The 115,343-nt window shown below is 44.6% G+C and carries 95 protein-coding genes, 1 pseudogene and 1 riboswitch (2 of these 97 only partly in view); of the genes and pseudogenes, 70 read left to right on the forward strand and 26 right to left on the reverse strand.

What is annotated here, in order from left to right; all coding sequences use genetic code 11:
* Positions 1–1,471, reverse strand: partial view of a cache domain-containing sensor histidine kinase gene (locus tag MKX35_RS26075; RefSeq protein ID WP_341044482.1) — the 5' portion only. 323 nt of this gene lie to the left of the window's left edge; 1,471 of the gene's 1,794 nt are visible here — the first part of the coding sequence; the start codon lies at positions 1,469–1,471; its stop codon lies off the left edge, out of view.
* 163 nt (positions 1,472–1,634) lie between these two features.
* Here MKX35_RS26075 and MKX35_RS26080 point away from each other — a divergent pair, with 163 nt between their 5' ends.
* From MKX35_RS26080 to MKX35_RS26095, 4 genes are all read left to right on the forward strand, one after another.
* Positions 1,635–2,516: a carbohydrate ABC transporter permease gene (locus MKX35_RS26080; RefSeq protein ID WP_076283845.1), complete on the forward strand. Its 882-nt coding sequence runs from the start codon at positions 1,635–1,637 to the stop codon at positions 2,514–2,516.
* Complete coding sequence (locus MKX35_RS26085; RefSeq protein WP_042185063.1) at positions 2,516–3,349, forward strand: carbohydrate ABC transporter permease; 834 nt, start codon at positions 2,516–2,518, stop codon at positions 3,347–3,349. Before MKX35_RS26080 ends, MKX35_RS26085 begins: the two co-directional genes overlap by 1 nt.
* Positions 3,350–3,410: 61 nt before the next feature.
* Positions 3,411–4,712: an ABC transporter substrate-binding protein gene (locus MKX35_RS26090; RefSeq protein WP_042185065.1), complete on the forward strand. Its 1,302-nt coding sequence runs from the start codon at positions 3,411–3,413 to the stop codon at positions 4,710–4,712.
* A gap of 130 nt (positions 4,713–4,842) precedes the next feature.
* Positions 4,843–6,834, forward strand: a complete 1,992-nt coding sequence (locus MKX35_RS26095; protein WP_256716270.1) for a beta-galactosidase — start codon at positions 4,843–4,845, stop codon at positions 6,832–6,834.
* Between the two features lie 502 nt (positions 6,835–7,336).
* Here MKX35_RS26095 and MKX35_RS26100 read toward each other — a convergent pair.
* The gene (locus tag MKX35_RS26100) at positions 7,337–8,170 is read right to left on the reverse strand and encodes an AraC family transcriptional regulator (protein ID WP_076283846.1); all 834 of its coding nucleotides are present in this window, start codon (positions 8,168–8,170) and stop codon (positions 7,337–7,339) included.
* Positions 8,171–8,289: 119 nt separating this feature from the next.
* Here MKX35_RS26100 and MKX35_RS26105 point away from each other — a divergent pair, with 119 nt between their 5' ends.
* A complete protein-coding gene (locus tag MKX35_RS26105) occupies positions 8,290–10,320 on the forward strand; it encodes a beta-galactosidase (protein ID WP_076299106.1) in 2,031 nt (676 codons plus the stop codon).
* Positions 10,321–10,395: 75 nt separating this feature from the next.
* Here MKX35_RS26105 and MKX35_RS26110 read toward each other — a convergent pair whose 3' ends face one another.
* Positions 10,396–11,064, reverse strand: coding sequence for a hypothetical protein (locus MKX35_RS26110; protein WP_076299107.1), 669 nt, complete (start codon positions 11,062–11,064; stop codon positions 10,396–10,398).
* Between the two features lie 176 nt (positions 11,065–11,240).
* Here MKX35_RS26110 and MKX35_RS26115 point away from each other — a divergent pair, with 176 nt between their 5' ends.
* Positions 11,241–11,798, forward strand: coding sequence for a DUF1273 domain-containing protein (locus MKX35_RS26115; RefSeq protein ID WP_042185074.1), 558 nt, complete (start codon positions 11,241–11,243; stop codon positions 11,796–11,798).
* 85 nt (positions 11,799–11,883) lie between these two features.
* Here MKX35_RS26115 and MKX35_RS26120 read toward each other — a convergent pair whose 3' ends face one another.
* The 4 genes from MKX35_RS26120 to MKX35_RS26135 all read right to left on the reverse strand — a co-directional run bounded on the left by MKX35_RS26120 (position 11,884) and on the right by MKX35_RS26135 (position 16,252).
* Positions 11,884–13,341, reverse strand: coding sequence for an amidase family protein (locus MKX35_RS26120; RefSeq protein ID WP_076299108.1), 1,458 nt, complete (start codon positions 13,339–13,341; stop codon positions 11,884–11,886).
* 266 nt (positions 13,342–13,607) lie between these two features.
* On the reverse strand, positions 13,608–14,099 hold the full coding sequence (locus MKX35_RS26125; protein WP_076299109.1) for a hypothetical protein: 492 nt from the start codon (positions 14,097–14,099) through the stop codon (positions 13,608–13,610).
* Positions 14,100–14,168: 69 nt separating this feature from the next.
* Positions 14,169–15,584: a HAMP domain-containing sensor histidine kinase gene (locus MKX35_RS26130; RefSeq protein ID WP_076283852.1), complete on the reverse strand. Its 1,416-nt coding sequence runs from the start codon at positions 15,582–15,584 to the stop codon at positions 14,169–14,171.
* Complete coding sequence (locus tag MKX35_RS26135; RefSeq protein WP_042193322.1) at positions 15,572–16,252, reverse strand: response regulator transcription factor; 681 nt, start codon at positions 16,250–16,252, stop codon at positions 15,572–15,574. Before MKX35_RS26135 ends, MKX35_RS26130 begins: the two co-directional genes overlap by 13 nt.
* A gap of 149 nt (positions 16,253–16,401) precedes the next feature.
* Here MKX35_RS26135 and MKX35_RS26140 point away from each other — a divergent pair, with 149 nt between their 5' ends.
* From MKX35_RS26140 to MKX35_RS26160, 5 genes are all read left to right on the forward strand, one after another.
* On the forward strand, positions 16,402–17,115 hold the full coding sequence (locus MKX35_RS26140) for a YceI family protein (RefSeq protein WP_076299110.1): 714 nt from the start codon (positions 16,402–16,404) through the stop codon (positions 17,113–17,115).
* A gap of 165 nt (positions 17,116–17,280) precedes the next feature.
* A complete protein-coding gene (mutT, locus tag MKX35_RS26145) occupies positions 17,281–17,676 on the forward strand; it encodes an 8-oxo-dGTP diphosphatase MutT (protein ID WP_076283854.1) in 396 nt (131 codons plus the stop codon).
* A gap of 37 nt (positions 17,677–17,713) precedes the next feature.
* Positions 17,714–18,040 (forward strand): nucleoside triphosphate pyrophosphohydrolase, encoded by a 327-nt coding sequence (locus tag MKX35_RS26150; protein ID WP_076299111.1) that lies wholly within the window; start codon positions 17,714–17,716, stop codon positions 18,038–18,040.
* A gap of 34 nt (positions 18,041–18,074) precedes the next feature.
* Entirely contained in the window at positions 18,075–18,428 is a 354-nt protein-coding gene (locus MKX35_RS26155; protein WP_076283856.1) for a DUF1648 domain-containing protein, read from the forward strand.
* A gap of 45 nt (positions 18,429–18,473) precedes the next feature.
* A complete protein-coding gene (locus MKX35_RS26160) occupies positions 18,474–19,472 on the forward strand; it encodes a Gfo/Idh/MocA family protein (RefSeq protein WP_371916545.1) in 999 nt (332 codons plus the stop codon).
* Positions 19,473–19,557: 85 nt separating this feature from the next.
* On the opposite strand, the gene wrbA is transcribed toward MKX35_RS26160, so the two are convergent.
* Complete coding sequence (gene wrbA / locus MKX35_RS26165) at positions 19,558–20,199, reverse strand: NAD(P)H:quinone oxidoreductase type IV (protein WP_076299112.1); 642 nt, start codon at positions 20,197–20,199, stop codon at positions 19,558–19,560.
* 153 nt (positions 20,200–20,352) lie between these two features.
* Here wrbA and MKX35_RS26170 point away from each other — a divergent pair, with 153 nt between their 5' ends.
* Positions 20,353–20,835, forward strand: a complete 483-nt coding sequence (locus tag MKX35_RS26170) for a GyrI-like domain-containing protein (protein ID WP_076299113.1) — start codon at positions 20,353–20,355, stop codon at positions 20,833–20,835.
* Positions 20,836–21,475: 640 nt separating this feature from the next.
* On the forward strand, positions 21,476–22,030 hold the full coding sequence (locus MKX35_RS26175; RefSeq protein WP_076283859.1) for a pyridoxamine 5'-phosphate oxidase family protein: 555 nt from the start codon (positions 21,476–21,478) through the stop codon (positions 22,028–22,030).
* Between the two features lie 96 nt (positions 22,031–22,126).
* On the opposite strand, the gene MKX35_RS26180 is transcribed toward MKX35_RS26175, so the two are convergent.
* From MKX35_RS26180 to MKX35_RS26190, 3 genes are all read right to left on the reverse strand, one after another.
* Positions 22,127–23,905: a hypothetical protein gene (locus tag MKX35_RS26180; RefSeq protein WP_076299114.1), complete on the reverse strand. Its 1,779-nt coding sequence runs from the start codon at positions 23,903–23,905 to the stop codon at positions 22,127–22,129.
* Positions 23,906–24,035: 130 nt separating this feature from the next.
* A complete protein-coding gene (locus tag MKX35_RS26185; RefSeq protein ID WP_076299115.1) occupies positions 24,036–24,962 on the reverse strand; it encodes a hypothetical protein in 927 nt (308 codons plus the stop codon).
* A complete protein-coding gene (locus tag MKX35_RS26190; protein WP_179086680.1) occupies positions 24,955–25,107 on the reverse strand; it encodes a hypothetical protein in 153 nt (50 codons plus the stop codon). The genes MKX35_RS26185 and MKX35_RS26190 overlap by 8 nt, the downstream gene beginning before the upstream one ends.
* 205 nt (positions 25,108–25,312) lie before the next feature.
* On the opposite strand from MKX35_RS26190, the gene MKX35_RS26195 reads away from it, so the two are divergent.
* The 9 genes from MKX35_RS26195 (at position 25,313) to MKX35_RS26235 (ending at position 44,281) form a co-directional block, all read left to right on the forward strand.
* Entirely contained in the window at positions 25,313–27,130 is a 1,818-nt protein-coding gene (locus MKX35_RS26195) for a vWA domain-containing protein (RefSeq protein ID WP_076283862.1), read from the forward strand.
* A 79-nt stretch (positions 27,131–27,209) separates the two neighbouring features.
* Entirely contained in the window at positions 27,210–30,599 is a 3,390-nt protein-coding gene (locus MKX35_RS26200; protein WP_076299116.1) for a tubulin-like doman-containing protein, read from the forward strand.
* 4 nt (positions 30,600–30,603) lie between these two features.
* Positions 30,604–33,006, forward strand: a complete 2,403-nt coding sequence (locus MKX35_RS26205; RefSeq protein ID WP_076283864.1) for a transcription initiation factor TFIID — start codon at positions 30,604–30,606, stop codon at positions 33,004–33,006.
* Positions 33,007–33,337: 331 nt separating this feature from the next.
* Positions 33,338–34,609, forward strand: coding sequence for a vWA domain-containing protein (locus MKX35_RS26210; RefSeq protein ID WP_076283865.1), 1,272 nt, complete (start codon positions 33,338–33,340; stop codon positions 34,607–34,609).
* Between the two features lie 22 nt (positions 34,610–34,631).
* Positions 34,632–35,273, forward strand: coding sequence for a hypothetical protein (locus MKX35_RS26215; RefSeq protein ID WP_042185104.1), 642 nt, complete (start codon positions 34,632–34,634; stop codon positions 35,271–35,273).
* An 84-nt stretch (positions 35,274–35,357) separates the two neighbouring features.
* Positions 35,358–36,620 (forward strand): TRAFAC clade GTPase domain-containing protein, encoded by a 1,263-nt coding sequence (locus tag MKX35_RS26220; RefSeq protein ID WP_042124368.1) that lies wholly within the window; start codon positions 35,358–35,360, stop codon positions 36,618–36,620.
* Positions 36,617–39,577, forward strand: coding sequence for a GAP1-N2 domain-containing protein (locus MKX35_RS26225; protein WP_076299117.1), 2,961 nt, complete (start codon positions 36,617–36,619; stop codon positions 39,575–39,577). The genes MKX35_RS26220 and MKX35_RS26225 overlap by 4 nt, the downstream gene beginning before the upstream one ends.
* Before the next feature lie 208 nt (positions 39,578–39,785).
* Positions 39,786–42,365, forward strand: coding sequence for a DUF4430 domain-containing protein (locus MKX35_RS26230; protein WP_076299118.1), 2,580 nt, complete (start codon positions 39,786–39,788; stop codon positions 42,363–42,365).
* Positions 42,366–42,574: 209 nt separating this feature from the next.
* A complete protein-coding gene (locus tag MKX35_RS26235) occupies positions 42,575–44,281 on the forward strand; it encodes a methyl-accepting chemotaxis protein (protein WP_076299119.1) in 1,707 nt (568 codons plus the stop codon).
* 74 nt (positions 44,282–44,355) lie between these two features.
* On the opposite strand, the gene qoxD is transcribed toward MKX35_RS26235, so the two are convergent.
* Genes qoxD through qoxA form a run of 4 tightly spaced genes read right to left on the reverse strand, consistent with a single transcriptional unit; the run spans position 44,356 to position 48,221 of the window.
* Positions 44,356–44,649 (reverse strand): cytochrome aa3 quinol oxidase subunit IV, encoded by a 294-nt coding sequence (gene qoxD / locus MKX35_RS26240; RefSeq protein WP_179085737.1) that lies wholly within the window; start codon positions 44,647–44,649, stop codon positions 44,356–44,358.
* A 1-nt stretch (position 44,650) separates the two neighbouring features.
* Complete coding sequence (qoxC, locus tag MKX35_RS26245; protein WP_076283869.1) at positions 44,651–45,247, reverse strand: cytochrome aa3 quinol oxidase subunit III; 597 nt, start codon at positions 45,245–45,247, stop codon at positions 44,651–44,653.
* The gene (gene qoxB, locus MKX35_RS26250) at positions 45,244–47,187 is read right to left on the reverse strand and encodes a cytochrome aa3 quinol oxidase subunit I (protein WP_042185110.1); all 1,944 of its coding nucleotides are present in this window, start codon (positions 47,185–47,187) and stop codon (positions 45,244–45,246) included. The genes qoxC and qoxB overlap by 4 nt, the downstream gene beginning before the upstream one ends.
* Positions 47,188–47,225: 38 nt before the next feature.
* Positions 47,226–48,221, reverse strand: a complete 996-nt coding sequence (qoxA, locus tag MKX35_RS26255) for a cytochrome aa3 quinol oxidase subunit II (RefSeq protein WP_076283870.1) — start codon at positions 48,219–48,221, stop codon at positions 47,226–47,228.
* 484 nt (positions 48,222–48,705) lie between these two features.
* Between qoxA and MKX35_RS26260 the strand changes: the two genes are divergently transcribed.
* The 12 genes and pseudogenes from MKX35_RS26260 to MKX35_RS26315 all read left to right on the forward strand — a co-directional run bounded on the left by MKX35_RS26260 (position 48,706) and on the right by MKX35_RS26315 (position 62,078).
* Positions 48,706–49,827 (forward strand): polysaccharide deacetylase, encoded by a 1,122-nt coding sequence (locus MKX35_RS26260; protein ID WP_076283871.1) that lies wholly within the window; start codon positions 48,706–48,708, stop codon positions 49,825–49,827.
* Positions 49,828–50,038: 211 nt separating this feature from the next.
* On the forward strand, positions 50,039–50,809 hold the full coding sequence (locus MKX35_RS26265; RefSeq protein WP_076283872.1) for an amino acid ABC transporter substrate-binding protein: 771 nt from the start codon (positions 50,039–50,041) through the stop codon (positions 50,807–50,809).
* A gap of 29 nt (positions 50,810–50,838) precedes the next feature.
* Positions 50,839–51,498, forward strand: coding sequence for an amino acid ABC transporter permease (locus MKX35_RS26270; protein WP_042185116.1), 660 nt, complete (start codon positions 50,839–50,841; stop codon positions 51,496–51,498).
* 15 nt (positions 51,499–51,513) lie between these two features.
* Positions 51,514–52,266: an amino acid ABC transporter ATP-binding protein gene (locus MKX35_RS26275; protein ID WP_371916547.1), complete on the forward strand. Its 753-nt coding sequence runs from the start codon at positions 51,514–51,516 to the stop codon at positions 52,264–52,266.
* Positions 52,267–52,434: 168 nt separating this feature from the next.
* A complete protein-coding gene (locus MKX35_RS26280; RefSeq protein ID WP_076299121.1) occupies positions 52,435–52,824 on the forward strand; it encodes a GntR family transcriptional regulator in 390 nt (129 codons plus the stop codon).
* A complete protein-coding gene (locus MKX35_RS26285) occupies positions 52,817–53,719 on the forward strand; it encodes an ABC transporter ATP-binding protein (protein ID WP_076299122.1) in 903 nt (300 codons plus the stop codon). The genes MKX35_RS26280 and MKX35_RS26285 overlap by 8 nt, the downstream gene beginning before the upstream one ends.
* Positions 53,694–55,718, forward strand: a complete 2,025-nt coding sequence (locus MKX35_RS26290; RefSeq protein ID WP_076299123.1) for a hypothetical protein — start codon at positions 53,694–53,696, stop codon at positions 55,716–55,718. Before MKX35_RS26285 ends, MKX35_RS26290 begins: the two co-directional genes overlap by 26 nt.
* A gap of 367 nt (positions 55,719–56,085) precedes the next feature.
* On the forward strand, positions 56,086–56,889 hold the full coding sequence (locus MKX35_RS26295; protein WP_076299124.1) for a nucleotidyltransferase domain-containing protein: 804 nt from the start codon (positions 56,086–56,088) through the stop codon (positions 56,887–56,889).
* 42 nt (positions 56,890–56,931) lie between these two features.
* A complete protein-coding gene (locus MKX35_RS26300) occupies positions 56,932–58,314 on the forward strand; it encodes a 3' terminal RNA ribose 2'-O-methyltransferase Hen1 (RefSeq protein WP_076299125.1) in 1,383 nt (460 codons plus the stop codon).
* Positions 58,314–60,921: pseudogene (locus tag MKX35_RS26305) on the forward strand (AAA family ATPase). Before MKX35_RS26300 ends, MKX35_RS26305 begins: the two are co-directional and overlap by 1 nt.
* A 42-nt stretch (positions 60,922–60,963) precedes the next feature.
* Positions 60,964–61,521 (forward strand): RNA 2'-phosphotransferase, encoded by a 558-nt coding sequence (locus MKX35_RS26310; RefSeq protein WP_076299126.1) that lies wholly within the window; start codon positions 60,964–60,966, stop codon positions 61,519–61,521.
* A gap of 35 nt (positions 61,522–61,556) precedes the next feature.
* On the forward strand, positions 61,557–62,078 hold the full coding sequence (locus MKX35_RS26315) for a mismatch-specific DNA-glycosylase (protein ID WP_076299127.1): 522 nt from the start codon (positions 61,557–61,559) through the stop codon (positions 62,076–62,078).
* A 164-nt stretch (positions 62,079–62,242) separates the two neighbouring features.
* Here the strand turns inward: MKX35_RS26315 and MKX35_RS26320 are convergent, their stop codons facing one another.
* The gene (locus MKX35_RS26320) at positions 62,243–63,178 is read right to left on the reverse strand and encodes an MraY family glycosyltransferase (RefSeq protein ID WP_042124401.1); all 936 of its coding nucleotides are present in this window, start codon (positions 63,176–63,178) and stop codon (positions 62,243–62,245) included.
* A gap of 168 nt (positions 63,179–63,346) precedes the next feature.
* Between MKX35_RS26320 and MKX35_RS26325 the strand changes: the two genes are divergently transcribed.
* The gene (locus MKX35_RS26325) at positions 63,347–64,048 is read left to right on the forward strand and encodes a YjjG family noncanonical pyrimidine nucleotidase (RefSeq protein ID WP_042185133.1); all 702 of its coding nucleotides are present in this window, start codon (positions 63,347–63,349) and stop codon (positions 64,046–64,048) included.
* Between the two features lie 58 nt (positions 64,049–64,106).
* Here the strand turns inward: MKX35_RS26325 and MKX35_RS26330 are convergent, their stop codons facing one another.
* Positions 64,107–65,084 (reverse strand): ring-cleaving dioxygenase, encoded by a 978-nt coding sequence (locus MKX35_RS26330; protein ID WP_076299128.1) that lies wholly within the window; start codon positions 65,082–65,084, stop codon positions 64,107–64,109.
* A gap of 167 nt (positions 65,085–65,251) precedes the next feature.
* Between MKX35_RS26330 and MKX35_RS26335 the strand changes: the two genes are divergently transcribed.
* The 3 genes from MKX35_RS26335 to MKX35_RS26345 all read left to right on the forward strand — a co-directional run bounded on the left by MKX35_RS26335 (position 65,252) and on the right by MKX35_RS26345 (position 68,390).
* Positions 65,252–66,049: an AAC(3) family N-acetyltransferase gene (locus MKX35_RS26335; protein ID WP_076299129.1), complete on the forward strand. Its 798-nt coding sequence runs from the start codon at positions 65,252–65,254 to the stop codon at positions 66,047–66,049.
* Positions 66,050–66,167: 118 nt separating this feature from the next.
* Entirely contained in the window at positions 66,168–67,100 is a 933-nt protein-coding gene (locus MKX35_RS26340; RefSeq protein ID WP_076299130.1) for a manganese-dependent inorganic pyrophosphatase, read from the forward strand.
* A 183-nt stretch (positions 67,101–67,283) separates the two neighbouring features.
* Positions 67,284–68,390: a Glu/Leu/Phe/Val family dehydrogenase gene (locus tag MKX35_RS26345; protein WP_076299131.1), complete on the forward strand. Its 1,107-nt coding sequence runs from the start codon at positions 67,284–67,286 to the stop codon at positions 68,388–68,390.
* An 82-nt stretch (positions 68,391–68,472) separates the two neighbouring features.
* Here the strand turns inward: MKX35_RS26345 and MKX35_RS26350 are convergent, their stop codons facing one another.
* Entirely contained in the window at positions 68,473–69,156 is a 684-nt protein-coding gene (locus tag MKX35_RS26350; protein WP_076299216.1) for a peptidylprolyl isomerase, read from the reverse strand.
* 204 nt (positions 69,157–69,360) lie between these two features.
* On the opposite strand from MKX35_RS26350, the gene MKX35_RS26355 reads away from it, so the two are divergent.
* Complete coding sequence (locus MKX35_RS26355; protein WP_076283887.1) at positions 69,361–70,566, forward strand: MFS transporter; 1,206 nt, start codon at positions 69,361–69,363, stop codon at positions 70,564–70,566.
* Between the two features lie 92 nt (positions 70,567–70,658).
* Here the strand turns inward: MKX35_RS26355 and MKX35_RS26360 are convergent, their stop codons facing one another.
* Positions 70,659–71,057 (reverse strand): hypothetical protein, encoded by a 399-nt coding sequence (locus MKX35_RS26360; RefSeq protein ID WP_076283888.1) that lies wholly within the window; start codon positions 71,055–71,057, stop codon positions 70,659–70,661.
* A 224-nt stretch (positions 71,058–71,281) separates the two neighbouring features.
* Here MKX35_RS26360 and MKX35_RS26365 point away from each other — a divergent pair, with 224 nt between their 5' ends.
* Together MKX35_RS26365 and MKX35_RS26370 are read left to right on the forward strand one after the other, a co-directional pair.
* Positions 71,282–73,180 carry a sensor histidine kinase gene (locus MKX35_RS26365; protein WP_076299132.1) on the forward strand — a complete coding sequence of 633 codons (1,899 nt, stop codon included), beginning with the start codon at positions 71,282–71,284 and terminating at the stop codon, positions 73,178–73,180.
* Between the two features lie 114 nt (positions 73,181–73,294).
* A complete protein-coding gene (locus tag MKX35_RS26370; RefSeq protein ID WP_256716275.1) occupies positions 73,295–75,205 on the forward strand; it encodes a sensor histidine kinase in 1,911 nt (636 codons plus the stop codon).
* Between the two features lie 16 nt (positions 75,206–75,221).
* Here the strand turns inward: MKX35_RS26370 and MKX35_RS26375 are convergent, their stop codons facing one another.
* The gene (locus MKX35_RS26375; protein WP_170880314.1) at positions 75,222–75,461 is read right to left on the reverse strand and encodes an NHLP leader peptide family RiPP precursor; all 240 of its coding nucleotides are present in this window, start codon (positions 75,459–75,461) and stop codon (positions 75,222–75,224) included.
* 94 nt (positions 75,462–75,555) lie between these two features.
* The gene (locus tag MKX35_RS26380) at positions 75,556–76,491 is read right to left on the reverse strand and encodes a hypothetical protein (RefSeq protein WP_076299134.1); all 936 of its coding nucleotides are present in this window, start codon (positions 76,489–76,491) and stop codon (positions 75,556–75,558) included.
* Positions 76,492–76,595: 104 nt separating this feature from the next.
* Between MKX35_RS26380 and MKX35_RS26385 the strand changes: the two genes are divergently transcribed.
* Positions 76,596–76,889 (forward strand): hypothetical protein, encoded by a 294-nt coding sequence (locus MKX35_RS26385; RefSeq protein WP_076299135.1) that lies wholly within the window; start codon positions 76,596–76,598, stop codon positions 76,887–76,889.
* Positions 76,890–76,930: 41 nt separating this feature from the next.
* On the opposite strand, the gene MKX35_RS26390 is transcribed toward MKX35_RS26385, so the two are convergent.
* The gene (locus MKX35_RS26390; RefSeq protein WP_076299136.1) at positions 76,931–78,841 is read right to left on the reverse strand and encodes a family 20 glycosylhydrolase; all 1,911 of its coding nucleotides are present in this window, start codon (positions 78,839–78,841) and stop codon (positions 76,931–76,933) included.
* A gap of 84 nt (positions 78,842–78,925) precedes the next feature.
* Between MKX35_RS26390 and MKX35_RS26395 the strand changes: the two genes are divergently transcribed.
* From MKX35_RS26395 to MKX35_RS26495, 21 genes are all read left to right on the forward strand, one after another.
* A complete protein-coding gene (locus MKX35_RS26395; protein ID WP_076283894.1) occupies positions 78,926–79,780 on the forward strand; it encodes an AraC family transcriptional regulator in 855 nt (284 codons plus the stop codon).
* 316 nt (positions 79,781–80,096) lie between these two features.
* On the forward strand, positions 80,097–81,743 hold the full coding sequence (locus MKX35_RS26400; protein ID WP_076299137.1) for a sensor histidine kinase: 1,647 nt from the start codon (positions 80,097–80,099) through the stop codon (positions 81,741–81,743).
* A 25-nt stretch (positions 81,744–81,768) separates the two neighbouring features.
* A complete protein-coding gene (locus MKX35_RS26405; RefSeq protein WP_042185164.1) occupies positions 81,769–82,404 on the forward strand; it encodes a response regulator in 636 nt (211 codons plus the stop codon).
* A 265-nt stretch (positions 82,405–82,669) separates the two neighbouring features.
* The gene (locus MKX35_RS26410) at positions 82,670–83,410 is read left to right on the forward strand and encodes a YveK family protein (protein ID WP_076283895.1); all 741 of its coding nucleotides are present in this window, start codon (positions 82,670–82,672) and stop codon (positions 83,408–83,410) included.
* On the forward strand, positions 83,394–84,035 hold the full coding sequence (locus MKX35_RS26415; RefSeq protein WP_042185169.1) for a CpsD/CapB family tyrosine-protein kinase: 642 nt from the start codon (positions 83,394–83,396) through the stop codon (positions 84,033–84,035). Before MKX35_RS26410 ends, MKX35_RS26415 begins: the two co-directional genes overlap by 17 nt.
* An 83-nt stretch (positions 84,036–84,118) precedes the next feature.
* Positions 84,119–85,009, forward strand: coding sequence for a UTP--glucose-1-phosphate uridylyltransferase GalU (gene galU / locus MKX35_RS26420; RefSeq protein ID WP_042185171.1), 891 nt, complete (start codon positions 84,119–84,121; stop codon positions 85,007–85,009).
* A gap of 30 nt (positions 85,010–85,039) precedes the next feature.
* Positions 85,040–85,732: a sugar transferase gene (locus MKX35_RS26425; protein ID WP_042124430.1), complete on the forward strand. Its 693-nt coding sequence runs from the start codon at positions 85,040–85,042 to the stop codon at positions 85,730–85,732.
* Between the two features lie 25 nt (positions 85,733–85,757).
* Complete coding sequence (locus MKX35_RS26430) at positions 85,758–86,693, forward strand: glycosyltransferase (RefSeq protein WP_076283896.1); 936 nt, start codon at positions 85,758–85,760, stop codon at positions 86,691–86,693.
* Positions 86,694–86,702: 9 nt separating this feature from the next.
* Positions 86,703–88,049, forward strand: coding sequence for an O-antigen ligase family protein (locus tag MKX35_RS26435; protein WP_076299138.1), 1,347 nt, complete (start codon positions 86,703–86,705; stop codon positions 88,047–88,049).
* Positions 88,046–88,819 (forward strand): WecB/TagA/CpsF family glycosyltransferase, encoded by a 774-nt coding sequence (locus MKX35_RS26440; protein ID WP_036676606.1) that lies wholly within the window; start codon positions 88,046–88,048, stop codon positions 88,817–88,819. Before MKX35_RS26435 ends, MKX35_RS26440 begins: the two co-directional genes overlap by 4 nt.
* Positions 88,816–90,294, forward strand: coding sequence for an O-antigen ligase family protein (locus MKX35_RS26445; protein ID WP_076299139.1), 1,479 nt, complete (start codon positions 88,816–88,818; stop codon positions 90,292–90,294). Before MKX35_RS26440 ends, MKX35_RS26445 begins: the two co-directional genes overlap by 4 nt.
* The gene (locus MKX35_RS26450; RefSeq protein ID WP_076299140.1) at positions 90,260–91,645 is read left to right on the forward strand and encodes an oligosaccharide flippase family protein; all 1,386 of its coding nucleotides are present in this window, start codon (positions 90,260–90,262) and stop codon (positions 91,643–91,645) included. The genes MKX35_RS26445 and MKX35_RS26450 overlap by 35 nt, the downstream gene beginning before the upstream one ends.
* Positions 91,646–91,671: 26 nt before the next feature.
* On the forward strand, positions 91,672–92,529 hold the full coding sequence (locus tag MKX35_RS26455) for a glycosyltransferase family 2 protein (protein WP_076299141.1): 858 nt from the start codon (positions 91,672–91,674) through the stop codon (positions 92,527–92,529).
* Positions 92,516–93,703, forward strand: a complete 1,188-nt coding sequence (locus MKX35_RS26460) for a glycosyltransferase family 4 protein (RefSeq protein ID WP_042185181.1) — start codon at positions 92,516–92,518, stop codon at positions 93,701–93,703. Before MKX35_RS26455 ends, MKX35_RS26460 begins: the two co-directional genes overlap by 14 nt.
* Positions 93,703–94,842 (forward strand): glycosyltransferase family 4 protein, encoded by a 1,140-nt coding sequence (locus MKX35_RS26465; RefSeq protein WP_036676593.1) that lies wholly within the window; start codon positions 93,703–93,705, stop codon positions 94,840–94,842. Before MKX35_RS26460 ends, MKX35_RS26465 begins: the two co-directional genes overlap by 1 nt.
* Before the next feature lie 61 nt (positions 94,843–94,903).
* Positions 94,904–96,004 (forward strand): glycosyltransferase, encoded by a 1,101-nt coding sequence (locus tag MKX35_RS26470; RefSeq protein ID WP_036676592.1) that lies wholly within the window; start codon positions 94,904–94,906, stop codon positions 96,002–96,004.
* 4 nt (positions 96,005–96,008) lie between these two features.
* Positions 96,009–97,349, forward strand: coding sequence for a UDP-glucose dehydrogenase family protein (locus MKX35_RS26475; RefSeq protein WP_076283902.1), 1,341 nt, complete (start codon positions 96,009–96,011; stop codon positions 97,347–97,349).
* Between the two features lie 677 nt (positions 97,350–98,026).
* Positions 98,027–99,400 (forward strand): sugar phosphate nucleotidyltransferase, encoded by a 1,374-nt coding sequence (locus tag MKX35_RS26480; protein ID WP_036676586.1) that lies wholly within the window; start codon positions 98,027–98,029, stop codon positions 99,398–99,400.
* A 136-nt stretch (positions 99,401–99,536) separates the two neighbouring features.
* Positions 99,537–99,616: riboswitch (cyclic di-GMP riboswitch) on the forward strand.
* Between the two features lie 12 nt (positions 99,617–99,628).
* Positions 99,629–101,179 (forward strand): glycosyl hydrolase, encoded by a 1,551-nt coding sequence (locus MKX35_RS26485; RefSeq protein WP_081382822.1) that lies wholly within the window; start codon positions 99,629–99,631, stop codon positions 101,177–101,179.
* A 153-nt stretch (positions 101,180–101,332) separates the two neighbouring features.
* A complete protein-coding gene (locus tag MKX35_RS26490) occupies positions 101,333–102,853 on the forward strand; it encodes a glycosyl hydrolase (protein WP_076299142.1) in 1,521 nt (506 codons plus the stop codon).
* A gap of 51 nt (positions 102,854–102,904) precedes the next feature.
* Positions 102,905–105,610, forward strand: a complete 2,706-nt coding sequence (locus MKX35_RS26495) for a discoidin domain-containing protein (protein WP_081382823.1) — start codon at positions 102,905–102,907, stop codon at positions 105,608–105,610.
* 164 nt (positions 105,611–105,774) lie between these two features.
* On the opposite strand, the gene MKX35_RS26500 is transcribed toward MKX35_RS26495, so the two are convergent.
* Positions 105,775–106,821: a GNAT family N-acetyltransferase gene (locus MKX35_RS26500; protein WP_076299143.1), complete on the reverse strand. Its 1,047-nt coding sequence runs from the start codon at positions 106,819–106,821 to the stop codon at positions 105,775–105,777.
* A 194-nt stretch (positions 106,822–107,015) separates the two neighbouring features.
* On the opposite strand from MKX35_RS26500, the gene MKX35_RS26505 reads away from it, so the two are divergent.
* On the forward strand, positions 107,016–108,494 hold the full coding sequence (locus tag MKX35_RS26505) for a potassium/proton antiporter (RefSeq protein WP_076299144.1): 1,479 nt from the start codon (positions 107,016–107,018) through the stop codon (positions 108,492–108,494).
* Positions 108,495–108,679: 185 nt separating this feature from the next.
* Complete coding sequence (locus MKX35_RS26510) at positions 108,680–109,135, forward strand: Dps family protein (RefSeq protein WP_042185198.1); 456 nt, start codon at positions 108,680–108,682, stop codon at positions 109,133–109,135.
* Between the two features lie 80 nt (positions 109,136–109,215).
* Here MKX35_RS26510 and MKX35_RS26515 read toward each other — a convergent pair whose 3' ends face one another.
* Complete coding sequence (locus MKX35_RS26515) at positions 109,216–109,920, reverse strand: AIM24 family protein (protein ID WP_042185200.1); 705 nt, start codon at positions 109,918–109,920, stop codon at positions 109,216–109,218.
* 49 nt (positions 109,921–109,969) lie between these two features.
* Complete coding sequence (locus MKX35_RS26520; RefSeq protein ID WP_042185202.1) at positions 109,970–110,437, reverse strand: hypothetical protein; 468 nt, start codon at positions 110,435–110,437, stop codon at positions 109,970–109,972.
* A 226-nt stretch (positions 110,438–110,663) separates the two neighbouring features.
* On the opposite strand from MKX35_RS26520, the gene MKX35_RS26525 reads away from it, so the two are divergent.
* The 5 genes from MKX35_RS26525 (at position 110,664) to modB (ending at position 115,117) form a co-directional block, all read left to right on the forward strand.
* Entirely contained in the window at positions 110,664–111,350 is a 687-nt protein-coding gene (locus tag MKX35_RS26525; protein ID WP_076283905.1) for a M50 family metallopeptidase, read from the forward strand.
* Between the two features lie 191 nt (positions 111,351–111,541).
* Complete coding sequence (locus tag MKX35_RS26530; protein WP_076299145.1) at positions 111,542–112,228, forward strand: hypothetical protein; 687 nt, start codon at positions 111,542–111,544, stop codon at positions 112,226–112,228.
* 199 nt (positions 112,229–112,427) lie between these two features.
* On the forward strand, positions 112,428–113,393 hold the full coding sequence (locus tag MKX35_RS26535; RefSeq protein ID WP_076283907.1) for a helix-turn-helix transcriptional regulator: 966 nt from the start codon (positions 112,428–112,430) through the stop codon (positions 113,391–113,393).
* Between the two features lie 237 nt (positions 113,394–113,630).
* Positions 113,631–114,419 carry a molybdate ABC transporter substrate-binding protein gene (gene modA / locus MKX35_RS26540; RefSeq protein WP_076299146.1) on the forward strand — a complete coding sequence of 263 codons (789 nt, stop codon included), beginning with the start codon at positions 113,631–113,633 and terminating at the stop codon, positions 114,417–114,419.
* Between the two features lie 35 nt (positions 114,420–114,454).
* Positions 114,455–115,117, forward strand: a complete 663-nt coding sequence (modB, locus tag MKX35_RS26545; RefSeq protein ID WP_076299147.1) for a molybdate ABC transporter permease subunit — start codon at positions 114,455–114,457, stop codon at positions 115,115–115,117.
* 172 nt (positions 115,118–115,289) lie between these two features.
* On the opposite strand, the gene MKX35_RS26550 is transcribed toward modB, so the two are convergent.
* A protein-coding gene (locus tag MKX35_RS26550; protein WP_076299148.1) for a substrate-binding domain-containing protein crosses the window boundary here: on the reverse strand, positions 115,290–115,343 show its 3' end. Its footprint extends 918 nt past the window's final position; only the last 54 of its 972 coding nucleotides appear in the window; the start codon falls outside the window, past its right edge; it ends in the stop codon at positions 115,290–115,292.

The raw sequence follows: 115,343 nt of genomic DNA on the forward strand, positions 1-115,343 counted from the left end.
CGTCTGAGCGGGAATGGTTAAAACCGTGTTTGAAATAGTTTTCTACAATAGGCTGCAGAATCATCTTAGGCATAAATGTCTCTAAAAGAGCTTCCTCCATATCGTAACGGAAACTGAATTTATTTTCAAAACGTTCCTTCTGTAGTTCGATGTAAGCTTTGACATGATCCAGTTCATCCTTAACCGTGACAATCTTCTCCTCATTGTACATGCTGTAGCGCATCATTTTCGCTAGTGCAGAAAGAAGAGAGTAGATTTGGGGTACTTTAAGCTCCAAGGCAAGCGTACCGATGATCTGCAAGGTGTTGTTAAGGAAATGCGGATTGATTTGCGCTTGCAAAGCCCGCAATTCATTCGTTTTATTAGTTAATTCCAGCTTGTATTCTCTCAGGATCAGATTGTTGATCGTATCCATCATACTGCGGAACCGTTCTGTAACGACACCGATCTCGTCTTTGCCCATGGGACGGATATCGATATCAAGCTTCCCGGTCTGGACCTGATTCATATAGCGGGTCAACTGCTTAATCGGGGCGGTGATTCGAAAAGAGATTAGGATCGTTAACGTTGTAATTGTAATCAGCAGCAGGACCATCAGTGCTATATTGATCGTTGCCGCCTCATTGGCTTCTCGGAAAAGATAAGATACGGGAATCTGCTTCACCAGCGTCCAATTTAACCCTGGACCTTCGATATTCTGGTAGATAAACATAGCTTTGTCCTCTTCAAAGTATCCTTGTGAGCTTTGCTTGTCCCTGATATTCGTATCGTACCAAGCTGCATTCAGTTTCTTGCCGAATTCTTCACTATTGTCCCCGTAGACAATGTTTCCGTTGCCATCCAGCAGCCAGATTTTCTCCTGCTTCTGATCATATAACTGACTGATGATGTCGGTTAGAGCCGTTAGCTTGACATCAATCGACAGGTAGCCAAGCGCTTTTGTGGTAGGGACTCTTTCGATTCTTCTGTGTAAGGTAAACACTGGCTCCGGTATAAATTGCGGGATCGGTGCCGTTAGGCCGTAGCTATGACTTAAATGCGTACTCTGTAAGGATACCGCAGAATCGGTAGTGATCTTGGAATCAGGATAAGGTGGAACACCCTGCCAACGTTTCGGTGTATTTTGGGTGAGCAGAGTGGCTTTGCTGTCCTTGACACCGTATAAATAGACCTGAGATATGTCAGGCATAGATGATGAAATGTAATTTAGAGAAGAATAAATTCGTGCATTTGCTAGCATATCCTCGTATCCAGCTTCGAGAGATCTGTAGAATTCTGAATCTGAATAGACGATAAGGGAGAGTCGATTGATTTCCTGAATCAGACTTTCAATGTTTCTAGTACCTTGAAAGAGAAGGTTCGTATTCTCATCTACTGCTCTTGTTCTTAAGGATTGAGTACTAAAGTGGTAGCTTATAAACATCGTGGCCATAATACAAATTAGTGTTGGAAGTAGGATGAAAACGATCATTTTTGTGCGAATCGTGTTCCATTTCATCGAAATTTGTCACATCCGATCAATATTTTACACCTGAAAGATCACTTCCGTAGGTGTGAGGTGCGCTCAAAAAAACAGATAATATGTGTATAAAGCATAAACAAGTAAGTGAGCAAAAGAAAGGGGGGGACAATAAATGCGCGGCACTAAGTTGTCCCAGTTAGGTCAACAGGTATTCTTCGTTGGTCCTGCAGTTTTGTTTTTTACCTTAATAACGATTATCCCATTTATCATGGGGATGTATTACTCCTTCACAGACTGGAACGGTGTATCCGGTAATGTAAGTTGGGTCGGATTTCAAAACTTCACCACTATATTTACGAATGACCCCGACTTCTGGTCTTCCTTTTGGTTTACCGTAAGATTTACTGTGTTAGGTGTAATTTTGACTAATGTGGTAGGGTTTTTCCTAGCTTATCTGTTAACGAAACCATTAAAGACACGTAACATGCTTCGGACGATCTTCTTTATGCCGAACGTTATTGGGGGATTGTTGCTCGGGTTCATCTGGCAATTTATCTTCATCAAAGGGTTCGCAACAATGGGAGAACTCACAGGCTGGTCGTTCTTTAATCTTCCTTGGCTGGGTGATGCAACAACCGGCTTCTGGGCGATTGTAATGGTTTTTGTTTGGCAGTCTTCCGGTTATCTGATGGTTATCTACATCGCTTCTCTCAGTAACGTATCGAAAGAAGTCCTGGAAGCGGCTGATATTGATGGTGCCTCTCGTTGGCAGGTACTACGCAACATTGTAGTTCCATTAATTATGCCTGCTGTAACTATTGGTTTGTTCTTAGCCATTTCTTGGTCCTTCAAAATGTTCGACCTTAACCTTTCCTTAACGAAAGGTGGACCATTCAAATCTACTGAATCGGTTGCTATGAATATTTACAATGAAGCCTTCCTGAACAATCGTTACGGTCTGGGTACTGCTAAAGCGCTGCTGTTCTTCGTTATCGTGGCGATTATCACCCTGATTCAAGTCCGTATTACGAAGAGCAAGGAGGTAGAAGCTTAATGAACGCCAAGACAAAAAGCAGATGGAATATCGGCGTGGAAGTGTTGATGATTCTTCTGGCCCTGCTCTTCCTGTCTCCATTTTATTTCTTGCTAGCAAACTCAGTGAAATCGTTCGGTGAAATTCTGAGTGATGCTGCAAGCTGGCCACAGACATTTATGTGGTCGAACTATACAAGTGCTTGGAAATTGGCACGTTTCGGTGAAGCTTTCCGAAATTCGGTTATCATAACTGTTATCAGTGTTATTCTAATCTCTCTGTTTAGTGCGATGGCTTCTTATCGTATGGTTCGGGCGAATACGAAATTTAATCAGTTTTTGTTACTGTTGTTCGTAGCCGCAATGGTTGTTCCGTTTCAAACGATCATGATTCCAATCTTGAAAGTTGTAAATGTAATGGGAGTAAACAACTCCTTCCTGGGTTTGATTATCACGAATCTAGGGATCAGTGTTCCAATGGCAATCTTTCTATTCCACGGCTTTATCAAGTCCGTTCCGCTTGAAATTGAAGAGGCGGCTACAGTTGATGGATGTAATCCAATTACCGTATTCTTCCGCATAGTACTTCCTTTGCTGAAGCCAATGGTAATGACAACGATCGTGCTTAATGCACTTGGGATATGGAATGACTATCTGCTGCCTTCCTTGATTCTTCAGGCACCAGAACTTCGGACCATTCCGCTGGCGACCTTCTCCTTCTTTGGTCAATACACCAAACAATGGGATATGGCGCTTCCGGCTCTCGTAATCGGGATTGCTCCAATTATCATTTTCTATCTGTTCATGCAGCGTTACATTGTTGAGGGAATAGCGGCTGGCTCGGTGAAAGGTTAACACCGAGCCCTCCGTTCCAAATATTTCATAAGTAGTCCACTATCTTAAGGGGGAAAATATAATGAATAAGAAACGCTCGGCAGTTGCACTTTCGGCAGTAATGGCTATGAGTTTAGCATTAACAGCATGCGGTGGAGGCAATAACGCTTCTAGTAACTCACAAAATGGAAGCGCTGGCACAGATAAAGGTGAAGTAAAGACGGTTAAGATCTTTCAATTCAAAACTGAAATCGTTGAAGGTCTTAATGAGCTTAAGGTTGAATTTGAAAAAGAACACCCTAACATCAAGCTGGATATTCAAACCGTTGGTGGTGGTGCCGATTACGCTGCAGCACTGAAGACTAAGTTTGCTTCCGGCGACGCGCCTGACATTTTCTCAAATGGTGGATATGCTGAAATGGAGCTTTGGGGAGATAAGATGGAAGATCTGTCCGATCAACCTTGGGTGAAAGATCTGATTCCTATGGCAGCAGAGCCAATGACTAAAGACGGTAAAGTGTACGGTATGCCAATGAACCTTGAAGGAATTGGTTTTGTATATAACAAAGACCTGTTCGAAAAAGCAGGCATCACTGAAACTCCTAAAACATTGTCACAACTAGAAGATGCAGCTAAGAAATTGCAAGCGATTGGCGTAACTCCTTTTGGTAATGCGTATCAAGAATGGTGGCTCCTTGGTAACCAAGGGATCAGCGTAGCATTCGCTCAACAAGATGATGTAAATGGCTTCATTAAGAGCTTGAATGATGGTACCGGTACAATCGTAGGTAACAAAGTGTTTGAAGATTGGAGCAACTTGCTCAACTTGACTTTGAAATACGGACAAAAAAATCCGTTGACTACAGATGCTAACACTCACTTGGCTATGTTTGCTAAAGGTGAAACTGCAATGATGCAAGAAGGTAACTGGGCACAAACCCTTGTTGATAACATTACACCTGACATGAACATCGGTATGTTCCCTATGCCAATCAATGAAGATGCTGCAAAGAATGACAAAATGACTGTAGGTATTCCTGCAAACCTTGTTATCAACAAAGATTCCGGATCTAAAGAAGAAGCTAAAACATTCTTGAACTGGTTGGTAACTTCAGATATGGGTAAAGAGTACATCGTTAAAAAATGGAAATTCATCCCTGCGTTGTCCACCATCGAAGCAACTCCTGAAGATATCGGTAAGCTTGGATCTGACGTATGGAACTATGTAAAAGAAGACAAAGTGTATGGTTTGCAATCCTCTAAATTCCCTGATGGTGTAACTCAAGAATTTGCTAGTGTGATTCAACAGATGATCGCTGGCAAGGTTGATGTGAATGGCTGGATGACAGGCATGCAAGCAGCTTGGGACAAGCTTAAGAAATAAGTGAAGCTCGTTCATAAAGAAGATTAAAATGGACTAGTGGTTAACAAAGGCGTTCTCCGTATACCTCATCATTATGAGACGGGGAGCGCCTTTTATTTTGATGATAACAAGATAGGGGGAGAGGACGCCGGTGAAACGATATGATCTTATTCAGATAGGTGTGGACTATTACCCGGAGCATTGGGAAGAATCCATGTGGGAACCGGATATCAGATTAATGAAGGAAACAGGTGTCAAGGTAGTTCGAGTCGCCGAGTTTGCATGGAGCCGGTTAGAGATAGCGGAGGGCAATTACCAGTTCGGGTGGCTGGACCGCGCGCTGGATCTTTTTCATAAGTATGGATTACAGGTTGTGATTGGTACGCCCACAGCTACACCTCCTAGATGGTTAACTACGAAATTTCCGGACGTGTTGCCGGTATTTGCGAAGGGAGAGACCTTTCACCCGGGAGTACGCGGACACCGCTGCTATAATAGTACATCTTTGCGCGAATACGGAAGTCGTATCACGCAGCGACTTGCGGAGCACTATAGTGAACACCCGGCCGTTATTGGTTGGCAGACTGATAATGAATTCGGAATGTTAGATTGTCATTGTGATGCTTGTAATATAGCGTTTCGCACTTGGGTGAAAGCCAAATATGGCAGCCTTGATCGGGTGAATGCAGAGTGGGGAACGGTTGTGTGGAGTGGAGAATATAGCGATTGGAATGAGCTTACTGTTCCACTGGGCGGATCACCACATCAGAATCCATCATTCCTGCTAGATTATCAGCGGTTTCAGTGGGATTCGGTGGTAGCATTCCAGAAGACGCAGATTGATATTTTGCGGTCTGTTTGTCCGCAGCATTTTATCACTCATAACTTTCATAGCTATCCGCAGCGTCTGGATATGTACGCAGTCGGTGCTGATCTGGATGTCGCTGCATTTGACTATTATCCGAATACTTCGCCAACCAAGCAAGCGACAACACCATATAGCGGAGCACTTTCACTAGATGTAACCCGTGGTATTAAACGTCAAAACTTCTGGATCATGGAGCAGCTAAGTGGTTCACCAGGTTGTTGGATGCCGATGTGGAAAACGCCGTATCCTGGGATGATTCGTGCTTATGCGTGGCAGACGATAGCCAGAGGTGCGGATACCGTCGTTCATTTCCGCTGGCGTAGTGCAGTCGCGGGAGCAGAGCAATTCTGGCACGGACTGATTGATCACAGCAATGTCCCAGGACGAAGGTTTGCGGAGTTCACTCAGTTATGCCATGAGGTTAATACACTCGGGGAGAAGCTAACTGGAACGACGCTAAAGAATGAAGTAGCTATACTCCATTCTCATGAAGAGAAAGCAGCGCTGGATATTCAGCCTCAGGCTGAAGGATTCGATTATTATGAGAATATTAAACAGATACACCGTGCGGTGACGAAGCTCGGTATGGGTTGCGATGTTATCGATCTTAGACAATCGCTGGATGGTTATAAAGTAGTGATTGCTCCGAATTTATATTTGCTGGATGAGGAGATCGTACGTAGTTTGGAGGATTTTGCACTAGCTGGCGGAACTTTGCTTATTACCAATCGAAGTGGCGTGAAAACTACAAATAACATCGCAGTCATGCAACCACTACCGGGGCTACTGAGCTATTGCACAGGGGTTGAAGTGCTGGAGTATGATCCAATAGGTGCTGAAACCCATAAGGTCGTTGATGCTGAGGGTAACCAATATGAATGCACGCAGTGGTGCGACATCCTGAGACCTGTTGTGGCATGGCCGATTGCGTGGTATGGCGATGATTTCTATAGTGGAACTCCGGCTGTAACCGTCAATGCTTTTGGAAAAGGTCAGGTTTATTACTTTGGGACTCATATGGAAGAGAGATTCTGGTCAGTTTTATTGGAGCGCCTTTCCAAACAGCAGGGGCTGTTTAGATTTGAGGGTTTGCCGGATGGAGTACAGGCCTCTGTACGTTCGGGAGATCAAGGAAGCTTCTTATTCTTGCTTAATTTGAGCCGGGAGTCTGTGACGATCCCGTTACCACAGGAGTATAACAGTCTGCTGAATCAATCGATTTGTTCAGGAGAACTGCAGCTTGAGCCGTATGGTGTGGATATTCTGGAGATGTAAAAGATTTTAAGTAATTGCTGATGGGGAGAGGGCTTTATCTCCTTGGGGGTTAACCCTTGTGATTGAGATTGAGATTTGTGATATGTGATTGCATGATGTGCAATTAAATGTACTCCTTGGGTCGGGAGAGCTGTCGAGACAAGCCAGTTAGTGCAGTGAAGAATGCTGCGTTTGGAGTGGAGGGTGAGTTTGTGTGGTGCGGAATAGCTGCACTTTCTACACTTATTTTATGCTCTCGGGCTATGAAATGGATTTAGTTGTATTTAATGCAGCTATAATGCGAAGTATCGCGGTTCACAGCCAAATGCTGAGAATATAACTGCACAGAATACACTTATATGGATATTTTGTGCTGAACAGGCTGATTTAAGTGTACAAAATGCAGTTACTCTTTCGTACATGCCCATACTAATGAGATCTACACAGCGATGAGCTCTATCATACGAAACCTTATGTAACATTTCACTATGCAGGAGGCGATTAAGCTGTACACCTTAGAGTATTAGTGAAGTCGTCTAAACTGCTCCGGTGTAGTCCCTGACTGCTTGCGAAAGGTGGCAACATAATGGCTAACATCACGGAAGCCTACTCTCTGCGAGATGATTTTTACAGTAAGATCCGGCTGGCTTACGAGCATTTCTTTGCTTTTACGGATACGTAGCCGTACGAAATAGGCATAAGGAGATAGCCCAAAGGTTTGTATGAATAGATTGTTGAGATATCGCCCTGAGACGCCGAGCTGATCGGCTAGATCGTTAAGTCCGAGATCAGGATCACCATAATGGCTGTCCATCCATTTCAGAAGCGGCTGCAGCTTATCTACATTGCGGGATATCGTTGTATTGTTATGCAGTTGCCCATATTTGCTTAAAGTAAGCAGAAAGCGATAAGCATCAGTGGAGGCAGTCAGACCAAACATGTCCTGTGAGGCATCATATTGATCAAGTATTTCTCTTAGCAGCTTGGAGAGAGGCGCCTCTTTTTCCCAGCGGTAAAAAGAATTCATATTCATCCCCAGCGTCTCCAAAATAGACCCTGCAGAGCTGCCTCCGAACGTTAAATAAGAGGTGCTCCAGTTAGCAGCCGAAGCTTCATAGCGATGTGGAGTATAGGGGAGAAGTAATACACCACTGCCTGCGGGAAGGGAGAAGCTTTTATTCTCAAAATGAATCACCCCTTCACCAGACGCCGTTTGGAGCCAATGATAGGTTTCGTAGCCATCTAAGCGGGATACTTTTTCCTGTTGATGATTGTGACCGATACTGTCTAATGTGATAGGTAGATCCTGTCCACCCTCATGGGGGAACACAATTCTACGATGCACGATTCCCTTCAATGACTCCATCTCCTCTTAGTTCCATATTCTTATATGCTGGGAAGATTATTTTATATTTATAGCGTTAGGTTAACCGATTACAATATATATATAATTATACTATAAAGGATGTGCGAAGTGTGATTAACGATAAATTACCTAAGATTTGGTACGGTGGAGATTACAATCCAGAGCAATGGGATGCGCCTGTATGGGCAGAGGATGAGCGTATGTTTAAGCTGGCAGGAATTGATGTTGCCACAATTAATGTGTTTTCCTGGGCGCTGATCCAACCTTCCGAAGACACTTATGATTTCTCATCACTAGATGAATTAATGGATAGACTATATAAAAATGGTACTTACGTATGTCTGGCAACAGGTACAGGAGCGCACCCAGCTTGGATGGCTCATCGTTATCCTGAAGTTACTCGTGTTGATGTGAAGGGCAGAAAACGCAAGTTCGGTGGACGTCATAACTCGAATCCAAACAGTCCGGTTTACCGCAAGTTTGCAGCGAAGCTGGCAGGAAAGCTGGCTGAACGTTATAAGGATCATCCGGCGCTTGTAGCTTGGCACGTTTCGAATGAGTTCAGTAATTATGATTATTCTGATTTATCTGAAGCGGCGTTCCGTGTCTGGTTGAAGGATCGTTATGGTTCTCTGGATGCATTAAACAAAGCGTGGAATACACGTTTTTGGGGACATACGTTTTATGATTGGGAAGAAATTGTACTGCCTAGTGAGCTGAGTGAAGAATGGGATGGCAACCGCACCAACTTCCAAGGCATTTCATTAGACTTCCGTAGATTTATGTCTCATAGCTTGCTGGAATGCTACAAAATTGAGAGCGATGCGATTAAGGAGCACAGTCCTAACGTACCTGTTACCACTAACTTGATGGGCTTTTATGATGAATTGGACTATTTTGAGTGGGCTAAACATATGGACGTCATTTCTTGGGACAACTATCCTTCGCTGGATACACCGGTCAGCTTCACAGCCATGGCGCATGATCTCATGCGTGGATTGAAGAATGGACAACCGTTCATGCTGATGGAGCAAACGCCAAGCCAGCAGAACTGGCAGCCCTATAACTCTTTGAAACGTCCAGGGGTTATGCGCTTGTGGAGTTATCAGGCTGTTGCGCGTGGTGCAGACACTGTTCTGTTCTTCCAGCTGCGTCGTTCAATTGGTGCATGTGAGAAGTATCATGGAGCTGTTATTGAGCATGTCGGACATGAGCATACGCGTGTATTCCGTGAATGCGCTGAGCTAGGTAAAGAGCTGGGGCAGCTTGGAGATCAGCTATTGGATGCGCGGAGTGCAGCTAAAGTAGGGATTATTTATGACTGGGAAAACCGCTGGGCCATCAACCTTTCAAGCGGACCATCCGTAGCTTTGGATTATGTGAATGAGATCCATAAATATTATGATGCACTCTACCAACAAAATATCGAAGCCGATATGATCGGTGTAGAAGAGAATCTGTTCAAATATGAGATTGTTATCGCACCTGTGATGTATATGGTTAAGCCGGGTTTTGCAGAGAAGGTTGAAGCTTTTGTAAAAGCAGGCGGTACATTCATTACGACTTATTTCAGTGGAATTGTTAATGAGAACGACCTCGTAACCGTAGGTGGCTACCCTGGGGAACTGCGCAACGTACTCGGGATTTGGGCAGAGGAAATTGATGCACTGCTGCCAGGGATGAGCAATGAGATTGTGATGGACAAAGCGTGGGGCAATTTGAGTGGTTCTTACAAATGTGATCTGCTCTGCGATCTGATTCATGCCGAAGGTGCTGAGGTTTTGGCAGAGTACGGATCTGATTTCTATAAAGGAATGCCAGCCTTGACGGTGAATAACTTTGGTGAAGGTAAAGCGTATTACGTGGCTACCAGCCCAGAAGCGGGATTCTTGAAAGGATTCTTAGCCAATCTGTGTGCCGACAAGAACATTCAGCCGCTAGTAACTGCACCGGAAGGTATCGAATCTGTGCAACGTGTGAAGGAAGGCGTATCCTACCTATTCTTGCTGAACCACACCACTGGTGATTTGAGTGCGGATATTGGTGCTACTGAGCGTACGGATCTTCTGACTGGCAATAAGGTTAGCGGTTCTTGTGTTGTGCCAGCCCGTGGAGTATTGATTTTGTCGGATAAGAACTAATTCGTAGTATATATAAAAAGATCTCCGGGGAACCAGCTTGTCCCCGGAGATCTTTTTTTGTGGTGCAGCATTTCATTAGCTGCTGCTGCTCGCGCTGTCATCTGGAGTAGCTCCACCCGGATTGCCATTACTTAATGTAATGCTCTCCGCCACGGTGGAATCTGATTTAAGTGTGTATTGGATAATATCATCAGCCTTCAGTTCTGCTAAGGTGATCGCATTTTCTTGACGCGTGCCATTGTCGAAGGTAACCGCTACGATTTTAGTATCCGCATCAATCGTAATGTCTGTGGTTTCATCGGAGAAGCTTTGCTGCATTCTACCTCCCTGTGGCCCACCGCCTTGTCCTCCGCCACCTTCCGGCATTTCCCCTTGTGGCATCCCACCCTCGGGCGCAGCGCCATTTCCTGTACTTTGATCGCCATCAGGTCTTTCCGGTGGGGTACCGCCTTGACTGTTCTGCCCGTCACCTTCTCCAGCACCTTGTCGGGGCATAGACATGTCCGATTTATAGATGGTAAGGGTAGTATCGCTTACACTCTTAATCTTACCGAAATTCATGGACATATTAGGTCCGCCATTCTGTTGATCGCCGTTTGCTTGTGGTTGTTTGGCTGCTGAACCCCTGTCTGCTTGGTTATTTGCAGCAGTTGTTCCTTCGGCCTCTGAATTCGCGCTGCAGCCAGCCAATAATAGAGAAGCGAGTAGGCCTCCAGATATTAGAATAGGGACGAACTTTCTCATTTTTTATTCCTCCTTAGTAGGTTAAAGATAGATTAGGAGAAATATAACAAACAGTTCTGAAAGTTTGCTTAATTTCCGCTGAGAGTTTGCCTAAAGAAATGAAATATGCAAATGTTATATAATGAACAAATATGTGGACTTAAAGGATAAGCTAACGTTCAGGAAAGAGGCAGCACATGAAGACTTTACTAGTAACAGGGTATCGTGCGCACGAGCTCGGTATTTTTGACAATAAGCATCTAGGGATTCCTTATATCAAAAAGGCACTAGCTAACCGATTAAAACCTTTGATTGAAGAAGGCGTGGAATGGGTGATTACGCCCGGCCAGTATGGTGTGGATCTGTGGGCATGCGAAGTGGTGAGCGAACTTAAGCTGCAATATCCGGACTTGAAGCTTGGGATCATTACAGCGCATACTGGTCAGGAAGAGAAATGGAAAGAAGAAAAGCAGAACGAGTATCGGCGTATTATTGCGGGTGCGGATTTCTTCGGGGCGGTCAGTAATGCTCCTTATGACGGTAGCTGGCAGTTTCGGGCTAGAGACGATTTGTTGTTCCGCAAAAGTGACGGAATATTGCTCTTTTATGATGAGGATGCGGCGGAGGGGAGTCCGAAGTTTTTTAAAGAGCGGGCGCTGAAGCTGCATGCTGAAGGAGAGTATGAGTTGTTTCTAATTCACTCTGATGAAATTCAGAATATTGCCGATGAAGAGAATCAACGTGACTATGAGTAAATATATGTAAATTTCGGAAAAGTAAAAGCCCGTAAACAGTGAATGAGACCATCACCGTTTACGGGCTTTTTGATATAAGAAGTGATCAGATAAAACTCTTTAGTGATGGTGCTTTTCGCACCTTGTAGTTTTGTTCATATGCATAGGCGAGCTTGATGAGTGTAGGCTCCTGATAAGCTTTCGCTGAGAAAGTTACACCGAAGGGGGCGCCGGCTGATGTATAACCGGAAGGCACAACGATGGACGGATATCCTGCTCTGGAGGTAATTCTGGCGCCGAAATCGGCGGGGAACAGCAGGGCATCCAGATTGTGCTCCTTCATGGTGGCGTCGATGCCTTCTTCCTTACATAGTTTTAGGTCAGTCGCACGGTGCAGCAAATACTTTGGTTCGGTTTGTGTGCCGGAAGAGGTATATTCCGCATCTATTAACGTAGCTTGACCATATCTCAAAGTCTCCACAGGATGTGCATGATTAAAATCAATAATATCCTTCAACGTTCGCATCGGTGCACCAGGGCCCAAACGAGATAAATAAGCGTTCAAAGCTGTTTTGAATTCATTCAATACCACAGAAGAATAACTAATTTCCCGGGCGGTCTTAATATCCGCAGGATCAATAATAGTAGCTCCAAGCTCTTTCATTCTATCTACAGAAGCATTGAACAGTGCAAGTTGTTCTTCTGTCAGCTCCTCGAAATAATAATCACGCGGGATACCTATTCGGGCGCCTTGCAAGCCATTCTGGTCTAGGAATACAGTGTAATCCTTGTGGATTCTACCTATATTCGTTCCCATTGCTGCATCTTGAGTATCATTGCCGAGCATAGCGTTTAGCAGCAGAACGGCATCACGAACGGTTCTGGCCATAGGGCCAGCAGTATCTTGTGTATTGGATAGCGGAAGGATTCCCGAACGGCTGAGCAGTCCAACGGTTGGCTTAATGCCAATAATGGAGCCCAAGTTGCCAGGGTTAAGGATCGATCCCGAGGTTTCTGTGCCGACAGAGACTGTACAAAAGTTACAAGCGACAGCTACCGCGGAACCAGCACTGGAGCCACCTGTTGGTGTAGATATATTGTAGGGGTTAAGGACCTGCCCGCCGCGGGAGCTGTATCCGGAGGGCATGCCGGTTGTCATAAAATTGGCGAATTCGGTCATATTGGCTTTACCCATAATGATTGCTCCGGCTTCACGCAGTTTGGTAACTATAAACGCATCTTCCCCGGCAAAAGAATTCGCCAAAGCCAGCGAGCCCGCGCTAGTATGCATTTTATCCCCGGTATTGATGTTATCCTTCAATAACACAGGTATGCCGTGCAGGGGTCCCCGGGAGCCTTTGATCGTACGTTCAACATCTAGAGATTCTGCGATAAATAATGCATCAGGATTGATCTCCAGCACAGAGTTAATCGTCAGGCCATTTTTGTCATGATCAGCTATGCGTTCATAATACATGAGAACTAGTTGTTTTGACGTAAGTTCTCCGGCTTCTAATGCAGCTTGGATCTCCGGTATAGTGGCTTCTACGATTTCAAAACTCATGTGCGTTCACGCTTCTTTCCCTTTAGGATATAGCTTCCCCTTCATCTAACCATAATTTGGGTTTTAGTGGTAGTATTCTTTTTATACTACAAATTATTGAATGATGGTCTCGGTAGTTAGAGGGGATATTAATGTTTTTTATTAGCGAAGTTTTGGGTAGAGCTTGCAAGCGCGCAACTGAAAAAAGGTGTCCAAATGGCCAAAATAAATGGCTGTTAGGACACCTCTTTTTATTTTTTTCTGATAGGAGTTATTATTACCCCTGCTTACTCCTGTGCTGTAAATCCCTCTTCTGCTAAATATTCTTTAGCTTCCTCAAGGGTCTCAAAGGCCATTTCTAGATTAAGGTCGGCATAGACATACCATAAATCATCCTCAAGTTTTAGAGTCAGTGTATGGCCCTCATCATTAGTCCAGAGTGAGTCGGCGGCTGCCGCAGTCTTTTTCTTTCTTTTGCTGGCTACAGGGGCGTCTGGAATGTAAATAGAAAGTGAGGTGATGGAGGCATCCAACAGACTCCGCAGCTCGGATTCCGAGTAGTCGCGAATGTTCACAAAGCCCTTATCATCTGCCTCATAGCCCCGCAATAAGCCTGCGAACACATAACCATTCCCATTAGGATGCAGATGGTAAGCAACGGTTTTCTTATCATGCTGGCTTTCCTCGTAGTGATAGTTCACGCGCCCAAGGGATACGTTTTTACGTTCCAGTTGGGGGTAAGAGTCGAGAATCGCTAATTTTTGTTCAAAAGTAAGCATATACAGCCTCCGGTTTTCGGTGTGATTGTGCACATGATTATACCATGACGATGGCCCGTAGACTATTTTTTAGTGATCAAGCGGCAGAGACAGCACGAAGGTACAGCCTTCCTGGGAGTGCTTCTCAAGCACAAGGCTTCCGTTCATAGATTCGGCTAAAAGACGGCTGAAGGTGAGACCGAGTCCCAGACCCCGTAGTGTGCTCTGTTTGTCGCTACCTCGGAAAAAAGCCTCGAAGACATGCTCACTATGATTTGATGAGATGCCCAGCCCATTATCCTGAACACGAATCTCCGCCATGCCATGACCTTGCTGTTCAAGCAGCTCTACTGTAAGCTGCACCATTCGGTCTGGGGCTTTGGCTTGTACACTGTTATTAAGTAAATTGACGATGATTTGTTGGATACGTAGCGGGTCCCCACACAAAAATAAGGGAGTTCTTGGCATATGGAGCATAGGCTCTGCAACTTCATCCGCTTGTGTCAGCTTCCATTGATACACGATTTCAGATAACAGTGGCACGGCATCCAGTCGATCGTGACGGACAGAGACGATTCCTGCAGTCAGTGCGTTGTAATCCAGAAGATCGGCAACCATCCGTTGCAATCGTCCAGCTTCCTGCAAAGCAATATCTAGAAATTCCACAGCTTCATCGTCTTCGACAACCCCTTCACGAACGGCATGGATTAGGCCTTTAATAGAGGTTACTGGTGTCTTTAGTTCATGGGATACACCGGCTAACATAACCGCACGGGACTGCTCAAATTGTTGTAACTTGCCTGCCATCTCTTCAAAAGACAACATCAGTTCATGGATTTCTCGTTCTTTGGCGTCCTTATCCAGAACGATATCATAACGGCCATGACTGATTTGAGCGGCTGCTTTGGCTACTTTCTGGATCGGTTTTGCCAGTTTACGAGACAAGAGGTAAATGGTTAGCCAACTTAATATGATTAGAAATAGCAACAGGATGGAGAAAAAAATGATCTCCTCCTGAGGGATATGCCTCAGCGATTTCTTGGATTGAAGGACAATCACCTGTCCAAGCGTTTTGCCATCCGATTGTATGGACGCTACTGCAGCTTTGAACTCCGGACTGCGAGAGTCGTTAAGGCTATCATTAAGTTTATGCCTCATCTCATCTTCAGTTAGTGGTGGCATAGAGAACAGCATCTGATCTTGCTGATCCGTAATGATTACACACATTTCTACGGTTAACTTGAAGAATCGTTTTCGGTCTTCAATGAGCATTCCAAGATTTTGGCTGATCTCTATTGAACCCTCACGATTTACGCTCCGGTCGGCAATCTCCTGTGCTAATAATCCAGTAGTCTGCATCCGGTTACTCATAGCTTCTTGTTGGATCCACCAGAACGTCGTTAGTGCAGTTAGCAGGAGGCCAACACTAATGATGAGCAGGTAACGAATCGTCCAATAGGAGAGAATCGAAGTACGTTTGGGGCTGCTTTTCTTTAGGTTGTCCATAATTGATATCCTGTCCCTCTCAGGGTACGGATTTCCCCCTCATCTACTGGCCAATGCGACAGCGCTTGGCGAAGTCTTTTGATAGACAAGTCCACGGCTCGGTCACTTCCTTCGTAATCCATCTCCCAGACATGTTCTATTAATTGCTCGCGAGTACATATTTGATTAGGTCTTTCAGCCAGAAATAACATGACCGACATATCACGTGGACTAAGACTCAGCTCAACCCCGTTTAAAAAGACAGCTCGTGCAGTAAAGTCGATAAACAAACTGCCATAATGCCGTTTGCGGCTGCCATCGGACCACTGCGAAGGACGGCGTAACACAGCATTCACGCGTGCCACCACTTCCTCAGGAATAAAGGGCTTAGACATATAATCATCCGCACCACCGTCGAGACCGGCTAGTCGGTCATTGATCCCGTCCCTTGCGGTGAGCATGATCACGGGACAGCTGCTTTTTTCACGGATCAGCTTTAGCAGTTCAAAGCCGTCCATGTTTGGCAGCATGATGTCGAGTAATACTAATGAGGGAGGTGTTATAGCAAAAGACTCCAGCGCAGCACGTCCGTCGGCTACACGGGTGACATGGAAGCCTGCTTTTTTCAGATAGGCACTGAGGACCCTGGAGATAGCTTCCTCATCTTCAACAATTAGAATGGATCTCATCATGTGGTGGTCCTCCAATCTATAAAATTACGACAAGTTTAACACATCATAGCTCGCTCTGCTCTGACTTCTTCCCGACTTATTGCTTTGTTAGAATGAGGGACGAGCTTGAAAATATACAGAATATTTTGAATATTGGAGGGAACAGGATGAAGAGAAAAAGAATAGCCTTGATCGCTGCCGGAGTCATTATCGTTGGAGTAGTCACAGGTTATACATTGCTGGATAAATCGCTGGGCAATAATGTACAGATCGAGTCCGTGATTCCAGGGCAAGCCACAACAGCCGGTAATGGAGAAAGCACGACTAACACTGGAGCACCAGTAGGTATGGCGGTCACAGCCGACCAATTAAACGGTGATTGGACGGTTACGGATGCTTCTAAAGTATATTGGTCAGTAACCACCTCTAAAGAAACAGTAAACTTCGTGGATAACAAAGTTCAAGGTACCTGGAAAGTTAATATAGAAGATTCTACTTCGATGGTTGGAGAAGGGTCAGTAGATATGAGCGCTCTGGACTCTGGCAATGGTCAAAGAGATGAGCATGTAAAAGGGGAAGATTTTCTAGCCGTTACGGAATTCCCACAATCTACGTTTTTCGTTAAATCATTCTCGGAGCTGCCAACGGAATGGACTGAAGGAGCCACTGTGCCGGTTGAAATGCAAGGAACGCTTACAGTGAAGGGTGTAGAAAAGGACGTTACCTTCCAGTCTCAAGCAGCGTACAGTGGTGGACAGCTGATGCTGTCGGGTACAACAACAGTGGCTTTTTCTGATTTTGGCTTAAGCAATCCACACACCGTTGTGCTGGATACGGAGAACAATCTTGAGGTTCGATTAGAGCTTGTATTGACGAAATAGCAGTCTTTCCGTAAAGAAGACTTTGCTGTGAATTTATAGAGAAACTGTACGGAAGAGACTTTCCCGGGCCTAATAGCTTTTGGGAGAGTCTCTTTGGTTTGGAATGAAATGTATGTTTTAATAGAAGTATCTGTCTAATAAAAAGCAATAAAGGAGGTGTTCCTTGTGATCCAGGTGGCGGCAGCGATTATACATAATGAAGAAGGACAGATTCTTATTGCTCGGCGCAGGCAAGGTAAATCTCAGGCAGGTCTGTGGGAATTTCCTGGCGGCAAAATAGAGCAGGATGAAAGCATCGCAGATTGTCTGCAAAGAGAGCTTCAGGAGGAGATGGGGATAACAATCCTTCCCTATGAAAGCTTTGGCGTGAACGAGCACAACTATGGAAGTGTCGAGATCAGACTGTTTGCTTGGAAAGCCCGATATCTGGGAGGTGTAATTGAACTTGTCGATCACGATGAATATAGGTGGGTGTTTCCAACTACACTCGGTCAGTTCACTTTTGCTCCTGCAGATATTCCTTTTGTAGTACGGCTAATGGTGGGGTCAGATCAAGTGTGAAGGCAGTCTGAACATCAAGTAGAAAGGAAGAACTTAAGTGCCCGTATATGAAAAGCTAGTGCGTGATGGAATCCCTAACCTGATAGCTTCTCAAGGTAAAGACTTTAAAACAAGAATATTAGAGTCCAAAGAATACATAACTGAACTACGTAAAAAATTGAAAGAAGAGTCGGAGGAGTATTTTCGGGCAGTGAGTAATGAAGAAGCTCTAGAGGAGCTTGCCGACATGCTGGAAGTAATTCAAGCGCTGGCGGAGACCCATGGAAGTAATAGCGCAGAGCTGGAGGAGCTTCGTGCGGAGAAAGCTGAAAGTCGTGGTGGATTTAAGGAACGGATATTTTTAATTGAAGTGGAAGGAGAATAACTAGAGATTATTGTTCCGTATAAGGAGGTTATTAATGTTGTCCAAAACCAAACTGATGATGATCTTAAGCGGTGTGGTAGCCTTAATTCCTGTAGCTATTTATTTATTTCTATATTCCAAAATGCCTGATAGGGTCCCGATCCATTACGATGGGAACATGGCTGATAGATTTGTAAGTAAGTCTAGTCTGGAGGTTATTTTGCAAAGCGGGCTTGGATGTTTGGGATTTATAATCATGAAATTCCTGCAGTTCCTTTTGCAAAAAGCGTTTATTCAGAGTTCTAACGAGCATTCAGCGGCTTTGAGCAGGATCTGGAATATTGCTATTTTGGTGGTGACGGTGGTGTTTGCTGGCATCAGTTCCTATACATTTATTAGAATGGTCTGATAGAATTAAAAGAGACTTAGCAGAAGGATTAGGAGGAACATGCATATGAAAATGGATAACGCTTACAAGGTAAGATGGGGAATTCTCAGTACAGGCTGGATTGCCCATCAGTTTGTTACTGATTTAGCTCACGCCAGCAATGGCGTGGCATATGCCGTGGGTTCGCGTTCACAGGAAAGTGCAGATAAATTCGCGAGGGATCATGGAGTACCACATGCTTATGCTACTTATGAGGAATTGGTAAATGACCCGAATGTAGACGCGGTATATATTGGAACGCCCCATCCTTTTCACAAAGAAAATGCATTATTGGCGCTACGTGCAGGCAAAGCTGTCCTATGTGAGAAGCCTTTTACCGTGAATAGCGGAGAATTGGAAGAAGTGGTGGCCTACGCTAGAGATCATAAGCTGTTCCTGATGGAGGCCATGTGGAGTCGTTACATCCCGGCGATTGTGAAGGTTAGAGAATGGATCGCCGAGGGTAGAATCGGTGAAGTTCGCTTGGTGAAGGCAGACTTAGGATTTCGCACCGACTGGAATCCGGAAAGCAGATTGCTGAATCCGAAGCTGGGCGGAGGCGCGCTGCTGGATGTTGGGATTTATCCGGTTTCTTTTGCCTCGATGGTGTTTGGACCTCATCCTGAATCTATCTCCAGTACGGTGCATATTGGTGAGACTGGAGTGGACGAGCATTTCTCTATGCTGCTGAATTATGGCAATGGAAAAACCGCTTCGTTGAACGGTGGTATTCGTCTTAATACGCTGGAGGAAGCGCATGTGTTTGGAACAGAGGGCCGTATAATTGTTGAAGGGACGTTAGTGAACCCGAAATCTGCTTCGCTTTATATAGGGGATGAGAAGGTAGAGAGCTTTGTGGATGATCGAGCTTCTATTGGATATTGTTTTGAAGCAGAGGAAGTAGGACGTTGTCTACAAGCAGGGCTAACAGAAAGCCCAGTTATGTCACTGGATGAATCGTTAGCGATTCTGAAACTGCTGGATCAAATACGTGCGCAGTGGGGTCTTAAGTATCCTGGAGAGTAATTTTTAAAAATAATAATACCCCTCGGTTTATATGCTACGTAGGTAGCTCCGAGGGGTGTTTGATATATCGATCGAAGGTGGGCGTCTAGTTCTGACTATTGGCGTTTTTACTTTTGCCTGCTTGGACCCAGCCGGCCACTTCAACGGTGCGCTTCGCTTGATGAAAAACAGCATCACGGATCCGATCCTGCTCTTCGATCATTTTACCGTCTCCATCTACACTGACGCTGGTTCCGTACGGGTTGCCTCCCGCTCCAAATGTGACGGGATCTGTGTAACCTGGTGCTGCGACAATCGCTCCCCAGTGATACATCGATGTGTAGAGTGCCAAGATCGTTGCTTCCTGTCCGCCATGTGGATTCTGTGCTGAGCTCATGGCGCTGACGACTTTGTTTACGGTGAGTCCTTTGCCCCAAATCCCTCCGGTTGTATCAATGAACTGCTTCATTTGAGAAGCAATGTTACCGTAACGGGTTGGAGAACTGAAAATAATCGCATCGGCCTCCACAATATCATCGGGTGTTGCAACGGGGATATCTTTTGTCTTCTCAGCCAGGGCCTTCATGGCCGGATTTGCTGCGATTTTATCCTCGGGAACCAGCTCCTGCACCTTCAGCAGTTTTACCTCAGCTCCCGCTTTCTCGGCACTTTCCGCGGCCCATTGTGCTAGCTGATAGTTAGTTCCTGTGGCACTGTAGTAGATGACGGCTAATTTAATTTTTGACATGCTGGAGTCATTCCCTTCGAGTATAGTTCCATACTATTAATTACCCCATTGATGCTTTTATAACCCAAATTGATAATTCTGCTCTAACTGGACAGACAGATGTCCACTTCCTTTGTGTATACTGAACTCAATTACAGGAAATGAGGGAGAATAATGAATACTTATTTTGCACAAAAACCGAAGATGACATTGGCTGGGGTTAGCATACGTACGACAAATGAAGTAGAAATGGGTCCCGATGGGGGCTTATCGCGGCTGTGGGAAACGTATTTTCAGAGTAATATTGCGGGGCAGATGGATACGGTTAAGCCTGAGTATATCTATGCCTTGTATACAGATTATGAGAGTGATGCGTCAGGAGCTTATACCGTTGTGATTGGGCATGAAGTGGCTGGGGAGAGACATTTAGCGGATAGCGGTATTGTGAGTGCGGCTGTTCCGGAGAGCAAGTATATGGTTTTTACGACGAAAAAAGGTCCGGTATTTGAAGTAGTCTCGCAAGCGTGGGGGGAGATTTGGGCTTATTTTAAGGCATCTACAGAGGCAAGAACTTACACGGGCGATTTTGAAATTTATGATTCGCGGAATTTTGATCCTGCTAACACGCAGGTTGAGATTTATATTGCGATTGAGTAGATCGGGTGAAAGATATTTTAGCTAAAAGAAATGTTTCGTGGGGATATGGGGGCTGCCGAGAGGCAGTTCCTTTTTTCGCGGTTGAGCTGAATCCCTTGGGTGAGGGTGAAGGGTTACTCAACGATTAAAACGAATATATATCAATAGAAGGAATGAGTAAATACGCTTCATATTTAAATGCGGATGTGTCGTTAACCAGTAAACGGTAAAAATTTCGTACCATTCGCTGTGTTAGGCCAAAGTGGTGCAACAGAACGTTGAAAATCTCCCACATTAGCTGCGTCTAGCCGAAGTAGCAATTTTCAAGGGCAGAAATGCCCTACATTTACCCTAAAGAGCCCAAAAAGCAAGAAAGAGGAGTAAAAATACCCTACATTTGCCGCAAAGAGCCCAAAAAGCAAGAAAGAGGGGTAAAAATACCCTACATTTACCCTAATGATGCTCCAAACCGTTTGGAAGTAGATGGAGCAAGTGAAGTGTAAATGAAATAACTTGTTGAGTGAGTGAAGTGGATGAGCTTTGATGGAGTTGAACTAAGGAAGTGTAGCTGAAGTAGCTGGTTTAGTTTATATGTTCGATGGAGCATGACAGTCCCACCCAACAAATCACACACAAACCAAAACGAAACGGAGAACACCAAATGGGAAAACAATTCACGGCTATATTACCTGCACATCAGGAGTTTATTCTTCGGCAGCATCTTTTTTTCGTAGGGTCAGCGCCGCTTTCTGAAGAAGGGCATGTTAACCTGTCACCTAAGGGTCATGATTGCTTGCGGATTTTGTCTCCTAATCAAGTGGCTTATCTCGATATGACCGGTAGTGGTAATGAGACGAGCGCGCATCTGCTGGAAAATGGAAGAGTGACGGTTATGTTTTGTGCGTTTGAAGGACCGCCGAACATTCTGAGAATGTATGGAACAGGGACAGTAATCCTGCCTGGTTCATCAGAATGGGAAGAACTGTACCCTATTTTTACACCTCTGCCTGGAGCTAGACAGATCATTTTAATTGATGTTCATAAGGTACAGACTTCCTGCGGATTTTCGGTCCCATTCATGAGTTATGATGGTGAGCGAGATACGTTACAACGTTGGTCTATCCAAAAGGGCGAAGCAGGTCTGAAAGAATATAGACAAGAGAAGAACACCACAAGTATAGACGGGCTACCGACACCCCTTGGCCAAAAAAACTAAGCGGACATGGTGATCCTAGGTTCATGTATATATAAAGTTTCTCATTCGTCACGATGAGCGATCTCACAATTCGACTAAGCAGTTATCTCATATATTCTACTGTCCAAAACTCATACTACCCACGGATTCCACCACAAACACAGGCACATATTGCTCTCCCATGTCCGTTCCAACAAGCTGATAACCGTTCTGATATTGACCACTAACTAACGCGTTACCTGTAACAGAACCCAAGTCTCCTTGAAGCAAAATATAAACCCCATTCGAATAAGCCAGCATATTACCGAAGTTATCTGCGACGATTTCACAGTGAAAAGATACCTTTTCAAAAGGATGAAGCGCTACATCGGAAGCTGAAATTACCGCATACTCCTGAACAATCTCAGCAAATTGATAGCTGCCATCTACTTTACGATAACGTGCCGTCTGTCCAACGACACCGTCTCCGAGATCCGCGTTAGATACGAGTAAGGAATCATCGGACTGCAGTTCGTAGCTATCTCCAGACACTGAAAACAACTGCGAAATACCATCCGATTTCATTTCATATGCTGTAAAAAGGGTACGTCCACCTTCGACCTCAGATTCAGCCAGAATCATGGGTGCACCAGAACCTGAAGAGGCAGCAAGCTGGTCATTAAAAGTTAGACTGCGCAGACTCTTGAAATTTGGTAAAATATTTCCAGTTAAAGTTATGACACTTTCGTCGCTATTCATTGCTGCATAATAGAGGACACCATTGCTATCCGTTCCAGCCACAATGACCTTCTTATCGTGTAGTCCCTTGCTGGAGATGACGTTCCCATATCTGCCTTGCTCTTCACCGCCCGGGAGAAGGCGCACAGGCTCGGCAATATTCCAAGCCAATCTTGTAGCGGCAATGATTGAAGAAGTATCCTCTAACGGAGCAAGATCACTGTATAGCTGAATAGCTTCAGCATATTGACCTTTACTGGTCATACGCTTGGCATTTTTAAGTAGTTTAGCTTTACTAGTATCTACTAAGGTTAGTACCTTGGATGAGGTGATCCCTGCCGATCCTGCAAAATTACGATAAGCAACAGCATGCCCAGCAAAGGCGGTGATGTTATCGCTCTCTAGATCTTTGTTCAGGATGATCTTTCCGCTACTTTCTGCCTGCCCAAGTACCCATGGCGCCTCGTAACTATGCTGGCTGTAAGCATTCATCATGGAGAGGGTGCTCTCCAGCATGCCTGTAAAGTTTCCTGTGCCTGCTAAGGCTTTTTGTTTAGCTGTATCATGACTTTTGAACTTGGAGGCTAGCAACTCCTCCTTGGATGCAGCGCTTCCGTAATAGGCATCGGGAATCTGCAACAGATTCCATTTAAAAGTGTCTTCTTCACTCTTGTTTCCATCTTGGCTCTGAGCAAGTTCGGTAAGAAACTGCTCCTTAAATTCTCGGAAGTAGGTTGTGAACTGGTCAGAAATGCCTGAATCGGTCGATAACTGGCGATAATAGGATTCATAAGGACCACCGGGCTTCATATATGTAGCTTTTAAGCTGAGGAGAGTATCATAACTTTTCATAAATCCGGTGAAATCTTTAGTCGCAGCTTGTGCTTTAGCGGAAGATACCAAGGCCTTCAAACCTTGGCGGATGGCCGTGATTGGTGACAGCTCATCAAGTCGCTTCGCAACCTTTTCTTCCATATAAAGAATGGAATGGTTTGCCGCCGCTAGGCGATACTGATTCTCTGCACTTATCAGATCGCCAGCAGCATAGAGACGGTCGGCTTCCTTGGTTATTTGTATTTTGTCGGCGATGAGAAAAACCTTCTGTCCAAGCATCACAAACATACTTATACACAAAATGATCATAAAGTTTCGCAGGGTTATTAATTGTTTGAACGTCATATAGAGTAGCCTCTTTTTTCAAAATATAAGAAAGCATAGTTTCACATCATTCTTTATCCTTATATTTCACCGAGGAACAATTGCCATCAATAAGATGCCAATGCCGTTTCTTCTTGAAATATAAGAATGTCTATTGAACTTCCGGGTCCCAGCGGTATTTGGCTTCACGAATGTCCGCTACTCTTTGGTCCAAGCCATTCCATGGTTCATGGGGATTCGCAGCAATGAGTTTGGATAACCGCATAAAGCGGTCTTTAGGCAGATCTTGCACGTATCGGCCGATCATATTGGAATAGAGCAGGGTATAACGCTTCATTCTTACTGCAGCTCCGGCAACTCCCGTAAGGATGGTCATACCATTATTCATATGACGAATTTCTACTTCATAGTTCTTTACGTATCGCAGTGTACGATCTTTGATCAGATCAGGACGGATCTTAGCGATCTCGCCGATATATTCGGCTAGTAGCGGCTCGAAATCCTTAAGAAGAAGCTGCTCCAGTTCTAAATCCATATCCTTGCGAAGCAAAAATCCATGTAGCAAGGCGATACGTTGCCGTGCGATCCGGTCACCACGAAGCAGGATGGAGAGTTCGCGTAGCTTCTCGTAGGCAAGCACATCATCCTCACGGAGTACGGAGACAGCCTCCTGACGGTTGATCTCCAGTCCCTCTTTGATGATGCCAATCCCTCGTCCAAGCAGCTCGTTAAGAGAACGAAGATTCTCGTTCTGCCGAGCTTTTCGCTGCGTATAGTACAATAGTCCAGCGAGGAGAATCCCTCCGGCACCACATAACATCATCTGTTCTATGCTATTCCCAAAATAGACGGAGGCTAGTGTAAGCAGTAAGATGAATAGGAGGCGCGTATGCATTTTTCTTCCTGCAATGGATGCGGCTTGCTTCTCTACCGTAATAAGTGAGTCTTTACCGCATTTGGTGCATCGATCTTCACCGAGAGCGGTGTATTGTCCGCAGTGGCGACAAATACGAAGCTTGTCATAAGCGTAACGAGGAGCCTTGAAAGGGCGAAAGGTAACAGGTCTTTTCTTATTCACGGCCTTTATCGCCTCCGTTCAAAGCGGCCAGTAGGCGGTCGTTAATATCATCTCGAGTTAGTGGTTTACGTTGGCGTGCAGCATAGATGGAAATCTGAATTACGACAATTAGGAACGTAATCCCAAGAATGACGTATGAAATCATGGAACAGTCCTTTCTCATGGACGCCTTGCAGACCGGATGTCTCATAGAATGATAACTCTATGCATCATTGCTACTTTGGTCCGGCGGTCCTAAAGTTGAAGTTTACAAGGTTTAATTATATCATAATGGCATACTATTTACAGATTTTAGCGACAGTGCTGAAGCTGTCATATGTGCCTAATATAACACAAGAGGAGCCCTATTTATGCTTCGTAAATATCAAAGTAACAGAACAACTAAGACACTTTTTCAACGTATCTTCCCGGCATTACTGCTGGCGCTATGTCTTGCTGCCTCACCTTTTGCAGCGGTTCAGGCCTATGCGGCAACGTCGGCGCAATCTCACATTGATGCGGTGCTTCTTATCGATGTCAGTAACTCCATGAAGACTAGTGACAAGAACAAAGTCGCGAACGAAGCGATGAAAATGTTCATAGATATGCTATCCACCCAAGGTGATAAAGTAGGTATTGTTGCCTATACCGACAAGGTACAGCGGGAGAAGGCCCTGCTGGAAATTAACTCAGAGACAGATAAACAGGATTTGAAGGATTTTATTGATGGACTGGACCGTGGAGCTTATACCGACATTGCTGTCGGTGTGGAAGAAGCTGTGAAGGTGCTCCAGAATGGTAGCGATCCGAAACATGAGCCAATCATCGTAATGCTAGCTGACGGCAATAACGATTTCAACAAATCAACAGGCCGGACGCAAAGCGAATCGGATAAAGAATTGAATGCATCCGTGGAAGTCGCTAAAAAGAATGGCTATCCCATTTATACGATTGGTCTTAACGCAGACGGCAAGCTGAATAAACAGAAACTCGCTGATCTGTCCACTGAGACAGGTGGTAAAGCATTTTCGACGGACTCCGCAGATGATCTTCCGCAAATACTTAGTGAAATTTTTGCTAGTCATCTGAAGCTAAAGGTAGTACCTGTGCAGTCGATCACTGCAAATGGGGATTATCAGGATGTGACTGTCAACGTGCCTAACGGCAGTGTTTTGGAAGCCAATATCTCAATTATGTCGTCACAGCCTGTGACCGCGAAGCTAACTGATCCTTCAGGAAATGCTGTCGCCATCCCGTCCAAGGATGTTGTGCTGTCGAAGTCTTCTACTTATAGCTTGATCAAGCTGTTGTCACCGCAAGAAGGAGATTGGAAGCTTCAGGTCAAAGGTGTGCCAAAGGATAAAATTGATATTAATCTAGTTTTCAACTACGATTTGGAGCTTAAGATCGATGCGTTGCCATCAGCAACCTATAAAAAAGGTGATAAAATTGATATTACCTCTCACCTGTTCAGCAATGGTACTCAGGTAACGCTCAGTAATTTGTATCAAGATATGAAGGCGGTACTGCTTGCTACAGATATCGATACAGGTGATGTACAGGAAATCGTACTGGATAACTCCGGGGATGTTTTTAAGGGCACCTTCGAGGTAAAAGAAAGCCATGACTATGAGCTGAAGGTTCGTGCAGAGGAAAGCAGTTTCTATCGTGAAAGTGCTCCTGTAAAAATCAGCGCGAAGGCAGGTGGCGCTGCAACTACCAGTCCTTCGACAGGAACGGGCAAAGAAGAACCTCTGAAAGAAGCTTCGTCCAATACCTTGTATTATATTATTGGTGGTATTCTTCTGGTGTTGGCAGCCGCTGCCGCATGGTATGTGCTGAATAAGAAATCGGCACGTGGTTTTGTTGGACAGCTGGTAATTGAGGTTAAAGACGGCAATACGGGTGAGAAGACCTACCCACAATATAAGAAACTTGCTGGATTCAGAGGCAAGTTCACCCTTCATCAGCTGCTGCAATTAGCGCCTGAGCTGAAGGAAAGTGAGAGCATTATTTTCACACCAGCTAAGAATGACCGATTGCTGTTACGCAGTGGAGAAGGTATTACTGTAGAGAGATCCGGACGTGCTGCGGATGCCTCGCGTGGTCTTGAGCTGAAGAGTGGTGACCGCGTTTCAGTGTCCCTGCACACGGTAGATAAGACGATTTATCTCGAATATTTAGTATAGTAGGCAGTGTATGCCGCAGAACTAGTTTTGCAAGAGATCTGAAGTACAGCTTCCGCAAAACTTTTAGGAGGATAAGCATATGAAACCAGTAGTAAGAGAGCATATACAGCAATTGGATGTATCACTAGGTGGCGGGATTGTCAGCGATAAGATCAGGGTGGATACGATTGATAATCCGATCCTGATCATTGGACTAGGCGGCACGGGCATTGATGCCCTGCTGCGTCTTAAATATCAGATTAACCGCCGCTTTAAGCTGCCGGAAGATCCGATATCCAAGAAGAAGCGGGACAAGCCGGATAATGTAGAGTTTCTAGCTTTTGAAACGAATGAACAGGATCGCGGAAAGAAATACAAAGGGATCGGACTCGATCCACAGAATGAATTTGTATTGCTAGCGAATGCTGAAATCGGCGGATTGCTGCAGAACCGCAGTATCCTTGATTCGTACATCACGGATTGGCTGTCACCCGAGCTGAGTATCACAGATGGTATGAACGGTGCCGCTGGTGTGCGGCAGGCTGGACGTCTGCTCTTGTTCACCAAGATTAATCAGGTTGTAGGAGCGATTGATAAGAAGATCAAGACCTTATCTGTAGGCACGAACAAAAAGCTGATGGTCTTCCTTTTGACAGGTCTGTCAGGGGGTACAGGTAGTGGAGCGTTCCTTGATATTGCCTATATCGTACGGGGTATTATTGAACGTGATTATGGATCAGCCGGTATTGACCGTGTGAACACACTGGGTTATCTCTTTACACCGGACGTGAATTTGTCTAACAAAAGTTTAAGCGAGCACACGCGTGAATATATTCGCAAGAACGGTTATGCGGCGCTTAAAGAGCTGGATTACTGGATGAATGTGGACAGCCGTGGCGAGCGATTCCAACAGCAATACGGAAATATTTTGACGGTAAATTCACCGTTGGCTCCATTTAATCTATGCCATTTGATCTCTGCAACGAATACCGAAGGTAAACTGCTAGAGAATGCGTATGATTACTGTATGAATGTAACAGCTGAGAACATCACGAACTTTATGGCGAGTGAAGAAAAAGCGTCCGGTGAAGAATTCGCCATCCATGACTATATCAGTAATATCCGCACCAATATTGCGCAGATGAATAAGACTTATCCAGCTAACTATGAGTACAACATTATCGGTGCCTCGTCTGCCGTGCTTCCGATTGAGGAAATGACGACTTATCTGGCCTTCCGTTTGTTTGATAAAATGGAAAAAATGTTCCAGCAGGCGCCTGGTCAAGAGGATGTAGAGAAATTCGCACGTAAGCTTGGGATTGATCTCGACAGTATGATTAAAACCTTTGAATCCCGAGTGCCTGAGCCATTGCCAGGTTACGAGAACAGCGAACGCCTGAGTCATGCCAATGTAGTCAAGAATCAAGTGGTAAGTATGGATACAGAGCTGGAGCAGAACTTCCTGGCTCGTGCCCGTGAGGAATATATTAAATCGAAAAAGCAGCTGCCTGGCGAAATTGTAGGACGTTTCAGTGAAGAGCTGGAGCGCATCTTCCTGCACCCAGAGCAAGGGCCGTTCTACGTTTCCCGCCTGCTGTATACCGAGAAGGGCTTCTGTATTTTGAAGCTGATTCAGTCTTATATTGAGGCTTTACGTGAAAGCTTGCTGCGTCTGCCACGCGATATTGAGACGGCGCAGGACAGTGCGGATGAGAAGCTGAGCGATGCACGCAGTGCTTTTGTATCCAAAGAGAAGAAGAAAAATGCCTATATTGACGCTAAAATCAATGAGTATTGGCTGCATGCCGATGTAGAACGTACTGAGCAAATGATTCAATTTTATGAGGACTTATACGAGCTCTTAAACGATGAAAACAGCCGGATTTATGGTGTGTTTACGGAGATTCTTAGTGCGCTTAGCTCGATTTTTGCCAAGAATGGGGACATTCTTATCAATGGTGAAGAGCAAGCGGATTATAAAGGAAACAAAACTTATTATTGGAACATTGTTAATGTGCCGGATATTTCGGCGACGATCTCCAAAATCATGGATCAGAAGGACGGCGACGACTTGATTCGCGACTTCACCCGTGAAATGCTGAAGCATTCCGGACGCTGGGTTAAGGAACAGGAGATTGATATCGTTCGCTCGATTTCAGAGTTCCTTAGTGATAAGTTCGGGGATCTGATCACCCGTTCGATGGAAGATTTCCTTGTGATGAAATTCGGCCATGAAGAGCCGCTGGATAAGTTCGTAGAGCGGATTATTGCCGGTAAATTGGACGAAGAGGCTGTGCCTACCTTCCACCTTAGTAACAGCTCGGGCAGCTTGCATTTCCCATCATGGGGCTTCGTTTCCGTACCTGTTAAAGCACCTGGCATCCTGAAAGGGATTCGTAATTATCAGAATAATGCGCTTGGAAAATCACAATTTACAATCAAAGAAAGCCAAGTGAAAAACCGTATTTTCTGGCTTAACACCCGCAACGGTGTGCCACTCTTCGTATACACGCCGCTGCGGGTGTTTGAAGAGAACTATGAGCGGACCATTCTCGATAAGGAAGGGATCGGCCGCCATCTGGTGATGACGGATAAGAACAACTGGACGTATCTGCCTTCTCCGATTCCGGAAAAATCATGGGGTGACACCTACGTCAATTCTCGTGTACGTGATTATAACGCACGTGTGCGTGCAGACTTTGCAAAGGCGTTGGCAAGCGGAGTGATCATCGAAAAAGGTGTAGACGAGAACACAAGCAACAGATACTCTGTTGTGTTCACAAAACCATTTGATATGGATGCTCTATTGAGTGGATTTGATATGCAGTTAAATTCTTCACGTCCGAATCTCGGAGAAGTGAAGAAGGCGGCTGATGAACTTAAGAATCTGCGCGAGAAGGGCTTGGAACGCGAAGGCATTAAAGATATTTTTGGCAGCATTAACAAAGAAATGGCACAGGAGAATTTAATTCGTTCACCACAACTGATTTCTCGTGTTCGTGTTGAGCTAGCTAAATATGCTGAACTGACTGCAAAAGCAACGGAGCTTGAAGGGCTGCTCCATCAATATCTGGACGAAGACAAGTGGATGGACCAATTCATCGAGGCGTTGTACACGGACAGCATTATCAAGAAAGGCGCACTCTACGTTTATGATCGTGATGAAGAAGAGGACGCTTGGGAGCCGTTTGCCAACTTGATGAAAGAACGTAGCTACGTGGAATATGCCGTGTACCGTCATTTCCGGGAGCTGGATGAGAAGAGCCGCAGCGTTCTGCTGCGTAAGGCAGCTCGTCGTGCGAGTGAAATGACTGCCGCTGAAGACGTAACCCCATTGCTCTATAAGCTGGAAGGGCTGTATGTATCCTTCCTTGAAGCACGCGACAGCTTGGAGTATGAACGGGTAGAGTATGAGAGCGGCGATGAGATGTATAGTTTCTACAAGAGTATGACTAGCAAACTCGGCAGCATCCGCAGAAAGTTGAAATAGGCCTATGATCAAAACACTGGCATTATCTTATGGTGAACAATATGCGGTACAGGAAGAGGCACAGCGCAGTAAAGGGGATGGACGCAGCAGCATCCATTACCCTGCCCTGTTTCTGTTCGTAGGCGACAAGGTTGCTCCGGCCATCGGTCCGGTGCTGGATAGCTGCGAACGAAAATGGGATAACGCCGGCGGTGTTATGGCATTGCATGCTGTGTCAGGCACGAAGAGTGAGGACACAGACAGAAGTAAGAGGGGCTCTGATGCAGGAGGAAAAGACCGGGTGCTGGCCATGGCCTTGCCGGATATGGCAGGGTCAGATCCACGCACTGTGCGTCATGAACTTTACCGCAAGTTTCATGAGGATACACGTTATCTTGCTGAAATGAATAAAGTTATTCGGCGGCTGAGCAACAGTATAGCGGATTATGGACGCCTATATTCATCTTTTGACGTGATCCATCTCTCTATCATTACGCGGGTCGATGACCCGCTTAATGTATTGTTGCCAGAAATTACACTGCTGGCTCGAGCAATACTCAGCCAGTCCTTTAAGTCGGTACAGACGGATCTCTACGCTTTAATCAATGAGCGGGAGCAAGGGGATAATTTTGGATATTCCAGCTCAGTAGGGCTGGCTTTTCTGCGTGAATTGGACAGAATGCAAGCTACGGACTATACGTTTAATGCACCGCTGCTTGTAACCGAGGATGGTCTGTCGATTCCAGTGAGTCATGGTCCTTCCGCTTTATTTGACCTTGTGTATCTGCTCTCCGATAAGAATGAGCGCGGCATGATGTCGGCTCACGGCATGGATGATAACTATGAGATCATCTCCCATATTAGCCTACTTAAGAATCGTGTCCGCCCGACTTCTGATCAAGCTACAGGACACGGTGGTTATAACAATATGACCTTCAAAAGCGGTATTAGAGGTAGCACAGGAAGACAAGGCTACGCCTCCGCAGGCTTTTCTGGCGTGAGAAGACCTAATGTCCAAATTGCCTTGGCCGTGCTGTATCACGCCTTCCGGCGTCTTGCAGCGGATATGCGTGAGGGTAGTCCATGGACTATGCGCGAGCGTCAATCTCTATTAGGGCTGGATCCTGATAGTTTGCGGGAGCATAGGGCGCAGCTAGTCCCGGAGAAAGACGGCCTTAGTGAAATGACGGGGCTAATGAGCCATGGACGTCCGTCCTACAATGAGCTGAAGCAGTTGTCACTTCGTGAAGCTGAACAGCAGCTGTTCGGTGATGGGGGCGAGGCTTATTTCCGTAATAATTTTGTCGCAGAGTCTAACCGGAGAGTAGAAGGTATTCATCCTCTTCGTGGATGGCGCACCCTATTGGCGGCACAGGAAACAGCTACGCCAGCAGTAACATTCTATCAGCTTGCGGAGTGGACAGCTGATCGCGATGAGGGTGGCAGTGTGCTGCATGCTTTGCGTCAGCATATGACAGGATTGCGTTCAGCACTTGTCTCCGCGCAGGATGAGCTTGAGGATCTTTATGCGGAAAGTGTGGAGCGCCAACCGTTCCAGCGTGTGCCGCTTTTTGACAAACGAACGGTACGCAACTTCATTCATTACTTATTCTCTGCGGTATATGGAAAAAAATATGAGCTATTATGTATGGAAAGTGAGCTTGCGCTGTGCAGTCGTTTGGAATCTGCGCTTGAGCAGCTTCACGTGGAATGTGTGGCCCGTGTGAAAGCTATGGAGACGCTCGAAGAAGAGTTACGTATTACTGTGATGGACAGCATTGGGCGGACGAACGAAACCACTGGCCAGAACGTGATGGAATACTATCGAGTTGTCACAGAAGAAGTAATGAAAGAGATCGAGACCCGGCGTGGGCCAGGAATATTCTTTAGTGACAAGTACATGGGTAGCATTTCTAAGCTTTTAGAGCAAGGCAAAGAAGCGGTAGCGGAGCGTTTGATTGGCATTTGTCAGCGGGAAATATTAACGGCTGATCCGTTTGCTCTATCTTTCGAAGAAGAATTGCTGCGGCGTGCAAATGTTGCGGCTGCTTATGAGAACCGTCAGGTTCTATCCAAGGAAGAGTTGTTCAAGCGTCTGTACCATAATCTGGAGGATAGCGCGACGATCAATGTTCGTCTGTTCGAATACACGCAAGAGCATCGTCATGAGGAAAAATATTTCTTCGGAGACAGCGCATCTGAATTCCTGCGCTATGCATTTGGTGTGGATGAGACGACCCGCATTTATCGCTTAGGCTTTGTGCATGAACAGCGCAGGAGCGGAGTGGAGAAGTTAAATCTGATGGGTGGTTTCCATTTAGAAGACCTGCTCTATTACCGTAATGGTAAGGTTTATTATGAAACCTATGCTCAGAATGGCTATCAGCTTCATGGGGTGAGTGAAGAGCAGCTTCCCGAGATGCGCTGATGGCGTAATAGATGGGTACCCTCACTTTGAGTCTCTTTATTGCACTTTGTGCAATAGATTCATCGGATATAACCTTTAATTAGAGTTCTGTTGTATTTGATACAATAGATTTAAGTAGATTTCTGGAATAGGGACATTTCTCCTTATTTCCAATGCACATTATGCAATAGAATAGAAATAGATGTTTCTTTTATTCCATTCTATTGCACAAAGTGCAATCTGGGGGATGATTACACATCCGGGCAGCCCGTTAATCGGGTTACATAACCCCCGAACAATGTTAAGGCCATAAGAGTACAATTCAGGTTTCTCCCGGAAAGGAAGTATAACGATGCAGAGAAAAATCAATCTGCTCCTGCTCTTCTTCAGTCTGATCGGCGGCGGGGTCGCCTTTCTTTTTGGCGAGTGGCTGCTAAGCTGGTACAACGATCTGCCTTCCATCTTGCTCGTTGGCATTTATTTTGCCATAGTAGCACTCGGTATCGGCATCGGTTGTCTGCTTGCAGAAATGATCTCGCCACGGCTGAACGGAGCCTCGTGGAAGCAGCGCTACCTAGGTTTATCCTGGAAGCTCCTGCCTCTGATGATTGTCCTTGCACTTGGAGTTGGAGCATTAACAGAATTTGTTTATGAGCTGAATTTTGGCGGTGCTAAACCGGTTAAAAATGTTGTAATGGCTATCGATGACTCTGGCAGTATGGCGCAGAGTGATCCTGATAACAGCCGTTATTCAGCCGCTAAGGCGTTAATTGCGAGAATGGACAATGACAATCAGGTAGCGGTGGTGACATTTAACCACGAAGCTGTAGTCGTCCAGCCGTTAACACCACTCTCGGATTCGCAGAATCGTGAGAAGGTGTTGACTGCCATTGATAACTTGAAACCAACAGAGGGTGGCACGAACATAAGTGGTGCGATCTCGGAAGCCCTTAAGGAGATAGACAGTGACGGCAGAAAAAATCAAGGCGCTATGGTCATCTTGCTGTCGGACGGAGTGAGTAATTTCAACACCTCGCGAGAATTACAGACCTATATAGATCGTGGCATTGCCGTAAATACCATTGGGCTGGGGATGCAGGATCCTGCCGGTACCCAGTTGCTGCAGGATATTGCGAAAATAACGGGCGGTCACTATTATGATGTGACAGATACGGCTCTTTTGGGTGATGTATTCCAGCAAATCTATGATCGTTTGGGAGATCGGACATTGCTTACGGTGCGTAGTGATGCTACGGCAGATAGTCCATACTATGCTGCAGTTCGTATTTTGTCGCTGATGCTAATCGGTGCTGCGCTTGGACTCGGTCTTGGTATTATGTTTGATAACCGTCATTTAGCAAAAAGCTTTGGGATTGGCGGCGTAATCTCAGGGTTGTTCGCAGGGCTTATTCTGGAATTTGGACTTAGCGGGCACAATTTCACTGACGGCCTAATTCGCCTCCTTGCTGTTCTTATATTGGCTGCAATCATCTCATTATTTACAGGCGTCATTCCGGTAGGTGAAGGACGTATTTACCGTAATAGAAGAAATAATGCAGCTCCTAATCCACCGTCAGAAAGCTTTCCTGATCGACGGAGAAATCGGAATAGCAAAGGATTCTAGTAGTTGAAAGGGGTTTACAGTGATGAGGTACGCCGAGGATAATGCTTCCGCTCTGGTAATAACGGATGTGACATCTCAAGTGGATGAACGGTTCTGTACGCTGAGATGGCGCTGGCCGGACGGCGTGCAGGCGGTGTACATCCATAAGACCTCCGCAGAAGAGGCTTCTATTGGCACCGGGGATATTCCTCCGGTCGGAATGAAGCTCTACACTCGTGAGGAATACAAATCTAACAATGGATACCGTGATCGATTGGATGAGATCGGCCTAGTCTCCTATACCATATACGCTCGCCTTGCTGAGAACGGAGAGACACTGCTGGTGAGGCAAAGTGACGGTGCGAACCGTGTAGTGGTCAGTGCAGGCAAAGCCAGAATCTATTATTCCGTTCAACAAAAAAGAGGATTATTCGGAAAACAAAAGACCGTACATATGGCGATTACGGCAGAAGTTCCAGTGGCTCGAGATGTCCTCTGTTATGTTAAGAAACGGGGAGGACATCCGGCAGGGAAAGAGGATGGTATTCTCTTTCCCTTTGTACAGGATTTCGCCCCTGGACGCAATGTACTCCCGCCGATTGAGATCGGTAAGGATGATTTTGTACGCATCTTTTTCACCGACGGTCCTAAGTATGGGCTTTATTATGAGCTGGTGCCGGAGTAAGATCAGTCTATGCGTACAAGCGAGTGTTGGACAATGCCTGTCCATAGCAAGATACGCAGATACAACTTTTGGGAGGATGAGTAGATGTCTTTTTTTAGCCGTTTTATGAAAAAGAATCAGCCGGAGCCAAGGCCGCTTTTTTATGATATTGTGTGTCCGTATTGCTTCACTAAGTTCTCTCCGGAGGATGTGGTCTTTCGGGCTATGCATAGCCGAGAGGACGATGAGAATTACGCGCTGGGCGAGGATGATGCCTTGAATAAATACCGTGAGCGCTTTGGGCTCGATACGGTGGATGACATAGAAGCAATCATTAATCCGGCGGATATTCCGGAAGAATACCATCATTATACCGATCATGTGTTAACAGGGCTTACGGATCGTTATGGAGTGCTTACACGCAGACGGCTATGTCCATCCTGCCATAACGAGCTGCCTGTGACTGCAGGTAAGGTTCCAAGTAACATTATCTCGATTATCGGAGCCTCCCAAGTCGGGAAGTCGGTATACATGACCGCGCTGATTCATACCTTGCAGCATACGACAGCAGGTCATTTCGATGCCGCTTGTATGCCGCTCAACGCGGAGATTAGCCGTAAGTTCCGTACGCTCTATGAAGAACCGCTGTTTGAACGCGGGGATCTGCTAGCTTCCACACAGAAGGAGAAAATGCAGGAGCCGTTTATCTTTCAATTTGTTTTTAAGGATGAAGAAAAGCCGCCGCTGACACTTGTGTTCTTTGATGTAGCGGGTGAGGGCATGGTGGATCAGGATTATCTCGGACTACACGGTCAACATATTAAGAACTCTGCCGGTATTCTGTTTATGGTCGATCCGCTGCAAATCCGTTCGATCCGCGAGAAGATTCATATTAACATCGGTGATCGCCCGGGCGAATGGGTCTCGCAATATGACGAGCCGCGTGATGTTGTGCTGACGATGTTCGGTGATTTTATTGCCTATCAGGAAAAGAGCAAAACTGACATTCCAACAGCAGTCGTTCTTGCGAAAAGTGATATGCTGCATTCACTGAAGGATGAGGATGGCGATTACATCAAGTCCAACAGTAATGTGTTCAATAACTATGTCCATCGCAAAACATTGAATATGGATGAATTCCATAACATCGACGGAGAAATCCGCAGATTTATTGGTAAGGTGGACAGACCTTTTAAAGATACGATGGATGTGTACTTCTCGAATACGGGCTATTTTGCGGTATCTGCGTTGGGCAGTAATCCTGTGAATCAAAAGATTGAGGGTGTAGTAAGCCCGATTCGTGTAGACGAGCCGTTTATTTGGCTGCTGCATAAGCTGAAGTATATTGAGGGGAGCGACGGCCCGTGAATGTTTTCTCAGGGTCTAAGATCGCCCAACAAATGTATACCCGCGAACGCCGCGGATTATTTCGTTCCACTGAAGGTTTTGATACAGTAGCGAAATCGGATAGTCTGGACAATAATTTTATCAAAAAAGCACTGCATCCCTTCTGTCTTTACGATGCTCCAGCAGAGCTGGCCGCGCGTGGGGAGAAGGATGAGACTCTATATCCTAGTGCGCTGCACCTGTTCCATGCAGAGAATGGCGACACGGTTCTTGGGACGAGTCGTTATCAAGCGACGGATTTTACGGGCCAGCGGAGTGCCTTTTTTGCACATAACTTTGTAGTTCCGGCCTCACGTTCAGAGGAGATTATTCAGAGCTACGGGGACTTTCTGCATGCTGATTTCGCAAAAAGTTATGAAGGAGAGCTGGGCGGAACCTTGCCGGAGCTGTCTGCTATTCCAGTTATACGTACGGATCGCCGACCTGATCCTATAGCGGGATTACGCTTGCTAGGGATTGATGAAGGGATATTTAAGGCATTGCTGCAAGCAGTGATGCTCTCTGTGGCAGGTAAGAAAAAAATCTATATCGCTCTAAATGTACCTATCACGGAGCTGTCCGCACGTGCGGTGGAGCTTACAGAGATTTTATATAGCGTGCTGCCGTATGAATTCCGCCGCAGATTAGGCGTGATTACGTATGCGAATGAACCGCAAAGCCGTAAATATATTCATCTTAGCTTTGTGGAAAAAGGCTCGCTCCGTCCCGGTGATCGCAGCATCGAGAAGGACTTCACATTCGATTTGGTTTCAGGTCGGATGGGGAATGTAGATTTTGGCGAGTCCCGTCAGCCGTATGCTGATCTGGTTTGGAAGCTTTTACTTCTGAATCCAGGGGATCTTGACGATTTTGTAAGTTTTGCCGATCAGATCCTGCGTGGAGAAAGCTCTGAGCATAAGCTATCGCTCGCTCTCTATAATGAGTTAGCCGTATTTTATGAGATTGAGCAGGGGAATGAGCACTTATATACAGAGAACAAAAGCGCGGTGCTGAGTGGTTTGCTTTCTTATCTTAAAGCGGAGGGTGCGATTCATTCCAGAATCCGACTGAATGATATTTTCTTGGAGCGGTTCGACAGAGAATTTGATTTAGTCCGGCAAAGGAATGTCCCGGACCCTGCAATTATGGAGTGCTTTAAGGATTATTTTGTGCTGAAGGATCATAATTACAAAGTCAGAATTGTTGATTATTTCATTAATGGTATGCTTCATAGCGTGGAAGCGGGACGCAAAGATGTTCTCAATGCAGCTTACGGTATCATTGAGAGTAATGATGAGCTAAGCGCTGCTTTTTTTCAACGGGTAATGTCTGAAGCGTATTTCCGCAAGCAGTTATTAGAACCTTATATGGAATCAAGACTAGTTGCTGCATCTAAATCTGTGGACATTCTGAATTTTGTACTCCATTGGGGCCGTTTTCTACCGGCTGCGTTAGAGCAACCTTTTGCTCAGGATGCAGTAAGGGATTATTTGCTAGAAAAGCTACAACTGGAGACTGATCCGGTTGCTGCGGTGGCGGAAATTCATGGCACTGTAGATAAAGCGGAGAAAGATCGACGTAAAGGGACAGGGGTATCTCCTAAAGTACTCTCGCTCATGCAGGAGCTTGCAGCATCTGCAGACAGATTCTTGCTGAACCGGCTATCCCTTACTGAAATGACGCAGGAGGACTTACTGGAGGTTGTTTTCTTACGTTATGGCAATGTCGTGGATTGGCAGCCGCCACTAGATAGAATTAGCAAGCAGAAAGAAAATGCACTCCGCGCTGCTTATCGCTGGTTTGGTGAAGAGAAGCCGAATGAAGAGATTTTTGCAGGCTTATCTCCAAAGGAACTGGACGATGTACAGTTGCTCGGTCGCCGTTTACTGAAGGAAGCCCGAGTACTAGAGCCTTTTGAACGTCTGCCTCTAGCTTTCTACTACACCAGTCAGCGCGAGGGTGGTCCACTGGATTATGACGCACTCTTGGAATTAGTAAAGCATAAAGCCGGTACCGATAAGGATGTTATCTATCGATTCTTTGCATGGTCTCAAGGAAATTCTTTATTTACGATATCGAATAAAAAGCTTTATCCGGGTTACCGCCGGGCGATTCTGAAGTATTTCCAGAGCAGTGACCGCGAAGCCTTCAAGAATCGTGAGTTCCGTAAAAGCTATGTTGCTACAGCACGGCCTGCTCTTCAAAATGTGTACAATGAAGCTCGCTCCCAGCTCGCTTCCCCGCTGGCGCGCTGGATCAGCCGCAGTCGATTTCGACTCCTGATCTCCGGTTCCATTACGGGCATTCTGGTGATTATCGCAATTATCGTATTCAGTATGCTGCGTCCGGATGATCCAAAGACGGCTCTGCCGGGGACAAGCCCTGAGCCGACACCCGTTCAGAGTGCAGGCAATGAGCTGCCTCCGGCTTCAGTATACTTGAAGGATCAGAGCGTCGAAGGAGATAAGGGGAGCAGCATATTGGTGTTCACGTTTGCCAAAGCTGATGATTGTGTGCAATTTAATCCGACGGAGATTAGTCTGATGACTTCATCCAATGTGGTGGATAAGAGCTTTAAAGTCGCTGCTAGCCATGGAACTTGTCCAGTTCCGTCAGCGGATGCCACAGGCGCTAATTCTGAAACGGCTGAAGGTGCGGACGCTACTAACTCAGGAGCCGATGCCACACCTTCTCCAACGCCTTCATCTGATGCGGAGAATAACACAGTTGATCCATCCGCGACAGCTGTCACAGAAGGGGTACAGCCATCCTATCAGGTGGAGGTTACCTTAGAACCGGGAGCGACCATCGTAGAGAAAAGTATGATCAAGGCGGGAAGATTTACATTGATTGTAGATCCCGCTCCAAAGGATACACTGGGTGTTAACTCAAGTGCTGAACCTTCTCCAACTGCAAGTCCGGAAGGAACAGCTGAATAAAGGAATTTCTGAACAGCAGAACAATACCGAAAGGTTGGTTCTGCTGTTCTTTTTTTTGTTACTCATACAAAGCTTTTCTATAGACATGCTATGTATTAATAGATATGATTATGAAAATAAGGTTATACCGCCCTTTCTAGGGGCGGTCTTTATGTTGTGCGCTCTTATTTTATGTAGTATCCATTCCTTTATAGAAAGAGGTTGAACAATGAAGAAAATAGTCACCTCCAAGTTTTTTGTACTTGGACTGGCCATATTCATGGTCATTTCAATTTTTGGAACATCCCTTGCTCCGGCAGGAACCATCTTCGCAGAGGCGGGTGTTAGCACCGGACTAGATGAATCTAGCGATGCAGCTGCTCAGGCAGAGCGGATTAATGTTGCGGATGCGACCTATACAGCTGCAGAATTTATTCTAAAGGGTGGCGTGCAGTCGGATTGGCAAGCGATTGGGCTGGCTCAAGCGGGATACAAACTACCAGCAGGTTACCGTCTAGCTCTTGAGAAAAAGGTGAAAGATGCAGAGGGGATTTTCGCGAACGTAACGGATTATGCGAGAATTGTACTCGCAGTAAGAGCGGTAGGTGCTGATCCTACCAACTTTGGTGGAAGCGGAACAACATCTGGCTATAACTTAATAGAGAAGATCTATAATCATGACAAAATCAGTGGACAGACACTTAATAATCCAGTATATGCTTTGCTCGCACTGGACTCTGGTAAATATAACATTCCATATAACGCGAAATGGACAGCGGATAAGCTCATTGCTGAGATTCTCTCCAAGCAAAATCAAGATGGCGGCTTTGCCTTAACGACAGGCGCTAGTGAGCCAGATATGACAGCGATAGCTTTGACCGCTCTAGCGGCACATAAGCTTAATCCAGAAGCTTACACAGCAGGGCTACAAGCCGTATCTTGGCTCTCTAATGCTCAGGATAGTCATGGAGGTTACGGAGATAGTGCTGAGAGTGCTGCACAAGCTATTCTAGGTCTCACATCCTTCGGTGTAGATCCAAGTGGATTAGAATATACCAAGAATAAAGTGAATCTGATCGGTAACCTGCTGAGCTACCGTCTAGCTGACGGAAGCTTCGCTCATAGCCGTGGCGGAAGCAGTAATATTCTAGCTACTGAGCAAGGCCTTCAGGCGCTTGTAGCCTACAATCTACTCTATAAAGGCAGTAACAGTAAGTTATACGATTTTTCTAAGTCATCCGTTCAGAATGCCTTAATCTATGCACCTGTTACTGTAGAGGGTCCTAAGAGTACTTTAGCACAGGGATATGGATATGCTAGCAACGTGCTTGGTGCATTAGAGAAATTGGCTCTTCAGACGAACTTGCCGATCACGAATCCTTCCGGTGCATATGTCACAGGAATTGGAAACATTCCCGCCGGAAGCTACGGCGGCTATGACGGATGGATGTATGCCGTATCCCGTAACTCTCAATGGATCAACCCTGATGTTGGAATGAGTGATTTTGCGCTTAAAGATTCAGATCAGGTCTTGGTTTATTATGCTGGAGATGATACTAAACTTGTAGGTTCGGTAACGGTGTCCAAAGCAAGCCTTAAAGAGGGCGATTCTTTTACTGTAGTAGTGACTAGTAAGACATGGAAATGGGACGCTGTAACGAATACATCCTCCCCGGTAACTGCTAAAGCATCTGGCGTTCAGGTCCAAATTGGAAATCGCATCGTAACAACAAATGCTAAAGGCGAGGCGCTATTCTCAGGGAATGTTCCAGCAGGTGATTACAAGCTGACTGTAACAGGCTATCGTGAAGGAAAAGCGCCATCGATAGCTAAATATACTCAAGATCTAAAGGTAATTCCTAAGAATGTAACGGCTTCACTTACCGTTGAGGGTCCGCAAGGACTGATCGGTGAGGGGACTTTAAAGGCTTCCAATGCGCTTGAAGCTTTGCAGCAATTGGGGTTATCCAATGATTTTAAAGTAGATATCACGAAATCGTCGTATGGTAATTTTGTATCGGGCATTCATGGAGTTACTCAAGGCCTTTATGATGGCTGGTGGAGCTTCGTAGTATGGCGTAGCGGTGAATGGATCTATCCAAGTGTGGGTATGGACGCTTTTGAATTACAGGAATCCGACCGTGTTCTTGTATATTATGCCGGAGAAACCACACAGGTTGTTGATACTGCGGTTGTATCCTCTGCACAGCCGAAGCCGGGTGAAGCTTTCACTGTAACAGTTTCTCAGAAAAAATGGGTGTGGAATAAGGATACCTTTACTTCCGATCCAGTGACTTCTCCAGCCGCTGGCGTGCAGGTCTTGATCGGTGATCAGAAGGCGATCACAAATGCTAAGGGTGTAGCTGCATTTGACCAAGGTCTACCAGCGAATACCTATACGATCATTGTTACCGGATATGCTAAAGATAGTGTGCCTAGTGTGGCGCGTTATACTCAGTCACTAAACATTGCTTCAGATGTTATTGCTCCTGTTAAAGCTACGGCTACCATTTCAGTCGTTGGGGATAACAAGAAGGGTACGATTCTGAACAGTACAACAGTATCGCTAAAAGAAGGTGAAACGGCTTATAGCTTATTGATTAGTCAATTGGGCGATAAGGTAGTGTCATCCGGAAACGCTGGAAGTAAATACGTGAAATCTATAGATGGTTTGTCCGAATTTGATGGCGGACCTAGCAGTGGATGGAAGTATAAGACGAATAGAGATGCTGATCCAAGTATCAGCGCGGACAGCTACATTTTAGAGAACGGTGATCTATTATATTGGTATTATTCATCGGGTGAATAAGTAGGGTTAGTTATTCGTTAGGCGGACACTAAGATTCGGAGTATTAGCGGATCGAGTGTCCGTTTTTGTTTTCGTTCGTTGCATTATTTGACAACAGAAACTTTTTTTCGACATTTTATTCATGATTTTATTTAAAAATCATCACACTATTCGCCTTTCTTACCGATAAAAATAGATAGTTAGTAAGATCATGTGAAGGCGGAATGCAGATGAAGAATATGAAAGTGAAATTCAAAATTGGGATTCTATTGGTATTTTCTGTAGTCATGTTGAACATTGTGGGGGTAACTGGCTTTATCACCATGGACAAAATGGCCCAAAAAACAACAGAAACGTATAATGAAAACTTATTGCCTGTTTCTTACGTGGGACAAATGCGTACAAACAATCGGGCCATTGAAGCTTTTCTCTTGGAGCGTATGATTAGCGTCGATGTAAACAAGAACAAACAACTGAAAGAGAGTATTACGGAGAAAGTTCAGGAAAATAATAATCTTTTGAACAAGTTGAAGACCGTCCAGTACAATGATAGTGCGGTAGTGAATAAAATAAAGGAATATGAGTCCTCCTTAACAGACTATCGTGTACAAAGAGATAATATTATTCAGGTTGCGGATAGCAAAGGTAGTCAAGAGGCCTTTCAAGTATTCACAGGTGAGTTTAGTAATTCTCGTGAGAAAATGATCAATATGCTAAAAGGAATAAGCGATTCGCTGCTAAAGGGAGCTGGAGATCATAATTCAGAGTCTACGGCTACCGCTAAGAGCATGAAGACTAAAAGTATAGTGTTGATATCGTTCTCTTGGATCATTTGTATCGTACTTAGTGTTGCAATCATTCGACTGATTACGAAACCTCTTAAGGAACTGCAAGGTTTAATGAAGCGGGCGGAAAATGGAGATTTAACCGTCACAGCAACGTATACCGCAAAGGATGAAATCGGCCAAATTAATAGCTCATTTAACAATATGCTGGAGAGCTTACGTAAGATGATGCAAGGCATTGCGGAGAGTGCAGAATTGTTATCAGCCTCATCGCAAGAGATGAGCGCTAGTGCTGAGCAGACCTCGTTGGCTTCGCAAATGATCGCCGAAGCTTCTGGAGAGATTGCAGCAGGGTTTGATGAACAGACGGAAAGCATTAATCGTACATCTCAGTCTATACAAGCTATGACCAATAATATTTCGGCCGTAGAAAGTAGCAGTTTTGAAATGTCCGACCTTATGGGAGTCGCTTCTGGTTCAACAGATCAAGGGGTAATCGCCGTAGATAACATCATTGAACAGATGAAGGAAATCGACTCCGGCGTAACTCAGAGCCAAGAGATTATTAGTAACCTTGGGCAGCTGTCTCAGGATATAAATACAATTATTACTACGATTAACGGAATTGCAACACAGACGAACCTGCTGGCGCTTAATGCTTCTATCGAAGCAGCGAGAGCTGGAGAACATGGACGTGGCTTTGCTGTAGTTGCTGGAGAAATTCGGGGTCTTGCAGAAGCGACGCGAAACAGTTCACTGAAAGTAACGGATATTATTACGCATATTCAAAAGCAAACTGAAAGAGCAGTAGAATCAATGGCTTTCGGCTCCGAGCTAGTCTCTCACGGCGTAGCTCAAAGTCAGCTCGTATCTCAAGCGTTTCATGAGATTCAAAGTTCTATTAAAGAAGCTACGCTGCAGACGGAAGAGATTAGAGAGGCGGTTGCGCATGTCTCCTTAGAGTCACAAGGTGTAGCGGCAGCAATGGAACAGGTCAATGCAATATCCAATAAAGGGGCAGTGGGTGTTCAGGACACCAGCGCAGCTAGTCAGCAGCAACTGTCTGCTATGGAGGAAATGTCCGCATCAGCTCAGTATTTAGCGGTGCTGGCGGAAGATCTGCAGAAGACTTTAGCGCGATTTAAATTATAACGCGAAATGAAAAAAAGGACGTCCCAGAGCCATTTAGGCTTTGGAGACGTCCTTTTGTGTGTTATTGAATGGAGTTAAGCATACCAGCCCCATACGAAGATGAAGAGCGTACCAAAGATCGTAACTAAGCCAACGAATAAGGCATAGGCGATATTGAGGTAGAGTTCTTTCTTGGTATCAGCTGATTCTCCAATATGCATGAACAGGAAGAGCTGCAGGGAAGCCTGAATGAGCGCTGTAATAAGCAGGATAGCCATGTTCGCACTATTAGATAGATCAAGGTAGATTACAGCAAGTGCAGCCACAGAAAGGACAAGAGAGGCTAAGAAACCCATCACATGGCGAATTGGAAACAGTTGCTTCATCATGCTACATCAGTCCTTTCAGATAGACGAAGCTGAAAATAAAGATCCAGACAACGTCCAAGAAATGCCAGTACAGCGAGAAGATAAAGGATTTATTGGCCGTAGCCGGAGTAATACCTTGACGCTTCAACTGGATTAAGATAGCCGCACCCCACAGGAACCCGAACGATACGTGAGCTCCGTGTGTTCCCAGCAGTACAAAGAGACTGGATAGGAATCCGCTGGTTTGAAGTGTAGCCCCTTCGTGAACATAAGTGACAAACTCCATGATTTCAATACCAAGGAAGCCGAGACCCATGAGTAGGGTTAGTCCGAAAAAGACCATCATAGCTTTCTGGTAACCATGCCGCATAGCATGAACTGCAAGACCGATCGTAAATGAGCTTGTCAACAGCAGTAATGTTTCGATCATCACGGGACCAATTTCAAAAAGGTCCGGCCCGCTAGGGCCGCTGGCAAAACGGTCAACCATTACAAAGTAAACAGTGAACAACGTAGCGAACAGTGCAATCTCTGCTCCTAGAAAGACCCAGAAGCCAAAGATTTTATTACTATTCTCTTCTGTTGAGTATTCAAGCGGCTTAGACGCATCTATTTTCATATTGTCTCACCCCGCAATTTCTTTTCAGTAGCAATAACTTCTTCTGCAGGGATGTAGAATCCATGATCCCGATCGAAGGACATAGCAGCTAGAACGATGAGGATACCTACTCCAGAGAGAATGGCTGGAATCCAGAGACTGAATACCAGAGAGAATCCTGCAATGAAGAAGATAACACCCAGAATAAATGGTTTGCCTGAATTGCTAGGCATATGAATCTTAGTAATCTTGTCTTCGTATAGAGGTACGTTGTCTTGTTTAGAGAACCAGTAGGCATCGCGTGTTTTTACGGTTGGAACCACTGCGAAGTTGTAAGCTGGAATCGGACTTTTCGTTGCCCACTCCAGTGTACGTGCATCCCATGGATCTCCATTTGTATCTCTTGGTTCATAACGTGTACTCCAGTAGATGTTATACACCAGAATTACGAATCCGACTGTAAGACCTATCGCCCCTATGAACGAGACCATACTGAGCGGACCAAATCCGGTATCCGCAGAATAAGTGTATTGTCGACGTGTCATTCCCTTAAGTCCGAGAAGGAACAGTGGGAAGAACGATACGTTAAAGGAAATAATAATCCACCAGAAGGCATGTTTACCAAGACGTTCGTTCAAACGGAAGCCGAATACTTTAGGGAACCAGTAGTGGAAACCTGCGATAACGGCGAATACAGCACCTGGAATGAGAACGTAGTGGAAATGTGCTACCAGGAACATTGTATTATGGTACTGATAATCGGCGCTGGCCATGGCCAGCATGACACCTGTTACCCCACCAATCGTAAAGATCGGGATAAACGCGAGCGAATATAGCATCGGCGTCGTAAATGATATTCGCCCTTTTCGTAAGGTGAATAGCCAGTTGAATATTTTCACACCTGTTGGAACGGCAATGGCCATTGTAGTAATCGAGAAGAAACTGTTAACCATAGCGCCTTGACCCATTGTATAGAAATGGTGAGCCCATACTAAGAAGGACAAGAGGGAGATGATCAACATACTAAAGACCATGGATGTATATCCATACAGGTTCTTTTTGGAGAAGGTGGCGATAATTTCACTATAAATACCGAAGGCGGGTAGTACAACGATATATACTTCTGGATGTCCCCATACCCAGAAAAGGTTGGCCCATAACATATCCATACCGCCGTTGGCCATCGTGAAGAATTGAGAGCCGAATAACCGGTCGAACATCATCAAAGCGAGCGCAACCGTAAGCACTGGGAAAGCGAATACGATAATTACGTTCGTGATTAGAACGGACCATGTAAACATTGGCATTTTCATCAGCTTCATACCAGGAGCACGCATCTTCAGAATCGTTACAATAAAGTTAACGCCTGTGAGGAGTGTACCGATACCCGATATTTGTAGCGCGAGCGAGTAGTAGTTGTTACCCACCGTTGGGCTGAACTCTATACTTGCTAGTGGGAAGTATGCAGACCAACCAGCATCTGGTGATCCCCCGATAACAAACGAAATGTTAAGCAGCATTGCTCCGAAGAAGAAGAGCCAGAAGCTGACAGCGTTAAGACGTGGGAAGGCAACGTCTCTGGCACCGATTTGTAGCGGTACGATAACGTTCATCAGACCGATAATAAACGGCATGGCCATAAAGAGGATCATGATCAAGCCGTGTGTTGTAAATACCTCGTTGTAATGCTGTGCGTCAAGAAATTTCATGTCTGGGGCTGCGGTTTGCAGCTTCATCATAATAGCGTCAACGCCGCCGCGGAAAAGCATTAGTAGCGCAGCAAGGATATACATAACCCCGATACGTTTGTGGTCAACGGTAGTTAACCATTCGCGCCATAAATATCCCCATTTTTTAAAATAGGTTAGGCCGACGATAATCCCGATTGTAGCTAAAACAATACTTGCCATAGCCCCGTAAATCAGGGGTTCGCCATGGACCTTAAATTTATCCCAATCCATTAGGAAACGCTCCTTTCAAGTTGCTCAATTAACATGGACTAATGTCCTTCATGTGTAGTGCTCTGTTCATCCAGTTCTGGATTAGGTTCGCTGTTAAATTCTGTCTCGCTAGATGGTGCAGGAGACGGATGAATTTCTTTATTATCCTGATGTTCCATAGTTCCATTATCCATATCCATTTCTTTACCATTATTACTCATATGGTCGCCATGTTCTCCCGGAGGAGGGCTAAAGGATAAGTGAGTGTTGGTGTATGTTTTGCGTCCGACATATTCCATTTTCAAAAGATTTTTGAATTCGTCTTCAGTTAATGGACCTGCTGTTTCTTTAACATCTTTTACCCATTCTTGATAGTCCTTATCAGTCATCGCAAGGGCTTCGAACTCCATGTGGGCAAAACCCTTACCATTAAAGTTCGCATTTCTTCCGGTATAAGAACCTACAGTATCCGCTGAAAGATGCAGAGTGGTAAGCATGTCACTCATCGCATATTTCTGTCCTCCCAATTGAGGGATCCAGAGACTTGAGATCGTACCGAAAGAGTACAATCTGAACTCGACAGCGCGGTGAACTGGAATGTTCACGTAGTTTACGGTTTCAATACCTTCCTCAGGATAGCTGAAATGCCATTTCCAGTTGGAGGAGGAAGCGTAGATTACAAGCGGTTTCTGATCTTTATAATCCGCTGCAACGTTTTCTACATCTACTGTCGTTTTGACAGTGACCACGGAGAGGAATGCCACGATAATAATCGGGATTGTAATCCAGATGGCCTCCAACCATTTGTTTCCTTCCTCGTGAGGAGGAATATAATCTTCATTACTTTTCTTAGCGCGGTACTTCAAAAGTACAAAGACATATAAGATGTAGACAACTGCTAGAACACCGAGCATCATAACAATGGAGAGGATGATCGTGTCAGACAGAGTTCTCGCAGCCGGCCCCTTCGGATTCAGAACAGCGATTGAACTGCATCCTGGCAAGAGTAAAATTAGGCTGAGAAATAAAGCGTATAACGGTCCCTTTTTGTTCATGCTTAAGCTCCTTCCTTCAATACTTCTATTAATTAACCCTCATCATTACCTTCATATATAGTAAGAACTAATGAGAAAGAAAGCAAAAGACTTATTTTTCCATATAATCCATAATAGACCTTAATAATGGCGATCAAGTTAAATATGTGTGATCAATTTGTTACAAGTTCCTAATGATATGATAAAGATCACTGTAGCCACGCTGTTTAATGGTTATTTATTTCTGTTCAAACTTTGTTCAATAATTTACTAAAGTTGCTAATTTGGACACATCTATTTTGTGCAAAAGGATTGGAATTTAACCATTTTTTGTTGGTGTGACAGGATTTGGCCGAAATCCGTATTTGACGAATTTTGTCGAAATATCTGCAAGTCTTAAAAAGGGTAACAAATTATTCTGTATTAAGTTACAATCTCTCAAATTTCTATCTATTAATCTATGATAATGTTATAGGTAAATATACGAGATGGGAGATTTTTTGAGATGTTTAAAAAGAAAGTGTGGCTATTATTTGTAGTATTATTCGTATGTACGGGTTTGGTACGAGAGATAGATACAGTGAATGCAGCGGGTGCGGCAGGATCCCTGAAATTAGGGGTGAACGATAAATTAACTAAAATTGATGCAGTGTCGATAAAGGATACATATTATGTTTCACTGCGTGATTTGTCCCTAGAACTGAATCTGAATCTTACCCTTCAGGGTGTTGGCATTCATGTTCAAGGGAACAACGGTTCCATCGAACTGCTGAATGATCACGCAACGGCTCTTCTCCCTAATGGAAAGACTATTCCGCTGAAAACATTTGTGGAAAATGGTAGAACGATGGTTCCTGTGAAGATGACCTCTCATCTTGGATTTTCAATTTCGTTTAAGCCAGCTCAATCTTTATTAAGAGTGTATAATTCCGGGGCTAAATTAGATGATGCTGCATTCGTGAATCAACATAAAAAGGCTTTGCAACAAAATGTACCTACAGGGACGACAGGCACAAAGGGGAAAGTTGTATATCTTAGCTTTGATGATGGCCCATCCGCTACAACCTCTCAACTACTTGATATCTTGGCGAAGTATGATGCGAAGGCAACCTTCTTCATGTTAGGAAATAACATGAACGCACACGCGTCTCAAGTGAAACGCTTAGTGAAAGATGGACATGCACCTGCTTTGCACGGCATGACACATGTGAAAGATAAATTTTATGCTTCTCCAGCTTCTGCGTTGAAAGAGATGAATGACGATAATGCAATTCTGAAGAAGATTACAGGTCAAAGTACAACGCTGATTCGTACACCTTATGGTAGTAAGCCTTATTTAACAAAAGCTTATAGAGATAAGATACTAACTCAAGGGTACCATCTGTGGGATTGGAACGTTGACTCTGAGGATTGGAGATATAAGAACGATAGTAATTCCATCTATAATACGGTTATGAGAGAAGTTCATAGTCTGAAGAAGAGCAGCCCGGTGATTCTAATGCATGATCAAAAGGCTACACTTAAAGTTCTTCCACGCATCCTAGCGGCGCTGAAGAAAGAAGGCTATGCGTTTCATATTATTACTTCAGATATGGAGCCTAACAATTTTTGGAACGATAAGCGCTAAATCTGATAGTGAAATTAAATCATTCATATTGTTGAGACGGCAGATTTGATCTGTCGTCTTTTTTTTGTTGTCTGAAATCTTTGTAGATTTGACACATGTGGGCTTCTCTAATCTATCGACGTAGTTAATTTGTCATGTTATCATGATACTCTGATAACGTATTAGCGAACTAAAGCACACAGCACTGTGTCAACGATGGGGGATAAAAGAGATGAAGAAAAATGCACTTTTAGTTTTATTTATGATCATGGTTATTGCAGCTTTATCAGGCTGTTCGTCTTCTGGGAGTAAGGATGGAAAGCTGGTGATCGGGATTGATGATAAGTTCGCTCCGATGGGCTTTAGAGATGAGAACAATGAAATTGTTGGGTTTGATATCGACTATGCCGGAGCTGCAGCTGAGAAAATGGGCAAAGAAATCACTTTTCAGCCTATTGACTGGTCAGCTAAGGAGTCAGAACTGAATAGCGGGCGCATTGATATGATTTGGAATGGTTATACCATCACAGATGAACGTAAGGAAAAGGTGTTATTCACTAAGCCCTATCTTGAGAATAGTCAGGTTGTAGTCGTATTAGCGGATTCCTCTATTTCAAAGCTTGAGGATTTGGCTGGTAAAGAGGTAGGACTTCAAAGTCTGTCTTCCGCTGCCGATGCATTAAATGCTAATCCGATTAAAGACCAAATTGCTAATCTGTCGGAATTTCCGGATAATGTGCTAGCGCTCACAGATTTGAAGACTAAGCGCCTGGACGGTGTAGTCATTGATGAAGTGGTAGCCAGATATTATATGTCAAAAGAGCCTAATACCTTTAAGCTACTAGATGAATCGCTTGCTCCTGAGCAGTACGGTATTGGAATTAAGAAAGGCAATGAGGCACTACTGGAAGAACTTCAAAAGGCTTTGGATGAAATGAACAACGACGGAACGGCTGAGAAGATCTCCACGAAGTGGTTTGGTGAGAATAAGGTATTAAAATAGAAGGTCAATATACAGAGTTTATTGGAGAAATGAAAATGGATTATATAATACAAATTTCCGGGCCGATGTTAGAAGGCGCGCGTACAACTATTTTATTGTTTCTTATTGTTATTTTGGTGTCGATTCCGCTCGGGTTCCTAGTCACTTTGATGGCGAAGAGTGTGATCAAGCCCGTGGCTTGGATTGCACATACCTATATCTATGTCATGCGGGGAACACCACTTTTACTACAATTGTTATTTTTTTGCTTTGGTTTACCACAGATTCCGGTGATCGGGGAATATCTGGTCATGGACCGCTTCGTTGCGGCGAGTCTTGGGTTTATTCTTAACTATGGGGCTTATTTCGCGGAGATCTTCCGTGGGGGTATGCTCTCCATTGATAAAGGGCAGCATGAAGCAGCCAAAGTACTCGGACTGAGTAAATGGCAAACGCTGCGCAAGGTAATTCTAGCTCAAATGTTTAGGGTAGCTTTGCCAGCCGTGGCCAATGAATCGATTTCCTTGGTCAAAGATACGGCTCTGCTGTATGCCGTTGCTGTACCTGAGCTACTGAACTATGCCAAAACAGCAGTAAATCGAGACTTTACTGTAACCCCCTTTGTAGTGGCGGGAGTGATTTACTTACTGATGACGCTGGTGCTCACTTTATTCTTCAAAGCACTGGAGAAACGTTTTAAATTCGAGTAGAGGGACTGTCTGAATATGAGTAACATGATAGAAGTAAGTGATTTACAGAAATCCTTCGGCAAATTGGATGTGTTGAAGAAGGTTAGTTTCAATATCCAGGCGGGAGAAGCCGTCGCTGTTATCGGGCCTTCAGGTTCAGGTAAGAGTACGATGCTGCGTAGTCTAGTACATCTAGAGGAAATTACGGGTGGAAGCATCTTCATCCAAGGCAAGCCGCTCGTGGAGAATGGAAAATACGCTAGTGGAGCAAGTATTCGTGAGATCACGGCGTCCATGGGAATGGTGTTTCAACACTTTAACCTATTTCCACATTTAACGGTGCGGGGCAATCTAGAGCTAGCTCCAAGGATGTTGAAACGGGAGAGCGTGAAGGAGATTACGGCTAGAAGTGAGAACTTACTTTCTAAGGTAGGACTTGCTGAAAAAGCGGATGTGTATCCTGCAAAGCTGTCGGGTGGACAAAAGCAACGGGTTGCTATTGCGAGAGCATTAATGCTCAACCCTGATATTCTATTGTTCGATGAACCCACTTCCGCGCTTGATCCTGAACTCACGGGCGAGGTACTACGCGTCATCCGTCAACTTGCTGAGGAGAATATGACGATGATTGTTGTCACTCATGAGATGAACTTTGCTCGTGATGTGGCTGATCGTGTGATTTTCATGGACAACGGTGAGATTACGGAGTCTGGAACACCAGAGCAGATTTTTGATCATCCACAGCAGGAGCGCACTCGAATTTTTCTGAATCAAGAGACGAGAGTATGAATACCGCCTCAGGCTAATAAAGTGTCTATTTATGAGAAAAAGTCCTCACAGTTTTTTATAACTGTGGGGGTTTTTGCGTTGACATAAAGATTAAACTGTACTAATAATAGTAGTACAGTTAATACACATCATCATGAACTAAGGGAAGACAGTGAAAGGAGGATGGTTATGTTCGAATTGGACGTTCGCAGTCGCAAGCCGATTTATGAGCAGCTGACCGATAAGGTCAAGGAGATGATTTTACATGGTATTTTGCAGACTGATGAACAACTGCCTTCGGTAAGGACATTATCCCAGCAGCTAACCGTGAATCCCAATACGATTCAGAAGGCTTACCGTGAATTAGAACGTGAGGGGTATATCTATTCACTGCAGGGGAAAGGGAGTTTTGTAGCCCCAATGAAAAAAGAACAGAATGAGATTAAAAAAGCTGAAGTACGTGCTGAGTTGCTTAGACTGATGGCGGAAGCGGTATACCTTGGGTTCACCGCAGCTGAGATTAGTTCATTGTATGAGCAAGTGGAGAAGCAGAGAGAAGGAGGGGAAAGTGATGATTGAGATTCGAGGCGTCAGTAAGTTATTTCAAGGGGAGAAGGCAGTCGACGATATCTCTTTAACGGTACGTAAAGGGACGATTTATGGGCTGCTCGGCTCTAATGGCGCGGGTAAAACTACGCTGCTGAAAACCTTGGCGGGCATTTTCTCTCCAGATAAAGGGACCGTGAAGGTGGAGGGTGAAGCGGTATTCGAACATCCGACGACTAAGCAACGGGTTATTTTTATGCCGGATTCTCCTTACTTTTTCCCGCAATCCACCATGCTGCAAATGGCAGCCTTCTATCGCTCGATCTATCCGAGCTGGAATCAGAAGCGTTTTGATGATTTGGGGACCGTCTTTCAGCTCGATAAGAAGCGTAAGCTTAGTCGTTTCTCCAAAGGGATGCAGCGGCAAGCGTCATTCTGGTTATGTTTAAGCTGTATGCCGGATGTGCTTATTATGGATGAGCCGATTGACGGGTTAGATCCGGTAATGCGACGCCAGATCAAAAACCTGCTATTTCAGGAGGTTGCTGAACGCGAGCTGACGGTAATCATTTCTTCACATAATCTTCGTGAGATCGAAGATCTGTGTGATCATGTTGGGATTATGCATGGTGGGAAGATGCTGATTGAGAAGGATCTGGATGATCTTAAGGCGGATACACATAAGATTCAAGTGGCCTTCCGGGATGAACGGCATGAAATTCCGTTAGCAGCGAAGCTGCAAATATTACATCAAGAACGCCGGGGGAGCGTGAACCTGTACATAGTAAAAGGGGATCGTGAGCGAATTAAAGCGACTTTTCAAGTGTACGAGCCATACGTATTCGATTTGCTTCCATTAACGTTAGAAGAGATCTTTATTTATGAAATGGGGGATGTCGGATATGACGCGCAGCCGATACTACTTTAATAGCAGTATTATTCGCCAGAATTTCCGCCAGCATGGCTGGATAGGGATTATATATGCACTTGGCCTAATGTTCGCACTTCCATTGCAGCTGTTTATGAGTATCGATCCAAATGCAAAACCGCAGGAAATCGATCATTTATTCCGCATCTCTGGTAATGTGCAAGCATTGTTCATTATTACGATCCCTGTTGCTGCTGGACTCTTTTTATTCCGATACCTTCAGGCAAAATCTCCATCAGATCTATGGCATAGCCTGCCTTTACGCAGAGAGCATTTATTTACGGCTCATCTGACAAGTGGACTTACCTTACTGTTGGTGCCGGTTTGGTTAACTGCAGGGGTGGTTGCGGTTGTTAAGCGATGGAGTGGTAATTTTTATATTTTTCAGGGCGCAGATATTTGGCAATGGTGTATCACAGTTAGTATTCTGACTTTGTTCCTCTTCTGCTTTAGTGTTTTTGTGGGAATATGCACGGGCCAATCTATTCTTCAGGGAATTATCATTTATATTTTGCTTATTCTTCCTGTTGTACTGATCTCATTAATCAATAGCCACTTAGTCATGTATCTTTATGGTTATGCAAATGCAAATGTAAACTTCCGTGATTCTAGTTTGCAGATGTGGTCTCCGTTTGTTCATATCGTGTATTATTTTACCGGCAAACCATTTACCAATACAGAATTGTGGATTTATGGAGTATTGTCCCTTTTATTTATTGGATTATCCTACCTGTTATACCGTAAACGTAATACGGAAAAAGCGGGTCAAGCTATTGCTTTTGGATATTTCAACCCGCTGTTTAAAGCAGGGGTTATGTTATGTACTATGCTTATTTCCGGGAATTATTTTGCACAAATGAAGCAACAGCAAATGGGCTGGGTAATTAGTGGATATGCCATTGGAGCCATTATCGGCTATGTTGCTGCGGAAATGATTATTCGGAAAACATGGCAGATTATGACGCGTAAAGTGTTAGCAGAGTTTGCGGTTTATGCAGTAATGCTGGGGTTACTTCTGTATATCCCGATATCAAGTGTTACCGGGTATGAAGCTAGAGTACCTTCCGGTGATAAGATTAGTGGTGTGTATATGGGATCTAACTACCGTTGGTATACCCCCACGGATGATTTGTACACTACTACACCCTATATGGGGCAGGACCCTTTTTCCGATGATAAAGATTATATAGGAGCTGTCCGTAAACTTCATCAAGCGGTAATTGCGGTACGTCCAGAACATACCTCACAACAATACGCTTATGAATATTTTACCATCGCCTATCAATTGGAGAACGGTCACAAGCTAGTGAGGGAATACTGGATCCCTAATAAGGGGTTTGAATCAGAGCTCAAGGCGGTTAAGGATACCGAAGCTTACAAGTATGAAAAGTATAATTTAGCTCTCTTAGACAAAGACCTGGATTATATGTGGGTTACTAACAGGAATAAAAAAGTAGCCATCTCTGATCCTCAGGAAATTTCAGAGCTAAAAGAGATTATCAAACGCGAAATTTCGAATATGTCCTACGAAGTACAGATAGATAAGGACGGGAAACCTGATATGGCTGGTATCCAAACAGAGGTAAAGGCAAAAGAGGACAGCAACCAAGTTTCTTCAAGTTATGGTTATTATTATCCGTGGAAGTCTTCTTTCCATGAGCTTGAAAAGTGGATGAACGAAAAAGGCTATGCCGATAAAATACGAATAACAGCTGGAGATATCCAATCGGCAGAGATTGTAAAAGACGACTTTATGGATAAGCAAACACCTAAGAATCCTACGAGTCCTGAACAAAGAGTAGTGCTTGCACGTGAAATGAATCGTACAGTTGTTACGAAGGATAAGGCACTATTAACGGATATTTTAGATCATCGTTTCAATTATGGAGTTGAGAATGGCAACTACATTGTGAAGATGCTGTATAAGGAAGGTTATAGCGATTTCGTAATGTTAAAAGCATCGGATATGACGCCTGAACTGAAGGTATTACTGAAATAAGGTAAGAATAAGGAGAGTAGAAGATTACAGAAAAAGACTACTGGTTGACAGAAACTGGATAGTTGGATTATGCTTTTGGAGATATGTTAAGGATGAAATGGTACTGAATAAAATATAATTTGACTTGGGGGTAAGGACAGATGAATAACAATATGAATAATCAGCCATCGTATAATGCTTATCCATATTTGCGTCCATCTGTTACCTTGGCTTACAGGTCAGCCTTAGAATCAGTGTATTCATTTCCGGTGAATCAACAATGCTATATTAACCGGTAAGGAGTTCTGTATTTAGGTGAAGCCCGGCCATGGACGATGGAGTCCATGGTCTTTTTTGCATATTTAGAAGGTTTAAGGGAGGGGTTAATATGTCGGAAATACATCCATCGATCATTCAGCAGCTTCGGACCATTGAATCTGAAGAACAAGTCCGCATTTTGTATGCGTGTGAATCGGGGAGTCGGGCTTGGGGATTTCCATCCAAAGATAGTGATTATGATGTTAGATTCCTATACATACGGAGACCTGAGGCGTATTTATCTATTTTTGAGCACAGGGATGTAATAGAACGGCCGATCAGTGACATGCTTGATATTAATGGTTGGGACTTGAAGAAGGGGCTTAATCTATTTCGGAAATCTAATCCGCCTCTGCTGGAATGGTTAGAATCACCGATTCGCTATGAAGAAAAATACGCTGTAGCCGAAAGTATCCGTGAACTCTCGCCACAAAGCTTTTCGCCAAAATCATGCATTTACCACTATTTGAACATGGCGCGAGGAAATTACCGGGATTATCTGCAAGGTAGTGAGGTTAAAATCAAGAAATATTTTTACGTATTAAGACCACTCTTAGCATGCGCTTGGATTGAAAAATACAACGAAGTGCCGCCGCTCGATTTTAATGTGCTTGTACAGGATTTGATTCCACAAGGTTCAGAATTACAGGAAGCTGTGCAGAGCCTGTTATTTCGTAAAATGTCCGGTGATGAACTAAATCTGGAGCCGCGCTTGGATGTTATCAATATTTATTTGGAGGAGCGAATTGCTCATTACGAGGCGGTTGCTTCTGCTTTTAAACAGAGTGTTGGTGTTATGGATGAAGCGTTAGATATCTTGTTCCGATCAGCACTGATAGAGGTCTGGGGAGAAACGGGGCAATGGAACTGGTAAGTTCGCAATTCAATAATTGTTAATTAAGGAGAGATGAAGCTTATGCATTTGATCATCAAAGCGACGGGGTCAGGAGCGGGGATGTTGTCCCATCTGCTGGCTAAAAACCCGCATAATTTATATGATAGGAGCGATAAAGAAGCTAGAGTGCGTATAGTATTCACTGCAGCTTCCGACGAAAAGACAGAGGCCGTTATCTATGTCACACCAGATCCAATAGCTCTAGTTAAAGGAAATACAGCTCATAATGACATCACACAATATATTAACGATCGGGAGTTTGTTACGAGTAGCCGATTCTGCTCTTATATTCGTCCAGCGCTAGGTACAGCTCTTAATGGAAAGCCTAAGGAAGTATTTTTGCCTTGGGTAGATCACAAATTTCAATTGGAGCTGTCCTTTGGCCCAGTAGCATCGAACCTGCCTGATCACACGATTGAGGAACTGTTTCATGCACTTGGCTACGAGCTTGAGCTTGAAAGAGGAGATGCTGTGTATTCTTTTGATTTAAAAAGCCGCAGTTCTGCTCGATACATTAGGCTGCGGGGAGAACAGACGCTGCAAACGGCCCTTCGTCAACTGTTCATTCTGATTCCGGCATTAGATGATGATAAGCATTATTTTATCAGTGATGATGAGATTGAAAAAATCAGGCGTTATGGCGAAGGTTGGTTGGATAGTCATCCGTTGCGTGCGTTAATTCTCAAGCGGTCACTACGATTTGCTAATCTTATTAAGCAATTTGATGGTGAGGAATCCACCCCTTCTTCTGAAAAGGTGGCTGTTACTCCTGCTGAGGTTTCAGCTGAGCCTAAAATTAGATTAAATGATCTGCGTTATGCGGCGATTGCAGAAACAGTAGAAGGGTTGGCTTTCAAGAGTAGTATTGTTGACTTTGGTTCCGGCGAAGGAAAACTTTCGGCAAGGCTCGGAAGTGTGCCGGGCGTTAAGCAGATTTGGGCGGTTGAGCCTTCCGCAAACGCACAGCTACGCGCAATAGACCGCTTCTCGAAGCTTGAAGACCGAGAAGGAGTTACCGTGCCGACGCCTGTTACAGGTTCTTTGTTCTACTTCGATGAATCGCTGCGGAACAAGGATATTATGGTTTTATGTGAGGTTATTGAGCATATCGACGAATATAGGCTGGCTCGAGTGATGGAGACTATTCTGGCGGAATATAGTCCTAAGGTATTGATCCTGACTACACCGAACAAGGAGTATAACGAGGTGTATGAGATGGAATCGGAAGAAATGAGGCATAGTGATCACCGTTTTGAATGGGGACGAGCAGAGTTCTCCGAGTGGTGTATGCGCTGGACGAGCTCCTTTGATTATTCGGTTGATTTTAAAGGAATTGGCGAGGGTTCTGACGCTTTTGGATACCCGACGCAGATGGCGATATTTAGGAAGGAGGGAGCAGTGTAATGACTACAGAAGAGCAAAAAGAAAAGCAGCGAACCATTCCTTTTCCGCATGCAGGAATTATTGTATTGGTGGGTCCCTCCAATAGCGGCAAAAGCACTTTACTGCGTAGATTAGTAGATGAAGGCACGTTGTTGCAGACAGAAATCGTCTCATCGGATGATTTCCGTAGCATGCTTGGCGACACTGATTTTATGGATTGGAAGAATCGCCCCCGCGAAGAAGCAGATATTATTTTTAATGATTATCAGCTGCTCTCAAGTCTAGCCTTTGAAGCAATGAATTCAGTCATTGCCATGCGCTGCCGACTTGGAAAACTGACGGTGGTGGATGCTACACATCTGCAAGAGGAATACCGTAAGCAATATTTAGATTTAGCAGATAAGTATAATGTTCCATGTATGGCTTGGGTGCTCGATGTTCCAGAGGAAACGCTGCTGGAGCGGGATGTACAGCGTGAGCATCCACGAGGACGCCAGCGGGTCAAGCAACAATATGGACAGTTCAAACGTTCGCTACGGAGTGTTAAGGACGAGGGCTTTGCCTCGACTTATTTTTTGAAAAATACGGAGTCAGTACTTTTTGAACGTAAGCAGAACCCGCTTTGGGTTGAAATCGATAAAGGACTTGATATAATCGGCGACATTCATGGTTGTTATGAAGAGATGATCGAGCTACTCGAAAGATTGGAATATAAGGAAGACGAGAAAGGGTTGTACAAACACCCCGAGGGTAGGCAGTTAATTTCTGTGGGGGATGTGATGAGCCGGGGCCCGGAATCGCTGAAGACGATGAGGTTTTGGAAAAAGCATGTAGATGCTGGAATCGCCCGCATGATCGACAGCAACCATGGCTGGAAAATCGCCCGCTACCTGGATGGTCGCAAAGTTACATTAAGTCACGGAGACGAGAATATCGCCGCTGAGCTGGAGGCATTTGCGCTAGAAGCAGGCGATGAGAAAGCAAAAAGGCTTAGGGATGAACTTAAACAGTTTCTGTTGTCCGCGCCTAGCCACTTGTTGTTTGGCTGCAATGGCGTGCGGCGGGTCGTAGTTACCCATGCCGGAATTCGCGATGAATTTATCGGCAAGCAGTCCAAACGGATTCAGGACTTCTGCCGATATGGGGACACTGATGGAATGGATGGCAAGGGTGCTCCTGTAAGGAAAGAATGGTATGTCGAACACGAATCTGGGGAGATCATCGTCTGGGGGCATGATCCTAGACCTTTCCCAACCGTAGTAAAAAATACAGTGAACATCGACCAGGGTGCTGTATTTGGCGGATCTTTAACTGCATACCGTTACCCTGAAGGGAAATTTGTTAGTGTTAGAGCGAAACGCGATTATGCAGGTGATCCGGACAGTCCGTTAATACGTTGGGAGCGGGGGAGATTCTCACCGCCTAACCTGCGTAAATTCGTGGAAGGCTACTCAGTCCAGACTGACCTTTATGGTGAAATAACTGTGCGCGGAGAATTCGTTAAAGCGGCCATAGACACGGTCTCCCACTTTACGGTTCCACTTGAGGAACTGGTATATATCCCACCGACCATGAGTCCGCCGCCTTCAGTGTCTATAGATGAGAACTATCTGGAGCATCCGCGTGAAGCTTTTGCTTATTTCCGCGCACAAGGTGTGAAGACAATGATCGCGGAGAAAAAGCATATGGGCAGCCGGGCCATCCTATTGTTATTCCGGGATGAAGAGGCGGCATTACCGTATGTGGGCAGGCCGTCGTTAGGCACGATTTATACACGTACTGGCCGAGCTTTTTTTGACAGGGATACTGAATCTGAAGTGTTACGTAGGCTGAACGCGGATCTCGTGCAGGCGAATTATTTTGCGAAAAATAACACCGATTTGCTGCTCCTAGATGCGGAGATCGTACCGTGGAACTTGAAAGCGCGTGAGCTGATTTCCTCCCAATATGCACATGTGGCTGAAGCTGCACTGTTAGATCGGGAGCATCTTTTGGAGAAGCTGCGTGAGGCTGAAAGATCAGAGCGAGATGTTACCTCGTGGATACAGGAAATGGAGGAGAAGCTCCAGAATGCTCATCTTTTTAAGGAAGCTTTCCAAAAGTATTGCTGGGACGTTAGTGGATTAGAGGGGATTAAGATTGCTCCCTTCCACACGCTTGCGCATAGCGGACAAACTTTCTTTGAGCCATATGGAGCATAATCGTGAACTAGCGGAGTTGTCACCTTTATTTATGGAGACTGAATACCGCACGGTTTGTAATGAAGCGGACGAGGAACAGATAATCCGTTGGTGGGAAGAGATGACGGAGGATGGGCATGAAGGGATTGTTATCAAACCGGAAACATTTATAACACGTAATGGAGATAAACTGGTTCAGCCTGCACTCAAGGTGAGAGGGCGTAAATATCTGCATATTATCTATGGAATAGATTATTTACAGCCGGACAATCTTGTACGCCTCAAGCAGCGTAAAACAAGCAAAAAAGAGCGAAATGCCTTAATGGAATGTGCGCTTAGCCGGGAATCGGTGGAACGTTTTATTCGTAAAGAGCCGATAGAACGCGTACATGAATGTGTGCTTGCTGCGCTGTCTTTGGAGTCTGATCCTGTAGATCCACGGCTGTAGAGAATAAAATAGAAATGAGTTATGAATTGAGGTAGAAATATAATGTTAAGCAATGCTACAAAAGTGTCGTTAAGCAAATTTATGACTAAATTGCTCCGGCATACTCCAGAGCAGTATGGCCTTATTTTGGACCCGGAGGATGGTTCCTGTACGTTGGACGATTTGTTGTCCGTGCTTGTGAAAGCTCCTAGATGGTCTGAGGTGACTGTGGGAGATATTCAGCAAGTGGTTGCCAGCTGCGAGAAGCAACGATTTGAAATCAATGGAGATCGAATCAAAGCTCGGTACGGGCATAGTCATACCAAAATAACCTATGATCCGGGAACTCCGCCATCTACGCTTTATCACGGAACTCATACTGGCGTTCTTTCAGTTATTTTGGAAGAGGGACTCCAATCAATGGGACGCCAATATGTTCATTTATCCGAAGGGACACATTTTGCCAGTCTGGCCGGAAGCCGCAGAGGGAAATTGATTCTACTGACTGTTGATACGATTAGCGCTGGTCAAATGGGTGTAACTTTTTATTGTGCGGGTAATGAGGTATGGCTGGCGGACCCAATTCCGGCTTCCTGTCTTAAAGTGTATACCCCATTGTAGAATTAGAACATCGTTTGGTTAGGAGGCATACTCACATGGATGGAATTTCTGATCACCTAGATCACGGATTACAGATTGTATTTATTGGTTTTAACCCGAGTATTCGTTCAGGTGAGGTAGGGCACCATTACGCGAATCCACGAAATAATTTCTGGAGAATCTTGCACAATTCAGGACTTACTCCTCGGCTATACGACGCGTCTGAGGATGGGGAACTACTTAAGCTGGGTTATGGTTTTACAAATATTGTTTCCAGGCCTACACGCGGAATCGACGATATTACCCGTGAGGAATATAATGAGGGCCGAGAATTGCTTCGCTCCAAGCTGGAATTGTATCGCCCAAAGGTCGCCTGTTTTGTAGGAAAAGGTGTATATACAGAGTTTAGTCGTAGGACTAAAGCAAACTGGGGATTTCAAGGGGATGTACCTCCGAAGGTAGACGGTGTACGTGAATTTGTAGCTCCCTCTTCCAGTGGATTAGTGAGGATGCCTATGGAGGAAATTATAGGAATTTACCGTAGGTTAGCCGAGTTTACGCAAGAGAGTAATGGGTGAGTTGTTGGATGATGTGTTTGGCTGCAGAGTTATGGGCTTGAAGAAGTATGAACTTCAAACAATAAACGAGCAAGTTTCCAGATTGGAAACTTGCTCGTTTTTATTACTTCAATGGACTAGCCGATGCGATTGTTCTTGTACGATACTAATCCGCAAATAATACATCAAGTCTCGATCAACAACAGAATGATAGAGGATAAGGATAGACAAACGCTGATCAAGCATAACACGGCAACGACTTGCTTCTGGCTCAAACCTGCACGAAGCAGGCGGTAATGAGCCTGGGTAGCGTCGGCCTGATAAATGGACTTGCCTTGGATAAAGCGTTTGACGACGACAAAAATATTGTCGAAGATCGGAACGCCCAGCGCCAGAATCGGGATGAACAGCGACAGGGCCGTAGCTTGCTTAAACGCGCCGTCGAGTGCGATTACCGCAAGGATGAAACCTAGAAAGGTAGCCCCGGCGTCGCCCATAAAGATTTTGGCAGGCGGTTTGTTATAGCGCAGATAAGCAATGGTGACACCGACGAGTGCAATCGCCATAATCGCAGAAGAGGATTGCCCCTTAGTTAATGCGACAATAAATAGTGTTATGGCCGAAATAGCAGTTAAGGCGCCAGCCAAACCATCCATACCATCCGAGAAATTAATGACAGTGGTTACGCCGAAGATCCAGATAATCGTCAATAGAAACTGTAATACAACGGGTAGAACGATATAATCCCCTGAGAATGGGTTGTAGAAGCCTGTAAATGCGTTGCCGGAAAGATAAACAAGAACAGCCGCACTAACCTGCACAATCATTTTGGGCAGTGCCGGGAAATCCTTACCTTTTGTTTTGTACCAATCATCTATGGTACCTATGGTCAGCAGTAGTACGCCCCCTGCAAACAGCGCGACGGTTTCCATGGAGAATTCACGGGCAAATACCAGATAGGTAATGAAGAATCCAATGAATATGGCGTAACTGGCCGTAAGCGGTATAGGCTCTCTATGAATTTTACGCTCAACGTCCTGACGAGGCTTGTCCACAAAATCGAGTCGGAAAGCTAGTCTGCCGAGCGGCGGAATTAGAAAGTAGACGATAGAAAAAGACATTAGAAACGATAAAACGTATAATATGACGCTCACCACCGTTTTCTTTTTAAAATAACACAATTCGCTTAAAACTACCTTAAAAAAGTAAATTTTTGTCGTCTGACTGATAAGTTGACTTGATTGTATCACTGTAGTACCTTTTTGAGAAAAGAGTTTTGGGGGATATTTATGAAATACGACGTTATTTTATTCGATGCTGACGATACACTGTTTGATTACGGAATGGCAGAAAGTCACGCGTTATCTAACGCATTTCTACATGTTGGGATGCCCACAGGTGCTGAGGATTATGCTGCCAGTTATCAGGAGATTAATCATGCGCTGTGGCGTGATTTGGAGCAGGGGAAGATTAGTTCTGCTGCATTACGCGTGGAACGGTTTAATCGGTTATTCGCTGCGAATGCGCTGGAGCTAGATCCTGAGGCGTTTAGTGAAGCGTATCTACGTTTCTTAGGCGAGGGAACCTTTCTGATCCAGGGAGCGATCGAGCTGTGCGAGGAGCTTGCCGGCTGTCGATTAGCAATCATTACGAACGGAATTAAAGAAGTGCAAACTTCCAGAATTCAAGGATCACCGCTTAGTGAAACATTTGAGCAGATCATTATTTCAGAGGAGGCTGGTTGTCAGAAGCCGGAGACAGGGATTTTTGATTATGCTTTTGCTAAATTGGGAATTTCGGATAAGGAAAAAGTACTGATTGTAGGGGACTCCTTAACCTCTGATATTCAAGGCGGAATCAATTATGGGATCGATACTTGCTGGTTTAACCCGCTCGGTAAAGAGAATACGTCGGGTGTTCAACCGAAATACGAAATTCGAGTTCTGTCGGAGCTCTTAGACATTGTAGGCAAGACAACGGATCTTCAATAAAAAATAAGGTGTGAGCGCATCAGCGACTCACACCTTTTATTAAGTGAGCTGAAGAATCTTATTGCCGAGTATCCAGCGGCTTCAGATAAGCTTCGATTTGCTGGCGTTTCGATTCCAGAAATGGTGGCAGTGCAAGAGATTCGCCCAAGCTTTCCATTGGCTCATCTGTTGCAAAGCCTGGCCCGTCTGTAGCTAGCTCAAAAAGAATGCCGTTAGGCTCACGGAAATAAAGGGATCGGAAGTAGAAACGATCCACGAATCCGGAGTTAGGAAGCTGAGCTGTGCGTATATGCTCGACCCATTGCTTCAATTCCTCCTCGTTATCCACGCGGAATGCGACATGGTGCACACCACCTCGTCCCAGATGTTCCTGCTCTAGATCATTACGTTCCTCTAGGTGAACCTCTGCACCTGATCCGCCTTCTCCAGTCTCAAATACAATCACATCTGGCTGGCCCGCAATTGTTGAAAGATAAGTGCCTTTGCGGCGGAAGCCAAGCAATTGCTCCAGTACAACCGCCGTATGCTCTGCACTTTCTACTGTAAGATGTGCAGGACCTAGGCCAACAATCCCATATTCAGCAGGTAACGGGCTTTTAGCCCAAGGGATGCCGCCGGCAACACCATTATCATTTTCGTCGGATACTAGAATGAAACGTTGCCCTTCGTGATCACGGAAGGCTAAAGCCTGGCGGCCACCGATTGTTTGAATCGTTTCATGCTCTACGTTAAGCTCGGTGAAACGCTGCTCCCAATAGGTAAGTGCAGCATCATTTGGCACTCGAAGGGAGAGCGCGGAGATGCTGTTATTGCCTGCACGGTTGCGGCCCGTCATCGGGAGTTCGAAGAAAGTTAATTCGGTTCCGGGGTTACCCTTCTCATCACCATAGAATAAATGATACACTGAAATATCATCCTGGTTTACTGTCTTTTTAATGAGACGCAGTCCAAGTACTTCGGTATAGAACCTAAAGTTTTCTTGCGCTTTACCTGTAATTGCGGATACGTGGTGTAGTCCTTTTAATGTTAATGTCATGTGTAATTACCTCCGTGTAAATGCTAAATGTGAGTAAGTTATATTTTGATCTTTAAAAGATTTAGTGAGTATTATTAAGTTACTATAATTTTAATAGTAAAATGCGATTTTTGCAAGTAGATGTTTATGCATCATAAAATCCAGTTCATACATAAGGAGAGTGTACAATGCACACAACAACTAGTTTGATGAAACAATTGCAGGAGCTAAAGCTTGATCCACACGGGACTATTCTGGTCCATTCGTCATTAAAAAGCATTGGGGAAGTAGATGGAGGCGCGAACACAGTACTGGATGTACTCAGTGAATATATGAAAGATGGACTGCTCGTATTGCCAACTCATACATGGGCTTATATTAATGCAGACAATCCAAGGTTCTCTGTTCAAGATTCCCCATCTTGTGTAGGGATATTACCGGAGTTATTCCGTAAACGTCCAGGTGTTATTCGCTCTTGGCATCCGACACATTCTGTAGCGGCTTTAGGAGCAGATGCTGAGGAGTTCACTACGGGGGATGAACGCTGGGATACGCCGTGCGCCCGTGGTTCAGCATGGGGCAAGCTACTTGATCGAAAGGCGGAAATTGTACTGCTGGGAGTCGATCTTCGGCGGAATACGTTCATCCATGGCATTGAAGAGTGGGTCGATATTCCAGGCAGAATGACGGATACCCATGAGGAGCTATATACGGTGACGCCGGGAGGAGATGAAATCATGGTGCCTTCTCGCAGACATTGTGGCCTCTCTTGGTCGGAGCATTTTTGGAAGGTGGAGCGTGAGCTTGAAGAGGGCGGTGCCATGCGCAAGGGTAACTTTGGAGACGCATTAGTCAGGGTATGTGGGACGGTAGAAACGACGGATATTCTAAGCCAGATGCTGACAGAGAATCCGGACCTTTTCTCGGATAATGAGCCACTGCATGGGGAGGACAAGCCGGTACCACTTCCAAAGACTAGGGCGTGAGCAACCTTAGAAGAGGCTAATTGAATGCCGATAAAGCATTTTTCAAACCACACAATCTGGAAGCCGCTATCAATGTATGGTATATTAATCTCACTAAAACATAGTAAGGAGATTGGAAATGGAAAAAACTTTGGTTTTTGGACACAAAAATCCGGATACGGATACCATTTGTTCTGCAATTGCTTATGCTGCACTCAAAAAGGAATTGGGCTGGGATGCTGAGGCCGTTCGTCTGGGCGAGGTTAGTGGTGAAACGCAATTTGCGCTTGATCATTTCGGAGTCGCTGCTCCTCGTCTGGTAGAGAACGTAGCTGGTGAAGCAAATCAGGTTATTCTTGTTGACCATAACGAACGCCAACAAAGTGCGAATGACATTGATCAAGTGCGCGTGGCTGAAGTTATCGACCATCATCGGATCGCAAACTTTGAGACTGCACATCCGTTATACTACCGTGCTGAGCCAGTAGGCTGTACAGCTACTATTCTTAACAAGTTGTATAAAGAAAACGGAGTTGCTATTCCTAAAGAAATCGCCGGATTGATGCTGTCTGCGATCATTTCTGATTCCTTGCTGTTTAAATCACCAACTTGCACTGCGGAAGATGTAGCTGCAGCACGTGAGCTTGCTGAAATCGCTGGTGTAGATGCTGAAAGCTACGGTCTCGACATGCTGAAAGCTGGAGCTGATCTTAGCGACAAGAGTATCGCTCAACTGATTTCCTTGGATGCAAAGGAATTCAAAATGGGTGAATACAAAGTTGAAATCGCTCAAGTGAACGCGGTGGATGTTAATGATGTTCTCTCCAAACAAGCTGAACTGGAAACTGCACTTACTTCCATTATTGCTGAAAAAGAATTGGATCTGTTTTTGTTTGTAGTTACAGATATCCTCAATAACGATTCTGTGGGTCTGGCTCTGGGTCGTGTTGCAGGTGCAGTAGAAACGGCGTACAATGTTAAGCTTGATGACAATAAAGCACTTCTCAGAGGTGTAGTATCCCGTAAATCGCAAATCGTTCCTGTTCTTACAGAAACAATTGCTAAGCTGTAACGCATTTTGACAATTGCACTCTGTTCGGTGCAGTAGCATTCATATAAGAGCCACGTCATCCATTGAAAGTTATAAGGGTGACGTGGTTCTTTTTGTTTTACGACACATTCTGCTACAATACTTTGAGAGGTAAGAGTAACAACCAACATCTGGAATATAACAAAGAGATAGGGGATATTAAGAATGGAATTGTTTGCAGCATTGGAGCGGGACGATTACGAGGAACTGTTATTTTGTCAGGATAAAGCATCAGGATTAAAGGCAATCATCGCCATTCATGACACGACATTAGGGCCCGCACTGGGTGGAACACGGATGTGGACCTATGCTACAGAAGAGGAAGCGATTGTTGACGCGCTTCGATTAGCGAAAGGGATGACGTACAAAAATGCAGTATCCGGCCTAAATTTAGGCGGTGGGAAAACAGTAATTATAGGGGATCCCAAGAAGGATAAGAATGAAGCGATGTTCCGTGCTTTTGGAAGATACATACAGGGCTTGAATGGACGTTACATAACAGCCGAGGATGTTGGCACTACAGAAGAAGATATGAACATTATTTATCAGGAGACAGATTATGTTACAGGTACATCTCCTACTTATGGTTCCTCGGGTAATCCATCACCAGCTACGGCTTACGGCGTATACCAAGGGATGAAGGCAGCGGCCAAAGCAGCGTTTGGCAGTGATTCGCTCGAAGGAAAGATTGTAGCCGTTCAAGGCGTTGGGAATGTGGCTTTTTCGCTGTGTAAGCATCTTCATGAAGAGGGCGCTCAGCTTATCGTAACCGATATTCATAAAGAAGCTGTGGGGCGTGCAGTAGAGGCTTACGGCGCCAAAGCAGTCGATCCCGCAGATATTATCAGTACAGACTGTGATATCTATGCTCCATGCGCACTCGGAGCAACGATCAATGATGAGTCCCTCCGGGTAATTAAGGCGAAGGTGATCGCTGGCGCAGCCAACAATCAGTTAAAAGAGGCCTATCATGGCGATACTCTGCACGAAATGGGCATTGTATATGCTCCTGATTATGTGATAAATGCTGGTGGCGTTATTAATATTGCGGATGAACTGAATGGTTATAATAAGGAACGTGCGTTTAAGCAGGTTTCAAAAATTTACGATAACATCACCCGCGTGCTGGAAATCTCACGTCTAAATGGAATTCCTACTTCTGTTGCGGCAAATCAGCTTGCAGAGGAGCGGATTTCCTTATTAAGAAATACTCGTAGTACTTTCTTGCGTAACGGTCAACATGCTCTTAGCAGAAGATCACTACGGGGATAAGTTGCATAGGTACTTAAATTAGTCTTTCACAAGCAAAAACGCCGTTGGCGTCCTTTAAGGACGCCAACGGCGTTTTTGCTTGTTATTGTACCTTTTGTGGTTCTGGGTAAGTGACGCCCAGGGTGTCGACGGTTACTTTCTTCATCACTGGTGGTTCTTCTGGACGATCTGAACTGTCTGTTTTCAAGCCAACAATGGATTTAACCACGTCCATGCCTTCGGTAACTTTACCAAAAGCGGCATAGCTTCCATCTAGACTAGGATAAGCTGCATCCATAATAAAGAACTGGGAACCGGCAGAATCTGGAGCCTGCGATCTTGCCATGGACAGAACACCTTCCGTATGCAACAGGTTATTAGTAAACCCGTTTCCAGAGAATTCTCCAGCGATGCTATATCCTGGGCCACCCATACCGGTACCATCAGGGTCACCGCCCTGAATCATGAAGTCAGGGATCACTCTATGGAATATGGTGCCGTCATAAAAACCTTTTTGAATCAGTGAGATGAAGTTGTTAACAGTGTTAGGGGCAACTTCAGGATAAAGCTCGGCTTTGATGATGCCTCCGTTATCCATCTCAATAGTCACAATGGGGTGGCTTGCTGTAGCTGAAGGGAGTCCTTCGTTAGCGCCAGCATTTGTCTCGCTGCTTGCGTTATTTCCTGCTGCTCCACTGCTGCTTCCATTATTACTGCTGGCATTGTTATTGGTAGGCTTATTACCGCAACCTGCTGCAATAACCATCACCAGGCATAACATGACCATTAGGATAGCAGATCTTGCTCGTGTAGACTTCACTAATCAATCTCTCCTTTTTCTTGAATAATCTCGTAGGTACTTCTCATAATAACCTCTTTGTCCCTTTACATGCAAAGGTCAGTTATGACATGTGGGATTGGCACATTCTCAAAAGAGGTTTACAATAATAGGAATGTTTCCGCGAGAACATCAAGAAAGGATGTGTAGATCATGCGCTTTTCATGGAAACGGAACTTGATCGTGCTTTGGGTGGGTGTCTTTTTTTGTAGTACGGCGTATTCGATCTCTATTCCGTTCCTCTCTATTTTTTTGAGTGACGAGCTTGGGGTTACGAATCATTTGGAAATTTGGTCTGGGGTTAGCTTTGGCATAACCTTTCTAGCCAGCGCTTTAATTTCTCCCTACTGGGGTTCCCTCGCCGACAAATATGGTCGGAAGCCGATGCTTATTCGCTCGGGCTTCAGTTTGGCAGCCTTATATCTGATTAATTACTTCGTGCATGATCCTTACGTCTTTCTGATCGTGCGCGTACTACAAGGATTGCTTGCTGGATTTGTTCCGGCTGCGATAGCCATGGTGGCTACGAACACACCTGAGGATAAGACCGGTTATGCGCTGAGTATTATGTCTACAGCCGGAGCAACGGGCAGTATCATTGGTCCATTGATCGGCGGTGTAGTGAGCTTTTACACAAGCAATCGGGTTGCTTTTTTATTCTCAGCAGGTATTGTACTCGTTTCGGCACTTATTGCTACTTTTTTTGCTAAAGAAGAGAATTTTGACCGATCTGCTCCGAGGTCTCATGTAAGTGATGATATCAAGGAAGCGCGAAGCAATCGCGCATTTATGACTTTGCTATCGCTGGCGGGGATAAGCACCTTTTCTGTTATGATTCTGGAGCCGCTTATTCCGATACATCTGCTAGACATGGGAATCGCCAAAAGCAGCGCCTCGCTAAGCTCAGGAATTGTATTCTCCGCTGTGGGTATTGCTACTGTGCTAATGGCTCCTCAGTGGGGGAGAATCGGAAGCCGGAAGGGCTTCGGGATGATCTTGTTCATTGGATTAATCGGTGGAGGTATCGGTAATATTCTGCAATTCTTTGTTACAGGGTATGTAGAATTCGCCGTTCTTCGTTTTGCTTACGGCTTGTTCTATGCAGGTGTGCTTCCATCTGTAAATGCAATGATTGTACAAGTGATTGAGCCCGGGTTTCGCGGACGTGCTTTTGGTCTCAACCAAGCGGCATCTCAACTCGCGACAATGGCCGGGCCTATTATAGGCGGATTACTTGGGGCTTTTATCCAGATCCGCTGGGTGTTTGTGATCAATGGGGTGATGCTGCTTGTAGCAGCGGTATTGGTTAAGACCCGTAAGCTGGATTCCCAAATTGCAGCAGCGCGTTCAGCAGAATAACCGGCTGCTCAAGAGTAACCATTAATGAAGAAAGTGCTCATATTGAAAAACAAATAAAGCCGCCGGATCCTAGCCCGGCGGCTTTATTTAGTCTAATCTCCCTGTGATCCGTTTAAGACGTCCGTTCCAGGCATGCCATCAACTGGTGGTGAAGCAGGGTCGATGATGGATCCTGGATACACCTCATCTGCATCAGGAATATCTTCCAGTGGAGGATCCTCCTCTTCCATTTCTAGCAGCTCCTCGTCCTCAGCATTATCGCTACTTGTTAGTCCTGCCGTTTCAGCGGCGAGGAATGCATCGGATTCCAGTAAGTCATTTCTTTCGAGTGTTTCCTCAGGTTGGTTTAAACCAATATCCGCCGCCAAATATTTATCGCCAACCAACACGGGGTCGGCATCTTCATTGACAACATCCTCTACATCAATATCAGCTTGTATATAACGTTCATATGCAAAATCGGCTTCAGTTTTATTAGGTGTATCTTCCATAGCCGTTCACTCCCTCGGTAGGTTAAGATTTGGACTTCTCATATGTATCTTTACCCGATTGCCTATGATCGAATCGTTTTATAAATAATCAGGGTAATAACGCCGATAAATAACGTCTTTTTTCGAGAAAATTTACAAGAATAGGCAGGAATAGTGCGAAGGTTGTCGAAATTAAGAATCATATATGATCATTTAAACAACTAATGAATTACTGAGGTGCTACGATGAAGTTGCCAACACCAAAGATAGCAGCTACTTTGCTATTATTTCTATTGCTAACAGCAATAGTGCCTTACGGTGCGGCGATAGTGAGTGCTGGATCATCAGACTCTGCGCTGCCAAGTTGGGAGATTAGATTTGGAAATACAGAAGCAGAGACTGTCGAAGAAGCTGTAGCAGCTTCAGATGATGAATGGATTCGCGTAACGCCTCATAATCACAAACCAGAGACGCCAAAAGGTACATCCTCAGCGTGGCTCCGGTTTTCTTTGCCGCAAATGAGCGAGAAATCCGCGTTATTCATTAATAAGGTTTATGGAAATAGCGTCAAAGCTTATGTGAATAACGCGTTAGTATATGATTCTGAGAATAAATACAATTTCAACGGCAGCAAAATTCTAATTCCTTTATCCACAGAAGATGGAGGGAAGGAACTATACATATGGACACATGGAGGAAGCAAGGATTTAGGAATAGAAGGCGAAATAAGGGTAGATCGCTACAGTGAGCTGTTGTCCATTTATGTGAAGCAGGGCTTAATGGATATCATCATTGGGATGACGTTTATCTTTATAGCTATTGTTCTGTTGATTTGTTCATTATTCTTGAGAAAAGGATTTTTTACGGCCGGATTTTTGTTGGTGTTAATTCTCTTATCCATTGGAGTCATAGTGGTTACGTATTCTTCGTTTTTGCCGATCATCCTCGGGGATTATGGGAAAATCGTGCTTGTATTCTTTGATTTAGCGTTGTACACCTTGTTGCCATCCGTAACCTTTTATTTTGAGAAAATATTCGGTTCAGGGAAAAAACAAATCGTCACCCGATTCCGTAAGTTTCAATTGGTTTATTCTATATTCTGTCTTTCACTAATGGTTATTAATATCCTTCTGTCGTATCAGCTGGAAGACTTTTATAGATTCATGACTGCTGATATTCTAGGCATCATTATGATTGTGCAATTTATATTATTGGTAAGCTTAGCGTTTATTCATACTTATCGCGGCAATGGGGATGCTATTGTTTTTACTACAGGATTTACAATCTTTGCATTTATATCTCTTGTCGAATTGATCGTATACTACATATCCAGAGAATCCTATCAATTATATTGGTGGAAGTGGGGGATGATGGTTTTCGTATTATCCTTAATCGTCATTCTGGGGAGAAGGTTTACGAGAAACCATGAACAACTCGTTGAATATTCTCGTAAGCTTGAGACGTTTAATAATGATTTACAGCGTTCCGAGAAAATGGAGATTATAAGTGAATTGGCAGCTTCTGTAGCGCATGAGGTACGGAATCCTTTACAGGTAACCCGTGGTTTCCTTCAGATCCTAGGAGAACGCTCAGATTATAAGGAGAGGGAGTATATGCAGATGGCTATCGCAGAACTGGATAGAGCTACGGTTATTATCTCAGACTTCCTTACCTTTGCTAAGCCAGGGTTAGAGACCATTGAGAGGCTTAATGTATCCGAGGAGTTACGGCATGTGTCGGGTATTCTCGCTCCGCTTGCGAATTTGCAAGGGGGAGTCATTGAACTCAACCTGCAGTCGGAACTCTGCGTAATTGGATCATCTGCCAAATTTAAACAAGCGTTTATTAATATTATAAAAAATAGCATCGAAGCTTTGCAGGATAATGGACTTATTAGAGTTACTGCCTGGAAATCCGAAGCCCATGTAATGATTAGTGTACGTGATAATGGAGAAGGGATGAATGGTAGTGAACTGGCCCGATTGGGTGAGCCCTATTACTCTAATAAAACAAAAGGAACAGGACTTGGACTTATGGTAACCTTCCGAATAATTGAGGCGATGGAAGGGACAACTGAGTTTCATAGTGAGAAGGGGGAAGGAACGGAGATTATCATTAAATTGCCAACGGCTAGAAAAAATTAGGAGAATTTAATGATTATTCCGTTTTTTAGAAGGAAAGGGTAGCATAGTGAGCGAAGTAGTAACACACAGAATATTGTTTCTGAAACTTCCTTCTGAGGTGCCTATATGCGCTTGATGGTTAGAATACTCCACATTACAATCACCCTTTCACTCCTCCTGATAGGTTGTGGCTCTATTATTGTATCGGCAGCGAACCCAAATCCATCCCAAGAAATTACAAAGTGGCAAATGAAATGGGGGGATGAAACAGGAAATGCAGGACAAGAGATTCCGTGGAGTGAAGGCCAGCAAAGCTGGATGAACGTAGATTCTAAGAAGGAACTCCCAGAGTTACCTTCAGGAGTATCCTCTTCTTGGACCCGCATTTCCTTACCCGATTTAAGTTATGTGTCTCCTTCGGTGTATATCGATACTTTATATGCTCTTCATGTGAGAGTGTATGTGGAGGATCGTTTGATCTTCGAGGAAAATCGTAAATATATCAAGGATAACTATTCTTTGCTGTTGCCTTTAAGTAAAGAAGATAACGGGAAAACACTATATATCTGGACAGAAACCATGCAAGACAGAATTGGAATTAAAAAAAGTGTAATGATCGGTGAACATAGTCAATTAATTAATGAATATATTGAGAATGGACTAAGTGATGTGATTTTGGGCTGCGCTTTTTTTCTGGTGGCTATCGTTCTATTTATAAGTGCTCTATACATAAACAGAGATTATTTCTCCAGTGTTGCTTCACTAGCAGTGGTTATAGCGGCTACCGGAATCCTTTCTATAACCTACTCCCCCTTCATCTATACCTTTTACAATAAATTGGGGCCAATTAGTAACGTTTGCCTAGACTTAGCCCTTTTTTCACTTCTCCCAGCGCTTACCTTTTTATTTGAGAAATTATTCGGTAGTGGTAAATTCAGTATCATTCGAAAATTTCGTCAATTTCAAGTGCTTTACTCTTCTTTTTGTTTGTTATGTCTTTTAATCAATCTCCTTTCAAATAATCGCTATATTGAGTTCTATTATTTTATTTCTACCACCATTATAGGGGTTATCCTTATCCTCCAATTCATCCTGCTGATCGCATGTGTGGTTATGTTCTCTCTTAAAGGAAATAAAGATGCTATTGTGTTTGCCATTGGATTTGGAACCGCTGCGTTTACTGTAGTTGCAGAGCTATTATGGTATTACATCCAAAAAGGGAATTATGATTTGTTCTTGTGGAAGTGGGGGCTGGTTGCTTTCATTATTTCCTTGATCGTAATTCTGGAACGAAGATTAGCCTATAACCATCAACAGGTTGTTAATTACTCTAGAGAACTAGAGCGTTTCAACAATGAATTGGAGCGTTCGGAAAAAATGGAGATCATTAGCGAGCTTGCTGCATCCGTAGCTCATGAAGTAAGAAACCCACTACAAGTCACCCGGGGATTTCTTCAGCTGCTTAGCGAGAAGTCCGTTAACGAAGAGCAAATTTATATGTCAATGGCCCTAAGTGAACTAGATCGTGCATCCAATATTATTACAGATTTCTTAACCTTTGCTAAACCAGAATTTGAGACAATCTCTAGTCTGAATTTATATGATGAATTCAAGCATATTGAGAGTATTATGCAGCCCTTGTGTCACATCAATGGAGGAAAAATGATTCTGGATGTATCCGGCCAATTATGGGTAAAAGGAAATTCCTCGAAATTTAAGCAGGCGTTCATTAACATTATCAAGAACAGCATTGAATCATTCAGTGAAGAAGGGTTCATTTATATGTCGGTGTACGGTGAAGATAATAAAGTGATTATTCACATCAAAGATAACGGAGAAGGAATGGACCCTGATGTTCTGCACCGACTCGGAGAACCATATTTCACCAAGAAAAATAAAGGAACAGGTTTAGGATTGATGGTCACCTTCCGCATCATTGAAGCTATGCAAGGTGAAGTGAGATTTACAAGCAAAAAAGGAGTAGGAACCGAATCCATTACCATACTGCCATTGGCAGAAGCTCCGGATGATTCCTACTCCCTATGAGGTTAATCCTGCTGTCTTACCAAGAACCGCGTGGTGCTGCGGTTGCTTTCAATACATCTGATGATGGACTTGGTGGGATTACAAGATAGAATTCATTTGAACCTTCTTCAACGGCTTTCAAGGTAACGCTGTCGGGAATGATTACGCCTAGCGCTTCTTGGAGAGCTGCTTTTGGATCTGCGAGTAGTCTTTGCTTAAAACTTGGATCTTCCCATGCCTTTTGAATGACTTGATTTCTAAGAACTGCTTCTGACAAAATAATCACCCTTTCCAAAATGTATATATTTACCTTTAATAATATAACATAGCAATTGTGCTAAATCTATTCTTTTTATTACAAAATAATAGATTTATTGTATATTTTTTGACAAAAAATAAAACAAGCCTCCACCTTGTAAAAGCTGCTTTTCTGCTTCGATAGAATCTGAGATCTGTTGTAAGTTCGTCACCAACATGGAGTGGAATGCTAGGAGATGAGGTATATCTAAGCTGGAAGCCATTACTTTGCGATGCGTATCCTGCGCTAGCTCAGCATAGGTACGTAGTCCGTTTGCTGTAAACAGAAAGAATTCGACCTCTTTTGATGTGAGTGTGGTTGCTTTATCAGTGGATAGATAGCTTCGTGTGAGTGAGAGGAGACAATTATAGCTGCCTTCTGATAAATCTTCGTTCCAGTCTTCATAGTCGTCAAGCATTTGCAGTGTAAGTAGAACAGAGTCGATCATTTCCTCAGACTGCGGTACAAGAGAATCCTTACCAGATAGCAGAAGGGCAGCAGTACTGGATAGTTTGAGCGGACTGGCTTTATAAGGGATCTTGATCCGATCATTAAGAAAATAATCACTGGTGGTTTCATTACTAACACTGTCTGCCCATTGAGCGATATAACGATTGAACGATGTCCAGAAAGAGGAGTCATTCGGAAATAAAAGTCTGTAGATATTCAAAAATTCAACATAGAGTAGGTTCGCTAAAGGTAATCTTTCGTATGTAGAGGATTCTTTGCTGTCCATCAGGTCATCCTGTATGAAAAAATATAGCATGAAGAAGACATTGCCCATCGACATTTGACGGGTAATTTCTGCTGAGAGCCCACAGCTTTTCTGAAGCCAAAAGGGCAATAGATAACATATGTAATTTTTGTGGCTTTCCGCATTGAATACGTTAAAATGTTCAAGATAGGACATGCCTTGTGAATTTAGAGGCTCAGGAAATTCGGAGATAATCTTTCTACTTTCTTGAAATACTAAGCTGAGTTCTTTTTCGTAATCATTTAGCCAATCCATTGCATCCCTCCTACAATAAAATTGCAAAAAAACTGGTTCTTTCGCCCTGATTATATCCTTCTCTTTATTCCATTACAACTAAAATTTAGGAGGTTTAAGGACGAATGGAGTGTTATACTTTTGGACAAATGCTTATGACTATTCGAATGGGGCAAAAGGCTGAAACGCCAGACGGCCGCATTGTGATGCGTACCTCTGCGGGACTTATTTGGACCAATGGGATATTGAATGGAAAAACAGTAGAAATCAAAGATTATTTGTTCTCTGATCTGTGGCAAATCTATGAGGATGAGGAAAGCATGAAAGAGGGAATCGGCAGAGAAAAGCATGAAAAGCGGGAGCGGGAAATGCTTGAAAATCAATATGAAGAGCTGCGCATAGCGAGTCGGAAACATTAAATTCAACGTTCGACTCGCCAATTGCAGCTAGGATGAGGAAATTACTTCGATTTCAATGCTTCGTATTGACCTCTAAGACGTAGAAGTCTCCAAATACTTTGATCTAAGCCACCGAGTCGGTTGCGCTCGGTCCACAATAGACGATATTGATGAAGTAGAACATTCAAATCATTGATTTGCTCCGTAATCAGATTAGGGTCAATCGAATCTGGCGCGGATGCCAGCTGCAGTTTAATTCTTCCAAGCTGCACAGCGTGCTTCACAAAATGGATTCCGTTACTCAGTTCCTTAAGAACAAGATCAGCATCATCACATTGAAGATCAAGCCCCGAGAGACGTGCCTCGATAGAGAGCATGTATTCTTCGAGATTGTTGAAATGCTCTTCGGTAAGTTTCTCTACAATTAACAAATTGTCGAGATTAGTACGAAGAAGCAGGGACATTTCCGTATCATTTGAACGAATAATCTCGGATTCAAGCTGATAGTAATTGCCGAGATCAAGGAGTAGTTGACCAATACCCTCGGAACGATCCGCGAAGATGAATGTATTTAAATATTTTGCAGTGTCTACATCTAGATTGTTATCTACATTCCAGGAAAGCGCAGCACCATAAACATATCCAGTGTAGCTGATTGGGAGATGCTGCCAATGCCCGTGATCACCCCAATCGGTAATGAGATAGCCGATAGAACCATTATTTTTGCCATGAATAGCTGCACTACGCAGATTGGCAAACATATTGTCGCTGCGCCCTGTAATGGAGTTCCATGAGCTGGTACCTGGGCAGACATAGAAAGGAATGCCTGCTTCACGGAATTTTAGGGTATCCGACTCAAAAGGATGTTCCGCACTGTAACCCCATTCCATAGCAATAATATCTTTAGGCAGGTGAGGGATCAGTTCGGGATGTTGGATAATAATATCGCCCCAGAATTGCATCGTCTTGCCGCGTTTCGTAACAAGCTCATAAATCTTCTGAAGAAAAGATAAATAGATCTGACCTTTGCCTTGTGATTCAGCCAGCGCTTTGCTTTTGCCAAGACCAAGCTCATACGTCTCATCACAGCCTACATTAAATTGATTAGAGGAGAAGTAAGGAAGCAGATCATCGAACATTTTTTCTAGCAGAGGGAGCACGGCAGGATCTTCGGTATCAAACGTACCGGGATGCATAAATAGTCCTTCTGGATATACATCTCCCATGTACAATTCTTTGGGAAGCATAAATCCCTCTGGAATTTCGGCTAAAGCATTGAATTCAGGACGGGAAAGCCAGCCTTCCATATGTCCAAAGCTGTTCTGGTTTGGAACAAGCTCAATATAACGCGCCTTACAGTAGGCATCTAGAAGCAAGATTTCCTCTCCTGTGATTGGAGTCTCAAGCTCCCACACTTGAGGGAAAGATTCGTACGCGAACGGCGTACCTTCTATATATAGCTGAAGCTGGTTCATCTTCAGATCGGCCATAAGGTCAATGATTCGGTACAAGGTTTCTTGCTTTGGAATTTTATTGCGGCTGATATCAACGGTTATCCCTCTAGCTCCAAAATCAGGTTCATCGCGAATATGCAGATGAGGAATAGATCTGCCGCTTTGTTCAATGATTTGTTTCAGAGTGGCTACTGCGTAGAAGGCACCGACAGGTGAGCTATAGGAGACAACGATACCGCTCTGATCAACAACTATTTCGTATGCCTGCTCAGATAATGACGGCACATAGCTAAAGATACAAGCGGATACGACCGTTGGACGTGTGCCAATAGATAAGGTCAAATGAAGATTTAAGGCTTGTTTAATCACAGCTTGCAGCTTTTGTGCAGCAGGCATTGAACTTTCCTCTCCCGTACTAGGAAGCACAATGCTTCCGCTTATTGGGAAACGGTATGAGTCCTGTGACAATGTGATTTCACGCGGATTAGGCAGAAGCAGTAGTGTAGAATGATTAAGCATAGCGTGGACACCTCTTATTCATGTAGAATATGATCAACTTCACAATAACCTTATCACTACTAAACAGAGGGGGGAATGTCTATAATGTCCAAGCGCATGGATTATATGATCAGTCCATATCCAATACGAATTATTGATCCGAAGGTTGAGTCCTCTAAGCTGAAGCTTAAAAATATTAGAGTAGGACAAGCCGGCCATTTGCCTGGAAGAACGTTATTCCGTTCAGGCGTAGTTTTTGAACACTGGGCTATTGTTTACATAGTATCTGGTGGTGGCACCTATATGGAGACTTCGGGGAAAGAACAGCAGGTGCGTGAAGGCAGCTTATTCTTTTTTCGCCCAGGATACAGTTACAATTTCGGCCCACCACCTGGAGGGAGCTGGGATGAATATTATATTAATTTTAATGGGACACGTGTATCGGAATGGCTAGAGTCGGGTCTAATCGCTGGCGGGAATGTGTTCCAAGCGAATTCGATCATGGGTCTTTCGACCTTATTTGAAGAGGTACTACAACGAATGGAGAGTGGAGAACCTGCAGATGCGGATCGGGCCGCACTACTCGTTGAAAGGATGCTATTGGAGTGTTCTTTTATAATAGAAGAAAAAAGTTGGAATGCTCAGGCGGATTATATGCGTCAGATTCGGGAGGACCTGAATTTATGCATTTATGGTGAAATGGACCTAGAGCAAATTGCGGCAAAACATCATATCTCGATGTCCACCCTTCGTCGTCTTGTTCGGCGTAGTAGCGGGTATCCGCTTCATGAATATATTCACCGTCTTAAAATGGCTGAGGCCAAAAAGCTGCTTCTAAATACCCCATTACAAGTAAAAGAAATATCGGGCATGCTTCATTATAATGATCCATTCTATTTTTCACGTTTATTTAAAAAATATATGGGGATTGCGCCACAGCTTTGTCGTAGTAACATTTAAATCGACATCATACTACTAGAGTCCCAATGTGAATTGTTATAATTATATAATTGTTGTCGTTTTATGAGATATGTTAAAAATTATGGATTAATATTACATAAATACGTTAGTTCTTTATAACTATAGTGGATAAAATGACAAATTTTAGGTATAAAATCTTCTAAAAAAATAATAAATTTTTTGTAACTATTTTTCAAATGGAAGCGCAAACATGGGAAATGTCAGCTTGTTATTGTGATTTTTCTCATGTATGATGCTTTTATCGAGCACAGTACAATCTCGCATTTTCCAAAAAACTGGAGAATAGGGTGGTGGGATGAAAATCAAACCAACTGCAGAAGACAAACTGATTGAGTATTACAGGTACTTCTCTTTGTCCCTCACATCGCTCATGTATCTTCTAGATAAAACGGGACCTTCCGTAATTTATAAATCCCTTGTTATAGCCATACTCTTTCTGTTTGCACAAACGTTCTTATTTTTTTATCGGAGGTTACGAAGCAGGCCAAAGACCCTCGTCCTGGCTGTTAGTATAGAGATGGTGGGAATTATTGCATTGACCTTGTTTACCGGTGGGTACGAGAGTTCCTTTAGGCTCTATGTGCTAAACCCTGTATTGATTGCTGCAGGCTCATTGTCCATTTATTTTGGATGGTCGCTGCTTTTAAGTTACATCAGTATTTTTGCGGTGCTCTGTTATTTTTTTATCAATTCTGCGAACAAAACTTTTTTGGAAATTGTATTTGTAAATGGGAATCTGTTTCTAACACTGGTACTTACGGTTATAATAATGCAGATCGTTAATCGGATGAAGCGGCAACGTGAAGAATCGAATGCTCGCACGAAAGAGACGATGGAGCATATCAAATCGCTGTACCATATCGTGGAAACCTCAAGCCAACATGATTTCATGAATATCGGTCAAGTGATCACCGATTATGTTGTTAAGCTAACGAAGCTAGATAAGGCTTTGTTTTGGTTCGCCAAGAAAAGCGGAGAACCAGCACCGCAGAGCAGGCAGACCGGCTGGCAGCAGGAAGAGGAACAGTTCTTATTCTCAGAACTGGGAAAACATGAACATGAATGGAGATTGCAGCGAGAGCCTATTTTTAGAAATCTTCCGGGATTAGGAGATTTCCTGCTGATGCCTGTACGGATGAGCACCCGATTTGTAGGGATGATTGGACTCAAGCTGGAGTCTACAGAGGGGCTGGAAGGCCGCAGATGGTATATTCAACAATTGATATTCTTATCTGAGCTAAGTGCGAATATTCTTGAAAGGCATGAGCTTGGTGTGATTGAGAACCGGTTGATCATCACGAACGAACAGAACCGGATTGCGGATGAAATGCACGACAGTGTATCCCAAAGCCTTTTTGGTATTGTGTATGCGACGCATTCGCTGAAGGAATCGTGGAAGAGAATGTCAGATCATGAGCTAGAAGAACAAATTGAGCTTATTCATGACTCTGCTACAAAGGTTGCTAAAGAACTGCGGATCACGATCTACAGTCTTAGCTCCAAGAAGAGTGGCGGGCCTACATGGCTCGGTATGGTAAGATCACATTTAAAGAGCTTATCTAGATTAAATGATGTTGATATTGAATTAAAAATAACGGGAGATGATTTCAGTCTCCCTTATCCTTACCACAAAGCGCTTTTTCGGATTATCTCCGAAGCCACTGGTAATGCCATCAGGCATGGTGCTGCCAGTCGAGTGGATGTAGAACTGTCTCTGAAGCCGACTTGGATTCGATTATTGATTTGTGATAATGGTGTTGGTTTTGATACTGATTTGTTATGGATTGAATCCGAAGATAGTGCGAGTGGGCTTGGCATGAAGAATATGCAATATTTGACGCAGTCGCTAGGTGGCGACTTCCAGCTGTCCAGTAATGAAAATATGGGAACGAGAATCTTGATTTCCATTCCTGTGGGTGTAGCTGAATTAAAGAATGCATAAACTTTAGGGCGGGAGGTCGTTTCTAATGAAAATCGTCATTGTAGATGATCATCCTCTAGTTAGAAGAGGGCTGGCATCCGTTATTTCGATGCAACCGAATGTGAAGTTTGCTGGAGAGGCGACGAACGGCCAAGAAGCGCTTCTTGTGATTGAGGAGACGCAGCCTGACCTTGTACTCATTGATCTTAAGCTAGCGGATGAATCAGGACTTGATGTCATCAAGAAAGCGCGTGCTCGTGGAATCGTTAGTAAGTTTATTCTGCTGACATCATCTGCAAGCAGAGAGGATTTTCTGAAAGCTGAGGAAGTGCTGGTAGACGGATATGTACTGAAAGAGGCATTGCCAGAAGAGTTACTATTTGCTATCCAGTTGGTCCATAAAGGAAGAAAGTATTATGATCCTGGTCTGATGGAAGATAAGATGCGAATGAGTGAAAGCAGTCCGACAGATGAATTGACCCCGAAAGAGAAGGAAGTCTTAATCGAACTAGGACAGGGCGCTTGCAACAGAGAAATTGCCTCACGTCTTTTTATTAGTGAATTTACAGTGAAAAAGCATGTCAGTCAGATTTTAGCGAAATTACAGGTGGCAGATCGTACACAGGCAGCGCTTTACGCAAATGCTGTCGGATTGACCAAATATGAAATGTCTTATGAGTGAAAGTTGAACTAATTTATAAGCATTGTACATAAACACGGACTCGATGTCCGTGTTTTTTTGTGCGTCAAAACTTAAATTAGCCCTAAATATGGCGCTAAAGTATACCTCACCCCCCTCTTAAGGAGTACAACGTCTTACTCCAAAGTGAAGAGGAAAGTGATGATATGAGCCATGTGGCGAATGGTGTGGATTGATAGAATTAAAGCAACAACTGAAACTTTCATGAATGCTTTCAGAATGTAATTTTAGCGGAAGGAGGGTTACTGTGGAAAAGACGATTCTGGATTACATTAACCTGATTAAAAAAAGGTTTTGGCTCATCATGGTGTTCGTTTTGATCTCCTGTGCTACGACTTACTACGTTAGTAAAAACTTCGTTGAACCCGTCTATTCCGCTTCCGGACAGCTGCTTGTCAACAATATTGCCAAGGCTCCCGAGAGCAACAATCTTAACGATTTGAGCTTTAGCCTGAATTTAATTGAGAGTTACAAGGAAATTATGAAATCACCGACCATCATGAAAAGCGTAATAGAAAATCACCCGGAGTTTGGCCTGACGGCTGATGAACTAAGTCAGAAGCTTGAGATTAAAACTTCAGAGAAGAGCCAGGTGATCAACCTCAATGTTCAGGATGAAAACTACACCAAAGCTGCCGGGATCGTAAATGCGGTTTCGCAGACATTCATTCGTGAATTGCCATCGCTGATGAGGGTAGACAATGTGACCTTGCTGACACCGGCCGATCCGACTGATGTTCCAGGGCCCTCGAACGGCGGGTTTGCGATGAATCTCATCATCAGCTTTGTTGTATCGCTTATGGCTGCTCTAGGAATTATTTTGCTGATGGAAACTCTTAACGGCACATTAAGGTCTGAAAAGGAAGCGGAATATGACCTTGGTCTTCCGGTAATTGCTTCGATCGCAACCATTCGTAAACGCGATTTGGGTAAGGCAGCAGGCGGCAACACAAGAGTGAAGGAGGGTGCTTATGTTGCGGCTAAATAAGAGTCTGGTTACGGATGTTAATCCATCCTCGCATATCTCGGAATCGTTCCGATCGCTACGCACATATATACGCCAGCTTGGAATAGCGCAGGGTAGCGGAGGAAAAGTGCTACTCTTTACGTCAGCAGAAGCTGGAGCAGGCAAGACGACGATTTTGTCAAATCTAGCGGTGTCTTTCGTCCAGGATGGCAAGAAGGTAGCGGTGGTGGACTGCAATCTGCGACATCCCGGTCTTCATACAGTGTTTGAAGTAGAGGGTAGTGACGGGCTTGCGGCTTATTTAAGTGGGCAAGAGGAAGCAGATAACATCGCTGTCCTCGGAAATTTGGCCAATCTTTCGGTCATCCCGGCGGGTAAAACGCATGTTAGTCCGCCGGATTTGCTGGGCAACCCCAAAATGACCGCTTTGCTTGAGGAACTAAAAGAAAACTACGATCTGATCCTGCTGGATTCTCCTTCGGCAGTCGATTTCAGTGATGCTCGTATATTGGCACCTCAAGCGGACGGCGTGATCCTGGTGGCCAGATACGGAAAGTCCAAACGGGAATCGATCCGCAAAGCGAAGACGCTGCTTGAACAGACCGGCTCTAATCTAATCGGAATTGCTATGAACCAGGCGAAGTAAACGTTTATGCTTTCGAAGTGAGTTTTGTACGAAGTCAAATCATTGAAGCTAATGCTCACAAAACTTTTAGGAGGTAAAGTGCGATGAAAAAGGTAAAAAAAGTAATCATACCCGCGGCAGGACTAGGTACGCGCTTTCTTCCTGCAACGAAAGCCATGCCTAAAGAAATGCTTCCGATAATCAATAAACCAACCATTCAATACATTGTGGAGGAGGCTATTGCTTCCGGTATTGAAGATATCATCATTGTTACTGGTAAAGGTAAAAGAGCCATTGAGGATCATTTTGACAATGCGTTTGAGCTGGAGTCTAGGCTTCTGGAAGATGGAAAGCTGGATCTGCTTAAAGAGGTTCAGCGTTCAGCCAAGGTAGAAATTCACTATATCCGCCAGAAAGAACCGAAGGGTCTGGGGCATGCCGTATGGTGTGCAAGACGGTTTATCGGAGATGAGCCATTTGGTGTCATGTTAGGCGATGATATCGTCACAGGAGCAGTACCTTGCCTTAAGCAGCTGATCGATCAATATGAAGAAACACAAAACTCGGTTATCGGAGTTCAAGAGATTCCTGATGAATTCACGAATCGCTACGGTATTATTGAACCGGATTTGCAGGACGGTAAATTGTATCGGGTTAACAATTTTGTGGAGAAGCCGCCACTAGGTACGGCACCTTCCAATCTTGCGATCATGGGCCGGTATGTGTTTACGCCGAAGATCTTTAAGTATCTCGATTTGATGGAAGAAGGCGCTGGCGGAGAGATCCAGTTGACAGATGCCATTCAGAAGCTGAATCAGAGCGAACGGGTATATGCCTATAATTTTGACGGAACAAGATATGATGTCGGCGAGCGGCTTGGATATATTTTGACAACACTTGAATTTGCACTGCAAAGTGAAGATTTGCGCTATCCGGTGATGGATGCAATGGCGGAATGGCTGAATAAAATGGGACAAACCAGCTTGAGTAGTTAAGTTGAGTTCGCAAAATTTTAGATGAGGAGGATGAGCATGCAAAAACTGCCGGAAGACTACGAGGCGGTCCTGCCGAAACTTTACATGCTGCATACCGATGAGAGAAGGAAAGAAGCGGAGTCCTATTTGATAATGAAACGGATGATCGATATCTTTTTTTCCGCTCTTGGTCTTCTCGTGTTAATGCCATTATTTGTTGTCGTGGCGATTCTGATCAAGCTGGAGGATCCGAAAGGAAAGGTGTTCTTTCGGCAAAACCGGGTTGGGAAGAATGAAAAGCAGTTCCCGATGTATAAGTTCAGATCCATGGTTAGTAACGCTGAGGAGTTAAAAGAAAACCTGATGGCCTATAACGAAGTGAGCGGTGCCATGTTCAAGATTAAGAACGATCCGCGGATCACACAGATAGGGAGATTCCTGCGCAAGACGAGCATCGATGAGCTACCTCAGCTGTGGAATGTGCTGATAGGTCAAATGAGTCTGGTCGGTCCTCGTCCTCCGCTGCCTGAAGAGGTGGCTCAGTATACGGAATATGACAAACAGCGTTTGACGGTTACACCAGGCTGTACCGGATATTGGCAAGTAAATGCCCGAAATAGTGTCGGCTTCGACGAAATGGTACAGCTGGACTTAACCTACATCCATATTCGGAGCACCATGCTGGATCTAAAAATCATTGCTAAAACCGGACTGATGTTACTCGGTTCAAAAGATGCTTATTAATAATGTGGAAATTAGGTGAATGCCGATGCGTGAATACGGAGACGTTCCTAAGCTTTCCATTATCATCTGTACCTACAACAGAGCACCTTTATTGATCAAGACGCTTCAGTCACTTTTAAAGCTAGATCACTTAGAGCAGGCGGAGATCATTGTTGTGGATAATTGTTCCAAGGATGATACTGAAGCTTGCGTCAAAAAGTTTATAGGAAAGCATGGAGCTGATGTGGATATCCGCTACATGATGGAGCCGATGCAGGGGCTTTCAGCGGCTAGAAATACAGGAATTCTGGCTTCCAAATCGCCGCTGATTGCCTTTCTCGATGATGATGCGATACCTTGCCAGCGTTGGATAACAACGATTGTCAGTACTTTCGAGAGTAAACCGGAGGTCATGGCTATGGGAGGCAAAATCGCTCCGATATTTGAAAGTAAACGTCCGGACTGGTTGATTAAACCCTTTGAGCTTCCGTACACGATTGTTGATTTAGGTAGCCGGATTAAGGAATATCCCAAGCAACTTCATCCTTGTGGGGCCAATATGGCGATGCGGAAGCTCGTATTCGACATCAGTCTTTTTCCCCTAGATCTCGGAAGAAAGGGTGATTCTCTGCTCTCTGGTGAAGAGACCTGGTTATTCGGACAGATTCAAAAAGAAGGGCATTCCATCCTCTATCATCCGGAAATGGCAGTTGACCATTTCGTTCCGGCGGCCCGTTTGACGGAAGACTGGATTATGAGGCGCTATTATAGCCAAGGTATTTCTAACGCTATGAAAAGCGAAGGGTTAAAAGGCAAGCTAATTCTAGTTGGAAAGACAGCCGCTAAGCTCGTGTATATCCTGGCTGATTCTATCCTCTCAAGAAGTAAAGGAAGAAGGCTTTTGAACAAATGCAGGCTGGAGAGTATTCGTGGAACGCTTCATATGATTCTCAATCGGGAGAGGCATTCCGCAGCGGGGTGAGGGATTAACATGACAAATTTTGAGTGGGGCTCCAAATTAAATGTTTTGCCATACGGGATGCTCTATCTCATGTCGGCCCTGTTCTTTGGAACGGCGGTCATCTACCAGCCGATGATTGCGATAGCTGCCGTGCTTCTGATTATTTTGCTGGGAATCTCGATTTCACGGCCTGAACTGATCAGTTATTTCGTTCTAATTACGACGGCAATATCGATTAACTTTTTATATGATGGCAGCATGTTCGGAATGGAGATACTGTCACTTTATAAATTGGTTATCGTGATGCTGCTTGTTCCTTGTATTCTGGTCAATGGTTTGCGGTTTCGTCTGAGTCACCCCTTGTGGGCAATGGTAGCGCTGCTGGTGATTACCTTTGGATCTTCGATCTGGCTGCCGGAAATGACCTCATCCATTGCAGTTAAAGCTTTTATCGGTCTATCCATTCCATTCGTATTTTTATTAATCAACTGGAAAAAGAATGTAGCCGAGCTGCAAATCAAAATTATCTGTATGCTTCCCCTTGTTAGTGTAGTGGTTGGTTTGTTGCTGCAGCTTGCGCATGTTCATAATTTTCTCAACATCGAGTATACAGGCGCTGTACGGATTCAGGGGGCTAATATTCCTGCGCATCTAGCAATGCTGGCCTTTATGGGAGTAGCGATTCCATTTATTGAGGTGAAGCGGAATCCGCAGCAAGCACGCTTTTTCTATATCATGTTAGTTCTAAATTTTTTTATCTTGATTGGAACAGGAACAAGAGGGCCTATATTGGCACTTGGACTTACCGTTCTCTATTACTTCTATGATATTCTTCGTCAATATTTGAAGGGCAGAACCTATCTGCTAATTCCGTTGTTGGGTGCATTTTTCCTAATTGTAGTCGCTGTCTTTTGGCAGCTCGATAATTTTGAGAAACGTTCCTTTGAGAGACAGACAGATACGGCTGTTGATTTATCAGGAAGGTCGGAGGCATGGGAGTATTTTTTAAATAAGGCTGCGGACTCTCCTTGGTCTGGTAGAGGGCTGGGAGCAGTGACGGTAGCAAATGATGGAACATTGTATAAGGGTTTTGTAGTTCCGCACAACGAGTATATCCGCTTTTACTTCGATGGGGGATATATTGGCGCTATTCTGTTGATGTTCTCTTTATTGGCTGTGTTTATTCTGGTGTACAGAGCATTGGCTTCACCGATCAAACCTTATTATCTGTTATTTATTGCAGCGTTTTTAATCTACTCATTCTCCGATAACACGCTGTCGACGGTCCAATTTATTATTCCGTTCTGTTGGTACCTGAACTGCCTGTATCGATCTTCACAGCCAACCGATTCCCCACAAAAAGAAGTGATACGATGAGTCAAGTGAACATGTTCGATGTCAATTTTGATAACTATGATTTCATGGATTTGCTTGATTACATTGATAAAACCATTCAGGAGAGGAATCAGTCTTATATCCTCACTTGCAATGTGGATCATGTAATCAAGCTTCGTAAGGATAAAGAATTTCAAACGGTATATTCGAAGGCAGGCGCAGTTGTTGCTGACGGAATGCCACTGATCTGGGCATCCAAAATGCTAGGCAAGCCGCTTAAGCAGAAGGTATCCGGCGCGGATCTATTTAATCGATTGGGCAACGCCTTTGAGCAAAGGAAGTACCGGCTGTTCTTCTTAGGCTCAGCTGAAGGCGTGGCGGAACGGGCAGCGATGAATTTGAAAACAGCGCATCCCGGAATAAATGTGGTTGGCTGTTATTCTCCATCCTATGGATTCGAGCACAATGAGGAGGAGAATGAACGCATTATAGAAATGCTGACAGAGTGCCAGCCAGATATCGTGTTTGTTGGTGTAGGAGCGCCTAAGCAAGAAAAGTGGATTTATCGCCACTATACCTCTTATCAAGCTCCGATATCGATCGGAGTGGGAGCGACCTTTGATTTTCTGTCAGGCTCAGTGAAACGTGCGCCTAGCTTTATGCAAAAAACAGGGTTCGAATGGTTCTGGCGGCTAAGCCAGGAGCCGGGCCGGCTCTGGAAAAGATATCTTGTGGATGATGCACAATTTCTACTTTTATTACTTAAGGAACTGCGTAAGCGGGATAAGGTGAAGGAAGGAGGCTTGGAATGAGTGTATTTACGCCCCCATCACTTAGGTTCATCAAGACAGTTGGATTAATAGGGGGGACTGCAGCTGCAGGTGTCTCTCTTCCGCTGATCATCGGCTTCTCCAGTGCGATGCTGAGTTCATCGAACAGTCTGCAGGGAGCCATTCTCTCAGCCATCCTATTCCCGGCTTTCTTGCTAGCCATACTTAGACCGAAAATGCTGGTTGCTTATACCTTGCTAATCTGGGCAGTAGCTCCAGAGCTGCGCCGCATTGCTGACTGGTCAGAAGGAGTGTATCACTCTGTATCCTTGCTGAGCTTAGCCCCCTTGTTAACCGGTGTAACCTTGATCATTCCGCTGCTGAAGGAGATTCATAATATTCAGAAGGCCTCCACGCGGATCATGTTAATGTTCGCAGTTGCGCTGGGTTATGGTGCTTTAATCGGTTTGGCTAAGAATGGCATGGGCTCAGTTTATGACTTAGCGAATTATATTGTGCCACTGCTGTTATTGCCGTACTTTGCCGTCACGAAGTTCAAGCCGAAGGATATCGATCGACTGCTTACCGCTTTTGCCAATATTGCAGTCCTAGTTGCCATTTACGGGATTGTTCAGTATTTGACGGTGCCACCTTGGGATGTGTTCTGGATGAAACATGCGGACATGATGTCCATCGGAAATCCATATCCATTGGAAATCCGAGTGTTCTCTACGCTGAATTCGCCGGGACCGGCTGCAACCTTCTTAGCGTTTGCTTTAGTTCCGATGATACTGGAGAAAAAATGGCGGGGAACATTGCGCTGGATCGGCGTGCTGCTGGTTGTAATCTGCCTGCTGACTACTTTAGTACGCGCGGCATGGCTGATTCTTCTGGTGATGCTGCTCATGTACATTGGAACCTCTCCTTCTAAGGGAAAGTGGAAAACCTTGATCCAATTAGTTTTTGTGGCTGCTGCGTTGTTCTGGGTTGTGCCAAAATTGCCTGGCGCCGAAGGACTGGTTGCTCGGGTAGAGACACTTTCTTCTGTTCAGGAAGATCACTCTTATAATGAACGGCTAAGCTTATGGCAAAACATGCTGCCGATGGTCGCCGCCAATCCAGTAGGTCAGGGAATCGGTAGTGTAGGCCAAGGGACTAAGCTTGGTAATGACGGCGAGCTTGGAGAGTACGGAATTATGGATAACGGAGTTATCGCCTTACTGCTTACCTTTGGTATTCTGGGTGCTGTTTTCTTCTTCGGAGCTTTAGGCGCAGTTGTCAAACAAATATTCGCTAGAGTAATCAGCAGGGACCAATTGCAGCCATACGCCCGACTTGCTCTTGCTACTTGGACCGGTGCGATAGTCAGTTTGGTATCAGATAATGGGTTTCCCGGACTCAAGGGATACTTAATCTGGATGCTGATCGGTCTTGGCCTCAGCGCAAGGGAGATTACACAAAGTAGAAGGAAGGGAACACCGTATGCAGCAATTGAATGCAAAATCTCTCCCCGCTAGAACAATCTGGTCATCTTTTAGATTGTTCGCGAAGAGTAAGGATAACAGCTCGGCAGCCGTGAAGACAATGTTTGTCAGTGTCATGATCCTACTGATTAACATGTTAACGGGTGTACTGACCGCCCGTTATCTTGGACCGACAGGTCGTGGGGAACAGACGGCAATGATTAACTGGTCACAGTTTCTGGCGTTTAGCATGAGCTTTGGCATTCCTTCAGCTCTCATCTATAACGCTAAGAAAAACCCGGAGGATGCCGGAGTGCTTTATCGTATGGCATTGCTGCTCGGTACCATTTTTGGGGTCATAGCGATGATTATAGGTATCGTGGTCTTGCCTTATTGGCTGAAATCCTTCAGTCCGGAGGTCGTGACCTTTGCTCAGTGGTCTATGATTCTGTGTCCGATTATAGTGATCTCTCAAATTAACAATGCAGCTTTTCAATTCAGAGGTGAATACAAGAGGTTTAATTGGATTCGCTATCTAGTGCCGTTGCTTACACTGACGATGATCGGGATATTGATCGCGCTGGATCGGATGAATCCATTTACAACTGCAGTTGCCTATCTTCTTCCTGGAGCGCCGCTGTTTATCGGAATGACGATTTCCTTGCTTCGTACCTATAAGGTGAAGATGAGAGGGGCCTATCAGAATTTAAAAAGATTGTTTACTTACGGGCTTGGTTCCTACGGCAATGACTTGCTTGGCAATTTCTCTTATTATATCGATCAGATCGTAATTGCCGGTTTGTTAAGACCTGCTGATCTGGGGCTGTATGTAGTGGCTGTGAGTCTATCGCGAATGGTCAATTTTTTCTCAAGCTCGATTACTATCGTACTGTTTCCCAAGGCCTCTGAGCTGTCAAAAGAACAGGCAGTTGAGTTAACATTCAAAGCCTTTCGCATAAGTACGACTTTCACCATGCTTGGCGGAGTAGTCCTGATGCTCTTAGCCCCTTTAGTAATTCCGTTGATGTACGGCAAAGACTTCAATGCGGCATTAACCGTGTTTCGCTTGTTGCTCCTTGAAGTGACTATTAGCGGGGGGACGATCATTCTGGCGCAGGCCTTTATGGCGCTAGGCAAGCCGAAAATTGTTTCGATGCTTCAAGGTTTTGGCTTACTCTTGGTTATCCCAATGTTGTTCCTGCTCATCCCTAAGTTTGGCTTACTCGGAGCAGGGATAGCGATGCTGTCATCAGCAATCCTGCGATTCTTCTTCATTGTTCTCAATATAAAGTACACCTTAAAAGTTAAACTACCCCGGCTGCTCATTACCCGGGAGGACATCCAGTGGATGAAGACGACGATGAATTCTTACATTCGCAAGAAACCGATGGATATGAATGGATAATGCGAAAGACAAAGGAGGAAACCTTCATGGATTCAGTAAAAAGCGTGGTAGGCGGCCAAGGCAATTATCCAATATCGGCTGTCATCATCGCTCAGGATGACGAAGTTCGAATATCTAAGGCCATACAATCCTGCAGGTTATTCGCCGACGAGGTGATTGTGATTGACGGAGGCAGCAAAGACGGGACAGTTCAGCTTTCCGAAAGCTTGAATTGTCGTGTATACGTCAACCCATGGCCCGGATATGCGAAACAGAGGGAGTTCGGAGTAGAACGCGCGGTTCATGATTGGGTCTTCCTTATTGATACTGACGAAGTGGTCAGCGACGAGTTGGCCGCGAGTATTCTTGAACTGAAACCGGGGCTTATGGATCAATCGGTTGCCTATTCTATCTACCGGATCGGTGATTTTATGGGCAGATGGCTGGATCGTGGCGAATATCTAGTGCGCCTTTACAACCGCAAAGCGTATGGAATTCGAAACAGCTTGGTGCACGAGATGCCCGAAGTCTCTGAAGAGCGAACCATACGTTTGACAGGAACCCTCTGGCATTATGGTTACCGCAGTATTAATGATCATGTGGCACGTTTCAATAAGTACACTGACTTGGAAGCTGAAAGTGCGTATGCCAAGGGCAAACGATTTCGGGTCAGTCATCTGCTGTTAAGACCACCAGCCCGTTTCTTGCAAAAGTATTTCTTACACGGGTTGTTCAAGAAGGGAATGTCAGGTTTCGGAGTATCCGTATTCTGGGTCATGTATGAATTCATGGTCGGCTTCAAGCATTACGAATTAATTAGATCGGGAAAGCTGACTCAGCACAATGCGAAGACGAGTCAGACCGAGAAGGAGAATAAAGGAGAGAGAAGCTATGCCGTACAGTGACGGATTGAACATTATGACGACAGGCCTTAGCTGGCCGTCGCTACAGCCGGGTGGGCTTAACACGTATTTCAAATCCGTTTGCGAGCAACTCTCCTCACGTAATCGGGTGCATGCGCTGATTTGCAGTCAAGAGACGCCTGCTACCCCTGAGGAATTGATTATTCACAATGCCGGAGATCCAAAAGATGGGATCTGGAAACGTAAGGATGCTTTCCAGCGTAAGGCGGCCGATCTGATGGGAGAGGGCAGTGGCCGTATAGATATTTTATACACTCACTTTGCTCCTTATGGTATTGGTCCAGCCTTGGAAGCAAAGAAACGCGGGATTCCTGTAGTGATGACTTTTCATGGCCCATGGAATGAAGAAATGAAAATCGAAGGTCAAGGCATTAAGCACCGGGTCAAAACAACCATCGCCAAATCCATTGAACATAGAGCCTATAAACTAGCGGATAAGTTCATTGTGCTTAGTGAGACGTTCCGGGACATTCTCCATAAGCTGCATGGAGTGCCTCTACACAAAATTATAGTGATTCCAGGAGCAGCTAATGTGGAACGTTTTATTCCCGCTACGAATCGATTGGCGATTCGACGAAGCTTAAATTTACCTGAGGGAGCAACAACCGTGCTGACTGTTCGGCGGTTGGTCAATCGGATGGGACTACTACAGCTGCTTGAAGCCTGGAAGCAAGTTGCGGAGCGTTTCCCGAATGCAATTCTGCTGATTGGTGGTAAAGGGCCGTTGCGGGGAGAACTGGAAGAAAAGATCGCCGACTATGGCTTAAGCAATAAGGTAAGACTGCTAGGCTACATTCCCGATCATGAACTAGCCTCTTATTATCAGGCAGCGGATATGTTCGTGGTTCCCTCACAGGCATTGGAGGGCTTTGGTTTGATTACCGTTGAAGCTTTATCTTCAGGATTGCCAGTGATGGCTACACCGATTGGCGGCAATAAGGAAATTTTGCAAGGCTTCCGGCCGGAATTACTATTTAAGAGTTCAAGTAGTGACCACATGGCTGAAGGTATGATCCATATGCTTAGCAATCGAAAGCTGCTTCCGAGCCGGGATGAATGTAGAGAGCATGTACTGGAGAGATATACCTGGGAGCATGTTACGGATCAAGTAGAATCCGTGTTCCTACAAGCCTTAGGAGAGGAGGTGACCACGTAATGCTTAGAGTAGCCTATATAGATCACACTGCTAAATGGAGTGGTGGAGAAGTTGCCCTGTTTAACATCCTTACCCATATTGGAGAACAGATCGATCCACTGGTAATTCTGGCTGAGGATGGTGCGCTGGCTGAACGGCTACGTGAAAAAGGGATGGATGTCCGTATTATTCCGCTGGATGAGAGTATCAGAAGTCGGGGGAGAAATGCTGTCAACTTGGGAGCACCTGCTGCAGCCTTCAAGCTGTTGGCTTATGGTCGCAAGCTTGCGCCGCTCTTAAAAGCGGAGAAGGTAGATTGCGTGCACACCAATTCCCTAAAATCTGCATTATACGGAGCCATCGCTGCAAAAATAGCGGGCGTTCCATTGATCTGGCACATCCGGGATCATATTGGGGCCCCTTATTTAAAGCCAATCGTTGCCAAAGGAATTCGTTTGCTGTCGCGTCTGCTCCCCAATGGAGTCATCGCAAATTCACATTCTACGCTGAATGCTTTGGAGCTGCCGCGTTCCAAAAAAACGCTGGTCGTATACTCCGCATTCGCTAAAGCGATTGGTAATGGGATCGGCATGCGGGACCAGAAGGATTTCAACGTATTGCTAGTTGGTCGATTGGCGCATTGGAAGGGTCAGCATATTGTGCTGGAAGCCGCAAAAAGCTTTAAGAACGAACCTCGTGTGAAGTTCTGGCTGGCTGGAGACGCTCTGTTTGGAGAAGAGGCTTATAAGCAGGAATTGCTGCAAAAGATAAAAAACGACGAGCTTACTAATGTAAGCATGCTAGGGCATGTGGATGATATTCAAGGCCTTATGAATACTGCTGATTTACTGATTCACACTTCGGTAACTCCTGAGCCCTTTGGCCAAGTTATCGTTGAAGGAATGGCAGCGGGATTACCGGTGATCGCCTCCAATGAAGGCGGGCCGGTAGAAATTGTAGTTCAAGGTGAGACAGGACTACTGATAGAGCCTGGTGACGCGGCGATACTGGCAGACTCCATTAAATGGATGCTGGATCACCCAGAGGAAAGACGGCGGATGGCGGACAATGGGATGAAACGAGTGAAAGAGCATTTTGTTATCGAGAATACGGTCAAGGACATCGTTGACTACTATAAAGGTTTGTTGGCGGGCACCTGACAGATGATATGACGCGGTAATTCTGAAGATGATGCTCCATAAAACTTTGAGGATGATTCACATGAAAATTGCGATAGCGCACGATTACTTAATCCAAATGGGCGGCGCGGAAAGAGTGGTGGAAGTCTTTCATCACATGTATCCCGAGGCTCCAATCTACACAACGGTTTTTAACGGAAGCCGCCTTACTGACAATCTCAAAGATGCGGATATCCGTGCCTCCTGGCTGCAAAAGATTCCGGGGGTAAAGACCAATTTTAAAGGGGTGCTGCCACTTTATCCAATGGCCATCCGTGATTTGGACTTTCGCGGTTTCGATATCGTCCTGAGTTCCAGCAGTGCTTTTATGAAAAGTATTCAAGTTCCTAAACATACGTTTCATCTTTGTTACTGCCATACGCCTATGCGTTTCGCATGGGATTATGACACCTACATGGAACGTCAGTCGAATTCCGGGTTGTTCAAGAAAATGCTTAAGGTATACATGCAGCAGCTCAAAACGTGGGACCAGCGAACTTCCAAAAATGTGAATCAGTTCGTAGCCAATTCATCAGTAGTGAAGACGAGGATTCAGAATTATTATCACCGGGATGCAGATGTCATATTTCCACCGATTAATACAGCCCGGTTTACAAGCTCTTCAACCATTGGTGACTATTATTTAATTGTCTCCCGGCTTGTTTCCTACAAGCGGATTGATCTGGCAGTAGAGGCTTTTAACCGTAACGGACTTAAGCTTTATATCGTAGGGGATGGACCAGATCGCAAGCGTCTCGAAGGCATGGCTAAGGATAATGTATCGTTTCTGGGCCGGCTAGAAGATGAGCAAGTGACTGGAATGATGGCACAGTGTAGAGCATTCATTTTTCCAGGAGAAGAGGACTTTGGAATTACACCGCTGGAAGCGAACGCTGCAGGAAGACCGGTAATTGCTTATCAAGCAGGTGGGGCACTAGATACTATTATTCCTTATGTAAATGGTGTGTTCTTTCAGCATCAAGAAGTGGAGGATCTGCTTAAGGCTATTTATGAGGTAGAGTCCTACGCTTGGGATATCGATCAAATTATGGAGCATGCACGTAAATTCGATGAGCAGGCGTTTATGGTTAAGTTCAAGCAGTATGTTGAGCAGGCCTACGTCAATTTTCTAAAAGGAGGATGATTGTATGAAGCTGACAGTAATCGGTACTGGGTATGTGGGTCTTGTATCTGGCGTGTGCTTTGCACTGGGCGGACATCATGTCATCTGTGTGGATAAGGACGAGGAAAAGATTAAGAAGCTGAAACAGATGGAATCGCCCATCTATGAGCCGGGAATCGAGGAACTGATTGAACTGAATCTTCGTGAGGAACGGTTATCTTTTTCTGCAGATCTTCAGGATTCGGTGCGGCATTCAGATATTATCATTCTTGCTGTAGGTACGCCATCGCTGCCTAATGGTGAAGCTGACTTAACCTACATTGAGGGTGCAGCTGCTGAAATCGCTAAAGCGATGGACGGGCACAAAATTATAATGACTAAATCTACAGTTCCCGTAGGGACAAATGAGAAAATCTCCAAAATGCTCTCTAAGTTTACCCATCATTCTTTTGATATCGTGTCTGCTCCCGAGTTTTTACGTGAAGGGTCAGCGATTCGCGATACCCTCCATCCCGACAGAATTGTCATTGGTCTTGATAATCCAGAGCTGGAACCAACCATGCGCGAGCTTCATAAGGGTTTCACAGAAAATGTATTTGTAACAGATATACGCAGTGCTGAAATGATCAAATATGCTTCAAATGCATTTTTGGCCACGAAGATTTCCTTTATTAACGAGATCGCCAATATTTGCGAAAAAGTGGGAGCTGATGTAACCGAGGTAGCACAAGGAATGGGTATGGACCAAAGAATCGGGTCATCCTTCCTGCAGGCTGGTATCGGTTATGGAGGCTCCTGTTTCCCGAAAGACACTAATGCGCTCATTCAAATTGCGGGCAACGTCGATTACGAATTCAAATTATTGAAATCTGTAGTCGAAGTGAACAAGGGACAACGGTTTATGATCATCTCCAAGCTGCATGAATCACTTGGCAGCCTGCGCGGTTCGACGATTGGGATATGGGGGCTTGCTTTCAAGCCTAATACTGATGATGTCCGCGAAGCTCCAGCCAGAGAGATTGTTGAGGCACTGGTGGCTGAAGGGGCAACAGTCAAGCTATATGATCCAATCGCAGCTACAAATTTCAGACAGCAATACGATCATCCGCAGCTTCGCTGGTGCAATCTGCCAGAGGAGGCGGCTGAGGGCAGCGATGCCGTATGCCTCTTGACCGATTGGAGCCTACTGAAGGACATTGATCTGCATCAGCTGGCGAAAAGCATGCGCAATGGGGTGCTGATCGATGGACGCAACGTGTATTCCAAGGAGCAAATCGAGGGTACCGGCCTCGTTTATCATTCTGTCGGCCGCCCGCAGATGGGTGGATTGAGCGGTTATTCTGCTAGTGTGGCTGGAGCGGTTTAATCATTTGTGTTAAGTGTCAGTCGCAACTGCGGTGAATGTTTGGACTTCCAGCCGCTGTTGTTTCCAGATTTCTTGATTTATACCGCTTAATAGCGGATGAAATCCGGAAAAGCTTATGCTTACGAAGTGAGCTTTCCTACGGAAAGCTTTTAGGCGGACGCTATCGCTCTTACAGTTCCAAAATTCCCCTCCGCCACTCCGTTCCCTTATCTTAAGTTTCTAAGCAATTTATAAAGTTAGAGTACTCTGATTATATATCGCAGTAGCAGTAGCACTTGTAGTTGTCTTTGTCTCTGTGGTGGCAACTAGTCTTGCTCTTGTAGTTGCAGTTGTTCTTGCAGTTGCTGCTGCCTCCCCCGGAGCAGAAGCGAATCTTTAGAAAAACGTGCTTGCTTCTGGCTGGTACAGCCCGGTGCGCACGGATCAGTGTTAAAAAGTAGTTGGTTAGGTTAAGAACGGAAAGGGAATTTGGAACTGTAGAAACGGAGTGTTCGCCTTTATCCTCGGATTTCTACCGCTAGAAGCGGTTCAATAAGGAAATCTGAGGATAACAGCGATCGGAAGTCCAAAATCCCTTGAAGTGGTTCATACCTAACAAAGTTTGTAAGTGCATCCATTCCAACGACCACCAAACGGAAGACATAGGTTTTGATATCAATTCAAGGAGGGTTCATTCTATGAAAATGGTACTTCTATCAGGCGGTTCAGGTAAACGGTTATGGCCGTTGTCCAACGACTCACGTTCAAAGCAATTTCTAAAGGTACTTGAAAGCCCTCAAGGTGAACCAGAATCCATGGTACAACGTGTCTGGAGACAGCTGGAGGAAGCAGGGATGGCAGAATCATCTTATCTGGCCACCGGCCGCGGCCAAGTAGAAATGATACAAAGCCAACTGGGAAGTCATGTGCCGATTATCGTTGAACCGGAGCGTCGGGATACTTTTCCGGCTATCGCCTTAACAGCTACCTATCTTTATTCAGTGGCAGGTGTTTCTCCAGCAGAGACGGTAGCAATATTGCCTGTTGACCCTTATGTAGAAGCATCCTTTTTCGATACCATAGCTATGCTTGAGGGGACCATGCTGGAAAGTGGAGCAAATTTGGCACTAATGGGTGTTGTTCCTGAACATGCCTCAGAGAAATACGGATATATTATTCCTACCACCGAAGAGGCGGGGGGAAATGGTTTTATGAAGGTGAGTCACTTTCAAGAGAAACCAGACCGTATACAAGCAGAACAGCTCATCGAGCAAAATGCCTTGTGGAATTGTGGAGTGTTTGCCTTCCGCTTAGGGTACTTGTTAGATATTTTGCAGCGTAAAGGGTTGCCTTTAGGATATGAAGAATTGCAGAAGCAGTATAAGCTATTGTCTTCCATCAGCTTTGATTATGAAGTGGTGGAGAAAGAAGAACATATTGTGGTGCAGCCGTATGATGGATTCTGGAAGGATCTTGGAACGTGGAATACGCTGACAGAGGAAATGAGCAGCAAGCATGTAGGAAAAGGTTTTGTAACGGCGGATTCTGAGGGGACTTGCTTGATTAATGAGCTGGATATTCCGATTACGGTAATTGGTGCGAAGGATCTGATCATTGCGGCTAGCCCGGATGGGATTCTAGTTACCCATAAAGCTGAGAGCCCACGGATTAAAGAAGTGCTGAAGACCTTTGAACAAAGACCGATGTACGAGGAACGCCGCTGGGGCCATTACAAAGTTATTGATTATGTGAAATATGATGAAGGCAATGAAGTGCTGACCAAACGGATTTTTATATCCGAGGGGAATAATATCAGCTATCAATTACATCGCAAGCGTAGTGAAATTTGGACAATCGTCAGCGGCGAAGCAAGTATTGTGCTGAATGAGAAAAAACATAATGTGAAGGCTGGGGACGTGGTACGTATACCGGAAGGAACGAAGCACGCGATCCTTGCTTTGACGGATGTCGAGTTTATAGAGGTACAGACGGGTTCTGAATTAGTAGAAGAAGATAACATTCGTATTACTTTAGACTGGAATGATATAGAACTACAACAATTCATTTCATAGGTCTAACCTATCTATTTAACCAATCCAAAATTTCTTGAAACAGGTAAATTGACTCAATTATCAAAAAAAGTCATAAAAACACTAAATATATCATTAATTGTCGTCGATACTTACGGTAAGAGAGATTATTTCTCTTAAATTGAAAAGGCAAACCTATCGAAAGGTAGGGACGCAAAGCTATAGGGCCTTCGAAAGAGTGGCAGCCTGGCTACCGAAAGGGAGATTATTTTGAAAGCTTACCGTACGTATCGATTATTTGGCGCATTTCTGTCACTCGTCTTGTTTCTGACTGCACTTCCGCTTACTGTTGGAATTTCGCCGTCTGTTGTCATAGCTGCTTCAAATTCTGGAACGCCAGTTACCCCAGGAGCCTCACCTGAAGCCGTAAAGCTGCTTAACTATTTTTACTCGATCTCAGGAAAAGGTATTATTGCTGGTCAACATGACTATTTAGAAAGTCCAGATGAAATTAACAATATGCTGAAGGGAACCAGCGGACAATATGCCGCTCTTCACGGTTATGAACTGGGCGCGATCAGCGGTCAGTCAGAAGGAACGATGGCCTGGCAGCGTCAAAATGTGGTGAACAGCGCGATCAACTGGAATAAAGCGGGCGGGATCGTAGCTATGACTTTTCATGCTAACCTGCCGGGCACCTCTTATGACTGGGATAATGTGAAAAAAACACTTAGTCAGAATGAGTTCGATAGTTACGTTACACCGGGTACCAAGCAATATAACAATCTGATCGCTGAGCTTGATAAGGTGGCAGTCTCCCTAAAAAGCTTGCGCGATGCCAATGTTCCGGTGCTTTGGAGACCCTATCATGAAATGAACGGGAACTGGTTCTGGTGGGGGAAGAAAAATAACTTTTCTAAACTTTGGAATATTATGTATGACCGTTTTGTTAACGTTCATAAATTAAATAATTTGTTATGGGTATGGAGTCCGAATGCTCCCAATGTTTGGTCAGATCCTTATGCGCTAACTTATCCAGGTGCTGATAAAGTAGATATTCTGGCAGCAGATATATACGAAAATGATTACCAGCAAAAATACTATGACAGCTTGTTGAGTCTAGCCGCAGGCAAACCGATTGCGATCGGGGAGAATGGTGAAATGCCTAATCTGGAGAAGCTTCAGCAATCACAAAGTAAATGGACGTATATGATGAGCTGGGGAAAAATGCTTTACGAGAATAACAGTGCAGATACAATTAGAACATTTATGAATAGCAACTATACCCTAACTAGAGATAAATTAAATACTAGTCTGGTACCGACACCTAGCGCTGCACCAGCGCCGGCACCTCCCGAAGAAGAGGGTGAGGCAGCCATTCCTCTTGTGAAGGGGCTTGCAGGAGAATATTACAACAACATACAGCTATCGGGAACAGCAGCTCTTACTAGAACTGATGCAATTATCGATTTCAATTGGCGGCAAGGATCGCCGGATGCCGCCCTCGGGATTGATCGTTTCTCCATACGTTGGAGCGGTAAAATTAAGCCATTATATGATGAGCAATATACATTTTACACTACCTCAGATGATGGCATCCGTGTGTGGGTGAATGGGCAATCCGTGATTGATAGTTGGACTAAGCAAAGTGGTACTGAGCGTAAGGGTAATATAACGCTGAAGGCTGGCCAGCTATATGATATCAAGGTGGAGTATTACGAAAATGAAGGCGATGCGAGAGTCCGCTTGATGTGGGAAAGTGCTAGTCAAGCTAAAGAGACAGTTCCAGCAAGTGCACTTTATCTTCCGGATGTCTCCTGATTGATGAAAATTACAGGTCGATCCTTAGTGGCTCTGCGTTATTGCAGAGCTACTAAGCTATAGTCCTCATTAGGTCAGAAGACGATTGTCCGATAACAGGTATGTTTATTTAGCACCTGTGGAGGCAGTACAGCTACCGAAAGGAGGATTTATTTGCGTAAATATTATAAGCAAAACAGATTGTTGTTTACTATATTACCGGTGTTTATTATTTTTTCCTTGCTGCCTTGGGGAGAGGTTAAGAGTCTTCCGAAGGCTATGAGTGTTTCTTCCGCTCTTCCTCCGGCTATACCAAGCAATCCATCAGCTTCTGAAGAAGCCAAGCAACTGCTGAGTAATTTGGTGAATCTACGTGGCAAAGGAATCCTGTCTGGCCAGCATGATTATCTAGAAAGTCCAGATGAACTGGTTCATATGCTGAAGAATACATCGGGACAAAATGCCGTTCTACATGGTTATGAATTGGGGGCAATTAATAATCAACCCGAAGGGACGATCGCAGAACAGCGACAAGCTGTTATAGACAGTGCAATGGAGTGGCATCAAGAGGGTGGTATTGTAGCCATGACATTCCATCAGAGTTTGCCGGGGACTTCTCCGGAATGGTCCAATGTAAACAGAAGTCTCAGTCAAGAGAAGTTTAATGCTTATGTTACGCCTGGGACGGCTCAGTATAAGAGTCTAATCTCTGATCTAGACGAGATCGCTGGCTATTTGGGACAGCTGCGTGATGCCGGAGTTCCAGTTTTATGGCGACCTTACCATGAAATGAACGGCGGTTGGTTTTGGTGGGGGAAAAAGGACAATTTTTCAGCGCTTTGGAATATTGTCTATGATCGTTTTGTAAATACACATCAACTGAATAATCTACTGTGGGTGTGGAATCCGAATGCGCCGAATGAATGGGCAGATCCTTATGCTGCATATTATCCTGGTGCGGATAAACTCGATGTTCTGGCTGTGGATATCTACAATAACGATTATAAGCAGTCCTACTATGAGGATCTGCTCGCACTTGCTGATGGTAAACCTATCGGAATCGGGGAGAGTGGACAGCTGCCGAACCCGGAAGTATTAACCGAGAAACAAAATAAATGGGTCTATATGATGACCTGGGGAAAATTACTGACAGAAAATAATACGCTACAGTCAATTAAAAGCTTTATGAATGACTCGTTTATAGTATCGAGAGAGGATTACGTTCTCACAACAGGAGGCCCTTCGATAGCACCGGTAATATCGGTAACTCCAATGGGTTTGACTGGAGAATACTATAACAATACTGATTTAGAGGGAGAAGCGGTACTTATCCGCGATGATCGTAAGATTGATTTTAATTGGCATGGCGGGTCACCTGCACAGGAGATAGATGAAGATCATTTTTCTGTTCGCTGGAAAGGGAAGCTCAAACCCAAATTCAGTGAAAAATATACGATTTCGGCATCCTCTGATGATGGAGTCCGTGTCTGGATTGACGGAAAGCTGATCATCGATAATTGGAAAAATCAAAGTGCAACCCTTCATAAAGGAAGTATCCCGCTCACAGCCGGAACACTTTATGATATCCAAATTGAATATTATGAGAATGAAGGAGATGCTAATCTTCGCTTGCTGTGGGAGAGTTCCAGCCAGAAGCAGCAGGTGATTCCACAAGGGGCATTGTTCCTTCCTTAATCTAATGAAATGATAGGGTTAGACATTCCGGAAGAAAGAGAGGACCTATGGATGGGAATAACGAGGAGAATATCTAATAGAAAAAATAGGATAACTGCAAACAAACCATTACTGTTATTACTGAAATTCACCGCATTAACCGTCTTGTTTCTGTTGTCTGTCTCTGTTTTCGGAACGAATAAGACGAACGATTATAAGGTAGGTGCCAATATACCAAGATTAGCTACAGGAAGTGATGTTGCAGCAGGAATACCGGATGGTACTGTGATCTGGAATCTGGGACAACATGATGGCTCAGCAGCTGAGTTCGCTGCGAGTGGCACTTCTGGCAGTAAGAAGGTATTTAATGTTCCTTCTTCAGCGCTCAAATCATCGGCTCTTCAGAGCTTGCCTGCAGGCTTGAATGGAAAGACCCAGCCGGAATTAACGATCACCTATCAGCTAAATAAGATCCCGGACAATGGGGTCTTATTTAGCGTAGGAATTCTGGATGCTTATAAATCCGTGCCGCAAATGAGTGTGTTTTCCAATCATCAATTGTCAGGGATCATTCAAATTGCGGGCGTATCGGGCACAGAAAGTGAATATAGCTTTCAAAAATCCTATGAATTATACATTCCCAAGGAGCAATTGAAGCTGGGAACGAACGAATTGAAGCTGCAAACGGTTCGCTGTTTATATTGCAGTGACAAAGAAGACGAATATTCCTGGTGGACTTGGGATAATCTCCGTTTAGAATCTCTTAACGCTCCAATTTCCGAGCCTATTCATGGCAGCTATACACTGACCGGAACAGTAGTGAATAATAAGCAGTTTTACTTTGATGAAGGTGCGGTTACGCACTTGCCTTATGTTATCAAATGGCTAGGGATGGCTTATAGCGGCAATGTGATGCGTACCAGCTGTGCCAGTGATGTCGGGAGATCCTGCTCAGATATGCTGGAATATTACAAGGTATTGCAGGATTACAACATGCAGGCGGTTGCTCTGTATTTGCATACTGGTGATATTAAGCTTAAGGCAGATGGATCGTTGCCTGCTGATGCGGAGAAAAAGCTGACAGATTATTTTGAACAATATAGCCCTTATTTTCAATATTATGAGGTAGATAATGAGCCAGGGTTATTTAATCGTTCTAAGGCAGTGAACCTGGCGATTGCGGACTGGTTGAATAAAAAGGGTAAGCAAATCGCGCCCCATTTACAAACTGTTGCTCCGGGCTGGGCGTATTGGCCGAGCTACAGTGAAGATTCCTGTGGTAATCAGAAGGGAACCGGGAAGGAATGTGGAGATCCGGATGGCTGGGAACGTGATCCAGAGCAACGTATGGAGCTGGAGAAGGTTACGGATTTGACCAATGGACACTCCTACGGTGACTCTTATATTTTTAGTAATGGAGGAAGCTTTACTGAGAATTTGAAGACCTTCACTGGCGCAGACAATGGACTCGGCAAAAAAATGCTGACCACTGAATTTGGTACCTCGGACAGTCATGTGGATGCCTATCAATACGGGGCAACGGAGCGGACAGCGGCTGTATTCGACCGGATCATGCGTGCACATATTGGTTATGCGGATATGTTTGTGCAGCATGCTGCTTTTTTTAAGGATTTCAGTTTATTCAAATACGGATTTAATTTAGAAGAGCATGATCCGGCAACCACAGAGATTTATTATACAAAAGAAAATGAGGATTCACGTGTCAGCATCATGAGAAGGCTCAGTCTTGCCTATGCTACACATGGAGCTCCATTAACTTACCAAGTTGCAAACAAAGATGTGTTAGCCGACAAGCTGGTATATGTTCGGGCCGTGGATACTTCTACATTGAAGCCTCTTGCGGGAAGCGGAGCGACTTCAAATAAGGTACTGGTTAATTTCGTTAACTTTGAGTCTACTCCACAGACCGTGAGTGTAAATGTGACTATGCCGAAAAACGGGGTGTATGAAGGGGAACGTTTTGGAAACGGGGATACGTATGAAAAAGCAAGAAGTTATGTAACAGGCAAAAAGGCTACTCCCACGTTAACCTTTACGGAGACACTTGCTCCAGGAGAGGCTGTGCAGTATATTTTGCAGCCTTCTTCTGAAGTAAAGCCGTCGGCACCTAAAGGATTCAAAGCCGCAGCAACAAAAGGTTTAGCTGTAAAATTAAATTGGTTGGAGGCACCAGGAGCAAGCTATGAGCTGCTTCGCGCTGAAGGTAGCGGCGGGGAAATGAAGGTGGTGGCCACCGATGTGAAGCTTACAGAATATACGGATCATAATTTACGTGAAGGGACGTTATATACCTACGCGGTAAGGGTATCCGGCTCTAATTTACTGTCCGATAAAGTTCAGATTACAGCCACCGGACTGGTTCCTCTAGATCGTACTAAATGGAAGGTATCCTCAAATGTGAATACGGCAGCATCAGCTCCTAGTCTGGCTATCGATGGGGATCGGCGCACGCGCTGGGATACGGGGAAACATCAGGTTTCCGGTGAGTATTTTCAGATTGATCTGGGTGAAGCACATGAAATTGAAAGAATAGATTTGGATAGCACGTTATCACCGTTTGATTACCCAAGAGACTATGTAGTCTATATTTCTGACGATGCTCAAAACTGGAAAAAACTTACGTCTGGTAAAGGTACGAAAGAGCTTACTAAGATATCCTTTTCTAAAGTGAAGACGAGGTATGTCAAAATTGTACAGAACGGAGCCGGCGGGAATTATTGGTCTATTCAAGAGCTACAGGTGTACTCCAGAGAATAAGGGTATCATTTGAATTTATATAATCATTTATAGCGCATACTAAATAACCTGCAAAATACACCAAGTAGCTCACGGCAGAGACATCATGCGGAATTAGGAGCATCGTAGAATAAACGGAAGCCGTCCTTAAAAGGACGGCTTCCGTTTATTCTTATTTAAATCCGTTAAATGAAACGAAGTCCAGACATATACGGCAAAGGAATAGCATCGGAATCCTCTGAACTCGCTGGATCAAAGAGCAGCGAGATCAGCTCCTTGTCGTCCTGCACGGACGACAAGTCGAGGCCCTTGCGGCAGCCTTCGGTCTGCCGCAATAGCGCTTCCCGGTCTGCGATGCAGACCGTCCCGCTGTTCGCGCCGCCGCTTAAGCTGGCGCCGGCGTCCCGCAGAAGCGCGAGCAAGCCGCGCTCCTGCCACGGCACAGGCACTTGCAGCGTGCCAACGCCGCCGCACAAGGCCGCCTTGGCCAGCAATGCCGCTACCGCGCTCGGCTGGCCGGCCCATTCCACCGCCGTCGCCGCGTTCGGCGCGGGCACGTCTGCCGCCGCGGGCACAGCCACCGCGGCGAACCCCTCGATGCTGCCGTCCCGAACGGCTACGAGTGTGCGCTGGGCTAAGCCCATCACACCTGCGTAAGCCTCGGTCCCCAGCAGCAGCGCCAGCTCACCCGGACTATATACATGTCCGGCTTCGCGTTCATTGAGCAGCCGGTAGACGGCGAAGAAGTCGCCCGGCTGCATTGGCCGCAGCGTCCATTCTACTCCTGCTGCGGCTGCAAGAGCCTGAGCTGAGCTTGCGTTCAGCTCGGCAAATTGCGTACCTCCGAACGGTACGCACCCAGCTCGGGTGTATAACGAACGATCACCCGAGACAAAAATCAGCGATGCCTCGGCCTCGGCAGCGTGACTCTGGCATAGCTGTAGAAGTTGGCCCGCCAGTCCTTGGCCCCGAAAAGCGGGATCGGTGCAGACAGCACCTATGGAGAATACATTCAGGAAAGCATCTCCAGTCTTGATCGTGGAGGGGACGAGCCCCATGAAAGCAGCAACCGTTCCGTCATCGGCAATAGCCGCGTAGGAATGACTGAGTCCAGGGCGGAAAATAAGTGGAAACAGTTCTTTCATTGAAGTGGCACCCGGTTCACGAAAGACAGAATCTGCGAGCAGAGCCGCTTGGTCTATCTCCGCAGGTTTAATTAATCTCAATTGCATAACATTCAACCTCCTATATGTACACACGATGGGGAGAAAGCATTTACATAAAGTATAAGGCCCGGGGAATGAAATCTCCAATCTTGTTTATATTATTCAATGTCTCAAAAGGATATCGAAAAGGGTAATAAAGTACATAAATAAGGAAGCTTCTTATATTTTAAAGCTAGAAGAGAAAGGGAAGTGAATAATCGGTGTCCCAACTTGCAGATAATATTATATTATTACTGGCAGCACTCCTGCTTGTAGGCGTATTTTCCACCAAGTTCTCCACTAAATTTGGAATGCCAGCTTTAGTGCTGTTTCTTGCTGCGGGGATGGTGCTAAGCCAATTTGTTTTTTTTAACAATGCTTCCTTAACGCAAATGGCCGGGATCTTCGCATTGGTTGTCATATTATTCGAAGGTGGCATGCAGACGAATATTAAGGATATTAAACCTGTTATTCGGCCAGCATTATCCTTATCAACGGTAGGCGTAATCATGACGACAGCCATTGTAGGGGTATTCGCTAAGCTGATCCTTGATGTGACATGGCCAGAAAGCTTTCTGTTTGGAGCGATCGTTGGATCGACAGATGCGGCTGCAGTCTTCTCGGTACTCGGCGGTAAGAACATTGATAAACGTCTGACCTCGACGTTAGAAGCAGAATCAGGAAGCAACGATCCAATGGCGGTATTCTTGACAGTCTCGCTAATCGAATGGATACAGCATCCGGATATGGCGATATGGGGGCTGCTGTTGTCTTTTATATGGGAGATGGGCATTGGCTTAGTACTGGGTTTTGTGCTGGGGAAGATCGCAGTTTTCTGTATCAATCGAATTAACCTGGATTCTACAGGTCTTTATCCAGTAATGGCGATTGGCTTTGCTGTTCTGACCTATGGTTTATCAGCATGGGTACATAGCAGCGGGCTGCTGGCTGTTTATGTTATGGGCCTTACGCTTGGGAATTCCGAGCTAATGTATCACCGTACCATTATGAATTTTAGTCATGGCTTTGCTTGGATGATGCAAATATTTATGTTCATACTGCTTGGTTTGTTAGTATTTCCACAGGAGCTGGCGGAAGTGGCATGGCAAGGTATCTTGTTATCCGTCATTCTGATGGTTGTAGCTAGACCAATCGGTGTATTTATAAGCCTGCACTTTTCCAAATTTACGATCCGCGAGAAGACTTTGATTTCTTGGGCCGGACTTCGTGGAGCCGTTCCGATTGTGTTAGCGACTTATCCGCTGCTGGCTGATCTGCCTCACGGACGACTATTCTTTAATGTTGTATTCTTTGTCGTACTGACCTCGGCGGTGATTCAGGGAACTAGTATTTCCCCGCTAGCATCCCGATTGAAGCTTGTGGGGCAAGAAGATTCAGATCAGCCTTCCCTGATGGAGCTGGTTGCTCTTGGCAAGACAGACTCGGAGTTTAACCATATTGGAATTAACCCTTATATGCCGATTGCTGGACAGAAGATTTCAGAAATAGGTCTACCAGATGATATCTTATTTACGGCAATTATCCGCAATAAAAAGATTGTCACTCCGCATGGCAGTACTGTTATTGAGCCTGGGGATACTGTGTATGTCCTAAGTCCAAAGAGTAAGCGTGATGAGATGAGGGCTTTCTTCCGCAGCAGGAAAGGAAAGACCGCGGAGGAGGATGTTTCTTTAATCTAGAGAAGAGACTCTTTTACCAAAGTGTGACACACATAATAGGCTTCATAACATAAGCTGTGCTAGAATCGGCACAACATATAATCTCCAGAATAGTTGCAAAACACGAAAGAGTGTGTTAAATTGTATATAGATTTAGAACGAGTCTAAATACAATTATAATAAATGAACCATAGGAGGTTTTATTAATGACAACACAATTAAAGAACCATACTGAATTGCAAGCTGCTTTGAACCGCCAAACTGCGAACTGGTTCCTGCTCGGGGTAAAGCTTCATCATTATCACTGGTATGTTAGCGGATCTCAATTCTTCACACTTCATGAGAAGTTTGAAGAGCTATACAATGAAGCTGCGGGTTATGCAGATGATTTGGCTGAGCGTTTGCTTTCTATTGGTGGACAACCAGCCTCCACAATGAAGCAATATCTTGAATTGTCCGACTTACAAGAAGCCCGCGGCGGCGAAGATGCTAAAGGTATGGTACTTGAGCTCGTGAGAGACTTTAAGACTGTTGCTAAAGAACTGCAAGATGCAATTGCTACTGCTGAAGAATTGAGCGATCAACCAACTGCGGATCTGCTGATTGGCATCAGAAGCAGCATTGAGAAACATGCTTGGATGCTGAATGCCTTTATCGGCTAAGACAACATCCTTATAGGGATAGAATACACAAAGAGCGCCTGCGTATTGTTAACGCATGGCGCACTTTTTTTTGAAGCATTCTATTTAATAAATACTCCACCAAATGGCACGGCTTCGCGCAGAAATCGTTTAATAATTCCATCATCGTTATTATCTCTTTCAAATCGGCGATTCTGGCGTCCGGCCTGAAACAACACAGGGCCGTGGCCCGTCATCTTCCAATGATAACTCATATGCTGGCTAGCTAAATGGTTGCCGTAAACGGTAAGCTCCAGCTTCGCATTCTCAGGATAGGCAATAATGCTTCCTGCATCCACATAGAGCGGATTGTAAGGATGAAGCTCAGCTTCACATACCGTACCTTCGGTTAATATGCCAATGATGCCGTTACCCGTAAATTTCACTTTCACAATATCTCGTGTAACGAGCACATTCTTCATACTCAGCACTCGTGTATCCATCGTAACTCCCTTGCTGTAGAAGAAGAGATGTTTAAAGTCGTACAATAAATCGCTCTTTCCATCAAGCTGCAGAATCTTTACCCGATAACCTGGTGGAAGGGCGGCGACAAAATGGCAAGGGCCAGACATATCCGAACGAATCAATTTTCGCTTGCGATAGATGCCCTTTACATCCATAAATCTGTCTGCCCGTCCAGTGGCAGGCCCTTGATAAGCGATAATTTGTTGTGGGTGGAGCACATGAACCTCTTCCTTCTCCCCAAGGGTGAAGGCTACGGCTTGTCCGCTCCCGCTGTCGCTTTCATCTTGGACATCGATGTTCATATTTCATCTCCCTCATGCTGTAGATGTGATCTTTACTGAATGTTCAAGATTAGCGCAGGCGGTCTCCTTTTCTAGAACGGTGAAGCATGCTGAAACGAACAATACGGATGAGTATAAAATACCCCAGAATTAGACCAATCCCCGTAAAAATAGTCACTTTGATTTTATGATAATATTCTTCGCGTGCCGTCCGGTCATTTTGCAACTCATCAACCATCTGCGTTAGTTGGCGATTCTGCTCCTGCAGGGCTTCGTTCTGTGTCCGGTAGGCCTCCATTTCCTGCATGGTATTCGTAAGCTTATCTTTCGCCTGTTGTAGCTCTTCAGCTGTCTGCTGAAATCCTTCTTTCAATTCATTGACTTCATTTGGAAGCTCAGAGAAGCTTTTGAATCCATTATAGATATCACTGAATATATTGGCTTGTGCTACTGGGGCCGGAAGAGATATGGAAAGGGTCAGCAGAAGCAGGAGCGAACATAACAGCTGTAGATATTTACGGTATTTACGTTGTTTCATCTATATAATCACCACCCAATTTAGGCTTGTATTTCTTTTATTTTAACACAGCTTGACAGCTTCTGACAGCGTACGCTAAACGTGAATAGGGCTTCTTGGGTCAGTAATATTTGCCTGTTTGAAGTGAGGTTACACTTCCTTGTAAAGAACGATTTGGCTGTGCTCAACATGATTGAGAAGAGGGACTATTTATCGTATACTTTGGACGGAAAGGGGCTGCTGCGGAATGAATAAATGGCTTAAGACAATGTTATTTTTGGTCGGATCTGCTTTTTTAACGAGGTTGATTCCATTCTCATCTTTGTTTCGGAATTTGGACACGATGATTCATGAATTTGGTCATGCGCTGGTGACTTTACTGCTGTCTGGCAGTGTGCTGCGGATTGAACTATACGCGAATCATAGTGGGGTCACCTATTCAGCCATTCAAGATGGAGGCAGAGCGATACTGGTGTCGCTATCCGGGTATGTGCTGGCTTCCTTATTCGCATTGCTGCTCTTCTATCTCTACAGTAAAGGACGGCATGATTGGGGACTTATCTTAGCTACTACAGTAGCATTGATTATGCTGGTAATGTACGTGCGGGGAAGCTTCGGAATGATGTGGTTAGGCGGGTTTATTGCGCTGAATGTTTTAATGCTGGTGGTGTGGAAAAAGGCCAGCAAATATTATTATTTGTTATTAGCTTTTTTGACCTTGGAAGAGTCTGTAATGGGAAGTTTATTTCTCGTATATGCGGCCGTTGTATCCCCATCTCGTGCGGGAGATGCCAGTAACCTGGCAAGGATGACATCGGTGCCGGCCATATTTTGGGCAGTCCTATTTTTTATATTTTCTCTGCTTTGCGCCAAATGGGCGCTGGGACTATTTTTTAAGCGGGAGCGAGTGCAGCCTAAACTTCAGAGTCGTTAAAGTTAAAAACATAAAATTTTCGTCATAAACAGACAAAAGGGGCTGTTTTTGCGAGAGTCAGTCTACTTAGTATGTAGAATGGCTCTTTTTTTGTCGATAATATAGAACCGAACATACATTCCATGACATGGAGTTGTCCGCCATTATTGGTACATTAATAGAAGACCCAAAAAAAGAAAGAGGTGGAAAATATGATGGAAAGTATTACTCCTATATTTACGTGGGGTCAAGATCGTATTTTTGCAGGTGGAAATCGCGATGTTGTTTTACTTGTCGAATGGAAAGGAAATTTGCCTTCAGAAAATAGCCGACCAAGCAGCCACAAAGTGGTTGCACGTGATATTGAACTACGAGTTTGGCTTGAGCCACATGTAACTTTTAAGCGCTGTTATGGATGTGAAATGGAGGCTGGAGAAGGAAATTCACTCTTGCTTAAGCTTGGAAAAATAAAAACAGGACAACGCAAATTCATAGGATTGGAATTCACTACTTCTAGTTCTGTAGCAGGTAAATATGAAGCATTATCCCTACAGTGGAAGTATAAAAAACCAACCGTAGAGCGTGTTCGTGAACTTCCCGTGAAGGTACTTGAGCTGGAGTACGCGCATCATACGCGCATTCTGAGCGATACTTGCTGCTTTTATGTTGAAAAGCATCTGGAATTGTTGAAGACGGCTGAAACGGTTGAAGAAGCAGAGGCACTACGAAGTAAAGGCCAGCATAGTGAAGCTCACGAAATGCTTAATCGACATGCGGATAAGATGTTGCTACTCGCAGTACGCTCTGGAGATCCTTTGCTGCTTAAAGAGGCTGAAATGTTGTATAAACAGATCGGGTTCGAGCATCAGCAACGAAGTAAAGCCGTTGGTGGAATTTAATATAGGACTCACTGCACGAGGATGCACATAAGCGAAAAAAGACCTATACATAAATTGGATTTTTCAGCGGATTCGGCGGAAAATTATAAGAAGAATTGTAATATAAAATGTGGTAACATAGTAAAAAAGTTCTATCACAATTTTACTTTTTTTCATAAAATAATGGGTCTATTTAACCATAAATCAAGGGGAACTGAATATGACAGACCGATTAATCCGACTGATGCGCATTATTACACTTGTTCAAGCCAAGCCTGGGATATTAGCCCGTGAATTGGCGGAACGCTGCGGCAACAGCGAGAGAACGATTTACCGGGATATGGACGCGCTTAGCGCCATGCATATTCCCATAACCCACCTGGGGCATGGAAAAGGTTATGCTTTTATTGGGAATTTTGCACTCTATCCCTTGGATTGGTCGGAAGAAGAAGCAAACGCATTTTCGCAATTACGCTATATTATGGAAGATATAAAACCAGCATTACCCATAGATTTTGAAAGCGCGTATGAAAAAATAGTCGCAGCTGAATATAAACGTAAGGCGGAGAGAGAAGAAACAATAGAACGTGCAAGAAGAGAAGTAGGGGTGGGGTGGGCAGAAAGAAACAGTTCGCATATGGAACAACACTCATTTCTTACTCCGATCCTGGAGGCTTTATTAAAGCAAAAGAGTATTCAAGCGAATTATAGTGAGAATGCATTAGAAGAGAAAGGGATCACCATTGATCCTTATTGTCTTGTCCCGCTGGAAAGTCGTTTTCATCTCATTGGATTTTGTCATCGTCAGGGTGTTATTCGTACATATCATATCAACGATTTTTCTAATGTGAAGCCATTAAATCGTTTTTTTTCGAAGGAAGCGTTTGATGTGCAGGCCTTTATGAAGCAGAAATGGTCACTCGATAGGGATAGTTTACAGGTAGAATTCAAAGTGAAATTCTCGGAACGGGTAATGGAAGGAATTAAGAAGGACGAATTGCCTTTTAAGCCAAGTAAAGTGGATCGTCAATCTAGATGTTTTCACTTTAAGGTTGCCGTGGAACAAGATATAGGATTTGTCCGCTGGATTAAGAGATTCGAAGAAGAAGCGGAAATCATTGAACCGTACTATTATCGTGAAGTAATCAGGCAGCAGTTGGAAAAATGGAGTTCGCACTATAAATAGTGATACGCTCATTTGACCTTCGTTCAATTCGAAAGATGGGGTGCTTGAGCAACCATTTAAATGGTTGCCGGAGGCATCCTTTTTTTGCGAGTAAGTCCAAGATACTCATTTCTAACTATCTAATTATAACAATATATAACTAAACATATCCAAACACAACTCAATCTATAGAAAATCGAAAAAACGTATGCTAGAATAGCATCTACATATATACATGTGAAAATGGGAGGAATGGAAATGTTTAAGAAATGGTCAGTCAGGATCTTTGGTGTATTAGCAATTTTTTTGGTTGTGAATTTATCTGCGGGCGCAGGGTTGGAGGTAGAGGCAGCCGCCAAGAAGACAGAGATTATAGTATCCGCTGCAGCCAGCTTGCAAGATAGCTTAGATAAAATGGCGCTTCTCTATGAGAAGAAGTATCCCGATATTGATTTGGTCTTTAATTATGCTGCATCTGGCACATTACAGAAGCAGATTGAGCAGGGTGCTCCGGCTGATCTGTTCTTCTCTGCAGGGGATAAACAGATGAATGCGTTAGTGGATGCTGGACTGATCTCTGACCATAAGGTTCTGCTTAAGAATCAGTTGGTTCTAGTCGTACCTTCGAATTCAAAAGCTTCATTAAATACAATCACTCAACTTACGGATAAATCCTTTAAGAAGGTAGCGGTAGGGCAGCCTGAATCTGTGCCCGCTGGCCAATATGCTCAGCAATCGTTAACAGCGAAGAAGGTATGGGATACGCTGCAAAACAAACTTGTATTTGCGAAGGATGTACGTCAGGTTCTGTCTTACGTCGAAACGGGGAATGTCGATGCAGGCTTTGTATATAAGACAGATGCATTGACTTCAAAAAAGACGAAGATCGCCCTTACTGTAGGCCCGCATGTTCACAAAGCCATTAATTATCCGGCGGGTATCGTGAAGGATTCGAAGAATCAGAAGGAAGCTAAAGAATTTTACAATTATCTTCAAAGCAAAGAGGCTAGTGATATTTTTGCAAGCTATGGCTTCTTGCTTCCTTAAATAAGAAATCATGAGTAGAAGTGGGGTGAATAAGGATGGAAATAAATTGGACTGATTTCTTCGCCCCGGTATGGCTTTCCGTTAAAATTTCAGTAATTACCAGCATCATTGTATTTATTCTTGCAACGGCCGCGGCCAAGGCTATGGCAGGTCGGAAATTTCCTGGTTATAGCTTGGTTGAGACTGTAATGCTACTTCCTCTCGTATTACCGCCGACAGTTGTCGGATTTGTGTTATTGGTCGTCTTAGGTCGTCGCAGCTGGATTGGCAGATGGTATGAACAAATGACGGAGCATACGATCCTTTTTACATGGGGGGCTGCGGTTATCGCCGCGGTTGTCGTAGCTTTTCCTCTCGTTTACCGTACGGTGAAGGCGGGCTTTGAAGGCGTGGAAGCGGATCTTGAGGATGCGGCGCGTGCGCAGGGAGCGAGTGAACTGCAGGTACTGCGTTATGTCACATTGCCCCTTGCAGGTCAGTCACTCGCTGCTGGGTATGTTCTAGGTTTTGCCCGCGGTTTAGGAGAATTTGGCGCAACGATCATGGTAGCTGGAAATATTCCTGGACGCACGCAGACTGTACCTACAGCGATCTATGTCGCGGTGGATGGCGGCAACATGACTCTTGCTTGGATGTGGGTGTGCTCCATTATTGTTATGTCTGCTGTGATGTTGATGTTTGTGAACCGACGTACTTAATTAGCTCGAGTGAGATCGCTCCGCTGACTTCAGTGGGAATGTCGATTGGAAATCTTGATAAATTTAAAAAAACCTAGCCCATCCAGGAGTAACCTGGGATGGACTAGGTTTTTTTCTTTAGAAACGCACCGTTAAAACAAAACCCCTTTAATAAGAAACAAGCCTGTGACTATCAAGTCTCGTAAATAATCGTCCCGGTTTCCGTGAGATCATATCCGTGAATGGA

This window comes from Paenibacillus sp. FSL R5-0923 (assembly GCF_038009145.1).
In the GTDB taxonomy this organism is placed as follows: domain Bacteria; phylum Bacillota; class Bacilli; order Paenibacillales; family Paenibacillaceae; genus Paenibacillus_AQ.

Bases quoted from the DNA above. Each gene is read 5' to 3' on its own strand.
- MKX35_RS26080 (WP_076283845.1), top strand. From the start codon at position 1,635: ATGCGCGGCACTAAGTTGTCCCAGTTAGGTCAACAGGTATTCTTCGTT.
- MKX35_RS26085 (WP_042185063.1), top strand. From the start codon at position 2,516: ATGAACGCCAAGACAAAAAGCAGATGGAATATCGGCGTGGAAGTGTTG.
- MKX35_RS26090 (WP_042185065.1), top strand. From the start codon at position 3,411: ATGAATAAGAAACGCTCGGCAGTTGCACTTTCGGCAGTAATGGCTATG.
- MKX35_RS26110 (WP_076299107.1), bottom strand. From the start codon at position 11,064: ATGAGAAAGTTCGTCCCTATTCTAATATCTGGAGGCCTACTCGCTTCT.
- MKX35_RS26115 (WP_042185074.1), top strand. From the start codon at position 11,241: ATGAAGACTTTACTAGTAACAGGGTATCGTGCGCACGAGCTCGGTATT.
- MKX35_RS26120 (WP_076299108.1), bottom strand. From the start codon at position 13,341: ATGAGTTTTGAAATCGTAGAAGCCACTATACCGGAGATCCAAGCTGCA.
- MKX35_RS26125 (WP_076299109.1), bottom strand. From the start codon at position 14,099: ATGCTTACTTTTGAACAAAAATTAGCGATTCTCGACTCTTACCCCCAA.
- MKX35_RS26130 (WP_076283852.1), bottom strand. From the start codon at position 15,584: ATGGACAACCTAAAGAAAAGCAGCCCCAAACGTACTTCGATTCTCTCC.
- MKX35_RS26135 (WP_042193322.1), bottom strand. From the start codon at position 16,252: ATGAGATCCATTCTAATTGTTGAAGATGAGGAAGCTATCTCCAGGGTC.
- MKX35_RS26140 (WP_076299110.1), top strand. From the start codon at position 16,402: ATGAAGAGAAAAAGAATAGCCTTGATCGCTGCCGGAGTCATTATCGTT.
- MKX35_RS26155 (WP_076283856.1), top strand. From the start codon at position 18,075: ATGTTGTCCAAAACCAAACTGATGATGATCTTAAGCGGTGTGGTAGCC.
- MKX35_RS26160 (WP_371916545.1), top strand. From the start codon at position 18,474: ATGAAAATGGATAACGCTTACAAGGTAAGATGGGGAATTCTCAGTACA.
- wrbA (WP_076299112.1), bottom strand. From the start codon at position 20,199: ATGTCAAAAATTAAATTAGCCGTCATCTACTACAGTGCCACAGGAACT.
- MKX35_RS26170 (WP_076299113.1), top strand. From the start codon at position 20,353: ATGAATACTTATTTTGCACAAAAACCGAAGATGACATTGGCTGGGGTT.
- MKX35_RS26175 (WP_076283859.1), top strand. From the start codon at position 21,476: ATGGGAAAACAATTCACGGCTATATTACCTGCACATCAGGAGTTTATT.
- MKX35_RS26180 (WP_076299114.1), bottom strand. From the start codon at position 23,905: ATGACGTTCAAACAATTAATAACCCTGCGAAACTTTATGATCATTTTG.
- MKX35_RS26190 (WP_179086680.1), bottom strand. From the start codon at position 25,107: ATGATTTCATACGTCATTCTTGGGATTACGTTCCTAATTGTCGTAATT.
- MKX35_RS26195 (WP_076283862.1), top strand. From the start codon at position 25,313: ATGCTTCGTAAATATCAAAGTAACAGAACAACTAAGACACTTTTTCAA.
- MKX35_RS26200 (WP_076299116.1), top strand. From the start codon at position 27,210: ATGAAACCAGTAGTAAGAGAGCATATACAGCAATTGGATGTATCACTA.
- MKX35_RS26205 (WP_076283864.1), top strand. From the start codon at position 30,604: ATGATCAAAACACTGGCATTATCTTATGGTGAACAATATGCGGTACAG.
- MKX35_RS26210 (WP_076283865.1), top strand. From the start codon at position 33,338: ATGCAGAGAAAAATCAATCTGCTCCTGCTCTTCTTCAGTCTGATCGGC.
- MKX35_RS26215 (WP_042185104.1), top strand. From the start codon at position 34,632: ATGAGGTACGCCGAGGATAATGCTTCCGCTCTGGTAATAACGGATGTG.
- MKX35_RS26220 (WP_042124368.1), top strand. From the start codon at position 35,358: ATGTCTTTTTTTAGCCGTTTTATGAAAAAGAATCAGCCGGAGCCAAGG.
- MKX35_RS26230 (WP_076299118.1), top strand. From the start codon at position 39,786: ATGAAGAAAATAGTCACCTCCAAGTTTTTTGTACTTGGACTGGCCATA.
- MKX35_RS26235 (WP_076299119.1), top strand. From the start codon at position 42,575: ATGAAGAATATGAAAGTGAAATTCAAAATTGGGATTCTATTGGTATTT.
- qoxD (WP_179085737.1), bottom strand. From the start codon at position 44,649: ATGATGAAGCAACTGTTTCCAATTCGCCATGTGATGGGTTTCTTAGCC.
- qoxC (WP_076283869.1), bottom strand. From the start codon at position 45,247: ATGAAAATAGATGCGTCTAAGCCGCTTGAATACTCAACAGAAGAGAAT.
- qoxB (WP_042185110.1), bottom strand. From the start codon at position 47,187: ATGGATTGGGATAAATTTAAGGTCCATGGCGAACCCCTGATTTACGGG.
- qoxA (WP_076283870.1), bottom strand. From the start codon at position 48,221: ATGAACAAAAAGGGACCGTTATACGCTTTATTTCTCAGCCTAATTTTA.
- MKX35_RS26260 (WP_076283871.1), top strand. From the start codon at position 48,706: ATGTTTAAAAAGAAAGTGTGGCTATTATTTGTAGTATTATTCGTATGT.
- MKX35_RS26265 (WP_076283872.1), top strand. From the start codon at position 50,039: ATGAAGAAAAATGCACTTTTAGTTTTATTTATGATCATGGTTATTGCA.
- MKX35_RS26270 (WP_042185116.1), top strand. From the start codon at position 50,839: ATGAAAATGGATTATATAATACAAATTTCCGGGCCGATGTTAGAAGGC.
- MKX35_RS26275 (WP_371916547.1), top strand. From the start codon at position 51,514: ATGAGTAACATGATAGAAGTAAGTGATTTACAGAAATCCTTCGGCAAA.
- MKX35_RS26280 (WP_076299121.1), top strand. From the start codon at position 52,435: ATGTTCGAATTGGACGTTCGCAGTCGCAAGCCGATTTATGAGCAGCTG.
- MKX35_RS26285 (WP_076299122.1), top strand. From the start codon at position 52,817: ATGATTGAGATTCGAGGCGTCAGTAAGTTATTTCAAGGGGAGAAGGCA.
- MKX35_RS26290 (WP_076299123.1), top strand. From the start codon at position 53,694: ATGACGCGCAGCCGATACTACTTTAATAGCAGTATTATTCGCCAGAAT.
- MKX35_RS26295 (WP_076299124.1), top strand. From the start codon at position 56,086: ATGTCGGAAATACATCCATCGATCATTCAGCAGCTTCGGACCATTGAA.
- MKX35_RS26300 (WP_076299125.1), top strand. From the start codon at position 56,932: ATGCATTTGATCATCAAAGCGACGGGGTCAGGAGCGGGGATGTTGTCC.
- MKX35_RS26310 (WP_076299126.1), top strand. From the start codon at position 60,964: ATGTTAAGCAATGCTACAAAAGTGTCGTTAAGCAAATTTATGACTAAA.
- MKX35_RS26315 (WP_076299127.1), top strand. From the start codon at position 61,557: ATGGATGGAATTTCTGATCACCTAGATCACGGATTACAGATTGTATTT.
- MKX35_RS26320 (WP_042124401.1), bottom strand. From the start codon at position 63,178: ATGTCTTTTTCTATCGTCTACTTTCTAATTCCGCCGCTCGGCAGACTA.
- MKX35_RS26325 (WP_042185133.1), top strand. From the start codon at position 63,347: ATGAAATACGACGTTATTTTATTCGATGCTGACGATACACTGTTTGAT.
- MKX35_RS26330 (WP_076299128.1), bottom strand. From the start codon at position 65,084: ATGACATTAACATTAAAAGGACTACACCACGTATCCGCAATTACAGGT.
- MKX35_RS26335 (WP_076299129.1), top strand. From the start codon at position 65,252: ATGCACACAACAACTAGTTTGATGAAACAATTGCAGGAGCTAAAGCTT.
- MKX35_RS26340 (WP_076299130.1), top strand. From the start codon at position 66,168: ATGGAAAAAACTTTGGTTTTTGGACACAAAAATCCGGATACGGATACC.
- MKX35_RS26345 (WP_076299131.1), top strand. From the start codon at position 67,284: ATGGAATTGTTTGCAGCATTGGAGCGGGACGATTACGAGGAACTGTTA.
- MKX35_RS26350 (WP_076299216.1), bottom strand. From the start codon at position 69,156: ATGGTCATGTTATGCCTGGTGATGGTTATTGCAGCAGGTTGCGGTAAT.
- MKX35_RS26355 (WP_076283887.1), top strand. From the start codon at position 69,361: ATGCGCTTTTCATGGAAACGGAACTTGATCGTGCTTTGGGTGGGTGTC.
- MKX35_RS26360 (WP_076283888.1), bottom strand. From the start codon at position 71,057: ATGGAAGATACACCTAATAAAACTGAAGCCGATTTTGCATATGAACGT.
- MKX35_RS26365 (WP_076299132.1), top strand. From the start codon at position 71,282: ATGAAGTTGCCAACACCAAAGATAGCAGCTACTTTGCTATTATTTCTA.
- MKX35_RS26370 (WP_256716275.1), top strand. From the start codon at position 73,295: ATGGTTAGAATACTCCACATTACAATCACCCTTTCACTCCTCCTGATA.
- MKX35_RS26380 (WP_076299134.1), bottom strand. From the start codon at position 76,491: ATGGATTGGCTAAATGATTACGAAAAAGAACTCAGCTTAGTATTTCAA.
- MKX35_RS26385 (WP_076299135.1), top strand. From the start codon at position 76,596: ATGGAGTGTTATACTTTTGGACAAATGCTTATGACTATTCGAATGGGG.
- MKX35_RS26390 (WP_076299136.1), bottom strand. From the start codon at position 78,841: ATGCTTAATCATTCTACACTACTGCTTCTGCCTAATCCGCGTGAAATC.
- MKX35_RS26395 (WP_076283894.1), top strand. From the start codon at position 78,926: ATGTCCAAGCGCATGGATTATATGATCAGTCCATATCCAATACGAATT.
- MKX35_RS26400 (WP_076299137.1), top strand. From the start codon at position 80,097: ATGAAAATCAAACCAACTGCAGAAGACAAACTGATTGAGTATTACAGG.
- MKX35_RS26405 (WP_042185164.1), top strand. From the start codon at position 81,769: ATGAAAATCGTCATTGTAGATGATCATCCTCTAGTTAGAAGAGGGCTG.
- MKX35_RS26415 (WP_042185169.1), top strand. From the start codon at position 83,394: ATGTTGCGGCTAAATAAGAGTCTGGTTACGGATGTTAATCCATCCTCG.
- galU (WP_042185171.1), top strand. From the start codon at position 84,119: ATGAAAAAGGTAAAAAAAGTAATCATACCCGCGGCAGGACTAGGTACG.
- MKX35_RS26425 (WP_042124430.1), top strand. From the start codon at position 85,040: ATGAGCATGCAAAAACTGCCGGAAGACTACGAGGCGGTCCTGCCGAAA.
- MKX35_RS26430 (WP_076283896.1), top strand. From the start codon at position 85,758: ATGCGTGAATACGGAGACGTTCCTAAGCTTTCCATTATCATCTGTACC.
- MKX35_RS26435 (WP_076299138.1), top strand. From the start codon at position 86,703: ATGACAAATTTTGAGTGGGGCTCCAAATTAAATGTTTTGCCATACGGG.
- MKX35_RS26440 (WP_036676606.1), top strand. From the start codon at position 88,046: ATGAGTCAAGTGAACATGTTCGATGTCAATTTTGATAACTATGATTTC.
- MKX35_RS26445 (WP_076299139.1), top strand. From the start codon at position 88,816: ATGAGTGTATTTACGCCCCCATCACTTAGGTTCATCAAGACAGTTGGA.
- MKX35_RS26450 (WP_076299140.1), top strand. From the start codon at position 90,260: ATGCAGCAATTGAATGCAAAATCTCTCCCCGCTAGAACAATCTGGTCA.
- MKX35_RS26455 (WP_076299141.1), top strand. From the start codon at position 91,672: ATGGATTCAGTAAAAAGCGTGGTAGGCGGCCAAGGCAATTATCCAATA.
- MKX35_RS26460 (WP_042185181.1), top strand. From the start codon at position 92,516: ATGCCGTACAGTGACGGATTGAACATTATGACGACAGGCCTTAGCTGG.
- MKX35_RS26465 (WP_036676593.1), top strand. From the start codon at position 93,703: ATGCTTAGAGTAGCCTATATAGATCACACTGCTAAATGGAGTGGTGGA.
- MKX35_RS26470 (WP_036676592.1), top strand. From the start codon at position 94,904: ATGAAAATTGCGATAGCGCACGATTACTTAATCCAAATGGGCGGCGCG.
- MKX35_RS26475 (WP_076283902.1), top strand. From the start codon at position 96,009: ATGAAGCTGACAGTAATCGGTACTGGGTATGTGGGTCTTGTATCTGGC.
- MKX35_RS26480 (WP_036676586.1), top strand. From the start codon at position 98,027: ATGAAAATGGTACTTCTATCAGGCGGTTCAGGTAAACGGTTATGGCCG.
- MKX35_RS26495 (WP_081382823.1), top strand. From the start codon at position 102,905: ATGGGAATAACGAGGAGAATATCTAATAGAAAAAATAGGATAACTGCA.
- MKX35_RS26500 (WP_076299143.1), bottom strand. From the start codon at position 106,821: ATGCAATTGAGATTAATTAAACCTGCGGAGATAGACCAAGCGGCTCTG.
- MKX35_RS26510 (WP_042185198.1), top strand. From the start codon at position 108,680: ATGACAACACAATTAAAGAACCATACTGAATTGCAAGCTGCTTTGAAC.
- MKX35_RS26515 (WP_042185200.1), bottom strand. From the start codon at position 109,920: ATGAACATCGATGTCCAAGATGAAAGCGACAGCGGGAGCGGACAAGCC.
- MKX35_RS26520 (WP_042185202.1), bottom strand. From the start codon at position 110,437: ATGAAACAACGTAAATACCGTAAATATCTACAGCTGTTATGTTCGCTC.
- MKX35_RS26525 (WP_076283905.1), top strand. From the start codon at position 110,664: ATGAATAAATGGCTTAAGACAATGTTATTTTTGGTCGGATCTGCTTTT.
- MKX35_RS26530 (WP_076299145.1), top strand. From the start codon at position 111,542: ATGATGGAAAGTATTACTCCTATATTTACGTGGGGTCAAGATCGTATT.
- MKX35_RS26535 (WP_076283907.1), top strand. From the start codon at position 112,428: ATGACAGACCGATTAATCCGACTGATGCGCATTATTACACTTGTTCAA.
- modA (WP_076299146.1), top strand. From the start codon at position 113,631: ATGTTTAAGAAATGGTCAGTCAGGATCTTTGGTGTATTAGCAATTTTT.
- modB (WP_076299147.1), top strand. From the start codon at position 114,455: ATGGAAATAAATTGGACTGATTTCTTCGCCCCGGTATGGCTTTCCGTT.